Source organism: Isoptericola sp. NPDC057191 (assembly GCF_042670225.1).
In the GTDB taxonomy this organism is placed as follows: Bacteria; Actinomycetota; Actinomycetes; order Actinomycetales; family Cellulomonadaceae; genus Isoptericola.
Window position 1 is genome coordinate 1 of sequence record NZ_JBHUWC010000001.1, and the last position, 111,754, is coordinate 111,754.

The 111,754-nt window shown below is 72.0% G+C and carries 105 protein-coding genes and 1 pseudogene (1 of these 106 cut by a window edge); 59 read left to right on the forward strand and 47 right to left on the reverse strand.

Features of this window, described 5'->3' with window-relative positions; translation table 11 throughout:
• A partial coding sequence (locus ACFT55_RS00005) for a helix-turn-helix transcriptional regulator (protein ID WP_380240139.1) occupies positions 1–937 on the reverse strand: 937 nt, incomplete at its 3' end.
• A gap of 32 nt (positions 938–969) precedes the next feature.
• Between ACFT55_RS00005 and ACFT55_RS00010 the strand changes: the two genes are divergently transcribed.
• Both ACFT55_RS00010 and ACFT55_RS00015 read left to right on the forward strand, forming a co-directional pair.
• Complete coding sequence (locus tag ACFT55_RS00010) at positions 970–1,452, forward strand: VOC family protein (RefSeq protein WP_380240141.1); 483 nt, start codon at positions 970–972, stop codon at positions 1,450–1,452.
• A gap of 81 nt (positions 1,453–1,533) precedes the next feature.
• Positions 1,534–2,016, forward strand: a complete 483-nt coding sequence (locus ACFT55_RS00015) for a pyridoxamine 5'-phosphate oxidase family protein (protein WP_380240143.1) — start codon at positions 1,534–1,536, stop codon at positions 2,014–2,016.
• A gap of 4 nt (positions 2,017–2,020) precedes the next feature.
• Here ACFT55_RS00015 and ACFT55_RS00020 read toward each other — a convergent pair whose 3' ends face one another.
• A complete protein-coding gene (locus tag ACFT55_RS00020) occupies positions 2,021–2,614 on the reverse strand; it encodes a hypothetical protein (protein WP_380240145.1) in 594 nt (197 codons plus the stop codon).
• Between the two features lie 198 nt (positions 2,615–2,812).
• Here ACFT55_RS00020 and ACFT55_RS00025 point away from each other — a divergent pair, with 198 nt between their 5' ends.
• From ACFT55_RS00025 to ACFT55_RS00045, 5 genes are all read left to right on the forward strand, one after another.
• Positions 2,813–3,409 (forward strand): TetR/AcrR family transcriptional regulator, encoded by a 597-nt coding sequence (locus ACFT55_RS00025; protein ID WP_380240147.1) that lies wholly within the window; start codon positions 2,813–2,815, stop codon positions 3,407–3,409.
• Between the two features lie 111 nt (positions 3,410–3,520).
• The gene (locus tag ACFT55_RS00030; RefSeq protein WP_380240149.1) at positions 3,521–4,900 is read left to right on the forward strand and encodes an MFS transporter; all 1,380 of its coding nucleotides are present in this window, start codon (positions 3,521–3,523) and stop codon (positions 4,898–4,900) included.
• 206 nt (positions 4,901–5,106) lie between these two features.
• Positions 5,107–6,093, forward strand: a complete 987-nt coding sequence (locus ACFT55_RS00035; RefSeq protein ID WP_380240151.1) for an epimerase — start codon at positions 5,107–5,109, stop codon at positions 6,091–6,093.
• Between the two features lie 51 nt (positions 6,094–6,144).
• The gene (locus ACFT55_RS00040; RefSeq protein WP_380240153.1) at positions 6,145–6,588 is read left to right on the forward strand and encodes a MarR family winged helix-turn-helix transcriptional regulator; all 444 of its coding nucleotides are present in this window, start codon (positions 6,145–6,147) and stop codon (positions 6,586–6,588) included.
• 129 nt (positions 6,589–6,717) lie between these two features.
• Entirely contained in the window at positions 6,718–8,193 is a 1,476-nt protein-coding gene (locus ACFT55_RS00045) for an MATE family efflux transporter (protein WP_380240155.1), read from the forward strand.
• Between the two features lie 79 nt (positions 8,194–8,272).
• Here the strand turns inward: ACFT55_RS00045 and ACFT55_RS00050 are convergent, their stop codons facing one another.
• A complete protein-coding gene (locus tag ACFT55_RS00050; protein ID WP_380240157.1) occupies positions 8,273–8,692 on the reverse strand; it encodes a MerR family transcriptional regulator in 420 nt (139 codons plus the stop codon).
• Between the two features lie 122 nt (positions 8,693–8,814).
• On the opposite strand from ACFT55_RS00050, the gene ACFT55_RS00055 reads away from it, so the two are divergent.
• The 4 genes from ACFT55_RS00055 to ACFT55_RS00070 all read left to right on the forward strand — a co-directional run bounded on the left by ACFT55_RS00055 (position 8,815) and on the right by ACFT55_RS00070 (position 13,656).
• Complete coding sequence (locus ACFT55_RS00055) at positions 8,815–10,386, forward strand: SulP family inorganic anion transporter (protein WP_380240159.1); 1,572 nt, start codon at positions 8,815–8,817, stop codon at positions 10,384–10,386.
• 132 nt (positions 10,387–10,518) lie between these two features.
• Positions 10,519–11,853, forward strand: a complete 1,335-nt coding sequence (locus ACFT55_RS00060) for a hypothetical protein (RefSeq protein ID WP_380240161.1) — start codon at positions 10,519–10,521, stop codon at positions 11,851–11,853.
• Positions 11,854–11,926: 73 nt separating this feature from the next.
• The gene (locus tag ACFT55_RS00065; RefSeq protein ID WP_380240163.1) at positions 11,927–13,174 is read left to right on the forward strand and encodes a molybdopterin-dependent oxidoreductase; all 1,248 of its coding nucleotides are present in this window, start codon (positions 11,927–11,929) and stop codon (positions 13,172–13,174) included.
• On the forward strand, positions 13,171–13,656 hold the full coding sequence (locus tag ACFT55_RS00070; protein WP_380240165.1) for a hypothetical protein: 486 nt from the start codon (positions 13,171–13,173) through the stop codon (positions 13,654–13,656). Before ACFT55_RS00065 ends, ACFT55_RS00070 begins: the two co-directional genes overlap by 4 nt.
• Here ACFT55_RS00070 and ACFT55_RS00075 read toward each other — a convergent pair.
• The 3 genes from ACFT55_RS00075 to ACFT55_RS00085 are packed head-to-tail and all read right to left on the reverse strand — an operon-like array spanning position 13,571 to position 15,590.
• Positions 13,571–14,242, reverse strand: coding sequence for a class I SAM-dependent methyltransferase (locus tag ACFT55_RS00075; protein ID WP_380240167.1), 672 nt, complete (start codon positions 14,240–14,242; stop codon positions 13,571–13,573). The genes ACFT55_RS00070 and ACFT55_RS00075 overlap by 86 nt on opposite strands.
• Positions 14,239–14,961, reverse strand: coding sequence for a DUF2064 domain-containing protein (locus tag ACFT55_RS00080; RefSeq protein ID WP_380240169.1), 723 nt, complete (start codon positions 14,959–14,961; stop codon positions 14,239–14,241). Before ACFT55_RS00080 ends, ACFT55_RS00075 begins: the two co-directional genes overlap by 4 nt.
• Positions 14,958–15,590, reverse strand: coding sequence for a glycosyltransferase family 2 protein (locus ACFT55_RS00085; RefSeq protein WP_380240365.1), 633 nt, complete (start codon positions 15,588–15,590; stop codon positions 14,958–14,960). Before ACFT55_RS00085 ends, ACFT55_RS00080 begins: the two co-directional genes overlap by 4 nt.
• Positions 15,591–15,809: 219 nt before the next feature.
• On the opposite strand from ACFT55_RS00085, the gene ACFT55_RS00090 reads away from it, so the two are divergent.
• On the forward strand, positions 15,810–16,586 hold the full coding sequence (locus ACFT55_RS00090) for a response regulator transcription factor (protein WP_380240171.1): 777 nt from the start codon (positions 15,810–15,812) through the stop codon (positions 16,584–16,586).
• Positions 16,583–17,773, forward strand: a complete 1,191-nt coding sequence (locus ACFT55_RS00095) for an ATP-binding protein (protein WP_380240173.1) — start codon at positions 16,583–16,585, stop codon at positions 17,771–17,773. Before ACFT55_RS00090 ends, ACFT55_RS00095 begins: the two co-directional genes overlap by 4 nt.
• Before the next feature lie 7 nt (positions 17,774–17,780).
• Here the strand turns inward: ACFT55_RS00095 and ACFT55_RS00100 are convergent, their stop codons facing one another.
• Positions 17,781–18,839 (reverse strand): NAD-dependent epimerase/dehydratase family protein, encoded by a 1,059-nt coding sequence (locus tag ACFT55_RS00100; protein ID WP_380240175.1) that lies wholly within the window; start codon positions 18,837–18,839, stop codon positions 17,781–17,783.
• Between the two features lie 124 nt (positions 18,840–18,963).
• Here ACFT55_RS00100 and ACFT55_RS00105 point away from each other — a divergent pair, with 124 nt between their 5' ends.
• On the forward strand, positions 18,964–19,776 hold the full coding sequence (locus ACFT55_RS00105) for an S-methyl-5'-thioadenosine phosphorylase (RefSeq protein ID WP_380240177.1): 813 nt from the start codon (positions 18,964–18,966) through the stop codon (positions 19,774–19,776).
• A 22-nt stretch (positions 19,777–19,798) separates the two neighbouring features.
• Here the strand turns inward: ACFT55_RS00105 and ACFT55_RS00110 are convergent, their stop codons facing one another.
• Positions 19,799–20,449 carry a MerR family transcriptional regulator gene (locus ACFT55_RS00110; RefSeq protein ID WP_380240179.1) on the reverse strand — a complete coding sequence of 217 codons (651 nt, stop codon included), beginning with the start codon at positions 20,447–20,449 and terminating at the stop codon, positions 19,799–19,801.
• A gap of 85 nt (positions 20,450–20,534) precedes the next feature.
• Between ACFT55_RS00110 and ACFT55_RS00115 the strand changes: the two genes are divergently transcribed.
• The gene (locus ACFT55_RS00115) at positions 20,535–21,023 is read left to right on the forward strand and encodes a DUF4188 domain-containing protein (RefSeq protein ID WP_380240181.1); all 489 of its coding nucleotides are present in this window, start codon (positions 20,535–20,537) and stop codon (positions 21,021–21,023) included.
• Positions 21,024–21,057: 34 nt separating this feature from the next.
• Here ACFT55_RS00115 and ACFT55_RS00120 read toward each other — a convergent pair whose 3' ends face one another.
• On the reverse strand, positions 21,058–21,327 hold the full coding sequence (locus ACFT55_RS00120; RefSeq protein WP_380240183.1) for a hypothetical protein: 270 nt from the start codon (positions 21,325–21,327) through the stop codon (positions 21,058–21,060).
• A 400-nt stretch (positions 21,328–21,727) separates the two neighbouring features.
• Between ACFT55_RS00120 and ACFT55_RS00125 the strand changes: the two genes are divergently transcribed.
• Positions 21,728–22,450 carry a SprT-like domain-containing protein gene (locus ACFT55_RS00125; protein ID WP_380240185.1) on the forward strand — a complete coding sequence of 241 codons (723 nt, stop codon included), beginning with the start codon at positions 21,728–21,730 and terminating at the stop codon, positions 22,448–22,450.
• Positions 22,451–22,496: 46 nt separating this feature from the next.
• Here ACFT55_RS00125 and ACFT55_RS00130 read toward each other — a convergent pair whose 3' ends face one another.
• Positions 22,497–22,688: a hypothetical protein gene (locus ACFT55_RS00130; protein WP_380240188.1), complete on the reverse strand. Its 192-nt coding sequence runs from the start codon at positions 22,686–22,688 to the stop codon at positions 22,497–22,499.
• A 163-nt stretch (positions 22,689–22,851) separates the two neighbouring features.
• Here ACFT55_RS00130 and ACFT55_RS00135 point away from each other — a divergent pair, with 163 nt between their 5' ends.
• Positions 22,852–25,386: a polysaccharide lyase family 8 super-sandwich domain-containing protein gene (locus tag ACFT55_RS00135; protein ID WP_380240190.1), complete on the forward strand. Its 2,535-nt coding sequence runs from the start codon at positions 22,852–22,854 to the stop codon at positions 25,384–25,386.
• A 37-nt stretch (positions 25,387–25,423) separates the two neighbouring features.
• Here the strand turns inward: ACFT55_RS00135 and ACFT55_RS00140 are convergent, their stop codons facing one another.
• The 7 genes from ACFT55_RS00140 to ACFT55_RS00170 form a co-directional block, all read right to left on the reverse strand.
• Positions 25,424–25,630, reverse strand: coding sequence for a hypothetical protein (locus ACFT55_RS00140; protein ID WP_380240192.1), 207 nt, complete (start codon positions 25,628–25,630; stop codon positions 25,424–25,426).
• A 109-nt stretch (positions 25,631–25,739) separates the two neighbouring features.
• A complete protein-coding gene (locus tag ACFT55_RS00145; RefSeq protein WP_380240194.1) occupies positions 25,740–26,195 on the reverse strand; it encodes a hypothetical protein in 456 nt (151 codons plus the stop codon).
• Between the two features lie 229 nt (positions 26,196–26,424).
• On the reverse strand, positions 26,425–27,396 hold the full coding sequence (locus ACFT55_RS00150) for a Gfo/Idh/MocA family protein (protein ID WP_380240196.1): 972 nt from the start codon (positions 27,394–27,396) through the stop codon (positions 26,425–26,427).
• The gene (locus tag ACFT55_RS00155; RefSeq protein WP_380240199.1) at positions 27,393–28,541 is read right to left on the reverse strand and encodes an ROK family protein; all 1,149 of its coding nucleotides are present in this window, start codon (positions 28,539–28,541) and stop codon (positions 27,393–27,395) included. The genes ACFT55_RS00150 and ACFT55_RS00155 overlap by 4 nt, the downstream gene beginning before the upstream one ends.
• A gap of 28 nt (positions 28,542–28,569) precedes the next feature.
• On the reverse strand, positions 28,570–29,436 hold the full coding sequence (locus ACFT55_RS00160) for a carbohydrate ABC transporter permease (RefSeq protein WP_380240201.1): 867 nt from the start codon (positions 29,434–29,436) through the stop codon (positions 28,570–28,572).
• A complete protein-coding gene (locus ACFT55_RS00165) occupies positions 29,433–30,380 on the reverse strand; it encodes a carbohydrate ABC transporter permease (RefSeq protein ID WP_380240203.1) in 948 nt (315 codons plus the stop codon). Before ACFT55_RS00165 ends, ACFT55_RS00160 begins: the two co-directional genes overlap by 4 nt.
• Positions 30,377–31,783: an ABC transporter substrate-binding protein gene (locus tag ACFT55_RS00170; protein WP_380240206.1), complete on the reverse strand. Its 1,407-nt coding sequence runs from the start codon at positions 31,781–31,783 to the stop codon at positions 30,377–30,379. The genes ACFT55_RS00165 and ACFT55_RS00170 overlap by 4 nt, the downstream gene beginning before the upstream one ends.
• A 135-nt stretch (positions 31,784–31,918) precedes the next feature.
• Here ACFT55_RS00170 and ACFT55_RS00175 point away from each other — a divergent pair, with 135 nt between their 5' ends.
• Genes ACFT55_RS00175 through ACFT55_RS00190 form a run of 4 tightly spaced genes read left to right on the forward strand, consistent with a single transcriptional unit; the run spans position 31,919 to position 37,051 of the window.
• Positions 31,919–32,974, forward strand: coding sequence for a zinc-binding alcohol dehydrogenase (locus ACFT55_RS00175; RefSeq protein WP_380240208.1), 1,056 nt, complete (start codon positions 31,919–31,921; stop codon positions 32,972–32,974).
• 29 nt (positions 32,975–33,003) lie between these two features.
• Positions 33,004–33,807, forward strand: coding sequence for a sugar phosphate isomerase/epimerase family protein (locus ACFT55_RS00180; protein WP_380240210.1), 804 nt, complete (start codon positions 33,004–33,006; stop codon positions 33,805–33,807).
• Positions 33,808–33,827: 20 nt separating this feature from the next.
• Positions 33,828–35,177, forward strand: coding sequence for a hypothetical protein (locus ACFT55_RS00185; RefSeq protein WP_380240213.1), 1,350 nt, complete (start codon positions 33,828–33,830; stop codon positions 35,175–35,177).
• Entirely contained in the window at positions 35,174–37,051 is a 1,878-nt protein-coding gene (locus tag ACFT55_RS00190; RefSeq protein WP_380240215.1) for a glycogen debranching N-terminal domain-containing protein, read from the forward strand. Before ACFT55_RS00185 ends, ACFT55_RS00190 begins: the two co-directional genes overlap by 4 nt.
• 40 nt (positions 37,052–37,091) lie before the next feature.
• Here the strand turns inward: ACFT55_RS00190 and ACFT55_RS00195 are convergent, their stop codons facing one another.
• The 3 genes from ACFT55_RS00195 to ACFT55_RS00205 form a co-directional block, all read right to left on the reverse strand.
• Complete coding sequence (locus ACFT55_RS00195) at positions 37,092–37,844, reverse strand: carbohydrate ABC transporter permease (protein ID WP_380240367.1); 753 nt, start codon at positions 37,842–37,844, stop codon at positions 37,092–37,094.
• A gap of 74 nt (positions 37,845–37,918) precedes the next feature.
• On the reverse strand, positions 37,919–38,881 hold the full coding sequence (locus ACFT55_RS00200) for a carbohydrate ABC transporter permease (protein WP_380240217.1): 963 nt from the start codon (positions 38,879–38,881) through the stop codon (positions 37,919–37,921).
• A gap of 46 nt (positions 38,882–38,927) precedes the next feature.
• Positions 38,928–40,133 (reverse strand): extracellular solute-binding protein, encoded by a 1,206-nt coding sequence (locus tag ACFT55_RS00205; protein ID WP_380240219.1) that lies wholly within the window; start codon positions 40,131–40,133, stop codon positions 38,928–38,930.
• 158 nt (positions 40,134–40,291) lie between these two features.
• Here ACFT55_RS00205 and ACFT55_RS00210 point away from each other — a divergent pair, with 158 nt between their 5' ends.
• The 4 genes from ACFT55_RS00210 to ACFT55_RS00225 are packed head-to-tail and all read left to right on the forward strand — an operon-like array spanning position 40,292 to position 45,136.
• The gene (locus tag ACFT55_RS00210; RefSeq protein ID WP_380240369.1) at positions 40,292–41,296 is read left to right on the forward strand and encodes a LacI family DNA-binding transcriptional regulator; all 1,005 of its coding nucleotides are present in this window, start codon (positions 40,292–40,294) and stop codon (positions 41,294–41,296) included.
• A 48-nt stretch (positions 41,297–41,344) separates the two neighbouring features.
• A complete protein-coding gene (gene yicI / locus ACFT55_RS00215) occupies positions 41,345–43,660 on the forward strand; it encodes an alpha-xylosidase (protein ID WP_380240222.1) in 2,316 nt (771 codons plus the stop codon).
• Complete coding sequence (locus tag ACFT55_RS00220; RefSeq protein WP_380240225.1) at positions 43,657–44,574, forward strand: D-isomer specific 2-hydroxyacid dehydrogenase family protein; 918 nt, start codon at positions 43,657–43,659, stop codon at positions 44,572–44,574. The genes yicI and ACFT55_RS00220 overlap by 4 nt, the downstream gene beginning before the upstream one ends.
• A 1-nt stretch (position 44,575) precedes the next feature.
• Entirely contained in the window at positions 44,576–45,136 is a 561-nt protein-coding gene (locus tag ACFT55_RS00225; protein ID WP_380240227.1) for a gluconokinase, read from the forward strand.
• Here the strand turns inward: ACFT55_RS00225 and ACFT55_RS00230 are convergent.
• A complete protein-coding gene (locus ACFT55_RS00230; RefSeq protein ID WP_380240229.1) occupies positions 45,114–45,731 on the reverse strand; it encodes a LysE family translocator in 618 nt (205 codons plus the stop codon). The two genes, ACFT55_RS00225 and ACFT55_RS00230, sit on opposite strands and share 23 nt — an antisense overlap.
• A gap of 100 nt (positions 45,732–45,831) precedes the next feature.
• Between ACFT55_RS00230 and ACFT55_RS00235 the strand changes: the two genes are divergently transcribed.
• Positions 45,832–46,287, forward strand: coding sequence for an Lrp/AsnC family transcriptional regulator (locus tag ACFT55_RS00235; protein ID WP_380240231.1), 456 nt, complete (start codon positions 45,832–45,834; stop codon positions 46,285–46,287).
• Here the strand turns inward: ACFT55_RS00235 and ACFT55_RS00240 are convergent.
• Positions 46,244–46,675, reverse strand: a complete 432-nt coding sequence (locus ACFT55_RS00240; protein ID WP_380240233.1) for a hypothetical protein — start codon at positions 46,673–46,675, stop codon at positions 46,244–46,246. The two genes, ACFT55_RS00235 and ACFT55_RS00240, sit on opposite strands and share 44 nt — an antisense overlap.
• A 185-nt stretch (positions 46,676–46,860) precedes the next feature.
• Between ACFT55_RS00240 and ACFT55_RS00245 the strand changes: the two genes are divergently transcribed.
• The gene (locus ACFT55_RS00245; protein ID WP_380240235.1) at positions 46,861–48,255 is read left to right on the forward strand and encodes a hypothetical protein; all 1,395 of its coding nucleotides are present in this window, start codon (positions 46,861–46,863) and stop codon (positions 48,253–48,255) included.
• Between the two features lie 40 nt (positions 48,256–48,295).
• On the opposite strand, the gene ACFT55_RS00250 is transcribed toward ACFT55_RS00245, so the two are convergent.
• From ACFT55_RS00250 to ACFT55_RS00290, 9 genes are all read right to left on the reverse strand, one after another.
• A complete protein-coding gene (locus ACFT55_RS00250) occupies positions 48,296–49,759 on the reverse strand; it encodes a hypothetical protein (RefSeq protein WP_380240237.1) in 1,464 nt (487 codons plus the stop codon).
• Between the two features lie 137 nt (positions 49,760–49,896).
• Complete coding sequence (locus ACFT55_RS00255; RefSeq protein ID WP_380240239.1) at positions 49,897–51,300, reverse strand: hypothetical protein; 1,404 nt, start codon at positions 51,298–51,300, stop codon at positions 49,897–49,899.
• A gap of 91 nt (positions 51,301–51,391) precedes the next feature.
• A complete protein-coding gene (locus ACFT55_RS00260; protein ID WP_380240241.1) occupies positions 51,392–52,471 on the reverse strand; it encodes an ABC transporter ATP-binding protein in 1,080 nt (359 codons plus the stop codon).
• Complete coding sequence (locus ACFT55_RS00265) at positions 52,452–53,543, reverse strand: ABC transporter ATP-binding protein (protein ID WP_380240243.1); 1,092 nt, start codon at positions 53,541–53,543, stop codon at positions 52,452–52,454. Before ACFT55_RS00265 ends, ACFT55_RS00260 begins: the two co-directional genes overlap by 20 nt.
• Positions 53,518–54,762 (reverse strand): ABC transporter permease, encoded by a 1,245-nt coding sequence (locus ACFT55_RS00270; protein WP_380240245.1) that lies wholly within the window; start codon positions 54,760–54,762, stop codon positions 53,518–53,520. Before ACFT55_RS00270 ends, ACFT55_RS00265 begins: the two co-directional genes overlap by 26 nt.
• Complete coding sequence (locus tag ACFT55_RS00275; protein WP_380240247.1) at positions 54,759–55,760, reverse strand: ABC transporter permease; 1,002 nt, start codon at positions 55,758–55,760, stop codon at positions 54,759–54,761. Before ACFT55_RS00275 ends, ACFT55_RS00270 begins: the two co-directional genes overlap by 4 nt.
• A 64-nt stretch (positions 55,761–55,824) precedes the next feature.
• Positions 55,825–57,798 carry an ABC transporter substrate-binding protein gene (locus ACFT55_RS00280; RefSeq protein WP_380240249.1) on the reverse strand — a complete coding sequence of 658 codons (1,974 nt, stop codon included), beginning with the start codon at positions 57,796–57,798 and terminating at the stop codon, positions 55,825–55,827.
• Positions 57,799–57,876: 78 nt separating this feature from the next.
• Positions 57,877–59,658: a GH32 C-terminal domain-containing protein gene (locus ACFT55_RS00285; protein WP_380240251.1), complete on the reverse strand. Its 1,782-nt coding sequence runs from the start codon at positions 59,656–59,658 to the stop codon at positions 57,877–57,879.
• A gap of 43 nt (positions 59,659–59,701) precedes the next feature.
• A complete protein-coding gene (locus ACFT55_RS00290; protein WP_380240253.1) occupies positions 59,702–60,376 on the reverse strand; it encodes a nucleoside/nucleotide kinase family protein in 675 nt (224 codons plus the stop codon).
• 131 nt (positions 60,377–60,507) lie between these two features.
• Here ACFT55_RS00290 and ACFT55_RS00295 point away from each other — a divergent pair, with 131 nt between their 5' ends.
• Positions 60,508–61,575: a LacI family DNA-binding transcriptional regulator gene (locus ACFT55_RS00295; protein ID WP_380240255.1), complete on the forward strand. Its 1,068-nt coding sequence runs from the start codon at positions 60,508–60,510 to the stop codon at positions 61,573–61,575.
• Positions 61,576–61,599: 24 nt separating this feature from the next.
• Here the strand turns inward: ACFT55_RS00295 and ACFT55_RS00300 are convergent, their stop codons facing one another.
• From ACFT55_RS00300 to ACFT55_RS00310, 3 genes are all read right to left on the reverse strand, one after another.
• Positions 61,600–62,085: a pyridoxamine 5'-phosphate oxidase family protein gene (locus tag ACFT55_RS00300; protein WP_380240257.1), complete on the reverse strand. Its 486-nt coding sequence runs from the start codon at positions 62,083–62,085 to the stop codon at positions 61,600–61,602.
• 93 nt (positions 62,086–62,178) lie between these two features.
• On the reverse strand, positions 62,179–63,060 hold the full coding sequence (locus ACFT55_RS00305) for a PhzF family phenazine biosynthesis protein (protein ID WP_380240259.1): 882 nt from the start codon (positions 63,058–63,060) through the stop codon (positions 62,179–62,181).
• Positions 63,061–63,117: 57 nt separating this feature from the next.
• A complete protein-coding gene (locus tag ACFT55_RS00310; RefSeq protein WP_380240261.1) occupies positions 63,118–63,870 on the reverse strand; it encodes a DeoR/GlpR family DNA-binding transcription regulator in 753 nt (250 codons plus the stop codon).
• Positions 63,871–63,921: 51 nt separating this feature from the next.
• Between ACFT55_RS00310 and ACFT55_RS00315 the strand changes: the two genes are divergently transcribed.
• From ACFT55_RS00315 to ACFT55_RS00330, 4 genes are all read left to right on the forward strand, one after another.
• Positions 63,922–64,299, forward strand: a complete 378-nt coding sequence (locus ACFT55_RS00315; protein WP_380240263.1) for a DUF4406 domain-containing protein — start codon at positions 63,922–63,924, stop codon at positions 64,297–64,299.
• Positions 64,296–64,991 carry an NUDIX domain-containing protein gene (locus tag ACFT55_RS00320; protein WP_380240265.1) on the forward strand — a complete coding sequence of 232 codons (696 nt, stop codon included), beginning with the start codon at positions 64,296–64,298 and terminating at the stop codon, positions 64,989–64,991. The genes ACFT55_RS00315 and ACFT55_RS00320 overlap by 4 nt, the downstream gene beginning before the upstream one ends.
• 129 nt (positions 64,992–65,120) lie before the next feature.
• Positions 65,121–65,984, forward strand: a complete 864-nt coding sequence (locus ACFT55_RS00325) for a CPBP family intramembrane glutamic endopeptidase (protein WP_380240267.1) — start codon at positions 65,121–65,123, stop codon at positions 65,982–65,984.
• Positions 65,985–66,051: 67 nt separating this feature from the next.
• A complete protein-coding gene (locus ACFT55_RS00330) occupies positions 66,052–67,092 on the forward strand; it encodes an NAD(P)-dependent alcohol dehydrogenase (RefSeq protein WP_380240269.1) in 1,041 nt (346 codons plus the stop codon).
• A 96-nt stretch (positions 67,093–67,188) separates the two neighbouring features.
• Here the strand turns inward: ACFT55_RS00330 and ACFT55_RS00335 are convergent, their stop codons facing one another.
• From ACFT55_RS00335 to ACFT55_RS00350, 4 genes are all read right to left on the reverse strand, one after another.
• Positions 67,189–67,518: a hypothetical protein gene (locus ACFT55_RS00335; protein ID WP_380240271.1), complete on the reverse strand. Its 330-nt coding sequence runs from the start codon at positions 67,516–67,518 to the stop codon at positions 67,189–67,191.
• A gap of 168 nt (positions 67,519–67,686) precedes the next feature.
• Positions 67,687–68,472 carry an SCO1664 family protein gene (locus tag ACFT55_RS00340; protein ID WP_380240273.1) on the reverse strand — a complete coding sequence of 262 codons (786 nt, stop codon included), beginning with the start codon at positions 68,470–68,472 and terminating at the stop codon, positions 67,687–67,689.
• A gap of 31 nt (positions 68,473–68,503) precedes the next feature.
• On the reverse strand, positions 68,504–69,067 hold the full coding sequence (locus ACFT55_RS00345) for a DUF3090 domain-containing protein (protein ID WP_380240275.1): 564 nt from the start codon (positions 69,065–69,067) through the stop codon (positions 68,504–68,506).
• A gap of 9 nt (positions 69,068–69,076) precedes the next feature.
• Positions 69,077–69,781, reverse strand: a complete 705-nt coding sequence (locus ACFT55_RS00350) for an MSMEG_4193 family putative phosphomutase (RefSeq protein ID WP_380240277.1) — start codon at positions 69,779–69,781, stop codon at positions 69,077–69,079.
• Between the two features lie 390 nt (positions 69,782–70,171).
• Between ACFT55_RS00350 and ACFT55_RS00355 the strand changes: the two genes are divergently transcribed.
• The 4 genes and pseudogenes from ACFT55_RS00355 to ACFT55_RS00370 all read left to right on the forward strand — a co-directional run.
• Positions 70,172–71,488, forward strand: coding sequence for an ISL3 family transposase (locus tag ACFT55_RS00355; RefSeq protein WP_380240279.1), 1,317 nt, complete (start codon positions 70,172–70,174; stop codon positions 71,486–71,488).
• Positions 71,485–71,736, forward strand: coding sequence for a hypothetical protein (locus ACFT55_RS00360; protein ID WP_380240281.1), 252 nt, complete (start codon positions 71,485–71,487; stop codon positions 71,734–71,736). The genes ACFT55_RS00355 and ACFT55_RS00360 overlap by 4 nt, the downstream gene beginning before the upstream one ends.
• A gap of 28 nt (positions 71,737–71,764) precedes the next feature.
• Positions 71,765–71,962, forward strand: a complete 198-nt coding sequence (locus tag ACFT55_RS00365) for a hypothetical protein (RefSeq protein WP_380240283.1) — start codon at positions 71,765–71,767, stop codon at positions 71,960–71,962.
• 45 nt (positions 71,963–72,007) lie between these two features.
• A pseudogene (locus tag ACFT55_RS00370) lies at positions 72,008–72,412 on the forward strand (ATP-binding cassette domain-containing protein); the annotation flags it as partial.
• Between the two features lie 293 nt (positions 72,413–72,705).
• On the opposite strand, the gene ACFT55_RS00375 reads toward ACFT55_RS00370, so the two are convergent.
• The 5 genes from ACFT55_RS00375 to ACFT55_RS00395 form a co-directional block, all read right to left on the reverse strand.
• On the reverse strand, positions 72,706–72,927 hold the full coding sequence (locus ACFT55_RS00375; RefSeq protein WP_380240371.1) for a helix-turn-helix domain-containing protein: 222 nt from the start codon (positions 72,925–72,927) through the stop codon (positions 72,706–72,708).
• Positions 72,924–76,937, reverse strand: coding sequence for an Eco57I restriction-modification methylase domain-containing protein (locus tag ACFT55_RS00380; RefSeq protein WP_380240285.1), 4,014 nt, complete (start codon positions 76,935–76,937; stop codon positions 72,924–72,926). The genes ACFT55_RS00375 and ACFT55_RS00380 overlap by 4 nt, the downstream gene beginning before the upstream one ends.
• A complete protein-coding gene (locus tag ACFT55_RS00385; protein ID WP_380240287.1) occupies positions 76,934–77,956 on the reverse strand; it encodes a hypothetical protein in 1,023 nt (340 codons plus the stop codon). Before ACFT55_RS00385 ends, ACFT55_RS00380 begins: the two co-directional genes overlap by 4 nt.
• A 77-nt stretch (positions 77,957–78,033) precedes the next feature.
• On the reverse strand, positions 78,034–78,792 hold the full coding sequence (locus ACFT55_RS00390) for a toll/interleukin-1 receptor domain-containing protein (protein WP_380240289.1): 759 nt from the start codon (positions 78,790–78,792) through the stop codon (positions 78,034–78,036).
• A gap of 177 nt (positions 78,793–78,969) precedes the next feature.
• Entirely contained in the window at positions 78,970–79,470 is a 501-nt protein-coding gene (locus ACFT55_RS00395; protein WP_380240292.1) for a hypothetical protein, read from the reverse strand.
• Positions 79,471–79,944: 474 nt separating this feature from the next.
• Here ACFT55_RS00395 and ACFT55_RS00400 point away from each other — a divergent pair, with 474 nt between their 5' ends.
• Together ACFT55_RS00400 and ACFT55_RS00405 are read left to right on the forward strand one after the other, a co-directional pair.
• The gene (locus ACFT55_RS00400; RefSeq protein ID WP_380240294.1) at positions 79,945–80,475 is read left to right on the forward strand and encodes a hypothetical protein; all 531 of its coding nucleotides are present in this window, start codon (positions 79,945–79,947) and stop codon (positions 80,473–80,475) included.
• Between the two features lie 700 nt (positions 80,476–81,175).
• Positions 81,176–81,910: a DUF4143 domain-containing protein gene (locus ACFT55_RS00405; RefSeq protein WP_380240296.1), complete on the forward strand. Its 735-nt coding sequence runs from the start codon at positions 81,176–81,178 to the stop codon at positions 81,908–81,910.
• A 24-nt stretch (positions 81,911–81,934) separates the two neighbouring features.
• Here ACFT55_RS00405 and ACFT55_RS00410 read toward each other — a convergent pair whose 3' ends face one another.
• Positions 81,935–85,297: a UvrD-helicase domain-containing protein gene (locus ACFT55_RS00410; RefSeq protein WP_380240298.1), complete on the reverse strand. Its 3,363-nt coding sequence runs from the start codon at positions 85,295–85,297 to the stop codon at positions 81,935–81,937.
• Complete coding sequence (locus ACFT55_RS00415; protein WP_380240300.1) at positions 85,294–88,398, reverse strand: PD-(D/E)XK nuclease family protein; 3,105 nt, start codon at positions 88,396–88,398, stop codon at positions 85,294–85,296. The genes ACFT55_RS00410 and ACFT55_RS00415 overlap by 4 nt, the downstream gene beginning before the upstream one ends.
• A gap of 407 nt (positions 88,399–88,805) precedes the next feature.
• On the opposite strand from ACFT55_RS00415, the gene ACFT55_RS00420 reads away from it, so the two are divergent.
• Genes ACFT55_RS00420 through ACFT55_RS00430 form a run of 3 tightly spaced genes read left to right on the forward strand, consistent with a single transcriptional unit; the run spans position 88,806 to position 90,106 of the window.
• The gene (locus ACFT55_RS00420) at positions 88,806–89,312 is read left to right on the forward strand and encodes a hypothetical protein (RefSeq protein ID WP_380240302.1); all 507 of its coding nucleotides are present in this window, start codon (positions 88,806–88,808) and stop codon (positions 89,310–89,312) included.
• Positions 89,313–89,333: 21 nt separating this feature from the next.
• Complete coding sequence (locus ACFT55_RS00425; RefSeq protein ID WP_380240304.1) at positions 89,334–89,567, forward strand: hypothetical protein; 234 nt, start codon at positions 89,334–89,336, stop codon at positions 89,565–89,567.
• On the forward strand, positions 89,564–90,106 hold the full coding sequence (locus ACFT55_RS00430; protein ID WP_380240306.1) for a hypothetical protein: 543 nt from the start codon (positions 89,564–89,566) through the stop codon (positions 90,104–90,106). Before ACFT55_RS00425 ends, ACFT55_RS00430 begins: the two co-directional genes overlap by 4 nt.
• 153 nt (positions 90,107–90,259) lie before the next feature.
• Here ACFT55_RS00430 and ACFT55_RS00435 read toward each other — a convergent pair whose 3' ends face one another.
• Entirely contained in the window at positions 90,260–91,084 is an 825-nt protein-coding gene (locus ACFT55_RS00435; RefSeq protein WP_380240308.1) for a GIY-YIG nuclease family protein, read from the reverse strand.
• Between the two features lie 92 nt (positions 91,085–91,176).
• Between ACFT55_RS00435 and ACFT55_RS00440 the strand changes: the two genes are divergently transcribed.
• From ACFT55_RS00440 to ACFT55_RS00460, 5 genes are all read left to right on the forward strand, one after another.
• Positions 91,177–92,409 carry a DUF6361 family protein gene (locus ACFT55_RS00440; protein WP_380240310.1) on the forward strand — a complete coding sequence of 411 codons (1,233 nt, stop codon included), beginning with the start codon at positions 91,177–91,179 and terminating at the stop codon, positions 92,407–92,409.
• Positions 92,402–94,258 (forward strand): hypothetical protein, encoded by a 1,857-nt coding sequence (locus ACFT55_RS00445; protein WP_380240312.1) that lies wholly within the window; start codon positions 92,402–92,404, stop codon positions 94,256–94,258. The genes ACFT55_RS00440 and ACFT55_RS00445 overlap by 8 nt, the downstream gene beginning before the upstream one ends.
• Positions 94,255–97,482, forward strand: coding sequence for a DEAD/DEAH box helicase (locus ACFT55_RS00450; RefSeq protein ID WP_380240314.1), 3,228 nt, complete (start codon positions 94,255–94,257; stop codon positions 97,480–97,482). Before ACFT55_RS00445 ends, ACFT55_RS00450 begins: the two co-directional genes overlap by 4 nt.
• 673 nt (positions 97,483–98,155) lie before the next feature.
• A complete protein-coding gene (locus tag ACFT55_RS00455; protein WP_380240316.1) occupies positions 98,156–99,388 on the forward strand; it encodes a hypothetical protein in 1,233 nt (410 codons plus the stop codon).
• Positions 99,385–100,530 carry a hypothetical protein gene (locus ACFT55_RS00460; RefSeq protein ID WP_380240318.1) on the forward strand — a complete coding sequence of 382 codons (1,146 nt, stop codon included), beginning with the start codon at positions 99,385–99,387 and terminating at the stop codon, positions 100,528–100,530. Before ACFT55_RS00455 ends, ACFT55_RS00460 begins: the two co-directional genes overlap by 4 nt.
• A 27-nt stretch (positions 100,531–100,557) precedes the next feature.
• On the opposite strand, the gene ACFT55_RS00465 is transcribed toward ACFT55_RS00460, so the two are convergent.
• Entirely contained in the window at positions 100,558–101,220 is a 663-nt protein-coding gene (locus ACFT55_RS00465) for a DUF6308 family protein (protein ID WP_380240320.1), read from the reverse strand.
• Between the two features lie 358 nt (positions 101,221–101,578).
• Between ACFT55_RS00465 and ACFT55_RS00470 the strand changes: the two genes are divergently transcribed.
• The 13 genes from ACFT55_RS00470 to ACFT55_RS00530 form a co-directional block, all read left to right on the forward strand.
• Complete coding sequence (locus tag ACFT55_RS00470; RefSeq protein ID WP_380240323.1) at positions 101,579–102,757, forward strand: toxic anion resistance protein; 1,179 nt, start codon at positions 101,579–101,581, stop codon at positions 102,755–102,757.
• On the forward strand, positions 102,754–103,299 hold the full coding sequence (locus tag ACFT55_RS00475) for a hypothetical protein (RefSeq protein ID WP_380240325.1): 546 nt from the start codon (positions 102,754–102,756) through the stop codon (positions 103,297–103,299). Before ACFT55_RS00470 ends, ACFT55_RS00475 begins: the two co-directional genes overlap by 4 nt.
• Positions 103,299–103,862, forward strand: coding sequence for a TerD family protein (locus ACFT55_RS00480; protein ID WP_380240327.1), 564 nt, complete (start codon positions 103,299–103,301; stop codon positions 103,860–103,862). Before ACFT55_RS00475 ends, ACFT55_RS00480 begins: the two co-directional genes overlap by 1 nt.
• Before the next feature lie 233 nt (positions 103,863–104,095).
• Positions 104,096–104,587 (forward strand): hypothetical protein, encoded by a 492-nt coding sequence (locus ACFT55_RS00485; protein ID WP_380240329.1) that lies wholly within the window; start codon positions 104,096–104,098, stop codon positions 104,585–104,587.
• Entirely contained in the window at positions 104,584–105,171 is a 588-nt protein-coding gene (locus ACFT55_RS00490) for a TerD family protein (protein ID WP_380240331.1), read from the forward strand. Before ACFT55_RS00485 ends, ACFT55_RS00490 begins: the two co-directional genes overlap by 4 nt.
• Positions 105,172–105,190: 19 nt before the next feature.
• Positions 105,191–105,778, forward strand: a complete 588-nt coding sequence (locus tag ACFT55_RS00495; protein ID WP_380240333.1) for a TerD family protein — start codon at positions 105,191–105,193, stop codon at positions 105,776–105,778.
• Between the two features lie 24 nt (positions 105,779–105,802).
• A complete protein-coding gene (locus ACFT55_RS00500) occupies positions 105,803–106,957 on the forward strand; it encodes a DUF475 domain-containing protein (protein WP_380240335.1) in 1,155 nt (384 codons plus the stop codon).
• 7 nt (positions 106,958–106,964) lie between these two features.
• Positions 106,965–107,612 carry a hypothetical protein gene (locus tag ACFT55_RS00505; protein ID WP_380240337.1) on the forward strand — a complete coding sequence of 216 codons (648 nt, stop codon included), beginning with the start codon at positions 106,965–106,967 and terminating at the stop codon, positions 107,610–107,612.
• Between the two features lie 22 nt (positions 107,613–107,634).
• On the forward strand, positions 107,635–108,225 hold the full coding sequence (locus ACFT55_RS00510; RefSeq protein WP_380240339.1) for a TerD family protein: 591 nt from the start codon (positions 107,635–107,637) through the stop codon (positions 108,223–108,225).
• A 20-nt stretch (positions 108,226–108,245) separates the two neighbouring features.
• Positions 108,246–109,016 carry an HAD family hydrolase gene (locus ACFT55_RS00515; protein ID WP_380240341.1) on the forward strand — a complete coding sequence of 257 codons (771 nt, stop codon included), beginning with the start codon at positions 108,246–108,248 and terminating at the stop codon, positions 109,014–109,016.
• Between the two features lie 8 nt (positions 109,017–109,024).
• Entirely contained in the window at positions 109,025–109,885 is an 861-nt protein-coding gene (locus ACFT55_RS00520) for a phosphoribosyltransferase family protein (protein ID WP_380240343.1), read from the forward strand.
• Positions 109,882–110,715, forward strand: coding sequence for a phosphoribosyltransferase family protein (locus tag ACFT55_RS00525; RefSeq protein ID WP_380240346.1), 834 nt, complete (start codon positions 109,882–109,884; stop codon positions 110,713–110,715). The genes ACFT55_RS00520 and ACFT55_RS00525 overlap by 4 nt, the downstream gene beginning before the upstream one ends.
• Positions 110,716–111,061: 346 nt before the next feature.
• A protein-coding gene (locus ACFT55_RS00530) for a SpoIVB peptidase S55 domain-containing protein (RefSeq protein WP_380240349.1) crosses the window boundary here: on the forward strand, positions 111,062–111,754 show its 5' end (the start). 915 nt of this gene lie beyond the right edge of the window; only the first 693 of its 1,608 coding nucleotides appear in the window; its start codon is at positions 111,062–111,064; the stop codon falls past the right edge of the window.

The window sequence follows — 111,754 nt, forward strand, 5'->3', positions numbered from 1 at the left end:
CCCGCACCAGCTCTCGTCCCAGGCGAGCGAGCTCGGCGCGCACCTCGGGCGGGCTCACGACGCGTGCCTGCGCGCCCCAGCCGGCCAGATGCCGTGCGACGTCCAGGGGCGTGGGCGCGGCGACCCGCGCCCGGACCCGGCCGTCGTGCGGGTCGCCGCCCTCGTCCTCCTCGACGTGCCGCCCGAACTGGGCGCGCAGCACGTCGACGTGCTCGGGGGCGACGAGCACGGTCGCCCATGTCGCGGAGCGCCGTTCCTCGACCTCGTGCACGACGCGCCGCCACTCGGCCTGCAGGTCGAGGCCCTCGGGCACCGATGCCGGGTCGCCCGTGACCTCGACCGCGCGGACGCGGTCGACCCGGTACGTGAGCGGCCCGCGCTCCGTGCCCGCGACGAGGTACCAGGTCCCGTCCTTGTCGACGAGCCCCCAGGGGTCGACGACACGCCGGGAGGACCGGCCGGTCGCGCCCGTGTAGTCGAGCCGCACCTGCCGCCGCTCGACGACGGCGCGCTGCAGGTCGTCCACCTCGGGCGGCCGGGTCTGGCCGGCCGCGCTCCACCGTTCGGGGTCGACGACGACGGCCGCGGCGGCCGCCTCCGCCTCGGCACGGAAGGTGGCGGGCAGCGCGCGGACCAGCTTGCGCAGGGCGGCTCGTGCGTCGCCGGAGGACCTGGCACCCGGTCCGGCGAGCAGGAACAGGGCGCGGGCCTCGGGGGCAGTGAGACCGCTGAGGTCGGTGCGCGCGCCGCCGAGCAGCGACCATCCGCCGCCGCGCCCCGGCTGCGGGTAGACCGGCACCTCCGCGGCAGACAGGGCCTCCAGGTCCCGGCGTGCGGTCGCGACCGAGACCTCGAGGGCCTCGGCGAGCTCGGCCGCCGTCACGCGGGGGCGCGACTGCAGGTGGAGCAGGACCTGGATGAGCCGGTCGGCGCGCATCGTCCGAGACTGCCACGAAAAGTGGTCAGAGGATGAGCACTTTGACGACCAGAGTGGTGCTCATCGGGTCGACCGGCCTGATGAGCACCGACCGAGGAGCCGACATGCTGCGCGGACTGACGACCATCACCTACCTCGCCGACGACGTCGCGGCGGCTCGCGACTGGTACGCCGAGGTGCTCGGCACCGAGGCCTACTTCGCCCGGGACGCCGGGGGAACGCTCGCCTACGCCGAGTTCCGCCTCGGCGACTACCAGCACGAGCTCGGCCTCATGGACCGGCGCTTCGCTCCCCCGCAGCCGGACCACGCCGGGGGTGCGGTCGCCTACTGGGCGGTCGACGACGCGCGCGCCGCCCACGCACGGCTGCTGGAGCTCGGCGCCGCCCCCTACGAGGAGCCGGTCGAGCGCGGGCCGGGCTTCGTCACCGCGGCCGTCGTCGACCCGTTCGGCAACGTGCTCGGTGTCATGGAGAACGCGCACTACGACGACGTCCTCTCCGCCTTGCGGCGCTGACGGGGCGGACGCGTGCCAGCATGGGCGATGACGCCCAGAGACGCCCAGAGACGCTCAGGGACGGACGGCAAGGAGGCCGTGATGGCGCGCACCGACGATGCCGGACCGCAGGACGACGCCGCGCTGGCGCGCCGCGTCCTCGACGACGGCCGCTACCTGGTCCTGGCGTCCGCGGATGTCGACGGGCGCCCGTGGCCCACGCCGGTCTGGTACGCCCGGGAGGGGCGGGAGCTGGTCTGGGTCTCCCGGGCGACGACCCGGCACTCGGCCAACCTCGGGTCGCGTCCGACGGTGGGGCTGGTGGTCTTCGAGACCCCCGTGCCCGTCGACGGGCGCACGCGCGCGGTGTACGCGGAGGCCACGGCAGGCGAGGTGCCGGCGGCCGAGCGGGCGCGATGCCTCGCCGTCTTCGACCGCCGGTCCCGCGCCGAGGGTCTGGGCTCCTGGCCGGTGGAGCGCGTCGTCGCGCCCTCCGAGATGCGCCTCTACCGCGCCGTCGTGTCGCGGCTCTTCGTGCTCGAACCCGAGCGCGACGTCCGCCGCGAGGTCGAGGTCGAGCTGTAGCCCCTCACGTACCCCCTCGCGCCGTCACCACGAGGACGACGAGCGTCACCGCCAGGAGCACGTCGAGCACGCCGCAGAACTCCGCCATCGTGTTCCCGACCACGCGCCCGGTGCGGTGGTGGTAGGCGTCCCAGGCCGCGTGCGCGAGCAGGCCCGCCGCCACGAGCAAGCCGCCACCCAGGGCGTCCGCGCGGACGGCGAGCAGAGCGACGGCGGCGAGCACCACCATCGCCGTGGACTGCAGCGGCAGCGACCATGGCGGCCGGACCCGGCCGCGCGCGAGCCCGATGACCGCCAGCACCACGGCGAGGGCGATCATCCACACCGTCGGGTCCAGGTCGGTGACCTTCGCGACGCCGATCAGCACGAAGGACACCCCGAACGCCACCCAGGCCGCACCGGGGCGCGCGAGCGCCGCCGCCGCGACGTAGACGAGGCCGGATGCCGCGAGCACGGGGACCGCGTCGCGCGCGTCAGCGAGCCCTACCGTCGTGCCGGCGGCGACCAGGACGCCGAGCGCCGCGGGCCACAGCCTGGCGAAGAGCGAGCGGCGGGCACCCTCGGTGCTCGACGACCCGTGCACCTGGTCCTGGGTCATGGTCTTCCCGCTCCCGCTCGCCGACGTGGCGGCCGCCGCCCGGCGCCGCGGACGACGGCGTCCTGGACCTCGCGATCCCTGATCGCTAAACCGTACACACGAGTTCGAGTTAAGGACAAGGGCCCGGTCGATGCGACGACCCCCGGACGAGCGTCGCGGCGCTAACCTGGACGCCTCCGTCCAGCTTGGAGGTACCCGGTGGCCACGACGCCGACGACGCCCACCCCCGCTCCGGACCGCACCCGGCGGGCCGACGCCGTCCGCAACATCGAGGCGATCGTCGCGGCGGCCACACGGCTGCTGGCGACCGACCCGGAGGCGAGCGTCAACGAGATCGCCCGGGCCGCCGGTGTCGGTCGCGTCACCCTGTACGGCCACTTCGACTCCCGGGCGACGCTCGTGCGGGAGGTCGCGGACCGCGCCATCGCCCGGACCGACGAGGAGCTCGCGCGGGTGGACCTCGACGGCGACCCGCGGGAGGCGCTCGGCCGCCTGCTGGAGGTGACCTGGCACCTGACCCACCGGTACGGCGCGCTCGTGGTCGCCGCGACGCAGGCACTGCCGCCCGAGGGGATGCACCGTGCCCACGAGGAGCCCGCCGCACGGGTGCGCCGCGTGCTCGAGCGCGGCCGCGCCGCCGGGGCACTGCGCGACGACATGCCGGTCGACTGGCAGCTCAGCGTGATCCAGGCGATCCTCCATGGCGCCTCCGCCGCGGTGCACCGCGGCGAGATCACCGCCGACCAGGCCCCGGCGCTCGTCCGCGACACGACCCTGGCCGCCCTCGCCGCCTGACCTCACCGCGCCGTTCGCCCCGCGCGACACGTGCGCACCTCTTGTCGAACAGGCATGTTCGAGTTAACTTACTTGAACACCCGTGTTCGAGTTAGCGAGAGGGTCGACGCCATGACCGCTCCGGAGACCACCACCCCAGGCCCGTCCGCCGCGCCCGATCCCCGGCGCTGGCACATCCTCGGCCTGCTGGGCGTCGCCCAGCTCATGCTCATCGTCGACGTCACGGTCGTCGCCATCGCCCTGCCCGACATGGGCGCCGACCTCGGCCTCGACCGCGCCGGCCTGACCTGGGTGGCGAGCGTGTACGCGCTGGTCTTCGGCGGCCTCATGCTGCTCGGCGGCAAGACGGCCGACGTCGTCGGCCCGCGTCGCGTGGTGCTCGCCGGGCTGGCGCTGTTCACCGCCGCCTCCCTGCTCGCCGGGCTCGCCGGCACGGCGGAGACCCTGCTGCTCGCCCGCGCGCTCCAGGGCGTCGGCGCGGCGGCGATGTCGCCCGCGGCGCTGTCGGTCATCGTGCGCACCTTCAGCGGGGCCGAGCTCTCCCGCGCGCTCGGTGTCTGGTCCGCCCTCGGCGGCGCCGGGGCCGCGGTCGGCGTCCTCGTGGGCGGCCTGCTCACGTCGGGCCCGGGGTGGCCCTGGGTCTTCTACGTCAACGTCCCCGTCGGGGCCGCCCTGCTCCTCGCCCTGCACCGCACGGTGCGCCCGTGGCCCGGCTCGGGCGGCCGTCTCGACGTGCCGGCCGCCGCCCTCGCCACGCTCGCGACCGCGTCCGTCGTCTACGGCCTCGTCGCGGCCGGAGACCACGGCTGGCTCAGCGGCCCCACCCTGGGCGCGCTCGCCGGTGGGGCCGTCGGCTACACGCTGCTCGTGCTGCGCCTGCGCACCGCCGCCGCACCGCTCCTGGACCCGGCCCTGCCCACCCGACGACCCGTGGCGCGAGGCCTCGGCCTGATCTTCGTCGCGACCGCGCTGATGATCTCGGTGTTCTTCCTCGGCTCCTTCGCCCTGCAGCAGCTGCACGGGTTCAGCCCGCTCGAGACGGGGCTGTCGTTCCTGCCCGTCGCGCTCGGCACGATCCTGGGGTCCCAGCTGGCCGGCCGGGTGCTGCCGCGGCACGGCGTGCGCACGGTCTCGGTCGCCGGGCTCCTCGTCGCCGCGACCGGGTTGGCCGCCGCCGCCGGGATCTTCTCGATGACGGTCCTGGTCGTGGGGACGAGCGTCGCCGGGCTCGGTGTCGGAGCCGTGTTCGTCGCGGCGGCCGGGAGCCTCTTCTCCGCCGTACAGCCGCAGGAGGCCGGCGTGGGCTCCGGCCTGCTGAGCACCTTCCACGAGTTCGGTGCGGCGACCGGCGTCTCCGCTGTCTCGAGCATCGCCGCCGCCGCTCTCGTGACCCCCGGCTTCGACACGTTCTCCGCCGGTTACTGGTTCGCCGCCGCAGTGGCGCTCGTGGCCGGTCTCGTCTCGCTGGCTCCCCCGCGGCCGGCCGCCTGACCCGGAGGCCCGACGCCGACCTGGCCCGGCCCGGCCCGGGTCCCCCTCCGCGTCCCTGGTGCCTTGGGCGCCGGCTTCTGCTTGGATCGACGACCAGCACGTGACCCACGCGCAGGCCGAGTCGAGCTCGGTCGCCGGGCGAGGGTCGACGACGAACCCGCCCGACGAACTCGCCCGACTGACTCGCCCGACAGGGAGCTCCCTCCATGACGCCCTCCTCCCCCTCCCCCGAGCGCCGGCGCGCCGTCATCACCGGGGCGAGCGGCTTCCTCGGCACCGCGCTCGCGGGCGACCTCGTCCAGCAGGGGTACGACGTCCTGCGCGTGGGGCGGGACGGGCCGGACGCGCGGTGGGACGATGACGACGCCCTGGCGCGCGTCGTCGACGGGGCAGACCTGCTGGTGAACCTGGCCGGCAAGAGCGTCGGGTGCCGCTACACCGACGCGAACCGGGACGAGATCCTGCGCTCGCGGGTGGCGACCACCCGAGCGCTCCACGACGCCGTCACCCGCGCGGCCCGTCCTCCGCGGCTCTGGCTCAACGCCAGCACGGCGACCATCTACCGCTACGCCCTCGACCGCCCGCAGACCGAGGACGACGGCGAGCTCGGCACAGGGTTCTCCGTCGACGTCGCGCGCAGCTGGGAGGACGCCTTCTTCGACGGCGACCTGCCCGCCACCCGGCGCGTGGCCCTGCGCATGGCGATCGTGCTGGGCGGACCGGCGTCCGACCTGCTCGCGCGCGTCGCCCGGCTCGGTGCCGGGGGGCCGCAGATCGACGGGCGCTGGTTCGGGCACCGTCGCTACCGCGGCATCGGTGACCACCCCACCGGCGGGCCGGCGCCTACCCACCACAGCCACGGCCGGCAGATGTTCTCGTGGGTGCACGTCGACGACGTGCTCCGCGCGGTCCGGTTCATCGACGAGAGCGGCCTGTCCGGCCCGGTCAACGTCGCGGCGCCGCACCCCGTGGACAACCGCACCTTCATGGCCCAGCTGCGCCGGACCGTCCGCATGCCGGTCGGGATCCCCGCGCCGCGCTGGCTGCTGGAGCCCGCGATGTGGGTGCTGCGCAACGAGTCCGAGCTGGTGCTCAAGAGCCGGTGGGTGCTGCCCGCACGGCTCCAGGAGTCCGGCTTCGAGTTCCGCTGGCCCGAGCTCGCTCCGGCCCTCGACGACGCGGTGCGGCACTGACGGCCGTCGGCGTCGTTGACACTTAGATTTCTAACGGTTAGAGTTCTCATCATGACCGAGCAGCCCGTGCCCACCTCCAGCCTCGAGCTCGTCCGCTGGATCGGCTGGGCGCAGCGCAAGGCCGCCGAGGAATGGATCCGTGAGCGCGGGCTCAGCCACGAGCAGTCGTTCGTGCTCGGCTACCTGGTCCAGAACCCCGGCGCGATCCAGCGCGACGTCGCCGAGGTCAGCCGCACGAGCGCCGCGAGCGTCACGAGCCTCCTGCAGGGTCTCGAGCGCCGCGGCCTCGTCGAACGCCGGCCCGAGCCCGGCAACGCGCGCGTCAAGCGCGTCCACACCACCGCCGAGGGTGCCGCGCTCATCGCGGGCTTCACCGACGCGATCGCCGCCGTGGACGAGACGATCCTCGCCCCCCTGGACACCACCGAGCGCGACACCCTGCGATCCCTCCTGACCAAGGTCGTCGCGGAGCTGCCTCCGCCCACCCGGGACTGACCCGCCGGCGCTCCGGCGCGTCCGGGACGCACGCCCCACCCCACGTCTTCGGACGTCGCCCTACTTTCCCCTGCCTCCGCGCCGACGTGTCGTCGGCGTGCGCTCGAGCCTGCCCGGAAAGGAGCAGCCATGAGCACCACCGACCTCCCGAACCCCACCCCCGCCACCGGTCCCGACCAGAAGGACGCGGCCGCCGACAGCGTCGGCACCGACCGCTGGTACCTCGCCTCGGCCCCCATCGTCCGCGCCCTGGTGCACCTGTGCGTGCCGATGGCCGCAGCGATGATCGTCGGAGCCGTCTACAACGTCATCAACGCCGGCTTCATCGGCTCGCTCCACGACAACGCCCTGCTCGCGGCGGTCACGCTCGGCACACCGATCCTCGGTCTCGTCATGGCCGTCGGTGGGGTGTTCGGCGTCGGCGGCGGTGCGCTCGTCTCGCGGCTGCTGGGCGCGGCCGAGCAGGACCCCGCCCAGGCGCGGCAGATCCGGCACGTCTCGTCGTTCGCCCTCTGGGGCGCGGTCGCCGCCGGCGCGCTGCTCGGCGCCGCCGGGCTCATCTTCCTCCAGCCTCTCGTCACGCTCCTCGGCGCGGACGCGGCCACGGCGGCGGCGACCACCACGTACGTCGCCGTCATGCTGGCCTTCGTGCCCGTCCTCACGGCCGCGTTCTGCCTCGAGCAGCTCGTCCGCGCGGAAGGCGCCGCACGCCAGGTGATGATCGGGCTCGTCGCGTCCACGGTCGCGAACCTGCTGCTCGACGTCGTGCTCGTCCTCGTCCTGCACCGGGGCGTGGCGGGCGTCGCGCTGGCCACCGGACTGTCGAACCTCGCCGTCGTCGCCTACTTCGCCCTGTGGCTCACGCGGCGCAGCGAGCACATGAGCCTCGCGCCCCGCTGGTTCACCCTCTCCCCCGCCGTGCTCAAGCCCGTCTTCGGCGTCGGGGTCGGCGAGCTGCTGCAGGCGTCGTTCCTCATCGTCACCGCGCTGGTGCTCGACAACCTCGCCGCGGCGTACGGGGACGGCCCGCTCGCCGCGATGGGGGTCGCCGTCCGCATCGCGCAGGTGCCCGAGTTCCTGCTGATGGGCGTGACCCTCGGCGTGCTGCCGCTCCTCGCCTACTCGTACGGCAAGGGCGACCGCGGCCGTCTCGCCGCGGCACTTCGCGTGTCCACGCTCACCGTGGGCGGCGTCGGGCTGCTGTTCGCCGTCACGGTGTTCCTGCTGCGCGACCAGGTCTTCTCGGTGTTCGTCGCCGACCCCGCCGTCCTGACGATCGGCGCCACCATCCTCACCGCGCAGCTCGTGGCCATGATCGCCAACGCCTTCGCCGGCCTGGTCACGTCGCTCTTCCAGGCGACCGGGCGCGCGGTGCCCGCCATCGTCATGTCCGTGTCCCAGGGGGTGCTGTTCATCCCCGTCGTCATCCTCGGCAACCTCTGGTTCGGGCTGCCCGGCATCATCTGGGCGCTCACCGTGACCGAGGTGGTCGTGTGCCTCGTCGGCCTCGTGCTGCTCGCCGCGACCCGCGGCGCCATCGAGCGCGGGCTCGCCCAGGGCAGCCCGGAACGGGCCGCGGCGACCCTCGAGCAGGCCGCTGCCTGAACCTGACCTCACCCGGTGGGCGAGTCCCGGGCGGGTGCGAGGCACGATCGTCCTCGCCGCGGGCTGGACAACCGCGGGGTCAGCGCCGGCGGGACCGCAGGAGGCCGATGAACTCGTCAGCCATGTCGAGCTTGCGCGCGAGGTCGGCGCGCCGCTCCTCCGCCCGGGCGACGTAGTCCGCGAGCCGGGTGCGCGTCTCGTCGAGGTCGTCGACGTCCGACCCGTCCGCGGCGTCGAGACGGTCGACGAGGTCGAGCAGGTCGCTCATCTCCTCGAGGGTGAACCCGAGCGGCTTCATCCGCCGGACGACGAGGAGCCGCTCGACGTCACGCTCGGTGTAGAGCCGGAACCCGCCGTCCGTGCGCCCGGACGGGCGCAGGAGGCCGACGTCGTCATAGTGCCGGAGGGTCCGCAGGGACAGGCCCGTCCGCTCGGCGACGGCACCGATGTGCATCGTGCCCGCCGTCGTCCCGGTGGTGTCGTCGCTTCGCCCGTCCATGGGTCCCGATTGTCCCCGATGCGGGCAGGTGAACTCTACCCTCACGTCAGGTTAGAGTTGCTGTCGCGTCCGAGCCTTCCGCCGACGCCCTCCCCCACCTCGCAGTCCCGAAGGAATCCCGCGTGCCCGACGCTCCCCGCACCCCCGTGCCCCCGCCCGCCCCGCGACCGGCCCCCGCCGCCGGAGCGCCCGAGGCGACGGCGTCCGGGTCGTTCCGGGCCGCGTTCAGCTCCGCCCGGACGCTGCGCACGGAGGTCCTGGCGGGACTCGTCGTCGCCCTCGCGCTGATCCCCGAGGCGATCGCCTTCTCGATCATCGCGGGCGTCGACCCGCGCATCGGCCTTTTCGCGGCCTTCACGATGGCGGTCACCATCTCGTTCGTCGGCGGCCGGCCCGCCATGATCTCCGCCGCCACCGGCGCGGTCGCGCTCGTCGTCGCCCCCGTGGTGCGCGAGCACGGCACGGACTACCTCGTCGCGACGGTGATCCTCGCCGGGGTGTTCCAGATCGTCCTCGGCCTGGTCGGGGTCGCCAGGCTCATGCGCTTCATCCCGCGCTCCGTCATGGTCGGCTTCGTCAACGCGCTCGCGATCCTCATCTTCACCGCGCAGCTGCCGCACCTGTTCGGCGACAAGGTCTCCGCCGACAACCGCTGGCTCATCTACGGCCTCGTGGTCGTCGGCCTGATCGTCATGGTGCTGCTGCCGCGCTGGACCACGATCATCCCGGCACCCCTCGTCGCGATCGTGCTCCTGACGGCCGCCACCGTGCTCGCGGCGATCAACGTCCCGACCGTCGGGGACGAGGGCCAGCTGCCCGAGTCGCTGCCCTCGCTGCTCCTGCCCGACGTGCCCCTCAACCTCGAGACCCTGCGGATCATCGCGCCGTTCGCCCTCGCGATGGCCCTCGTCGGGATCATCGAGTCGCTCCTGACCGCCAAGCTGGTCGACGACATCACCGACACCCACTCCGACAAGACCCGCGAGACGTGGGGCCAGGGCGTGGCCAACCTCGTCACCGGCTTCTTCGGCGGCATGGGCGGCTGCGCCATGATCGGCCAGACCATGATCAACGTGAAGGCCTCGGGCGCCCGGACCCGCCTGTCGACCTTCCTCGCCGGCGCCTTCCTGCTCGCCCTCGTCGTCGGGCTCGGCGACGTCGTCGCGATCATCCCGATGGCCGCCCTGGTCGCCGTGATGATCATGGTGTCCGTCGGCACCTTCGACTGGCACTCCATCAAGCCGTCCACCCTGCGGCGGATGCCCAAGTCCGAGACGGCGGTCATGCTCGCCACCGTCGTCGTCACCGTCCTCACCCACAACCTCGCCTACGGCGTCCTCGTCGGTGTGATCGTCGCCGCGGTCCTGTTCCTCCAGCGGGTCTCCCACCTGACCACCGTTCGCCGCCTCGACGCCGAGGACGCCGACGACGAACGCGTCTACGCCGTCGACGGCGAGCTCTTCTTCGCCTCCTCGAACGACCTGGTCTACCAGTTCGACTACACCGCCGACCCCCACCGCGTCGTGATCGACATGACGAACGCGCACGTGTGGGACGCCTCGACCGTCGCCGCCCTCGACGCCGTGCAGCACAAGTACGCCGCGCACGGGAAGGTCGTCGAGTTCCGCGGGCTGAACGCCGACAGCACCGAACGGCTCGACCGCCTGGCCGGCAGGCTCGGCGCCGGCCACTGACGACGCCGACCTCGGGACCCGTCCCGGAGGGCGCTCTCCGTCAGCACACCGTCAGGTGCCGGTGACCCGCCGCACCCGGTCCCCGCAGACCAGCGCCGGTAGCGTCGGAGCAGCCGTCCCGAGGAGGTCCGCGTGCCGCACGCGCCCGACCGCCCGCGCGCCGCGTGGGTGCTGCCCGCCCTGACCGTGGCCGGGCTCGCCGCCGCGGTGGGCGCGCTCGCGGCATGGGCGCACGCGCTGCGCGGCCAGGACGGCGTCGTGCTGCTCACGGGCGCCGAACCGTTCGTCGGACACTGGGACGTTCGTGCCGGGGTCGGCACGGCCGTCGCCGTGGCGGTCGCCGGGGCCGTCGTGGCGTTCGGCCCGCGCCTCGCGACGATCCTGCGCTGGCCCGCCCTGCTGGCCGCCGCCGGTGGTGGCGCCTTGGCCTTCGCCCTCGCGCTCGGCGCCCTGGTGTCGTGGGACGACCTCGCCGCGCCCCTCGCGGGCCCGCACGAGTACCTGCCCGCCGTCCCGGCGGCCGCCGCGGACCCGGCAGCCTTCGTCCGTACCTTCACCGCGCGACTGCCCGACCAGCCCATCCACGTGCGCGGGCACCCGCCCGGCTTCGTGCTCCTGCTCGCCGGGCTGGACCGGCTCGGGCTCGCCGGCGCGGGCTGGGCCACCGCCGTCGTCGTCACCGCCGGTGCCGGCGCGGTGGTCGCGGTCGCGATCACGCTCCGCCGGCTGGGTGGCGCCCCCGGCGAGGGCACCGCCCGCCGCGCCCTTCCGGCGGTCGTGCTCGCGCCCGCCGCGCTGTGGGTCGCCACCAGCGCGGACGCGCTCTTCGCCGCCGTCCTCGCCTGGGGTGTCGCGGCGCTCGCCGTGGCGTCGACGACGGCACGTCCCGGCGCCCGGTGGACGGCGGCAGTCGGCGCGGGGGCGCTCCTGGGGGCGTGCCCGTTCCTCTCCTACGGCCTGCTCCACATGGGCGTCGTCGCGCTCGTCGTCCCGTTCGTCACCCGGCGGTGGGCGCCGACGGTCGTCGCGGGCGCCGTCGTCCTCGCCACCGTCCTCGCCTGGGGTGCCGCCGGGCTGTGGCTGTGGGACGGGCTGGCGGCCACGCACGAGCAGTGGGGGGCAGGCTCGGGCACGGGCCGCCCGTACCTCTACTTCCTCCTGGCGGACGTCGTGCTGCTGGCGGTCCTCGTCGGTCCCGCCGGGACCGCCGGCCTCGTGGGGGCACGCCGGCTGGACCCCGCGACGCGCGCGCTGGTCCTGGTGGCCGTCGCCTCCGCCCTGCTCGGCGCGGTCCTGGGGTTCGAGCGCGGCGAGGTGGAGCGGATCTGGCTGCCGCTCGCGTGCTGGGTGGCTCCCGCCGCAGCCACGCTCGTCGACCCGGCCCGGCTCGCGTCGTGGCGGTGGTGGTGCGGCGCACAAGGGCTCGCCGCGATCGCGCTGGCGACCGTGCTGCGGTCGCCGTGGTGACCGTCGGCGGCTGACGAAAGGGCGTCAGACAGCCGTCAGGTCCCGGCCGGAGAACCGCTCCTAGGCTCGGGACATGCCCTTCCCCGAGGTCCGCCCGACGCCTCCCGGCGAGCCGGCGCGCCGCCTCGTGCCGCCCCGTTCCGACGACTTCCGCTCGCCGGTGCACGACCCGCGGGTCGTGGCGCGGGTCGGCGTCCTGCTGGGGTCGGCCGTCGTCGTCCTGTTCCTCACCGGGCTGGTGTCGCACCTGTCCCAGCACCCCGTGGCGTGGCTGCCGCTGCCGTGGGGTCCGACGCCGTCCTGGGGGTACCGGCTCACGCAGGGCACGCACGTCGCCGTCGGGTTCGCGTGCGTGCCGCTGCTGCTCGCCAAGCTGTACGCGGCGTACCCGCGGCTGTTCGAGCGGCCCCCGGTGCGCGGGCCCCTGCACGCGGTCGAGCGCGCGTCCGTCGCGGTGCTCGTCGCGGCGACCACCTTCCAGATCGTCACCGGCGTGCTCAACGTGTTCCAGGTGTACCCGTGGCGGTTCAGCTTCGTCGCGGTGCACTACGCGGCGTCCTGGGTGGTCGTGGGCTCGGTGGTCGTGCACGTCGGCGTCAAGCTGCCCGTGATCGTCGCCGCCTTGCGCCGGCCGGTCGGCGAGGACGCCCCACAGCCGGACGCGCCGGAGGTGCAGGAGGGACAGGACGAGGACGGCGCGACCACGCGTCGCGGGTTCCTCGCCGCCGTGGCCGTGACGACCCTGGGCGTCGTCGCGCTCACCGTCGGCCAGACCGTCCGCCCGCTCGCGCCGGTCGCGCTCCTCGCGCCACGCGACCCGCGGGTCGGGCCGCAGGGACTGCCGGTGAACAAGACGGCGCGGTCCGCCGGGGTGGAGACCGCGGCGGCCGACCCGGCCTGGCGGCTCCGGCTCGACGGGCCGGGCGGCGCGCGCGAGCTGGCGCGCGCCGACCTCCTCGCGCTCGCGCAGGCCACCGCCGTCGTGCCGATCGCGTGCGTGGAGGGGTGGAGCGCCACCGCGACGTGGAGCGGGGTGCGCGTGCGCGACCTCGTGCAGCTCGTCGGCGGCACGGACCGTGACGACGTGCGGGTCGAGAGCCTGCAGGAGGGCGGGTCGTACCGCGAGTCGGTGCTGCCCGCGGCCTGGATCGCGTCGGACGACACCCTCCTCGCGCTGCGCCTGGGCGGCGAGGACCTGGACCTCGACCACGGCTTCCCCGCGCGGGTGGTCGCGCCGAACCGGCCCGGGGTGCTGCAGACCAAGTGGGTCGGGCGGATCACGGTGCTCTCCGCCGCCGGTGCTGCGGGAGGTGCGGCGTGAGCGCGGACCGGGCGGTGCGCACCTGGCGCCGGGTGCTGGTCGCGGCCGGCGCGGCGCTGCTCGGCTTCGGCCTGTGGACGGCGTGGTCCACCGTCCCGCAGGGCCAGTGGCTGTCCGCCCTCACCTGGCTCGCCGGCGGGGTGGTGGTGCACGACGCCGTCCTCGCCCCCATGGCCGTCGCGGTCGGCGCGCTGGTGCTCCCCCGCGTCCCCGCGGTGTGGCGCGGCCCGCTGCGCGGCGGGCTGCTCGCGGCGGGCGCCCTCGCGGTCCTGTCGGTCGCCCTGCTCGCCGGGGCGGCCGACCGCCGGAACTGGTCGGTGGTGCCGCACGAGCCGTGGCCCGCCGTCGCGACCGTGGTGCTCGTCGTGGGCGCCGGGGTCGTGGCCGGCGCGTTCCTCAGCGCAGGTCGGGACCCGGGGGCGCGGACTTCCGGAGGACGACGGCGGTCCGGCCGGCGGCCGTCCACTCCTCGGCCACGCTGAGGCCGACGCCGGCGGCCACGTCCCGCAGCGCGTCGGCGCCCAGCCGGGCCCACGGCATCGCGTGGCTGTGCCGCCCGTCGGCGGCCCGCAGGACGACGGGCGACAGGTCGCACGCCTCCCGGTCGGGGTCGGTCTCGACGAGGACGCCGCCCGCCGGGCGCACGAGCTCGGCACACCGCCGCAGCAGCGCGGACGGGTCGCCGCCGATGCCGATGTTCCCGTCCGCCAGCAGCACGGTCCCCCAGCGTCCCTCCCCCGGCAGCGCCGCCTCGACCGCGCGCCGCAGCGCGACGGCGCCGCGGTCCCGAGCCTGGCGCACGGCCGCCCGCGAGACGTCGATCCCGAGGCACGGCACCCCGCGGCGGCCGAGCTCGGCGGCCAGCCGGCCGGGGCCGCAGCCGACGTCCAGCACGGGACCCACGCAGCGTGCGAGCAGCACGTCGTCCGACGCCGTCGCGGGCGCTGCCCACGTGCCGACGTCGAGCGGGCGGGCCCCGTCCTCCTGCTCCACCATCACGGGGACGCCGCCGAGGGCGGCCTCGTAGAGCACGACGGGGTGGTGCCGCCGTGCGGCGGACACCGTCATGAGGCGATCCGCCGCGTACCGTCCTGCACGGCGCCGGCCTGCACCGCGCCGGCCCGCACCGCGGCGTGCCACCGGCGCGCGAACCGCGTGCCGGGCGCCGCACGCGCCACGGCCTCGGCGTCGTCGGGCTCGTCGACGTCCCGCAGCTGCGGCAGCAGGCCCACGCTCAGGCCGTGGGAGCGCAGCCGCGCGAGCTGCGCGGCACCCGTGGTCGGCACCGACATCGGCACGTCGAGGAAGAGGGCCGGGTCGGGGGCACGCAGACCGATGGCCCAGTAGCCGCCGTCGGGCGCGAGCCCGAGCACGGCGTCGTGCCCCGCGAGGTCGACCCGCGGCAGCAGCGGTCCGAGCTGCGGCGTGTCCATCCCCACGAGGAGCGCCGGGCCGGGGTGGCTCGCGAGCACGTCGCCGAACGCCCCGGCCAGGCGGCGGTCGAGGCCGCCGGGCCGCTGCGGGAGCACGGTGAAGCCGGGCGGCACCCACGGACCGGGCACGCCGTCGAGCACCAGCACGTGCTCCCCCGGCAGCGCCGCGACCGCCTCGCACGTGTCCGCGAGCGCCGCGGCGGCGACGTCGGCCGCCTGCTCGGGGGTGAGCCGGCTCGTGAGGCGTGTCTTCACGCGGCCGGGCACGGGGGCCTTGGCCAGCACGACGATCGTGCGGGGCGGGTCGACGGGCAGGTCGACGGGCAGCTCGACGGGCAGGTCGCGGCCCGTCACGACGCGAGCACCCGCGACATGTCGCGCACGGCACGCCACGCGCCGAGCGGGGTGCCCGTCACCTTCGAGCGTCCGACGCGCGGCCGGTACGGCACGCCGACCTCGTGGACGCGCCATCCGGCGTCGGCGGCGGCGACGAGCATCTCGAGGGGGTACCCGGAGCGGCGGTCCGCGAGGTCGAGCCGGAGGAGAGCCTCGCGGCGTGCGGCGCGCATCGGGCCGAGGTCGTGCACGTCGGCGCCGGTGCGCCGGCGGGCGCGCCGCGCGACCTCCCGGTTGGCGAGGCGCAGGTGCCAGGGCCACGCGCCGGGCTCGGGCAGGCGGCGCCCGAGGACGAGGTCGGCGTCGCCGCGGGCGACGGGGTCGACGACGCGGGGCAGGTCGGCGGGATCGAGGCTCGCGTCGGCGTCGCAGAACGCGACGACGTCGGCCGTGGCGGCGCGCAGCCCGGCGTCGCACGCCGCCCCGAAGCCACGCACGGGCGCGGGCACGACGAGCGCCCCGTGCGCCCGCGCGACGTCCGCGGACCCGTCGGTCGACCCGTTGTCGACGACGACGGCGCGCATCCCGGCGGGCAGCCGCGGCAGCAGCCAGGCGAGGCCCTGCGCCTCGTCGAGGCACGGCAGCACGACGTCGACGCCGGGCGGGGCGGTCCCCGCGAGGTCGACGGCACGCTCGGGTGCGGGCGGCCCGGGCGGTCGGAGGTTGGTCACCCCCCGACCGTACGAGCGGCGGGCCGCACCGGCGCCGTGGACGGACCTGACGATCGGCTGACGGTCGCTCGCCGGGGTGCCCACCGGGCCTGTGCTCGCGACCGGCGCGCACGGTCGCCGGGCTACTGTGCTGGCATGAGCACAGCGGCGGGAGACGACCGCGCGGAGACCTCGCGCGGCACGGTGTCGCGCGTCCTCGTCGTGGACGACGACCCCCTCACCGCGGCGAGCGTCGCCGCGCACGTGACGGCGTCCGGGCACGCGGCGCGCACGGCGACCGACGCGGTCGAGGGCGAGCGCACGTGGCGGACCTGGGAGCCGGACGCCGTGGTGCTCGACGTGCGCCTGCCCGGCCGCTCGGGCCTGGAGCTGCTCGCCCGGCGGCGCGAACAGGGCGACGGGACGCCGGTGCTGCTGCTGTCCGGGCTCGGCGCGGTGGACGACCGCGTCGGCGGCCTCGAGGTCGGCGCCGACGACTACGTCGTGAAGCCGTTCGACGCCCGCGAGCTCGTGCTGCGGGTCGAGGCGCTCCTGCGCCGCGGTCCCGGTCCTGTCGAGAAGGCCCCGACCCGGGTGGTCGCCGGCGACCTCGTGGTGGACGGCGCAGACCGCACCGCGACGTACCACGGGCGTGTCGTCGCGCTGACGCCGCGGGAGTTCGCCCTGCTGCACTTCCTCGCGTGCCAGCCGGGACGGCCGTTCGGCCGCGCCGAGCTGCTGCGCCGCGTGTGGGGGTGGAGCTTCGGCGACGACTCGACCGTCATGGTGCACGTGCGGCGGCTGCGGGCCAAGCTCGAGGACGACCCCGCGGAACCCACCCTCATCGTCAACCTGCGCGGTTCCGGGTACGCGCTCGCGGCACCCGCCGCGGGCGCGGACGCCGACGCCGACCACCGGGTGGTGGCCGGATGACCGACACCGGGTTCATGCTCGCGGTCACCGCGGGCTGTGCGGTCGTGGTGGGCCTCCTCGGGGCGTGGGCGGTCCGCGGAGCCCGGCGGGTGTCCCTCGTGCTCGCGCTGGTCCTCGCCGCGCTCGTGCCGTTCGCGGCCGTGGTGCTGGCCCTGTCCATCAACGTCTCCGCGATGTTCCTGTCCGAGCACGACGCGGGCGTGGTGCGGCTGGTGCTGGGCGCGTCCTCGGTGCTCGCCGCGGTCATCGCGGTCGTGCTGGGCCGCACGGTGGCCGAGGACGCGCGCCAGGTCCGGGTCCTCGCCCGACGTCTCGCGGACGAGTCCGAGGCCCGCGAGGCCGGTCGCCCTGCGGGCGCGACGGGCGGCGCTGCGGGCGTGGACCTGGGCACGGTGCCCGTCACGGTGCCCGCGACCGCCGAGCTGGCGCGCGTCGTCGCGGACCTGGAGGAGACGAGGGTGCGGCTCGACGCGGCCCGCGAGAGCGAGCGCGCCGCGCAGGCCGCCCGCCGCGAGGTGGTCGCGTTCGTCAGCCACGACCTGCGCTCGCCGCTCGCCGGGGTGCGCGCGGCGGCCGAGGGGTTGCGCGACGGCGTGTTCGCCGACCCGGCCCCCGCGCTGGACGGGATCGTCGCCGCGACCGAGCGCATGGCCCGGATGATCGACGACCTGTCGGAGCTCGCCCGCCACGACCGGCCGCGCGAGCGCCCCGAGTCGCGCGCGGTCGACATGGCGGACGTGCTCGACCGGGTCGCCGCGCACGCGCGCCCCGTGGCACGGTCCGTCGGTGTCGAGCTGCGCCTGGACGTGCGCGACGAGGTGCTCGTCCTGGGCGACCCGGACGACCTCGAGCGCGTGCTGGACAACCTGGTGACCAACGCCGTGCGTGCGAGCGGGACCGGCGCGCCGCGCCCTTCCGGTGCGGCGCGCGGCGTCGTGACGGTCGAGGCGGCGGTCGTCGACGGTGCCGCGCGTGTCGTCGTGCGCGACACCTGCGGCGGCATCCCCGCCGACGCGCTGCCGCACGTGACCCGGCCCGGCTTCCAGGCCGGCGGGGCGGCCGACGGCGCCGACGGGCTGGGGCTGGCGTTCGTGGACCAGGTCGTGGACCGGCACGGCGGCACCCTGGACGTCGCGTCCGCCGACGAGGGGTGCCGCGTCGAGGTGCGGCTGCCCGCCGCGGGCTGACGCCCCTTCAGGCGACGAGCTGGGCGAGCCCCTCGGCCAGGCTGGTGCGGGCGTGCCAGCCCAGGACCGTGCGCGCCTTGGCGCTCGACGCGGTGACGTGCCGGACGTCGCCCGCCCGCCACTCGCCGGTGACGACCGGGGCGGGGGCGTCGAGCAGCGCCGCGACCAGGCGCGCGACCTCCCCGATCGTCGTGACGGTGCCGGACCCGATGTTGAACGCCTCCACCCGCCCGGCGGCCTGCGGCTGCTCGACGGCGGCGACGACGGCGCGCGCGACGTCGTCCACGTGCACGAGGTCGCGGCGCTGCCCGCCGTCCTCGAAGACCTTCGGCGCCCGCCCGTGCTCCGCCTCGGACCGGAAGATCGACGCGACCCCGGCGTAGGGGGTGTCGCGCGGCATCCCCGGCCCGTAGACGTTGTGGAAGCGCAGCGCGGTCGCGGTGGCGCCCGTGGCCCGCGTCCACGAGGCGAGCAGCCGCTCCCCGTGCGCTTTCGTGTCGGCGTACACGTTGCGGGGGTCGGCCGGGGCGTCCTCCCCCACGAGCCCGGGACGCAGGACGCGTCCGCACGCCGCGCACCGGGGGTCGAAGACGCCCTCGGCCAGGTCCGTCTCCGAGCGCGGCGGCGGGCTCGTCGGCCCGTGCTCGTCGCACGCGTACGCCCCCTCGCCGTAGACGACCATCGAGCTCGCGTACACCACGTGCGGCGGGCGGGAGCCGGCGTCGGCGGCCGCGCGCAGCAGCACCGCCGTGCCGAGGTCGTTGGAGGACACGTAGTCGTCGATGTCGCCGATGCCCACGCCGAGCCCGACCTTCGCGGCCAGGTGCACGACGGCGTCGCACCCGGCGAGCGCCCCGCGCACGGCGTCGCCGTCCCGCACGTCCGCGTGGACGAGCGGGACGCCGTCCGGGAGGGCGGGGTGCGGAGACCCTGCGTGACGGCTTCGTGCGCCGTGCACGTCGGGCCGCAGGGAGTCGAGGACGAGGACGTCGTGCCCGGCGGCGGCCAGGGCAGCGGTGGCGGCGGAGCCGATGAAGCCGGCCCCGCCGGTGACGAGGATGCGCATCACCCCAGCATCCCGGGCAGCCCGGGCTCCCGACAGCGGCCGCGCCTGACGATCGGCTGACGAAGGCGCCGTCGTGCCTCCTCGCGCCCTCGTCCCGGCCCGGCCGCGGTCTACGGTGGCGACCGTGAGCGAACCGACCGCACCCGTGGGCATCCTGGGCGGCTCCGGCCTGTACCGGCTGCTCGACGACCCCGAGCCCGTTCCCGTGACGACGCCGTTCGGAGACCCGTCCGACCCGCCCAGCCGCGGCACGTTCGGCGGACGGCCCGTCGTGTTCCTGCCGCGGCACGGCGCGGACCACCGCATCCCGCCGCACCGCGTGAACTACCGCGCGAACCTGTGGGCGCTGCGCTCCCTGGGCGTGCGGCAGGTGGTGGCCGCGTCGGCCGTGGGCGCGCTCGTCCCGGAGCTCGGGGCGGGGACCGTCGTCGTGCCGGACCAGATCATCGACCGCACGTCGGGGCGCGAGCACACCGTCTACGGAGACGTCGGCACAGTGGTGCACGTCCCGTTCGCCGACCCCTACTGCCCCCGCGGCCGGGTCGTCGCGGTGAACGCCGCACAGGCCGGCACGCTGCCCGCCGTGGACGGCGGGACCATGGTCGTGATCCAGGGCCCGCGCTTCTCCAGCCGGGCCGAGTCCCGCCGCAACGCCGCCGACGGCGGCACCGTCGTCGGGATGACGGGGATGCCCGAGGCGGCCGTCGCGCGCGAGCTCGCCCTCTGCTACACGACCCTGGCGCTCGTCACCGACGCCGACGCCGGCGTGGACCGCGACTCGTCCGTCTCCCACGCGGCCGTGCTGGAGATGTTCGCGCGCAACGTCGGCGCGCTGACCGACGTGCTGCGCGACGTCGTCGCCGACCTGCCCGACGACGACTGCCACTGCCGGCACGTGCTCGACGGGCTGGAGCTCCCCTTCGAGCTGCCCGCGTAGAGGACGACGCGCACGGGCGTCCTCAGTCGGCCGGTGCGACGTCGGCGCTCGCCCGCTGCTGGGCCATGCGCCGGAGCGTGAGCAGCACGGGGTCCGTGAGCAGGGTGCCGACGACCACGCGCTTGACGGCCCCGGCACCGTCCTCGGGCACCGACGCGACGTCCGCGGCGGCCACCGTCTCCGCCCCCTCGGCGAGGGCGTCGAGGTAGGCGTCGGGCAGGTCGATGCCCGCGGCCTCGGCCGCCCGGAGCTGGCCGGCGAGGCGGGCGACGAGCGGGTCGTCGTCGGGACACCAGTCCCGGGTCGCGACCAGCTCGGCGGCGCGCGCCTGCCACGGATCGGGCCCGTCGGCGGGCCCGTCACCCGGCGCGGGGCGGTCCTGCTGCCGGCCCTCTTCGCGCGCGAGCATGACGCGCTGCGCCGCACCGAGCAGCTCGTGCCGGGTGGACGGCGGGTCGTCCAGGACCGCGAGGACCTCGCGCACCGCGCCGAGCGACAGGCCGGCGGAGTCGGTGAGCGCGCGGACCAGCCGCACTCGCTCGACGTGCGTCGCGTCGTACAGGGCCTGGGTCCGGGCGGTGGCCGTACCGGTGTGCAGCAGACCCTCGCGCAGGTAGTACTTCAGCGTCGCGACCGGGACCCCGGTGCGTTCCGCGAGACCTGAGATGCGCATGTTCCTCCGTCCGACCTCTTGACATTGGAGAGTAGCACTCCCCAATATTGGGGAGTCGCACTATCCGTTCTCACGGAGGTCACTCATGTCCACCCTGACGACCCACCAGCACGAGGGCAGCCTCGCCGTCTTCCTCATCGGCGCGCGGGTGGTCAAGCCCTGGCGCCCCGACGCGTGGCTGCCGGCGTTCACCGCGATGGGGCCGATGCTCGCAGAGCTGGCCCGCGACCCCGACGCCGGCCTCCTCCACGCGCGCACCGCGATCGACGCGGACCTGCGCGGAGTCACCGTCGTGCAGTACTGGCGCAGCATCGAGGACATCTACCGCTACGCCAACGCCGACGAACGGCGCCACCGCCCCGCCTGGCTCGCGTTCTACCGCCGCGCGCACCGCGTGCCGGGCGCCGTGCAGGTCTGGCACGAGTCCTACGCCATCCCGGCCGGCGGTCACGAGAGCCTCTACGCCGACGCGCCCCGGCCCTTCGGCATCGCGCGCGCCACCGGCAGCGTGCCCGTCTCGCGCCGGGGCCGCACCGCCCGCGAGCGGCTGGGCAACCCGGTCGCGCCGCAGTGAACCGAGGTCCGGCGCGGCGCCGGGGGACGTCGGGTCACGACCCGCGCGGGTCCGGCCATCCGGCGAGGTGACCGAGCCAGGCGATCGCGATCCACGGGCCGTGGAGCTCGAAGTCCCCGTCCGCCCCGGCCACGTGCGCCGTGCAGTCGTCGGCAGGACCCGTCATCTCACGGTCGGGGACGATGCCCGTCAGGCGCACAGCCGTCAGGTCGAGATCGATGCGGCGCGGCAGGCCGGGTGGGACGACCCAGGCGCGGGTGGCGGACAGGTGCAGCATCGGCCGGTCGGCGTGCTGACCGGGCATCCACGGCACGGTGCCCGTCGTGACCGCGCAGGTGAACCCAGGGATCGCCTTCGCCGGATCGCGTGGGAGGCGGCGGCGGGCGAGCGGGCGCGGCCAATCGACAGAGCCCCCGCCGGAGTCGAGAGCGACCAGGATTCCGGCCACCACGACCTCGACCAGCGCCGCGAAGGCTCCCTGTGCCACCCGTCCGGCCCGGGTCTGCGGACCTGGCGACCGCCAGCCGATCAGGTCGCGGACTCGCGGCTGCCGGCTCACGGCTGCGCACCGTTTCGGGTCATGACGAACAGTGTGAGGCAGCTCCTCCCCTGCCGAGCTCTGGGGCACCTGCCGCTCGGCGGTCGGTCCGTTACCGTGGTCGCCGGTCCGGCGAACTCCGCCGGAGGCTGAACGGACGGGGCGGATGGCTCGAGCGCACCAGGGACCCGCGGGTCAGGACGGGGACGACCTGCTCGACCTGCTCGACACCCTCGACATCGACGACGGCACGCCGGACGGCAGCGCCCCGATGCCGCTGGACGAGCTGGCCGTGCTCGCCCGGTCGCTGATGGACCAGCACGGCCTGCACGACTGGGCGTTCGCGTGGGACCGCGCGGTGCGCCGGGCCGGGGCGACGCGGTGGAAGTCACGCACCATCTCCCTGTCGAAGCCGCTGATGCTCCGGTTCCCCCGCGAGGACGCGCGCGACACGGTCCTGCACGAGGTGGCGCATGCCCTCGTCGGGCACCGCCACGGGCACGACGCCACCTGGAAGGCCAAGGCCGCCGAGATCGGCGCCCGACCCCAGCGCTGCTTCGACGCGTCCATCGCCCAGGTCGACGGCGACTGGACCGGCACCTGCCCGCGGGGGCACACCCACAGCCGGCACCGCGCGCCGAAGCACGCCGTCGTCTCGTGCGGCCTGTGCGCCCCGAAGAAGTTCGACCGCCGCTACCGGCTCACGTGGACGTGGAGGGGCGTCGCCGTCCTGACGCCCGGGAGCCGCGTGGAGCTCGTCGGCGACGACGCCTGGCGCGGCAGCCGCGGACGCGTCACCAAGCTGCTGGACACCCGCTACGCCGTCACCCTCGACTCCGGACGGCGGCTCCACGTGCCCTTCGACCTGGCCGCGAGCGCGCGGCGCTGACGGCGTCGCACGTCGCAGGTCCGGCTCCGTGCCGCACGCGGGGTCGTCACCAGTCGACGATGCTCGACACCGCTCGCCCGACTCCTCGGACGAGCCACACGAGGCCGCGCCCGACGTTGACGACCAGGCTCAGGAGCTCGAGCCCTTCCCAGACGTAGCGGATGCCTCGACCTGTCGCGCGGAACGGACGCCCCACCCGGTGCCAGAATCCTTGCCGCGTGACCCCCGCCGTCGTCATGGCGAGAGGGTGGCACGGCGAGCGGTCACCGTCCATCCCCGCCGGGCTCCGTCGTCGTCACGACCACCGTCCGGCGGACCGCGGAAACCATTGCCACGGGCGCAGTCCTCTTGGTTGGATGTTGCCCACGCCGCGCGTCACCGTTCGAACAAGGGAGTTCGTCATGCCGCAGCTGTCCCGCCGTCAGGTCCTCGCGATGGTCCCGGCCGGGGCGTTCGTCGCGATCGCGGCCCCGCTGCGCGCCCGCGCCGACGCACCCACCGACCACGCACGCCTGCTGACGAACGCGCGAGCGATCTTCGCCGGCACGGCCGCGTCGAACGCGCGTCCCGAAGCGGCGGCGAAGCTCAGGGCGATCCACTCGACGGCCCGCTCCCACCTCGCCGCCCTGGACACCGCCGGCGCGGGTGAGCTGCTCGCCGGCGTCCCGCTGGGCACCAGCGACCCGAACCTCAGCACGTCGTTCCTCCGGCTGTACGAGATCGCCCTGGCGACGTGCACCACCGGCTACGCGTCCGACCTGGTGGGGAACGTCGTCGTCCAGCGGCGCGTGCTCGACGGGCTCGCCTGGCTGCACGACCGCTACTACGGCGACCAGGCCGCCGGCTACTACGGCAACTGGTACACCTGGGAGATCGGCATCCCCGCCAGCGTCAGCAAGACGTTCGCGCTCCTGATCGACCTGGCCGCCGCGGAACGCCCCGGCCTGCTGCCGGCCTACATCGCGTCGATGGACGCGTACCTGCGGAACGGCAAGGACGGCGACGTCGACCTCGACTCCCGCTTCCACACCGGCGCCAACCTCGCCGACATCACGACCAACCGCGTGCTGCAGGGCGCCCTCACCGGCGACGACGCGCGGGTGTCGAAGGCGGTCGCCGACCAGTCGACGGTGTTCGCGACGATCGACCCGTACGACATCCAGCACGGCAACACCGACGGGTACTACGCCGACGGCTCGTTCATCCAGCACGACTCCGTCGCGTACACGGGCTCGTACGGGCGCACGCTCCTGACCCGCGTCGTGCAGACCATCAAGCTGCTCGACGGCACCTCCGCGGCGCCCGGGACCGAGCTGGCCGACGTCGTCCACGGCTGGGTGCGCGACGGGTTCGCGCCCGTCATCGTCGACGGCTGGATGATGGAGATCGTCAAGGGCCGCGCCGTCTCGCGGACCGCGAGCGGGTACACCGACGTCGCGACCGTGCTGGAAGCCGCGGTGGACCTCACCGACTACACGAGCAGCGCCAACGCCACCGCCCTCGGCGCGTACGTCCGCCACCTGGCGACCGCCTCGCCGACGCCGCCCGACCCGGCCAGGTTCGTCTCGCCGGTGAGCGTCGTGCGCTACGCCGACCTCCTCGCGGCCCCCGGCGCGCCGGTCGCGGACCTCAACCCGCCCGAGCGGTCGGTCGCCCTCAACGCCATGGACCGCACCGTGCACCGCCGCCCCGGGTACACGTTCGCGCTGGCGCGCAGCTCGGACCGGATCAGCAAGTACGAGTACATGAGCGGCGAGAACCTCCGCCCCTGGTTCCAGGGCGACGGCGCGTTCTACCTCTACCTCGCCGGCCAGGACCACACGCAGGCCTTCGGCGTCGACTTCTACACGACCGTCTCCCCGTACCGCCTGCCGGGCACCACGGTGCCCGTCGAGGAACGGCAGACGGTGCCCGAGCTGTACGGGCAGCCCTGGTACGAGAACCCCGGCCACCCGCTCGGCTTCACGTCGTCGTCGGAGTCGCAGAACACCTACGTCTACTTCCCGCGCGCCACGAACTCCTTCTCCGGCGGCGCGACGCTCGGGGCGTACGGCGCCGCAGGCATGGTCCTGTCCGACGACGTCCCCTACGTCGACGCCCAGGCCGGCGTCCTCCCCGCGGACTTCGTCGTCTACGCGAACGCCCGCGCGGTGAAGTCGTGGTTCCTGCTCGACGACGAGGTCGTGGTGCTGGCGGCAGGGATCCACGACGAGCACGGCCGCGACGTCGTCACGACGCTCGACTCCCGCATCGCCGCGCCCGGCGACGGCGTGGCTGTGACGGGCGCCCGCAGTGACGGGAGCGCATGGTCGCCGCAGGACGGCGAGGCGTCGCTCGCGTGGCTGCGGTGGGACAACCCGGGTCAGGGCGTGGCCGTCGGGTACGCCCTGCTCGACGCCGAGCCCGTGCACGTGACGCTCGAGGACGTGACGCGCAGCCGCCGCGTGGTCCGGACCTCGAACCCCGACACCGCGGTGACGAAGCGGGTGTTCACGGCCGCCGTCGAGCACGGCCACCACCGCGCGGAGCTCGCCTACGCCATCGTTCCCGGCGCGAGCGAGCAGCAGCTCGCGGCCTACGGCGGTGGCCCGGTCGCCGTGCTCGCCAACGACGAGCACGTGCAGGCCGTCCGGCACGCAGGCCTCGGCCTCGTGGCCGCGAACGTGTTCGACGGTCGCGCGCACGTCCGCAACCTGACGATCGACGGCCCGGCGTCCCTTCTCGTGCGCGAGGACGACGGCACTACCTCCGTCGCGCTGTCCGACCCGACGATGCGGCGCGACACCGTCACCGTCACCCTCCGCGGTCGCCACCTCGACGTCGAGGCCGCGGACGACGGCGTGGAGGTGCGGCGTGTGCCGGGCGGCACCGAGGTGCGTGCCCGCACGCGGCACGCCTACGGCGCGAGCCGCACCGCCGTGCTGCGACGACGCTGAGGGCCGGTCCACCGCTGACACGCACCGGCCGTCCGCGTCACGCCCGCTCTCGGACGACGCGCGCCAGGCCGACGTCCATCGACTCACCGACCGCCATACGGTCCAGGCACCACCGCAGGTGCCAGTGCGGCTCTCGTGCGGCGTTGGCGAAACCGGAGTCGAGGAGGAAGTCCGCTGCCGATCCGGCGTGCGCGAACTCCTCCTCTCCGTCCGGGGTCTCGACGACGAACTCGGGGATGTCCACCGTGCGATCTTCCCGCAGCTCGCCCGACCACGGCCTGGCTACCAGCGGACTGGTGGGTGGCCCGCATCCCTTGACCTGATGGACAGCCCGCCCCGAGGGCCTCGGTTGCTCAGCCTGGCTGAGCCTGTTGCGACTCACCAGGCGCGGGGGTCGGCTCCTCGGGGAAGGTTCCCCACGCCACGGCATAGCACTCCGGAGAGGTCGATTCTTCGTAGACGTCGAACGTCCCGATCAGACCCTGCTCAGGACCGACGACACGCACGGAGTGCACCGCGCCCATCTGGTCGTCACTGAGGAGCAGGTCCTGCACGGAAGTCCCGTCGAGCTCCTCGCCCAGGAGCGTGAAGGCCCCCGGATCGACGTCGTTGCCCTCGATCAGGAACCTCTCCGCGGCGTCCGTGTCGCCTCCTGCGACAGCGCCGAGGAATCCGGTCACCGCCCCCTCGACGCTCGGCGCCCCGCGATCACAGGATTCTCCCGCGGCGGGGGAACACCCCGCGACGGCGTATCCGGCGACGAAGACCAGCGATAGGGCACCGCCGGCCCGCGTGATCCTTGACGTCATGTCAGCCTCTCCGAGACGTTCTCAGCGTGTCCATCGTCTGCTCCCCCCGCGCTTGAGGGGAGCATCGCGGGGATGACCTCACTCCACACCGGAACGGCGCGTCGTGCAGCGCTCTTGCAGGATTCGCACGGACCTGGCCCGGGGCTCGGGGCACGACCTAGGATCCGCCGCGCACCTGTCCTCGGATGGGTTTCAACACCGCCACGCAGACGCGGAGGTTCCAGGCCTGCTAGACCGGCGGACGGGGGCCCGCCTCGCACTGGTCCTGGTCGCCGTCGACGCGCACCGGAGCATCCGCCCGCAGCGACTGCTCGACCGCGTCGACCAGCACGGCGACGCGCACGGCCCGGTCGACGTCGACGGTGACCGGGCTGCCGTGGCGTACGGCGGCGGCCAGCTCGCGGCGGGCGGTGACCCAGCACTCGTCGTGATCCATGCCGCTGGTGGTGTAGCGCGCGACGCCGGCCGACGAGTACACGTCGACGTCGGTGAGCACGCCTTCCGCGGCCACGGCGCCGGACAGCACCACCTGGGCGACCGCGCCGTCGGCGTGCCAGGTGGTGACGGCGGTGAGCTGGTCACGCGCCTGCTCGGCACGGACGGCGACGACCGGCCCGACGGCGAGATCGACGAGGTCCAGCAGGTGCGGACCGAGGTCGCGGAGCGCACCCAGCGGCCCGGACCTCCAGGTGCCGTCGGCCTGCGCGAACGAACCCTGCAGGAAGCCCCCGTGCAGGTAGCGGGCGGAGGCCCCGAGGGCGGGGCCCTCGGCCCGCAGGGCCGCGGCCTGCGCGAGGAAGTGACGGGTCCGGGAGTGATAGCGCTTGGTCAGCACGACGAGGTGCGGCACGCCCGCGGTGCGCACGGCGTCGGCGACCTCCCGGGACTGCTCGAGGGTGACGCCGAGCGGCTTCTCCAGCATGAGCGCGCGGCCGCGCGCCGCGGCGCGGACCGCGAGCTCAGCCTGGACGTGCGGCGCGACGGCGAAGTCGACCGCCTCGCACTCGTCGACGAGCTCGTCGAAGCTGCGGAACGCCCGGACCCCGTGCTCGGCGGCGAGTGCCGCCGTCCGCTCGGGGTCACGACCCCAGACGCCGGCGAGCCGCGTCGGCCCGGCGGCCGAGTGCAGCGGGGCGTGCATGGTGCGCGCCCACCCACCGGTCCCGACCAGCCCGACGGCGACGGGCGCGTCGGCGGTCATGCGAGCCTCGCGTTCACGGCGTCGGCGGACAGCTCCTGCTGCACGACCTGCCCGGCCATGCCGACCAGGCTGGCGTCGTCGCCCAGCCGGGCCAGCCGGATCTCCAGGTTCCGGGTCGCGCGCGGGAGCACTGCCGGGTAGAGCGACTCGCGGACCCCGCTGAGGAGCGAGGCGGAGGCGAGGTCGCCGCCGAACACCAGGACGCCCGGGTTGACGAGCGTCACCGCAGTGGCCAGCACCCGCCCGATCGCCTGCCCCGCCTGCCGTGTGAGCTGGAGCGTGTCGGGGTCGCCCTCCGCCAGGAGGGCCTTCACGTCCCGTCCCGAGCGCGCGTCGCGGCCAAGCGCGCGCAGCTGGCCCGCCACGGCCCGCCCCGAGGCGATCGCCGCCAGGCACCCGGTCGCGCCGCACTGGCACCGGACGCCCTCGGCCTCGGGCACGCGGACGTGCCCGATGTCGCCGGCCGCGCCGTCGTTGCCCTGGTAGATGTGGCCGTCGATCACGATGCCCGAGCCGATGCCGGTCGACGCCTTCAGCAGGAACAACGACCGCGGGCGGTCCGGGACCTGGAGGTACTCGCCGTACCCCATGGCATCGGCGTCGTTGCGCACGACGACAGGCACGTCGATCCCGAACGGCTTCGCCACGTGCTCCCGGACGCCGAACCCGTCCCACCCGGGAAGGATCGGCGGCTCGGACGGCCTGCCCGTCGCGGGGTCGACCGGACCGGTGAGGCTCACGCCGACCCCGAGCAGCGGCCGGCTCGGGTCGGTGTCGACGAGGTCCGCCAGTGCGGCACCGACGAGGTCCAGCGTCGGGACGGGGCCGGCCGCCACGTCCACCTCGACGACCGCACGCCGACGGACGGCCCCGTCGAGGTCGGTCACGGCGATCTCGGCGTGCGAGGTCTCGATCGCGGCCACGGCGACCTGGGCCGCGTCGGCGTTGAACGCCAGCCGGGTGGCACGGCGCCCACCTGTCGCGTCCCCCGAGCCGGCACCCTCGACCAGGCCCGCGGCGAGCAACGCGTCGACGCGGTGGGCGACGGTGACGCGCGAGAGGCCGGTCGTCTCGGCGATCTCACCGCGCGTGCTCGCGCGGCCCTGCCGCACCAGGTCGAGGATGTCCCCGGGTCCGATACTCATGCTCTGTCCGATCCCCCGAACCCGACTCTCAGCCCTTGTCCGCGCCGGCCGTGAGCCCTTCGGTCAGGGCTCGTTCGGCGACACCATAGAGCAGCACCACCGGGATGGTGAGCAGCACCGACCCCGCCATGAGGACGGTCTTGGACACCTCGATGCCGTTGGAGAGCTGCGAGAGGCCGAGCGACACCGTCCACTTGTCCCGGTCGGTCACGAGGAACAGGAGCGCGAACAGGAGCTCGTTCCAGGCGATCATGAAGATGTAGAGCGCGGTCGACATGATCGTCGGCATGGACAGGGGCACGGTGATCCGGCGCAGGATCGTCCAGCGGCTCGCCCCGTCGAGCGTCGCGGCCTCGTCGATCGAGCCGGGGATGGTCTCGAAGTTGGACCGCAGCATGTGGATCGACGTCGGCACCGTGAGCGCGATGTACACGAGGACCAGGCCGACCAGCGACGTACCCAGCCCGGCGCGGGAGAAGCCCACGAACAGCGGGATCGCGATGACGATCGCCGGGAACAGGTACACGGCCAGGAACAGCGCCCCCATGCCGTCGCGGCCCTTGAACGTCAGTCGCGAGACGGCGTACGCGCCGGGGATGACGGCCAGCAGGGTCAGCAGGGTGCACGACAGCGACACGATCGCCGAGTTGCGCATGAAGAGCGCGAACCCCTGGCCGCCCTCGGCCTCGCTGCGCAGCACCTCGGTGTACGTGGCGGTGGTGAGGTTCTCGAGCGGCACCCACAGCCGTTCGGGTTGCTGCAGCAGCTGCTCGATCGGCACGAAGCTGAGCAGCACCATGTAGTAGAAGGGGAAGACCGTCGCGACCACGAGGGCGACGATGAGGACCCAGCGCAGGATGGGCCACAGCTTGAGCTCGAAGGCGAGCCGGTTCATGCGTCCTGCTCCTTCCGGCCGAAGAACCGCATGTAGACGGTGAGGAAGAGGGCCAGCACGACGGCGAGGACCAGGGCGTTCGCCGCGGCGCCGCCGATGTCGAGGTTGCCGGTGAGCTGGTTGTAGACGCGCACGGGTGCGATCTCGGTCCCGGCGGTGCCGCCGGTCAGCAGGTACACGTCGTCGAACTTGTTGAACGTCATGATGAGCCGCAGCAGGCACAGCAGGGCGATCGTCGGCACCAGCTGCGGGAAGATCACGTGCCGGAAGGTCTGGGACGGCGTCGCGCCGTCCACGCGGGCAGCCTCCTCGATCTCCGCCGGCAGGGCGACCAGCCGTGCGGTGAGGAACATGAACGCGAACGGGAAGTACCGCCAGACCTCGAACAGGATGACCGTGATCAGCGCGAAGGGCTTCTGCCCGAGGAAGTCGATCGGCTCGTCCCAGCCGAGCAGCGACGTGCCCCAGGTGTTGATCAGCCCGTACTGCGGGTTGAGCAGGATCTCCCACACGAACGCGACGGCGACGACGGGCGCGACGTAGGGCAGCAGCATGAACGCCCGCAGCACGCCGCGGGAGCGGAAGGGGCGCCGGAACGCGAGCGCTGCCGCGAGCCCCACGGCCACCGAGCCGGCGGTGGCCGCCACCGAGTAGACGATCGTGGTCCACAGCGACGACCAGAAGCCGGGTGCGGTGAGCACCCCGACGACGTTGTCGAACGTGAACGAGCCGGTGATGCCCCGTTCGGCGATCGTCGCGAGCGACGTGTCCTGGAACGCCAGGACGACGTTCCAGACGATCGGCACCACGATCACGACCAGGATGATCAGCGCGGTCGGCGCGATCATCGTCAGGCCGTCGCGGTTCTCCACCCGCGCGGCCAAGGACGTCCGTCGTCGTGCCGTGGGTGCCGGCGCGGGCCGGGTCACGGTCGTTGCGGTCACTGGTCGACCTCCTCGTTGATGGCCTCGACGTCACGCTGCGCCTGGGCGGCGGCGTCCTCGGGCGAGAGCCCGCCCGCGAGCTCGCTGACCGTCTTCGACAGCGGGAGCTGCGTGCTGACCGGGCCGAGGAGGCCGCCCTGGCCCTCGGAGATGCCCCACCGGTCGATGTTCTTCGCCACCGAGCGCAACGCGTCCATGGTCTGCGCGTCGTACACGTCGGCGAGCGGCTTCTTGGTGTCCACCCCGGCCTCGAGGCCCTCCCACGCGTCGGTGAACCGTCGCGGGTCCTGGGCGTCGCCGGTGCGCACGGGGAACTTGCCCTCCGGCGCCATCCCCAACCAGTCGGTGTACCCGTCGGACATCATGTACTCGACGAGCTGCGAGGCCTTCTTCTGGGGTGCGCCGTTCAGGACCGTCCACGAGGTGATCTCGCCGTAGGTCGACCCCTGCGGGTTGTCGGGTCCGGAGATCGACGTGACGACGCCGCTGTTGCGGGCCAGCCACTCCGGGTCGTCCGCGCACTGGTCGCACACGGGCTTCGCGTCGTTCCGCAGGCCGGCGAGCTCGTCGAGGATGAAGGTGGACCACACCGTCATGGCCGCGGACCCGTTGAAGTACGTCGCACGGGTCGAGTCGACGGACTGCGTGCCGCGGGGAGAGTCCTCGGTCGCGAGCCGGCTGTAGAGGTCCCAGGTCTTCTGGCAGGCCGGCGACTCCAGGGTGACGTCGCCCGCGCCGTCCACGAGCTGGCAGTCGTTGCTGAGCGCCAGCGACTCGAAGGACTGCGTGGTGAACACGTCCGAGGGATCGGTGGCCAGCGTGATGCCGAACCGCCCGTCACCGGTCAGCGTGTCGGCGGCCTTGCGGATCGCGTCGTACGACGTCGGAGGCGCCAGGCCGGCCTGCTTGAACAGGTCCTTGCGGTACACGAGCACCTGGCTCCACGCGTCCGACGGGACCGACAGGTGGTCGTCGCCGTCGCTGGTGAGCTGGAGCGCGGAGTCCTCGAACGTGTCGGGGCCGAGGTCCGCCACGACCTGGTTCGTCGTGGCGGTGTCGACGAGGCCCAGGTCGGCGATCTGGCGGACGTAGGACAGCGACAGCGCCCCGATGACGTCCGGCATGTCCCCCGACAGCACCGCCGACTGGATGAGCTGCGGCACCTGCGCCTCGTCCACGGCGACGAGCTGCACGTCGACCCCGGTCTCCTCCGTGAAGCGGTCCATGATCGCGCGGGTCGCGGCGACCCGCTCCGGGAGGTTCTCCAGGGACCAGACCACGAGCGTGTCGTCGTCCGCACCGGACGACGACGGCGCGCACGCCGCCGTCCCGGCGACGACGGCCGTCACCACGGCTGCGCAGCCGACTCGCTTCCACTGCCGCGATCGCCACCGTGCGGTCATGTGGCACCTCCTCGTAGGGCTTCGGGCTCATCCGTGAGCACGAGTCCGTACGCTAGCACTTCTGTCAACACGGTATGCTGAAGTAGCAAGGATGCTTTCGAGATGTGGCCCACGGGCCAGGAACGGGACCGATTCGTGACACACGTCGTGCGATTCGCGGCACCTCGCCGCGTCGAGGTGATCGAGACCAGCCCGCAGCCGCTCTCCCCGGGGCAGGTGCGAGTCCGCACCATCGCCACGGGGATCTCGGCCGGTACCGAGCTGACCGCCTACCGGGGGACGAACCCGTACCTCACGTCCACGTGGGACCCCGGCTCCAAGGTCTTCCGTGACGCCGACCAGGTCGCCCCGCCCGGGTACCCGCTCGACGGCTGGGGCTACTCCGAGGTCGGCGAGGTCGTCGAGATCGCTCCCGACGCCGGCCGCCCGGCCGCCGACGACGACGTCGCCGTCGGTGACGTCGTCTGGGGCATCTGGGGACACCGCTCGGAGGGCGTCCTCACGCAGGACGCCCTGCGCGGCCACCAGCTCCCCGCCGGGCTCGACCCGGTCGCCGGCTGCTTCGTGCGCGTCGGCGCCATCGCCCTGAACGCCGTCCTGGCGGCCGACCTCAACCCCGGCAGCACCGTCGTCATCCTGGGCCAGGGCGTCATCGGCCTGCTCGCCACGCGGTTCGCCACCCTCGCCGGCGCCCGCGTGATCGCCGTCGACGGCATCGAGCCGCGGCGCGCGGTCGCGACGCGGCTCGGCGCGCACGACGTCCTGACCCCCGGCCCCGACCTGCCGTACCAGGTGCGCGAGCTCACCGGCAGCACGGGCGTCGACGTCGCCATCGAGCTGTCGGGCAACTACCACGCCCTGCAGTCCGCGACCCGCGTCGTCGGGCCCGACGGCACCGTCGTCGCCTCCGGCTTCTACCAGGGCGAGGCGCAGCCCCTGCGCCTGGGCGACGAGTTCCACCACAACCGCGTCCAGATCGTCGCCTCGCAGATCGGTGGCGTGCCGCAGCGACTCCGCGCCCGCTGGGACGTGCCGCGCCTGCAGCGCACCGTCGTCGACCTGCTCGCGCAGGGCACCCCCGACGTCCGCGAGCTCGTCACCCACCGCTACCCGATCGCCGACGCGGCTGCCGCGTACGAGCTGCTCGACACCGACGGCGCCGCCGCCCTCCAGGTGGTGCTGGACGCATGACCGCCGCTGCACAGACCCAGGAGCACTCCGTGACCCACCCCATCCTCGTCCAGGAGCAGCACGTCCCGGGGCGCGACGTCGAGGAGAAGTTCGAGGTCGCCCGCGCGTGGGGCTTCGACGGCCTCGAGCTGCGCGGGCAGGGCGACTACGCCCTGGAGGCGCGCCTGCCCGAGCTGCGTCGTGCCCACGCCAACGGCGTGGTCATGCCCACCGTGTGCGTGGAGATGTCGCACTTCGTGGGCGCGTTCGACAAGGACCTCGCCGAGGACGCCGTCCGCCAGATGACGTCCCAGCTGACCGTGATGGCCGAGATCGGCGGCGTCGGCGCGATGACGCCCGCCTCGTACGGGATGTTCTCCCGCCGGCTCCCCCCGTTCGAGCCGCCCCGCTCCCCCGAGGACGACCAGGCGCAGCTCGTGGACGCGTTCGGCCGCCTCGCCGAGCACGCCGCGACGGTGGGCACGCACATCCTCCTGGAGCCGCTGAACCGGTACGAGGACCACATGGTCAACTCGATCGCGCAGGGCGTCGCGCTGTGCCGGGAGGTGGACGACCCGGCGTTCCGCCTGGCCCCGGACACGTACCACATGAACATCGAGGAGGCGGACCCGGCCCGGTCGCTCGCCGACGCGATCGAGTTCATCGTGCACGTGCAGGCCTCCGACTCCAACCGGCTCGAGCCGGGCGCCGGGCACGTCGACTGGGCCCTGGAGATGTCGACGCTGCGCGCCGCCGGGTACGTCGGACCGGTCGCCGTCGAATCGCGCCTGTCCGGGCCTGCCGACGTCGTCCTGCCCACCGTCCCGCCGCTGCTGCGCCGGCACCTGGCATGACGTCGGGCATGACGACCGGCATGACGACGACCCTCCCCGACGCACCCGGCGCCACGACGGCGCTCGCCGCGGCGAGCGCCGTCCTGCGCCGCAACTGGGGTGGCGCGTACACGGTGCCCGCCACCGGGCTGTACCCGCACCAGTGGAGCTGGGACTCGGCGTTCATCGCGATCGGGCTGCGGCACCTGTCCGCGCGTCGCGCACAGGTCGAGCTCGACAGCCTGCTGTCCAGCCAGTGGGCCGACGGCCGGCTGCCGCAGATCGTGTACGACACCCGCCGCGACGACGACTACGCGCCCAGCGCGGCCTTCTGGGGCTCCGCCGACCTCCCGGGCAGCCCTGCTGTGCCCACGACAGGCCTCGTGCAGCCGCCCGTGCACGCGTGGGCGGTCTGGCTCGTGCACGTCCAGGACCTGCGCGAGTCCGGGCGGCGACGGTTCCTCGAGCGCGCCTACCCCCGGCTGCTCGCGTGGCACCGGTACCTGCGCGACCGTCGTGCCGCGGCCGACGGGCTCGCCGCCGTCGTGCACCCGTGGGAGTCGGGCACGGACAACTCGCCCCTGTGGGACGACGCTCTCGCCCGTGTGCCCGGCGTGCCCCGGGCCGCCATCGAGCGCCCCGACCTCAAGCACGCGTCCGCGGGCGAGCGGCCGAGCGGCAAGGAGTACGGCAAGTACTTCTGGCTGGCCGAGCGGTACCGCGACCACGGCTGCGCCGACGTCGACCCGGAGCACCCGTTCCTCCTCGACGACCCGACGACGAACGCCCTGTGGGCGCGCTCCGAGCTCGCGATGGCCGACATCGCCGAGGCGCTCGGCCAGGACGGTGCGCCCCACCGCGCCGAGGCCGCGCGCATCGTCGCGGCCATGGAGATGCTGTGGGACGACGGTCTCGGGACCTACGTCGCCCGCGACCGCGCCACGGGCGCTCTGGTCCGCAAGGCCACGGTGGGCGGCCTGCTCGCCCTCCTGCTGCCTGACGACGTGCTGCCCGCCGGCCGCGGGGACGCCCTCGTGCGCACGGTGCTGGGGCGCCGGTTCCTCGACGTCGACGGCGCGACGCCGCCGATCATGGCGCCCAGCTACGACGCGTGCGCGCCGGACCTCGACCCGGCCCTCTACTGGCGCGGGCCCGCCTGGTTCAACATGATGTGGCTGCTGCTCGAAGGGCTGCGCGCCCACGGCCGGACCGACGTCGCGGACCGATACGTCGGGCCCATGACGGACGCCGCGGTGCGCGAGGACTTCCCCGAGTACGTCAACCCGTGGACGGGTGCCGGGCACGGCACCCGCAGCTTCAGCTGGACGGCGGCCCTCGCCGTCGACCTGCTGTCCCGCCACACCCACCCCGAGGGAGCCGACACGCCATGAGCGCCGACACCACTCTCGTCCGGGCCGGCACGATGCTGCTCGCCGACGAGGCCGGCGACGTCCTCGCCGCCACCGGCTCCGCGCAGGGCCTCTACCTGGACGACGTGCGGCACCTGAGCACCTGGCGCGTCGAGCTGAGCACGCCCGACGGGCCGGTGCCGTTCCGCGTCGCCGGCACGGACGTCGGCGCCTCCCGGCGCGGGACCGCGCTGGTGCCGCCCACCGCCCGGAACGAGCCGACCGGCCTCCTGCTCGCCCGCGAGCAGGAGGTGCGGCGCGACGGCCTGCGCGAGCGGTGGCGGGTCACGCGGACCGCTCCGGGCGCGAGCACCCTCCGGCTGCGGCTCACGGCCGGCGCCGACTTCGCGGACCAGTTCGCCGTGCGCTCGGACGGGCGGACGTTCCCCGTCAGGAGCACGTCCTCGGTCCGTCGTCGGCCCGACGGCGCCGACCTGGACGGGACCGCGACCGCCGGCGACACCACGCTCACCCACACGACCCGCATCACGGCGGCCCCCGCCCCGGACCAGGTGCGGGCCGGTGACCATGTGACCCTCGAGTGGGACCTGCGGCTCGCCGCCGGTGACACCGCCACCGTCGAGATCCTGGCGTCGTCGGCAGCGCGTGCGGCCGAGGCACTTGCCGTGGGGAGCATGACGACGGACCCGGTGCCGGCCGCGCGGCGCGGCCAGGACGCGGCGGCCCGCGCGCTCGACGACCTCGACGCGCTCGTCATGCCCTGCCCGGGCGCGGCAGACCTCGCGATCCCCGCGGCCGGCGCGCCCTGGTTCCTCACGCTGTTCGGCCGCGACTCCGTCCTCTCCTCGCTGCTGGCGCGCGAGGAACGCCCCGGGCTGCTGCCCGACGTCGCGCACGCCCTCGCCCGCACGCAGGCGACGACGGACGACCCCGTGCGTCTCGCCCAGCCCGGCAAGATCGTCCACGAGATCCGCGTGGGCGACCTGGCACGGCTCGACCTGGTGCCGTACTCGCGGTACTACGGGACGGTCGACGCCACCGCGCTGTTCCTCGTCGCGCTCGGCGCCCTCGACCCCGAGGACGCGCGCGCCGACGAGCTGCAGGTCGCGGCGCGCGCCGCGGTCGGCTGGCTCCGGGGCCCCGGCGGGCTCGACGCGGGCGGGTTCGTCACCTACGTACCCGACCCGAAGGGCCTGATCAACCAGGGGTGGAAGGACTCGCACGACGCCGTGGCCTTCCGCGACGGGACGCTCGCCACGGGGCCGATCGCCCTGTGCGAGGTCCAGGGGTACGCCTGGCGAGGCCTGGTGGACACCGCCCGCCTCGCCCGCACCGTCTGGCACGACGACCGGTGGGCGGACGAGCTCGACGACCTGGCCGCCGCGCTCCGCTCGCGGTTTCTCCAACACTTCTGGATGGACGCCGACGCGTTCCCCGCGCTGGCGCTCGACGGCGAAGGCCGACAGGTGGACGCGCTCGCCTCCAACGCCGGGCACCTGCTGTGGTGCGGCATCCTCGACGCCGACCACGCCGCGACCGTGGCGGACCGGCTGCTCTCCCCGGAGTTCTTCACCGGGTTCGGCATCCGCACCCTCGCCGCCGGGCAGGCGCTGTACGCGCCCACCTCGTACCACAACGGGTCCGTCTGGCCCCACGACACCGCCCTCGCGGCCGTCGGGATGGACCGCTGCGGCCTCACCGAGCACGCACGCACCGTGGCGGCCGGTGTCCTCGACGCCGCCGCCGCGTTCGACGGGCGGCTGCCGGAGCTGTTCGGCGGGTTCTCCACCGGCGAGTTCCCCGCGCCCGTGCGGTACGCGCACGCCGGCGTGCCGCAGGCATGGGCCGCCGCGGCGACGGTCGCCGCGGCCCGGCTGGCGGGTGGCCCGCGCTAGACCCGGACCGCCGCGGTCTCGCGCTGCAGGCGGGGCGTTGCTACTTCACCGCCCCGCCGAGCGCACCGGCGGCGATGTACCGCTGCGCCAGCACGAGGAGCACGACCGCCGGCACGGACGAGATCACGGCGCTCGCCATCACCGGGCTCCAGCTCTGCACGTTGCCCTGCAGATAGTCGTAGATGCCGAGCGTGATCGGCTTGATGTCGGCGCCCGTGGTGAGCGTGAGCCCGAACATGAAGTCACTCCACGCGAACAGGAAGCTGAACAGGCCCGCCGTGATGAGCGAATTGCGGCTCACCGGCACGATGATCGACCAGAACGCCCGGAAGTGCCCCGCGCCGTCCACCCGTGCGGCCTCGGTGAGCGCCGGCGGGATCGACCGCATGAACGCGCTCATGATGAGGATGGCGAACGGGATGCCGTGCGTGGCGTTCGCGAGAATCAGCCCGCCGTAGGTGTTGAGCAGCCCGAGGTCGTTGAACAGCGTGTACAGCGAGTTCGCGATGACGATGCCCGGGATCATCTGCGCCAGGAGCAGCACGAACAGGAAGACGCCCATCCCCCGCAGCCGGAACCGGGACAGCGCGTACGCGGCGGGCGTGGCGATCACCAACGACACCGCGACGGCACCCAGGGCGACGATCATGCTGGTGACGAGGTTGCCGGTCTGGTCCTCCCACGCCCGCTGGTAGCCCTCGAACGTGATGTCCGTCGGGAAGAACGAGCTGTTCGCGGCGGTGCCGCCGCCCTGGAGGGACACGTTCACCATCCAGTAGACGGGGAACAGCATGAGCGCGAGGAGCACGATCCCGAGGATCGTGGACCGCAGCTGTCGCGACGTGGTCGTCTGCTTCACGATGAACCTCACTCATCCACGGCGCGCCGGTTGGCGCGCAGGTACACGACGGCGAACAGCAGCGACACCACGATGAGGATGTTGCTGACGGCAGCCCCGGTGCCGAAGGAGAACTCCTGGAACGAGCGCCGGTAGGAGTCGGTGGCCAGCGTCTCGGTGGCGCCGGCAGGTCCCCCGCCGGTCAGGCCCAGGATGATGTCGAGCACCTTGAGCGTGTAGATCACGCCGAGCACGAGGACCACGCTGACGACGGGGCGCAGGTTGGGCCAGGTGATGTGCCAGAACGCCTTGACGCCGGTGGCGCCGTCGAGCGCGCCGGCCTCGTAGAGCTCCTCGGGGATGTTCTGCAGCCCCGAGTACAGCAGCGTCATGTTGAACGGGATGCCCACCCAGACGTTCACGATGACGACGGCGACGAGCGCGACGTCCGGGCTGGTGAGCCAGTGCACGGGAGCGTCGACCAGGCCGACGGCGCGCAGGGCCTCGTTGAGGACGCCGCCGTCCTGGTCGAGGATCCACTTCCACACCGCGGTGCCCGCGATCATCGGCAGCAGCCAGGGCAGCAGGAGCAGGGAGCGCAGCACGTTGCCGAGCGGGAACCGGCGCTTGAAGAACAGGGCGAACAGCAGGCCGATGACGAACTGGCCGACGATGGAGCCCACGGTGAACAGCGCCGTGTTGACCACGGAGGTCCGGAAGATGCTGCTCGTGACGACCTCGACGTAGTTGTCGAGCCCGACCCACGGCGCCTCCCCCGAGACGAAGGTGCGGACCGTGTAGTCCTGCGACCCCATGACGAAGTTCTTCACGATCGGGTACCCGAAGAACACGAGCACGTAGGCGATCGCCGGGACCAGGAACAGCCACTGGGCGGTCCGCTCCCGCGTCCGGGCCCGGCGGCGCCGGGACGCGATGTCGGGTCCGGGCCGCGCCACGACGGGCGCCGGACCGGCGGCGAGGGTGGTGGTCATCGTCCGTCCTTCCTCGGTGACGACGTGCGCGACGTCGGTGTGCGCATCAGTTCTCCGCCGCCCGCTCGAGGGCAGCCGCGGGAGACTCGCTGCCCGTGAGCGCGAGCTGCTGAGCGGTGTAGATCTGGGTGGCGGCGTGCGGCCAGTCCGGTCCGAGCAGGGCGGTCCGCGACCGTGCGGTGCGCACGGTGTCGACGAACGTGGCGATCACCGGGTTGTCGGCGGCCGCCTTCGCGGCGACCTGGGGGTCGGACGGCACGGCGCCGCGGCCGGTGGCCATCGTGAGCTGGTGCTCGCCGCGGGTCACGCACGCCACGAACTTCCCGGCCTTCGCCATCTTCGCCGTGTTGCCCGTGCGTGGGACGGTGAACGCCTCGCCGCCGAGCGGCGCCTGCAGGGTGTCCCCGGCGTGCGGCACGGGAAGCGGGACGGCCGCGTAGTGCAGCCCCGACGCGGCCTCGAGCGCTGGCTGGTTCCACGGCCCGTTGATCATCATCGCGGCCTTGCCCGCGATGAACTGGTCGTTGACGTCGTTCTGCGACCAGTTGACGACGCTGGAGGACGCGGAGCCGTCCTGCACGAGACCGTCGACGAACGAGAGCGCCCCGACGGCCTCGGGCGAGGTGAGGTCGTCCTCGTCCGCCCCGTTGCTCCACAGGTAGGGCAGGAACTGCCACGTGCCCTCGAACGTGTTCGCGGCGCTGAACGCCAGGCCGTAACGGTCGTCGGTGGTGAGCTTCTGCGCGGCGGCCCGCAGATCGTCCCACGTGGTGGGCGGCTCGATCCCGGCGTCGGCGAGGGCGTCGACGTCGTAGAAGAGGCCGATCGTGTTGACCACGGGAGCGATGCCGTACAGGTCGCCGTCGTAGGTCCCGGCGTCGACGACGCCCTGCGGGTACCCCTTGCCGGTGATGCCGTAGTCGGTGAGCGGGCTCAGCGCCCCGGAGGACGCGATCTGCTGGACGTCGGGGTTGTCGAGCATGAGCACGTCGGGCAGCGTGTCCGACGACGCCTGCTGCAGGACCGTCGCGATGAGGCCGGAGCCCGCCACGTGGTTCGCCTGCACCCGCACGCCCACCTCGGCGGCGCAGGCGTCGTAGACCTCCTGGTAGACGGGCGCGCTGGTGTCCGACAACGTGTCGGTCACGACCAGCGTGCCCTCGTCCGCACGGGCCCCGCCGCTGCAGGCGGACAGGCCCAGGACGACGGCGGCGGCCGACGCCGCACCGATGACGGCGGGGGTTCGTCGCACAGTCTTAGCTCCTTCGCTCGGTTCACGTGACGGCGAGGTTAGGCACCCCCGGCGAAGGTTGTCAAAGCGCTTTACCGCAGCCGCGGGAGTGTGTGATCATCGATCCGCAGCACCGTTCCCGACGTTCCCGACCGCCCGAGGAGAGCCTCTTGGTGACCATGCAGGACGTGGCCGACCGCGCCGGCGTCTCCCTGACGACCGTGTCGTTCGTGGTCAACGGGACCAAGCGCGTGGCGCCGGCCACCCGCACCCGCGTCGAGGAGGCGATGGCCGACCTCGGCTACCGCCGGAACGTGCTCGCCCGGGCGCTCGCCAGCCGGCGCAGCCAGATCGTCGCCCTCGTCTTCCCAGCCCTGCGCCACCGTCTGGGCAGCACGGCGCTGAGCATCGTGACCGCCGCCGCGAGCGCCGCCACCGAGCGCGGGTTCAACGTCGTGCTGTGGCCGGTCGACGACGTCGCCCAGCTCGACGACTACCTCTCCGGGGGCCTCGTGGACGGCGTCCTGCTCATGGAGGTCACCGCCGAGGACCCGCGCGTCGCGCTGCTCACCGCACGCGACGTGCCGTTCGGGCTCGTGGGACGCACCGAGGACACGACGGGGCTCTCGTTCGTCGACATGGACTTCGCCGACATGGTCGGCACAGGGCTGGACCACCTCACCGGTCTCGGGCACCGGCACGTCGCCCTCTTCCTGGGACAGCCGTCGGGCGACCCGGCCGCGTCGGGCTACGGCCCTGTCGTCCGCACCGAGCAGGCCTACCTCGCGCAGGCGGCGCGGCGCGGCCTCGACCCGCTCGTCGTGCGCGGCGGGCAGGACCCGCGGGCCGGGCGCGAGGCGGCGACGGCGCTGGCCGCCGACCACCCGGAGGTCACGGCCGTCCTCGTCCTCAACGAGGGCGCGCTGTCCGGGTTCGTCAACGGGCTCGTCGCTGCGGGGCGCGCCGTCCCCGACGCCGTCTCGGTCCTCGCGCTCGCGACGTCCGCGGCCGACGTCGCCACGGCGGACCCGCCGGTCAGCGCCGTGGTCGCGCCGGGCACCGAGCTCGGTGCACGCAGCGTGCAGGGGCTCCTGGACCGGCTCGCCGACCCTGCCGCGCCGCCCTCGCACGACCTCCTGCCCGGCACCCTCGAGCTCGTCGGCTCGACCGCCGCCGCTCGCTGACGCAGCACCGCACCACCCGCAGCACGACCACCGGAAGGCTCCTCCCCCATGAAGTTCACCGACGGTTTCTGGCACGCCCGCCCGGGCGTCGCGATCCACTACGCCCGCGAGGTGGACCGTGTCACCACGGACGGCACGAGCCTGCGCTCGGTGGCGCCGACGAAGGTGGTGCGGCACCGCGGCGACACCCTCAACAACCCCGTGATCACCACGACGGTGTCGTCACCCGCGGACAACGTGGTGCGGGTGCAGCACGTGCATCACCGGGGCCGCCCGGAGCCGCGCCGCTTCGAGCTGGAGCTGGCCGACGGGACCGGCGAGGCGAAGGTGGTCGACGGCGAGGGCACCCTCACGACCGGCGACCTGTCGGTCCGGCTGTCGGTGGGCGCGTCCTGGGAGCTGTCGTTCCACGCCGGGGGCCGCCGCCTCACGGGGTCGAGCGGCAAGTCGGCCGCGTGGGCCGACGTGGCCCCCGACGCGGCCGTCGACCACGGCCCGATCGAGCTGCGGCGCGAGGGGCGCACCAGCTACGTGTTCGACCAGCTCGACCTCGGCGTGGGCGAGCTGGTCTACGGCCTGGGCGAGCGCTTCGGCCCCGTGGTCAAGAACGGCCAGACCGTCGACATCTGGAACTACGACGGCGGCACGTCCAGCGAGCAGGCCTACAAGAACGTGCCGTTCTACCTGACGAACGGCGGCTACGGCGTGTTCGTCAACGACCCCGGCCACGTCTCGTTCGAGGTGGGCTCCGAGGCCGTGGAGCGGGTGCAGTTCTCCGTGCCGGGCGAGGCGCTGGACTACTTCGTCGTGTACGGGCCCGATCCCAAGACGATCCTGGAGCGGTACACGGCGCTGACCGGCCGGCCGGCCGAGGTCCCGGCCTGGACGTACGGCCTGTGGCTGTCGACGAGCTTCACGACGGACTACGACGAGGCCACGGTGACCTCGTTCATCGACGGCATGGCGGAGCGCGACATCCCGCTGAGCCTGTTCCACTTCGACTGCTTCTGGATGCGCGAGTTCAACTGGTGCGACTTCGAGTGGGACGCGCGCACCTTCCCCGACCCGGAGGGCATGCTCGCGCGCCTGCACGACCGCGACCTGCGGGTGTGCGTGTGGATCAACCCGTACATCGCCCAGCAGTCGCCGCTCTTCGACGAGGGCATGGCCGCCGGCTACCTGGTGAAGCGCCGGGACGGGTCGGTCTGGCAGTGGGACCGCTGGCAGGGCGGGATGGCCCTGGTGGACTTCACCAACCCGGCCGCGACCGCCTGGTACAAGGACAAGCTGCGCGTGCTGGTGCGCCAGGGCGTGGACGCGTTCAAGACGGACTTCGGCGAGCGCATCCCTGTCGACGTCGCGTACTTCGACGGCTCCGACCCGGAGCGGATGCACAACTACTACACGCACCTGTACAACGAGGCCGTGCACGAGGTGCTGGCCGAGGAGCGTGGGGTGGGCGAGGCCGTCCTGTTCGCACGGTCCGCGACCGCCGGCGGCCAGCAGTTCCCCGTCCACTGGGGCGGCGACTCGACGGCGTCCTACGTGTCGATGGCCGAGTCCCTGCGCGGCGGCCTGTCGCTCGCCTACAGCGGCTTCGGCTACTGGAGCCACGACATCGGCGGCTTCGAGATGACGCCCGACGCCGGGGTGTTCAAGCGCTGGACGGCCTTCGGCCTGTTCTCCAGCCACAGCCGCATGCACGGCAGCGGGTCGTACCGGGTGCCGTGGATGTTCGGCGAGGACGAGTCGGACCCGACCAGCGCCGTGGCCGTGACCCGCACGTTCGCCCGGTTCAAGAACCGGCTCGCGCCGTACCTGGTGACGACCGGGCACGAGGCGCACCGGTCGGGGACGCCGATGATGCGGCCGATGCTGCTGGAGTTCCCCCACGACCCGGCCGTGCCGTACCTGGACCGTCAGTACATGCTCGGTCCCGACCTGCTCGTGGCACCCGTGTTCAACGCGGAGGGCGACGTCGACCTGTACCTGCCCGAGGGCGAGTGGGCCGGTCTGCTCACCGGCACCCGCGTGACCGGGGGGCGCTGGCTGCGAGAGAACCACGACTTCGACTCCCTGCCCGTGTACGTGCGCCCCGGGGGCGTCATCCCGCTCAGCGCGCACGAGGAGCGCCCCGACGCCGACCACCTGGACGGCCTCACGCTCCTGGTGAACCCCGCGGGCGGGGGCTGGACGCGGACCGTCGAGGTGGAAGGCGTCGACGGCGCACCGGTGACGTTCGCGCTCCGGCGCGACGGCGGCGACGTCGTCGTCACCTCGCGGCTCGACGAGGGCTGGTCGGTGCAGGTCCTGGGCGGCGCCCACGTCGCGGCCGCCGGTGGCACCGCACGGGTGACGGCATGAGCGCCGCAGTCAGCGTCGCGCGGCCGGGCCCTGCGTGGCTGCCGGAGGTCGCGGAGGCGGCCGGCGCGCGCCTCGTGCCGGTCGGCGCCGAGACCGACGCGCTCCTGTGGTTCGGCGGCGACCTGGGCGAGCTGCGCACGGCGCTCGCCGCCGCGCCCGGCACGCGCTGGGTGCAGCTCCCCTCGGCCGGCGTCGACTCGTACGCCGACGCCGGCCTGCTCGCCTCCCCCGGCATCACCTGGACGTCCGCGAAGGGCGCGTTCGCGCGTCCCGTCGCCGAGCACGCGCTCGCCCTGACCCTGGCGACGCTGCGCCGCCTGCCGCAGCGCGCCCGGGCGCGGTCGTGGGGCAGCCAGGCGGGGACGTCCCTGTTCGGCGCGGACGTGCTCGTCCTCGGCGCCGGGGGCATCGCCCGCACGTACCTCGACCTGCTCGTCCCGTTCGGCACCCGCAACGTCGTGGTCCGGCGCCGGGCCGAGCCCGTCCCCCGGGCGGAGCGGACGGTCACCGCGGACCACCTGCACGCCGAGCTCGCCCGGGCCGACGTCGTCGTGGTCGCCGCCGCGCTGACCACGCAGACCCGCGCCCTGATCGGTGCGGCCGAGCTGGCCGCCATGAAGCCGGGAGCGGTGCTCGTCAACATCGCCCGCGGCGGGCTCGTCGACACCGGCGCGCTGGTCGCGGCGCTCGCGTCGGGCCGCCTGAGCGGCGCAGGCCTCGACGTCACCGACCCCGAGCCGCTCCCCGACGGGCACCCCCTGTGGGACCTCCCGACGGCGCTGGTGACCCCGCACACCGCGGACACGCAGGAGATGGTCGAGCCGCTGCTGCGTGCCCGCGTCGAGGAGAACCTCCGCCGCTTCGTCGCGGGCGACGACCTGGACGGCGTCGTCGACCCGGTCGCCGGGTACTGACGTGCCAGGCGGGAGCGGCGCGGTCACGCGGGGCGTGGTCGTCATGGGCGTCGCGGGGTGCGGCAAGTCCACCGTCGGGACCCTGCTCGCCGCCCGCCTGGGCGGCACGTTCGTGGACGCGGACGACCTCCACCCGCCGGCGAACGTCGCGAAGATGACGGCGGGGACGCCCCTGACGGACGACGACCGCGCCCCCTGGCTCGCCCGCGTCGCGGACGTCCTGCGCGCGGGCGCCGACGCGGGCACGCGCACGGTGGTCGCGTGCTCGGCCCTGCGGCGCCCGTACCGGGACGCGCTGCGGCACGAGGCGGGCGGGGACCTCGCGTTCGTCCACCTGCACGGCGACCGCGACCTGCTCGCGGCGCGGATCGCCGCGCGCGCCGACCACTTCATGCCGCCGGAGCTGCTCGACTCCCAGCTCGCCACGCTCGAGCCGCTGGGGGCGGACGAGACCGGTCTCGTGCTCGACGTCGCCCGGCGCCCCGCCCACCTCGTCGGCGTCGTCGCGGACTGGATGAGTGCGGAGGGACCGCGGAAGCTCAGGCCCACACCTTCTCGATGAGGAGGGCGAGGCCCAGGACGACCATCACCACCCCCGCGACCTTGGTGACGACAGCGCCCGCGCGCGGGCGTGCGCTCAGCACGCGGCGCGCCAGCACGGCGACGACGGAGTAGACGACGGCGACGTCCAGCACGTGCAGCCCGCCCAGCACGAGCAGCTGCACCGACGAGGGCCAACCGGTGGCCGAGGTGAACTGCGGCAGCAGCGCGAGCAGCAGCAGCAGGCCCTTCGGGTTGATGGCGCTCACGCCGGCCCCGCGCAGGAACTGTGCCAGCGGGCGGTCGCCGAGGGGACGCTCGCTCACCCCCACCCGCCCCACGGTGCTGCGCAGCGTGCGCGCGCCGAGGTAGACCAGGTAGGCCGCGCCCGTGACGGTGAGCACGGTCAGCACCGCGGGGTACCGCGTCACCACCGTCCCGACGCCGAGGGCGACGACGCCGACGACCAGGACGTAGCCGCACACCATCCCCAGCACGGACGGCACCACCGACCGCGCGCGCAGCCCCGCCGCGATCGCGTACGCCCAGTCCGCTCCCGGGGTGAGCGCGAGCAGCGCCGCCACCACCCAGAACTGCAGCACCGCCGACAGGTCCATCAGCCACCCCCTTCGTCTGTCGGAGAGGCTAGGCAGCGCGGCGCGAAATGTGCTTCGAACTTTCGCCGCAATCGCGGGCCGCCGTGGAAGACTTTCCGGCATGGACCAGATCGACCGGGAGATCCTTTCACTGCTGCAGGACGACGGACGCATGAGCACCACCGACCTCGCCGCCCGGGTCGGGCTGAGCCTGTCGACGTGCCACCGCCGCTTGCGAGCCCTGGAGAGCTCCGGGGCGATCGCGCACTACCGCGCCGTGGTCGCGCCGGACGCCGTCGGGCTCACGTTCGAGGCGCTGGTGTTCGTCACCATGCGACGCACCGACGTCGAGGCTGTCGCCGGGTTCGAGGCGGCCGTCGCCGCCGTGCCGAACATCGTCGACGCGCAGCGCCTGTTCGGCGAGCCCGACTACCTGCTGCGCGTGCTCACCCGCGACCTCGCGGCCTACCAGGAGCTCTTCGACACCGCGCTCGGGTCGCTGCCCGGCGTACAGCGCCTGACGTCGACCCTGGTCATGAAGCGCCTGGGCCCGGACCGGGCCGTGCCCATCCCCTGACGGCCCCGGTCAGCACCACCGACGCCGTCGGCCGCGTGCCGACCGTCGCGAGCTGGACGAGCCAGGCCACCCCCAGCAGGATCAGGGCGGACTCGACTCCTGACCGGCCGACGCCGGACCCGAGGCCGATCGCCACGACCAGCACGGACGCCCACACGATCACGGTGGCGTAGGCGAACGGGCGCGGCATCGCGCGCTCCCCCCGGCGGAGCGCCAGCAGCTCGCGCAGCAGCAGCGGGACGGCGAGCACGGCCGTGAGCGGGAGCGCGAGCACGAAGATGCCGGTGACCAGCCACGGGCTCTCGCCGATGCCCAGCACGATCGCGACCGGCGTGGCGGCCAGCGCCCACCACTGCCCTTCCTGGGCGATCTTCTCGATCCGCATCACGGCTCGCTCCTTTGCGACGGCGCTGTGACCTGGCGCTCACGATAGCGGCCGTCCACCCCGACGGGCAGGTGCGAACGACGCGACACGCGGGCTCCGGGGGGCGACGCGACGGCACCCCGGTCGTGTTCGGCGCGCGCGTGGCGAGGAGTGTCGACGTCGACTGACAGCGGTGCCAGGATCGCCCGATGACCACCACCGTCGGTGCCTCGTCCATGCCCTGGTTGTCCGAGCTCTACGCGCTCGCGCAGGACACGCTCGCCCGCAACGTCGTCCACGACGACGCCGGCCCGTTCATCCGTGCGGGGGGCGGCTACCCCGAGCCGTGGACCCGCGACGCCGCACTCAACTGCTGGGGCGCGGCGAGCCTGCTGCGCCCGCAGGACGCGCGCGCCACCCTGCTGCGGGTGTGCGAGCGGACCGCGGACGGACGCCTGGTGATCGCGCAGGACGACCAGTGGTGGGACCAGGTCGTCTGGGTGCTCGCCGCCGCCGACCACGCGTGGGCCGCGGACGACCCGGAGTTCCTCGAGGTCGTCTGGGAGGTCGGCTCGGCGTCGCTCGACATCCTGCACCGCGAGCGGTTCCGTCCCCGCTGGGGGCTGTACGCAGGGCCAGGCCTCATGCAGGACGGGATCTCCGGCCTGCCCGTAGGGCCCGCCACGGCGGACGAGCCCAGCTCCTTCGTGCTCGACTACCCGGACGCGCACGAGATCATGACGCTCTCGACCAACGTCGTGTACGTGCTGGCCCTGCGCCGCCTCGTCGCGGTCGCCGGCCGGCTCGGCCACGACGGGTCGGGGCTCGACGCTCGCGCCGACGCCCTGGCAGCCGCGATCGAGGAGCACCTACGCGACGGGGACACCTACGGCTACTTCCTGCACGGCTCCGGTCCGCGGGCGGGCACGCTCGACCACCACCGCGAGGCCGCGGGCCTCGCGCTCGTCGTCGTCGGCGGTCTGGTACCCCCGGAGCGTGTCCCGGCGGTGCTCGCGTCCGTCGGTCGTGGGCCCGCGGGCGTGGTCAACGTCGCCGGCCACTTCGAGCGGTACGACGACGCGCGCCCCGGCCGCCACAACGCGATGTGCTGGCCGATGGTCATGGGCCTGGCGGGCCTGGCGTCGGCGACGGCGGGTGACCGCGCGGGCGTCGTGCAATGCCTCGAGGACTTCCGCGCGGCGGTGCGGGCGAGCGGTGGGCGCTTCGACGAGCTGTACGACCCGTCGACCGGCGCCCCGCACGGCGGCTGGCAGTGCGGCCGCGTCTGGCCGAGCGAGCCCGACCAGACCTGGTCCGCGACGTCGCTGCTGCGCCTCGTGCACCAGGGCGTGGTCGGGCTGGAGCCGTCCGCGGAGGGGCTGCGCCTCGCTCCGCTCCCCCTCACGGCGGGCGAGACCGTCGAGCTGCGGGGGCTGCCGTACGGGGCGGCCACCCTCGACATCACGCTGCGCGGAGGCGAGCCGGGCGACGGGCACCCCGTGGTGCTCGTCGACGGGACCGACGTCTCCGGGCACGGCGTGCACGTCCCGGCCGGCGCCGTGGGCACGCACCGCGTCGACGTGCTCGTGGGCGAGCGCCGATGACGTCCGCGAGCGGGGGGACCACGGCGAGACTCTGAACTGCTCAGACGTCCTCGAGCCGGACGTCCGCGCCCCACGGCTGCTCCCACCGGTAGGTCCGCTGCTCCGTACCGACGCGCCAGCGGCGCGGGGTCGGGGTGCTCTGCCAGTCGAGCGGCTCGACGCCCTGGTCCACGCCGCCGTCGGCGACGAGCGCCGCCGCCCTGGCGAGGTCGGCCGCGACCTGGGTGTCCAGGGTCGTCGGGTCGACCGACACGAACGTCGCCGTCCCGGCCGCCGCGACAAGCTCGAGGAACTGCCGGTTCTGCGTCCACGGGGTCTGCGGTGTCGACGGGACGCAGTCGGCGTCGACGGCGAAGAACCGGCCGTGCTGAGCGAGGCGGAAGGCGAGCGAGTTCACCCCCATGCGGCGGGTGCGCTCCCACTGACGACCTGACGTGTCGTCGCCCACCCGGTGGACGTGCTCGAGCCCGGCTGCCAGGTGGCCGACCGTGTTGCACCCGATGACGGTCGCTCCGCCCGCGGCGTCGCGGACGGTCCTGTAGAGGTCGACGAGGATCTCGGCAGTCGTCCGGCTCGTGTCGGCGAACCGCCATCGGGTCGCGCCGACCTCGACGTCGGAGCGCGCGTGGAACCGCCCGAACACATCGAAGGTGGAGAAGTCGTGCTTGACGAGCTCGTACCCCCACTCGCCGAACCGCCGGACGCTCTGCGCCACGAGGGCCAGCGTCTCGGGCCGGCTCGGGTCGAGGGGCCATTCGTCTCCGAGCCGCTCGGTGCGGCTGCCCGCCACCGGCTCGCGCGAAAGCAGGGGGCGGAACCAGAGGCCAGGGCGGCAGCCTGCGTCTCGGATGGAGTCGGCCACGGACGCCATATCGGAGAAGGTGCGCCAGCCGTGGTCCCAAGGGCCCCCGGGAGCGGTGCCGCCCTCGCTCCACCCGGCGTCGATCACGCAGAACGGTGACCCGTCGGGGGCGGCCATCGCGCTGCGGACGACGTCGGCGTCCCGGAGGATCGCGGACGCGTCGAACCCGACGCCGTAGGCGTAGTACCAGTTGTTGCTGCCGAAGACGGGAACGGACGGCAGGAGCGGGTCGGAGCAGAGCGCCGCGCACAGCCCCTGCAGCGCGACGAACGGCGAGCCGTCCGCCCCGTCCTGCCCCGCATCCTCACTTTCCACCGCGACAACGGTCGCCAGGTCCAGCCGACGGCCGGCGAGCCGCACCGGCTCGCTGCCCGATCGGACGTCGAGCCACAGGGTCGTCCCTGTCAGGTCGACGGTCCAGCTGCAGAACGCGGCAGGCCGGACCCGGACACCGGCACCGCGCACGCCGCCGTCCGGCGTGGTGGCGAGCCAGTACCACGGGAGCACGCGCTCGGGCCGCGGCGGCTCCCACCGAAGGTCACCGTAGGCTCGCTCCCAGGCGTCGCCGAGCACGAGCGAGCCCTCCGGCAGCGGCCGGTCCCAGCGCAGCGCGACACGACTCAGGGCAGCCGCCCCTTCCACGCTGACGTCGAGACCGGCTGGCCCATGGACCGCGCGCACCAGCGCACCACCGCACTCCCAACCGTCGCCGCTGGGGAGTCCACGGCGCGGATCCGGCTCGTCCCCGGGCCATGCGAAGACCGCGTCCGGCGGAGGTGTCAGCTCCACGACGCACCAAGGCGTCGCACGGTCAGGGTCGACAGCACGGCGTCTCCCCCGTCGGCGCGCAGCCGCAGCTCGGCGGTCCGCTCCGGGTCCTCCAGCGCCCTGTTCACGGCGAGGTAGTGCCGTCCACCAGCCGCGAAGACGGCGACCTGGTCTCGGTCGACGAGGACGCGCACGACCGCGGCGTCCGCAGCCTGCCCTGCGGCGGGGAGCGAGTGCCCGTCGAGGGCGTGCTCCTCCAGGTCGTAGGCCGTGATCGTCTCGGCGCACCCGCCCGGGACGACGGCCTCCAGGATCAGCCGGCGTGCGCTCGAGCGCGCGCGGTCGACCGCGACCTCGACGTCCAGCCCGTCGGTGTCGCGCGCGGACGGGTCCGCGCCGATGCGCAGCCCGGCCGCCGTCACGGCGACGTCCTGCTCGGTCCGCACCTCGCGGTGCAGGAGGGCGATCTCGGCGACCGGTTCGCTGTGCACGTGCACACCGTCGGCGGAGCTGAGCAGGCGTTGCTCGACGGGGAAGGACAGGTTCCCCGTCCAGGTCGGTCCACGGTTGCGACCCTGCCAGGCCACTGAGACGACACGCCCGTCCGGAACGTTCGAGAAGGTCTGGGCAGCGTAGTAGTCGGAGCCTGCACCGCCGGGGTGGCGTGTGACGTGCTGCGGCCGGTCCCCCGCGGGGACGAACTCCAGGCCGTCGAAGTCGCCGACGAGGTAACCACCGCTCGCGGAGACCAGCACGTGGCGCAGCTCGCCGGGATCGCCGTCCAGCGCCATGACGGAGACGTCGGGGCACTCGAACATCCAGTCGGCGGCGAACCGGCTCAGGAACGTCCACTCCCGCAGGTCGGGCGAGCCGAAGAAGTTCACGCCGTTGCCGTCGTCGTCGGACCAGACGACCATGACCCACCTCCCGGAAGGTTCGTGCCGGAACACCTTGGGGTCGCGGCTCTCACGCCCGGGCGGTGTGGCGAGCACCCTCCCGTCGTCGAGCGGCTCGAACGTGTCACCGCCGTCCAGGCTGACCATGGCACGCACGCCCTGCGTGCCGGTGAAGACGACGATCGGGTCGTGCTGCGCCGTCGCGAGGCCGGAGGTGTTCGTCACGTCGACGACGCCGCCGCCCGAGAACAACGCCCCCGGGTGCACGTCCGGGTGCAGCGCGATCGGCCGCTGCGTCCAGTGCACGAGGTCGGGGCTGGTGGCATGTCCCCAGTGCATCGTGTCCCACTCCAGAGAGCGCGGGTTGTGCTGGAAGTACAGGTGGTACGTGCCCCGGTAGTACACCAGGCCGTTGGGATCGTTCATCCAGCCCGCCTGGGGGCTGAAGTGGAAGCGGCCGCGGCGCGGCTCACGGTGGTCCGTCGCCGGGTAGGGAAACAGCTCCGTCGTGGCGGTCATCGGGGTGGGCGGTCCTCTCGGGAAGGCAGTGCGGGCGAGGTGTTGCGGGCACCGGGCGACCGGTTCCACACGGTCACGGTGGAGAGGGCCGTCACACGGCCCCCGTCCCTTGCAGCGCCAGCTCGTCCGCGCGGTGGCACGCCACCGCGTGCCCCGACGCGAGCACGCGCAGCTCAGGCACCTGCACGGCGCAGTCCGGCACGGCATAGCGGCACCGCGGATGGAAGACGCACCCGCTCGGCAGGGCCGCCGCGTTCGCGGGCTCGCCCGACAGCACGATCCGCTCTCGCGACTGGCGCGGCTCGGGCACGGGCATCGCCGACAGCAGCGCCTCGGTGTACGGGTGCGCGGGGCGGCCGAAGAGCGCATCGGTGTCCGCGAGCTCGACGATCCGCCCGGCGTACATCACGGCCACGCGGTGCGCCAGGAACTGGACGACAGCGAGGTCGTGCGCGATGAACAGGTACGACAGTCCGAGATCACCCTGCAGGTCCTTGAGCAGGTTGAGGATCTGCGCCTGCACGGAGACGTCGAGGGCGGACACCGCCTCGTCCGCGACGACGAAACGCGGGTCGCAGACCAGCGAGCGCGCGATGCCGATGCGCTGGCGCTGTCCGCCGCTGAACGCGTGCGGGTAGCGGTGGAGATGGCGTGCCGACAGGCCCACCCGCTCCAGGACGTCCACCACGCGGTCCCGACGTTCGTCGGGTGCCCCGACCCTGTTCTGCACCAGAGGCTCGCGAACCGCCCCGAGCACAGTCATCCGGGGGTCGAGGGACGAGTACGGGTCCTGGAAGATCATGTGGAAGTCCCGACGTCGCTCCCGCAGCGCCCGGCCCCTCATGCGGGCGAGGTCCACGTCGCCGTCGTCGGTGCGCAGCAGGATCTCCCCCGACGACGGGTCGATCGCCCGGACGACGGCGCGGCCCAGCGTCGTCTTGCCGGAGCCCGACTCCCCCACCAGGGCGAGCGTCTCGCCCCGGCCGAGGTCGAAGCTCACGTCGTCGACGGCGCGCAGGCTGCCTCGCGTGCGGCGCAGCAGGCCGGACGTGACGGGGAACTCCTTGCGGAGCGACCGGACGGCCAGGACCCGGTCGTCGGGCGTGGCGGCTGGCGCCGTGACCGGGGCTGCGAACGGGGCTGTCGTCGGCTCAGACATCGGACCAGGCATGATCGGGCTCCTCCGCGTCGCTGACCTGGAAACACCTCACGTGATGACCCGGCTCGACCTCGTCCAGGCCGGGGACGACCGTGTCGCAGCGGCCCTCGATGGCGACCGCGCACCGGGACGCGAACCCACAGCGACGACCGAGGCCGACGGGAGTGGGCACCGAGCCCTCGATCGTCTCGAGCCGCTCGACCCGTCGGTCGGTGCGCGGCACCGCGGCGAGCAGCTTGCGCGTGTACGGGTGCCGCGGGTCGTCGAACACCTGCTCGGTCGTGCCGCTCTCGACCACCCGGCCGAGGTACATGACGTAGAGCCGGTCCGCGTGCTCCGCGATGACCCCCATGTTGTGGGAGATGAGGATCATCGCGGTGCCCCGCTCGTCCTGCAGCGAGTCGAGCAGCTCGAGGATCTGCGCCTGGATCGTGACGTCCAGCGCCGTGGTGGGCTCGTCCGCGACGATGAGGGACGGCGAGCATGCGAGCGCCATGGCGATCATGGCGCGCTGGCGCATCCCGCCCGACATCTGGTGCGGGTACTCCCCGAACCGCTGGCGCGGGTTGGAGATGCCGACCCGGGTCAGGAGGTCGACGACCCGTTCCTTCGCCTCGGCCTTCGACACGTCCTCGTGCACGCGGATCGCCTCGACGATCTGGCGGCCGATGGTGTGCACGGGCGAGAAGCTCGTCATCGGCTCCTGGAACACCATGGACACCTCGGCGCCGCGGGTGCGGCGCAGCACCGGAGAGTCCGGCTCGACGGCGAGGAGGTCGACGGTCTCGCCGTCCGGGGGGCTCAGCAGCACGCGCCCGCCCACGATCTCGCCCGGCGACCGGACGAGCCGCATCAGCGACTGCGCCATGATGCTCTTGCCGCACCCGGACTCGCCGATGACGCCGATCGTCTCGCCGGCGTGCACCTCGAGGGAGACGCCGTCGACGGCCTTGACGACGCCCTCCTCGGTGAAGAAGTACGTCCGCAGGTCGTCCACCCGCATCCGCGGGTCGTCCGGCCGTTCGGTGGTGGTGGTCCCGGCCGCACCGGGACGCGGGTCAGTTCTGGTAGGGGTCAGCCGCATCTCTCAGCCCGTCTCCGACGAAGTTGAACAGGATCACCGCGATCACGAGCACGACCGCCGGTGCGAGGAGCCACGGGTAGTTCGACACGACCGTGACGTCCTGGGCCCCTTGCAGCAGGGACCCCCAGGACACGTCCGGTGCCGAGATCCCGAGGCCGAGGAAGCTGAGCGTGGTCTCGCCGAGGATCATCCCGGGGATCGCGATGGTGATGTGCACGATGAGGTAGCTGGTGAGTGCCGGCAGCATGTGCCGGCCGATGATGCCGGGGGTCCGCATCGCCGACACCCGCGCCGCGGTGACGTAGTCCTCCTCGCGGAGCGCGATGATCCGCCCCCGCACGACCCGCGCGAGCCCGGTCCAGCCGACCAGGGACAGGATGAGCGTGATCGCGAGGTAGGTCTGGACGCCGGACCAGGTCTGCGGCACCGCCGCCGACAGCGCCATCCACAGCGGGATGAGGGGGATGCTGATGATCAGGTCGATGAAACGTTGAGCCACCGCGTCGACGCGACCACCGAGGTAGCCGGACAGCCCACCGATGAGCAGGCCCAGCACGAAGCTCACGATCACGCCGCCGAAGCCGACGAGCAGGGAGATCCGTGAGCCCACCATGATCCGGGAGAACGAGTCGCGGCCGAGGTGGTCCGCCCCGGTGAGGAACACCGGCTGGTCGTCGGTGGTGCCGAACAGGTGGATGTCCGTGGAGATCAGGCCGAGCACCTCGTACTCGTCGCCGCGCACGAACAGACCGAGCGGGTGGCGCTCGGACGTGTCGACGACAGTCCGGTAGGTGAACGTGTCCTGGTCGATCTCCGTGCTCGACGAGTACACGAACGGCAGGTGCCAGCCGCCGTCCTCGTCGACGACATGGATCTGGCTGGGCGCCGCGTACTTCTGGTCCTCGAAGCCGTGGAGCTTGTCGTAGGGCGCGACGAACTCCGCGAAGATCGCGCAGAGGTACATCGCGACAAGCAGGTAGAGGCTGAGGTGCGCGAGCCGGTGGTGACGGAATCGGCGCAGGACCAGGGTCCGCTGCGACGCCTCGTAGAGGTCCGCTCGCGCGTCGGCGCGGGCGCTGCGGGCGGTGCGGTGCCGCCGCAGGAGGGCCGCGCCGCGCCGTGCGGTGTACCCGTCGCCCCCGTCGGGCGGCGCGGACGCCGCCCGACGGCGTCCATCTGCCCGGACGTCGTCGTCGCGGGCGGTCTCGAGGTCAGTCATGCGGCCTGGCTCCTCTCGTATCGGATGCGTGGGTCGGCGACGGCCAGCGCCACGTCGGAGATGACCGTGCCGATGATCGTGAGCGCACTCAGGAGCAGCACGATCGCTCCGGTGAGGTACATGTCCTGCGACTGGATGGACTCGAGCAGGACCGGGCCGGTGGTCGGCAGGTTGAGCACCTTCGAGACCACGATCTCGCCGCCGACGGTGGCGGGAAGCATCCAGCCGATGGTGCTGAGCAGCGGGTTCATCGCGAGCCGCAGCGGATAGCGGCGCAGCACCTGTCCTTCGGTGAGGCCCTTGGCCCGGGCGGTGGAGACGTACTGCTTGCCGAGCTCGTCGAGCAGCGATGCGCGCAGCACGCGGACGATGCCGCCGATTCCCGCGATGGTGAGCACCAGGAGCGGCAGCCAGACGTTGCGCAGCAGGTCCAGCAGCCTGTCGACCGACCAGGGTGCCTCGCGGTACGCCGGTGAGAACAGTCCTGTGATGAGGAACCCGGTCTGGTCGTAGACCAGCAGCATCAGCACCAGCGCGATGAGGAAGCCCGGCACGGCGAGCCCGACGAAGCTCAGGAACGTCACGACATAGTCGCCCACCGAGTACTTGCGCACGGCCGAGTAGATGCCGACGGGGACGGCGATCGCCCAGGTCAGCGCAATGGACACCAGCGAGATGAGCATCGTCCGCGGCACCCGCTCGGCGAGGATCTCCGAGACCGGCTGGTTGTAGGCGAAGGACATCCCGAAGTCCCAGTGGAACAGGATGTTCTTCATCCACACGAGGTACTGGACGAGCATCGGCTGGTCGAGGCCGTACTGGGCGCGCAGCGCGGCGAGCTGGTCGGCGTTGACGGAGCCACCCTCGCTCGCGAGGTTGCGCGCGTACGTGTCGACGTAGTCACCAGGCGGGAGCTGGATGATCACGAACGACAGGAACGAGATCAGCACCAGCATCGGGAGCATGAGCAGCAGGCGCCGCCCGACGTACCTCAGCACGGGACGCACCTCCTGGCGGGTGCCGGGGCGGCCGTCGGCCGGAGCGGCGGGGAGACGGTGGACGTCATCGTTCGAACCAGATCCCTTCCAGGTTGAGGATGGTGTCGAGCTCGAAGGGGGCACCGGCGGCGGGCAGGTTGACGATCCCGTTCTTCGCCACGTTCGGCTTGACCCGCCGCCCTGTCGTCGGGATGAAGGCGTAGTGACCGGTGAGCCACCCCATGAGGCGCTCGTAGGCTTCCTTGCCCTCGGGGGACGCCGGCGGGTGCTCGGTGCGCCGGCTCGCGATGTCGTAGAACTCCTGGATGTACGGCGGCGGCTTGCGGCCCTGGTCCCCCTTCGACTGCACGTACGCCCAGGTCTCGGGCGACCAGGCGCCCTTCTCGTTGGGCATGTAGTCGTTGGAGATTCCCGTGGACCACCCAGCGCCGTCGTTCCAGTGGATGGAGGCCATCACCGCGTTGTCCGACACGAGCTGGCCGAAGAGGCCGTCGTCGACCCCCTTGATGGTGACGCGCAGGCCCACGTCCTCGAGCTGGGAGCGCACCAGCTCCGCGACGGGCGCGAAGTCCAGTGCGATGGTGGGGAACGTGATCGCGAAGGTGAACGACGAGCCGTCAGGCCCGAGACGGAACCCCTTGCGGTCCAGCTTGTCCATGCCGAGCTGATCGAGGATCTCCCGCGCCTTGTCGGGGTCGTGCTCGGCGCTGTTGAGCATAGGCTCTCCGTGCAGGCCGAAGTACACGGACTCGTTGATCGCGGCCGGGTCGATCGCGAGCGACAGCGCCCGCCCGAACCGCGCCCTCGGGTCGGCCACGAGCTGCTGCCACGGGTCGTCGGGCGTGTCGTGGCGGAAGTCGTGGTTCAGGAAGAGCAGGGGCGGGAAGTTGAACGAGTGCGTGAGGAACACGCGGGTGTCGGCATGCTCGCTGCTCTGCGTGTACACGGCCATGTTGTTGAGGGTCACGTTGTCCCCCGCGGCGACGGTCACCTGCCCGTCCATGACGGCCCGCAGCAGGGCGTCGTCGTCGACCACGATGTAGTTGACGACCGAGTCCGCATAGGGAAGCTGCTGGCCGCTCGAGTCGACGTGCCAGAAGTACGGGTTGCGCTCGAAGACGCGACTCGTCTCCTTGACCTCGGTGAGCACCCACGCGTTGAGGACCGGCAGGCCGAGCGCGTCGGCCTCGCCGGCGGACCACGACGGCAGGTTCTTCATCGTCATGAGCTCCCCCCACGACGACGCGCCCGCGGCGTCGAGCTCCTCCTGGAGCTCTTCGGGATCCGCGTAGTCACCGTGGAAACGCTTGAGGTGGTGCGACGCGACGAAGAGCATGCTCACCGTCGGGATCCAGCTGTGCAGGGCGGCGACGAACTGGCCGTAGGGCGCCTCGAACGCGAGCTCGAACCGCAGGTCGTCGAGAACGCGCAGCTCGGCGGGAGCCAGCCGCGTGTCCCGCTGGGTGTACAGGTCGGTCGGGAACGGGGTGTTCGAGTCCGGGTGACGGTAGAGGTCCTCGAACAGGAACCGCACGTCCTCGGTCGTGACCGGAGTGCCGTCCGACCAGCGCAGGCCCTTGCGGAGCGTGAAGGCGAACGTCCGCATGTCGTCGGAGACGTCGAACCGGCTCACCACGTTGGGCATCGCCTGGTCGGTCGTCTGGCTCGGCGAGCGCAGGATCGTGCTGCCCGTGGCGAGGTTGAGGTTGCCGGTCGGGGACGTCGGGGTGTTGCGGATCGTGCCGCCGTAGCGGCCGTCGCGCCACTCCCCGTACCGGGGCTGCAGCAGGGTGCCGCTGCCGACGACGAAGCACTCCTCGGGGAGCCGTTCGTCGATCGGCGGCAGCTCGCCCGCCTCGACCCGGGCCCGCAGGAAGGGCGGCTCGACGAACCCTCGGGGCGTCTTGTCGTCGGGATCGTACGTCGGGAGGTCCTGAGGGATCTCCGACGAGAGGCTGCAGCCCGCGAGCGGCAGCATGATCGCGGCGAGCGAGCCGAGGGTGAACTGCCGCCTGGTGATCTGCGGCGTGCGATGCATGTCCTTCCCACCTCCATCGGTGCGAACGAGTGGTTCCGGGGCGGCGGCAGTGCCGCACCGGTCATGCGGGTGGTGCGGTCAGGGCCAGATCGGGTCGAGCTCGGCGACCTGGGCGGACGCGACGACGACGGCCGCGTCCCTGGCGGTGGCGCGCAGCGTCGGCTGCCCGGCGAACCCGTAAACGGTCAGCGACGCCTCGCCGTCGTTCGCGAACACCTCGACGGACGCGACGTCCAGGAGCACGTCGAGCCGGCGCAGCGGCGTGAGCGTGGGCTGCTCGGCGCCGTCGACGACGATGCGGTCGCGCTCCACGACGAGCCGCCGTCCGGCCAGGTCGAGGTCGAGCCGGCCGCCGGCCGGCACGTCGACGTCGGCCCGCAGGCGCAGCGCGCCCGTGCCGAACGACGCCGACCAGGTCTCCCCCGGCGCCAACGTGCGCGGCCCGCCGTCGAGCCCGTGCTCGTGGTGCCGGCGCCCGTGGTGGCGGCGTTCGAGGGCGGCGAGCTCCGGCACGGGCGTGCGGTGCAGGCGCAGGCCGTGGTCTGTGCGGCGCAGGGTGAGGTCGCAGGGCACGCTCACCTGCTGGTTGAACGGCATGCGCGGGAACACGCTGCCGCGCATCCACGCGGCCTGGACCCTGCGCGGGACGCCGTCGCTCGTGGCGTCCCAGCTCTGCGTCGCGTAGAAGCTGGGGCTGCCGTCGACGACGAGCTCGTCGGTCTCGGGCGCGAAGGACGTCCCGTCGAACGACCCGACCGAGTAGTGGCCGTCGCCGCGGACGAGCACCCACCGGGTCTCGTCGGTGCCCTCGACGGGGAGCTCGAAGAAGTCCGGGCACTCGAAGCCCTCGCCCAGGTCCCCCACGGGCTCCCACCGCAGCAGGTCGTGGGAGACGAGCAGCTCGTAGCGCTGCTCGGCGTACAGGACCATGCACCATCGGTCGCGACGGCTGTCCCGGAACACCATGGGGTCGCGCTCGCCGCGCAGCATGATCGGGTTGCCGGCCCACGCCGTCCAGGTGCGCCCGCGGTCGAGGCTGTACGAGACGCCCTGGGTGAGGTTGTCGGCCCCGGACCAGAAGGCGACCATCGGCGCCGGGCTGTCGGGGGTCCCGAGCCCGGAGGTGTTGTCGACGTCGACCACGCACGTGCCGGACTGCACTCCCGCGCCGAGGTCCTCCTCGAAGAACGCCGGGGGCAGCTCCGTCCAGTGCACGAGGTCCGGGCTCACGGCGTGGATCCAGCACTTGTTCCAGCGCTGCGCGAACAGGTGGTACTCGCCGTCCATGACGACGAGGCCGTTGAGGTCGTTGAGCCAGCCCTCCTGGCGCTCGACCGGGTCCGGGCGGTCCATCGTCCACTGCCGGGCCGTGAAGTGGTACGCGGGGCGCAGGGCCTCGCGGTAGAGCTGGGCCGGAGCCGCGCCCGCGGGGCGGTCGGTGAGCTCCACGTCGCCGACGGCGACCCACCCCTGCGCGCCCGACTCGTCGCGCAGCACGAGCCGCACCTCGCGGCCGAGCCACGGCCCGAGGTCGAACGTCGCCCGCCGCGGGTGGTGCGTGCCGCGCCCGGTGTCGGAGCGCACGACCTCGTCGCCGACGACGACGTCGAGGCAGGTGTGCCGCTCGAAGTCGGTGCCGGCGATCGAGTAGGCGAGGTAGCGCCGCGACACCAGCAGCGGACGCGACCGCACGACACCGCGGCTCCCGGCGTCCTTGCGGGCGCTGGTGACGGTGCTCCCGTCGAGCTCGAACGGGCTGTCGAGCGGGCCCCAGACGACGGCGCCCGGGGTCGCGTCGGTCTGGGTGCCGGCCGGGCTCGGGGCGGCCTGCGCGGGCGGGCGCGGGGCGGTGGTGGTCATGCGGTGCCTTCCGTGGAGGGTCTCGGGTGGCCGGCGGGCCGGGTCAGGCCTGCGCGCCGGCACGGTCGGTGGTGAGGACGTACGTCGCGCGGGCGACGCCGGGGCCGACGAGCCGGGCGTTGGCCTCGTCGCTCTCGGTGACGAACGTGGCCGCGTCCTTCGGGCTGCGCCCCAGGCCCTGGTGCCGGTCGACCAGGCGGCGTCGTCGCTCGGCGTCGTCGCAGCCGACCCACCACACCGCGTCCAGCTCGGACGCGATGTCCTGCCAGCCGCCGTCGTCGTGCAGCAGGTAGTTCCCCTCGGTGATCACGAGGTCGACGTCCGGCGCCACCGGGACCGCGCCGGCCAGGCCGGCGTCGAGCTCGCGGGCGAACGACGGCGCGTAGACGACGGGGCGGCCCGGGGTCCGCAGCCGGCGCAGCAGCGCCACGTACCCGGCGACGTCGAACGTGTCCGGCGCGCCCTTGCGGCCGCGACGGCCGAGGGCGTCGAGCACCGGGTTCGCCAGGTGGAAGCCGTCCATGGGCACGACGACGGCGCGCAGCCCGTCGTCGGCGGCCCGGCGCGCCAGGGCGTCGGCGACGGTGCTCTTGCCCGCTCCGGGCGGGCCGGCGAGGCCGAGGACCGGCGTGCGGTCGGCCCGGCGCAGGGCGCGCAGCCGCGCTCCCACGTCGTCCGGCAGGGCGACGGTCGTCCCGTCCAGCACCCTCGAGGTCATCACTCCGGCCACTCCTTCGTGTTCCTGGTCAATACGTTTTGACCAGCGCCGCGGACGAGTGAAGCACAGCCCTCTCCCGAGGGTCAATACGTATAGCGCAATTCGTATTGACCGGCCCGTACACTGCTCGCATGCGAGATCAGGCGGTAGATCGGGACAGCGGCGCGACGGCACGCACCGGACGGCCCCGCATGGTCGACGTCGCCCGCCTCGCGGGGGTCTCCCAGGCCACCGTCTCGTTCGTCCTCAACGACCGGGCGGACATCCCCGTCGCCGCGGCCACGCGGCAGCGCATCCTGGACGCCGCCGAGCAGCTCGGCTACCGCCTCAACCGTGCGGCGCAGGAGCTCAAGCTCGCCCGGTCCACCACGGTCGGCGTCGTCTCCTACGGCATCGCCTCGCACCCGTTCGCCGGGCGCACCCTCCTCGGGATCCAGAACGCGGCCCGCGCGCGGGGGTACGTCTGCATGGTCGTCGACGTCGGCGACGAGCCCGACCACGGTGCCGACGCCGACGCCGTCGCGAGCCTCCTCGACCGCGTCGTCGCAGGTCTCATCTTCGCGTCGCCCGGAACTCTCGCGGTGCAGACACCGACCCTCGACCCGGGGGTTCGCACCGCCTTCTCGAGCTGCTGGCCCGTCGACCCCGCGGGCGCGGGTGACGTGCGCGCCGTCATCCTCCCCGACGAACGTCAGGGCGGGAATGCCGCCGCCGCCGCGGTCTTTGACGCCGGCCATCGCGACGTGCTGTTCCTCGGCGGCACACCGCGCGAATGGGCGACTGTCGAGCGGGAGCGTGGACTCGACGACGCCGCCCGCGCAGCCGGGATCGATCCTGCGTCCATCCCCCGCGTCTACGGCGACTACTCCGCACGAAGCGGCTATCGCCTGGCAGCGGAAGCCTTCGACCGCCGCAGATACACCGCCGTGGTGTGCGGCAACGACCTGATGGCGCTCGGCGCGCTGCTCCTGCTGCACGAGCGCGGCCTCCGCATCCCGGACGACGTGAGCCTGGTCGGCTACGACGACCAGGAGGCCCTCGCCGCGGAGCTCCACCCGCCGCTCACGACCGTCGCGCTGCCGCACTACGAGATGGGCGCGCTCGCACTCGACGCCCTCCTCGACGACGAGCCCCTCGGTCGCCTCGCCGTGACCTGCCCGCCCGTCGAGCGCGCGTCCGTCGCGACACCTCGGGCGTGAGGTCCGGCGAGTGCCAGCGCCCTATCAGGCGGTGCGCTCGGCGAGCTCCTGCAGGAACTTCGGGACCCGGCCGGCGCCGAAGTCGTAGTACCGGGCCCAGCGTGGCCGGATGGCGATGCGCGCCATCTGGTCGTAGAGCTCGCGGCAGCTGCGTTCGAACTGCGCGTACTCCTCGCCGGACATGCCCTTGCGAGCCGCCGCCAGGTACTCCTCGACCACGCCGTCGACGATGCGGACGTCCACCTGCCCGCGCACGGACAGCGACCGCGCACCGGTCGCCCCGTCGCTGGCGTCGAGGGTGAGGGCAACGTCCGGCCGGGCGGTCAGCGCGGCGACCTTGGGGGCGGTCGCCGCCGTCGAGACGACGAGCTCCTCGCCGGTCCAGAAGAAGCCGACCGGGACCACGCGCGGCGTGCCGTCCTGTGCCACGTATGCGAGATGGGCGGCGGACGACGCGGTGAGCAGCTCCCCCGCCGCTGCGAGCTCGGCGTCGATCTCGTGCTGATCCATCGGGCGATCCTCCCATCGGGCCGCGCCGTCCGCCGCCCTCCGGTCCGGGGACGGATCCGCGCGCGCGATCTCGACATCGTCCGACATGGCTCCTCAGGCCGGCGCCGCGTCGAGCGACCCGCGGGCCACCATGCTGACGGCGCCGCCCACGCGGACGTTGTGCAGCGCGTCCGCGCGCCCCTGCGGCAGGACGGTGAGGCTGCTCGGACGGCCGGCGAAACGGCCCTGCCGCAGGAGGAACTCCGTATCGGTGGGCACGACGCCGTGCCGGGCCAGGTAGGCGCCGACGCAGCCGGCCGCGCTGCCGGTCGCGACGTCCTCCAGGACGCCGTCGTTGTTCCAGCGCCTGCCCTCGACCGCCTCGACGTCGAGCACGTACGCGAACTGCGCGCCGTACCGGCCGACCACCTCCGCGAAGTCGTCGCGGACGATGCGCGCCTCGGCCAGGCCGGCGACCACCGGCACGACCAGGTAGCGCAGCCCGGTCGAGACCACCTGCATCGGCAGGTCGGCGAGCGCCGCGACGGGCAGGTTCAGCGCGGCCGCGACCTCGGGCCTGTCGTCGTCCGGCACGGTCCCGAGGAGCTCCGGCAGGCCCTGGTCCAGCTCGGCGTGGTACCCCGTGGCGGTGGGCCGGGTGGTGACCTCGACGGTCCGCCGGGGCAGCCGGATCGTCCAGCGCCGAGGGCCGGTGGCGCCGGTCCGCTCGTGGAGCACGCAGGCGGCGCCGAGGACCGGGTGCCCGGCGAAGTCGAGCTCCTCGGCCAGGTCGAACACCCGGGCCCGGACCTCCGTGCTGCCGTCTTCGCGAGCCTCGCCGTCGGTCACGAAGATCGTCTCGAAGTGGCGCAGCTCCTGAGTGATCGTGAGCATCTGCGCGGCGGTGAGGTCGGGTGCGTCCACGAAGACGGCGAGGCTGTTGCCGGTGTAGGCGCGCTCGGCGAACACGTCGACGTGGCGGTAGTGCAGGGCCATGGGGCTCCTCCGGGACGAGGCGGACGGGTCGGGGGTCGGGTCAGACGTCGAGCCGGGTCAGGCCGGGACGATGCGGACCCGCTCGGCGAGGCGGCGCATGACGTCGGCACCGGGGTCGGCGTCGGTGACGACGCCGGCGACGTCGTCGAGCTCGACCACGCGGTAGGGCGACGCGGCGCCGACCTTCTCGGACGAGCCCAGCACGTAGGTCTCGGCGGCGCGGCCGGCGAGGACGCGCTTCATGGCCGCCTCGTCGCCGTCGCCCGTGGTCAGCCCGGCGTCGGGGTGGATGCCGGTGACCCCGAGGAAGAACAGGTCCGCCGCGATCTTCTGCGCGGCCTCGACCGTGGCGGCACCGCTCGCCACCGCGGAGTGCTTGAAGAGCCTGCCGCCGAGGATGAACACCTCGACGCCGGGGTGCTCGACCAGGGCGGCGGCGACGGTCGGGCTGTGCGTGACGACGGTGCACCGCAGGGTCGACGGCAGGGCGGACGCCACCGCGAGCGCCGTCGTCCCGCCGTCGAGGATGACGGTGCTGCCCGGGTCGATCAGCCGCACCGCGGCGGCGGCGACGCGCTGCTTGCCGGCCACCGCGACCTGCTGACGACCGCTGTAGTCCGCCATCGCCGGCGACACCGGGAGCGCTCCGCCGTAGACGCGCTGGCACAGCCCTTCCGCGGCGAGCTCGCGCAGGTCGCGCCGGATGCTGTCCTCGGACAGCCCGAGCTCGGCGGCGGCGGTCTTCGCCACGATCTTGCCGTCGCGGCGCAGGGTCTCCAGGAGGTGGTCGCGCCTCTCGGAAGCAAGCATGCTGATTCTCGTTTCTTCGTAGTCCTGCATGTTTGTGCCTAGTCTAGGGCCATGACTCGACCACTGCTCATCCTCATTGCCGGCCCCTACCGCTCCGGCACCGGCGGCGACCCTGCTGCGATGGAGGCCAACCTGCGACGTCTCGAAAAGGCCGCCTGGCCGATATTCGCGGCCGGGCACGTCCCCATGATCGGCGAGTGGGTGGCGCTGCCCGTCCTGCACTCGGCCGGCGCCACGATCGACGACGACCTGGCGGCCGACGTCCTCTACCCGACCGCGCAGCGGCTCCTGCAGCACTGCGACGCCGTGCTGCGCCTGCCCGGCGAGTCGACCGGAGCCGACCAGGACGTCGCGATCGCCACGAGCCGCGGCCTGCCGGTGTACGACGACGTCGCCGACGTGCCGCGGCTGGCGGAGCTCGGACGATGAGGGGGCGGCACGGGGTCGGGCAGCATGGGGTCGAGCAGTCCGGGGTCGCGCGGCCCGGCATCGACGTCCCCGACCACCGGGGCCGCACGGGCCTCGACCAGGCGGGCCGGGACCTGCGGCGCAACCCCGACGTCGTCGTGCGCGACGTCGAGCTCACCTCCCGCGGGTGGCACGTGCTGCGCCGCACGACGCTCGACTACCGCCGGCGCGACGGACGCTGGGACACGCTGGAGCGCGAGACCTACGACCGCGGCGACGGGGCCACCATCCTGCTGCACGACGACGCGCGGTCCACCGTGCTGCTCACGCGCCAGTTCCGCTACCCCGCCTACGTCAACGACCACCCGGACGGGATGCTCCTGGAGACGGCGGCGGGTCTTCTGGACGGCGACGACCCGGAGACCGCGATCCGGCGGGAGGTCGCCGAGGAGCTGGGCGTCACGGTCGGGCCCGTCACGCACGTCTTCACCGCTTACATGAGCCCCGGGTCCGTGACCGAGAAGGTGCACTTCTACGCGGCGTCGTACAGCCAGCGCGACCGCACCGGGCCGGGTGGGGGCGTCGCGGCCGAGGGCGAGGACATCGAGGTCGTCGAGCTCACCCTCGACGAGGCGATGGCGATGGTCGGCGACGGGCGCATCGTCGACGGCAAGACCATCATGCTGCTCCAGTGGTGGGCGCTGCGGCGCTGACGTCCCCCCTGCCGTCCACGTCCCCCGCGCGCGCCGCACCGGGCGCTCGTACGCTCGCCCCGTCGGCGACGAACGCGCGTCCGACCGGTCGACGACGTCGGCCGCGCGACGCGACGAGGAGTGGTGACCGTGGCCGACCACGCGGGCTCGATCGAGCGGACGACGACGCCGTCCGCCTGGCAGCGGTTCTGGGACCGCGGGGGCTGGTGGCGCGCGCTCGGCTTCGCCGTCCTGTACCTCGCCGTGTACCTGGGGGTGGGCTGGCTCGTCGGCCGGCTCGGACAGGGCCCGGCCGACGACGACGACCTCCTGTCCTCGCCCGGGACCGTGTTCTTCGGCCTGGCCCTGCCCATCCTCGTCATGGGGCTGCTGCTGGTCGCGTTCGTCGCGTCCACGGGGTGGCGGCGCGAGGTGTTCGGTCGTCAGCCCGTCCCGGGGCGCCGGTGGATGTGGCTCGCCGTCGTGCTCGTGCTCGTGCCGGTGGTGCTGCACGTCGCGGCCACGGACTGGGCGTCCTACGACGTCACGGTCGTGCTGACCGTGCTGTTCCTCGGGCTGTGCGTCGGGTTCGCCGAGGAGGTGCTGACCCGAGGCGTCGCCGTCGTCATGCTGCGGCGCGCGGGCTACGGGGAGCGGGCCGTGATGGTGCTGTCCTCGGTGCTGTTCGCCCTCCTGCACGCGAGCAACCTCGCCTCCGGGCAGAGCCTGGCCACCGTCGGCGTCACGGTCGTCTACACGTTCGGCTTCGGCACGATGATGTACCTGTCGATGCGTGTGACCGGCAGCATCGTGCCCGCGATCCTCCTACACGCCGCGACCGATCCGACGACGATCCTCGCGACTGGCGGGGTGGACACGCCAGGCGCGACCGCGGGCGCCGACTCGCTCAACGCGCTGGCCGGCTCCTTCAACATCGTGTTCGTCGTCGTCGCCGTCGTGGCGATCTTCCTCGTCTCCGGCCGGGCACGGGACCGCTCCCCCGAGGTGTCCTGACAGAACCTCCGTGTGCAGGGCGGACACGACGTACGGTGGACGCCGCACCACCGACGAAGGAGAACACTTGCGCACCGTCAACGCCTACGCCGCCCCGTCCGCGACCGACCCGCTCGTCCCCACGACCATCGAGCGTCGCGACGTCGGGCCGAAGGACGTCCTGATCGCCATCCGCTACGCGGGGATCTGCCACTCCGACATCCACACCGTGCGCGGCGACTGGGGGCCGATCACCTACCCCCAGGTGGTGGGGCACGAGATCGTCGGCGAGGTCGTCGAGGTCGGCCCCGCCGTCACCAAGCACGTCGTCGGCGACCGGGTCGGCGTCGGCTGCATGGTCAACTCCTGCCGCGAGTGCGAGAACTGCCGTGCCGGCATGGAGAACTACTGCCTCCAGGGCAACACCGGCACGTATGCCAGCACCGACCGGGACGGCACCATCACCCAGGGCGGCTACTCCACGCACGTCGTCGTCGACGAGGACTTCGTGCTCCGCGTCCCCGAAGCGCTCGACTACGCCGCGGCCGCGCCGCTGCTGTGCGCCGGCATCACCACCTACTCCCCCCTCGCGCACTGGAACGCCGGCCCCGGCAAGCGCGTCGCCGTCGTCGGCATGGGCGGCCTGGGCCACATGGCCGTGAAGATCGCCGCCGCGATGGGCGCCGAAGTCACCGTGCTCTCCCGCACGCTCGCGAAGAAGGACGACGGCCTCGCCTTCGGCGCCACCGACTACTACGCGACCGACGACGACGCCACGTTCGAGACCCTCGCCAACCGGTTCGACCTCATCGTCAACACCGTCAGCGCCCCGCTCGACCTCAACCTCTACCTGCGGCTGCTGCGCCTCGACGGCACCATGGTCAACGTCGGCGCCCCGCCGGAGCCCCTGCCGATCCAGGTGTTCTCGCTGTTCAACAACCGCCGGTCGTTCGCCGGCTCCAGCATCGGCTCCATCGCCGAGACGCAGGAGATGCTCGACTTCTGCGCCGAGCACGGCATCGCGCCCGAGACCGAGCTCATCAGCGCCGAACAGATCAACGACGCCTACGAGCGCGTCCTGTCCAGCGACGTGCGCTACCGGTTCGTCATCGACACCGCGACGCTGTAACGGCTGAGCTGGCCCCCGGGCAACCAGCAGCGACGACCCCGTCCCGTCTCTTCTGACGGGGCGGGGTCGTCGTTCGTCCAAGCCGCACCGTGCGGTCTAGCGGCGTCTCGCGAACCACCCTCGCCGCGCCCGGCGCTCCCCTCCGAGGTCCGGCAGCAGCTGCTCGCTCTGAGGGTCGTAGCAGACCAGGTCGTGCTGCTGGGCGAGGTTCGCGGCGAACTCGGCCGCCTCCTCGCAGCGGCTCCACACCACGGAGAAGTAGATCGCGTCACCCCAGGCGTTGCCGAGGAGCGGCCCGTCGGCCCAGGGCGAGTCGTTCTCCTCGCCCTCCGTGATGTCCGGCCAGCGGGCAAGGAGGTCGTCGACGTACGCCCTGATCCGCGGCGACGGCTCCCGCTCGCCGTCCTCCGCTTCCATCTGGTCCACGAGCTTCTCGTAGGTCCTGGACGCGGCCTTCGCCGATGCCGGCCGCGGACCTACCCACACTGCGAGGTCATATGACATGTCGCGGAGGGTATCTGCGAGCGGTGACAACGGCTTGAGCGGAGGCGGCGAACGGGAACCACTTGTCGTGAGCCGTCCCCGTTCCCTGTCTCAGAAGAGCGGCCAGGGCACGGCTGGCATGTCGCCCTCGGGCGCCGGGAAGGCGGCGGTGCGCAGCAGCCGGTCGCACCGCTCAGCCAGGGCGGCGACCTCGGCGGCGTCGAGGAGCGCAGCGAGGCGGCCACCGAGGCTGTTGTCGTCGTGCTCGTCGAGGCTCGCGCGGACCCGTCGGACGCCGTCGAGCTCGTCGGCCTGGAGCCGCTGGCCGACCCAGCCCCACAGCACGGTGCGGAGCTTCGGCTCGACGTGGAACGTGACGCCGTGGTCGACCCCGAGGCGTCGGCCGTCGCTCAGGGGCAGCACGTGGCCGCCCTTGCGGTCGGCGTTGTTCACCAGCGCGTCGAACACCGCCATGCGGCGCAGCGACGGCGAGTCCTCGTGCACGAGGCAGACCGGTTCGTCGTCGGCGCCGCTGCCCTCCAGAACCACGCGCCAGCCGTCGCGCCGTGCGGCATGGGACGGGACGACGTCGACGGGGTCCTGGTCGGGGTCCTGGTCCTGCCAGAGCTGGACCATGCCCGGGCCGAGCGGCCCGTCGCGCAGCCAGGTCCGGGGCACGACACCCCAGCCGAGGGCCTCGGAGACGAGGTAGGCCGCGACCTCGCGACCCGCCAGCGTCTCGTCCGGGAAGTCCCACAGCGGTTTCTCGCCGGCCACGGGCTTGTAGACGACGGTGGTGGTGCCGATCCGGCCGACGTACGTCGCGTTCGACGCCGTCTGGATGCGGCCCACGACCTCGAGATCGGCTGATTCGAGGTCGACCTGCTGGTCGGTCACGGCGCGACCGTCGGGCTGCTGCGCCGTGCTGTCACGCGTCGGCTTCCGGGGCGCACTCGTGGCCCTCGTCCATCGGCATGCCGCAGTCCGAGCAGGTCGGGCGGCCCGACGCGACGACGCGGCGGGCGCGTTCGGCGAACGCCCGGGCCGTGCCGACGGGGATTCGCACCACCAGCATCTCGCTGGGCTCGGACTCGGTCTCGGCGGCGACGTCGAGCGCCTCGTCGTCGCTGCCAGGAATCTCCTCCTCGACGGGGAAGGCCTCGATCACCATCTGCGCGGTCCGAGGGTCCCAGCCCAGGCGCATCGACCCGGTCCGGAACTCTTCCTCGACGGGCTGGTCCAGCGGCGCGTCGTCGAGGAGCTCGGCGGGGGCCTCGGCGGGGATGGAGAGCTTGTCGTCCGCCGTCACCAGCTCGTCGAGCATCCGGTCGATCATCTCCGCGAGCACCGCCGACTGCTCCTTCTCCATGGCGATGCTCGCGGTCCGCTTGCCCGCGCGGGCCTGGAGGTAGAACGTGCGCTCACCTGGACGGCCGACCGTCCCGATCACGACCCGGTCGGGCCAGTCGAACTCGTGCACCACAGTGGTCATGCCACCACTCTAGGAGGCGCCCGCGCCGGCCCCGCCGCCGACGGGCGCGTCACCCGCAGGTGCGGCGCCGCGCAGCCAGGACAGGTCGCCGGCGTCGGTGTTGACGGCCACGACCTCGGGCCGGTGCGGCCCGTACCGCACGATCGACACGGACCCCGGGCCCACCGCGATCCGCTGGAACAGGTCGAGGTGCATGCCCAGCGCGTCCGCGAGCACGGACTTGATGATGTCGCCGTGCGCGACCGCCGCCCATACCGCGCCCTCGCCGTGCTGCTCGCCGATGATGGCGTCGTGGCGGCGGACCGCCGCCACCGACCGCGACTGCATCGCCGCGAGCGACTCCCCGCCCGGGAACGTCACCGCCGACGGCTGCGACTGGACCAGCGACCACAACGGCTCCTTCGCCAGGTCGCTCAGCGCCCGGCCCTGCCACTGCCCGTAGTCGCACTCGTTGATGCCGCGCTCGACGAGCGTGGGCGGTGCTGTGCCTTCTGTCCGCTGCTGGTGCTCGACGACGGCACGGGCCGTCTGCCGGCACCGCTCCAGCGGGCTCGTCACCACCGCGGCGAGAGGAACCTCCGCCAACCGCGCTGCGGTGCGCGCCGCCTGCTCGCGGCCCGCGGCGTCGAGCCGCACTCCTGCTGTGCGACCTGCGAGTACACCCTGTGCGTTCGCAGTCGTGCGGCCATGGCGGACGAGCAGGACCGTAGGCATGCTCCGGAGCCTAGACCGCGCTGCATGGGCTGCCCGTTCGCGTGCCCGTCCCCGGGGTCGGTCAGACGGTCGAGGCTGCTCCGGAACAACCCGTCGGACAGAAGTTGATCGTGTAGTCCGAGGTCCCAGGATCGTTGAAATTCCGCGGTTTCTGAACGTGTCCCGAACGGCCGTGCAACCCGCGCGCCACTCAATATCGGGTTCGGCCACGTTCATGACATGTGTCCCGTCAAGCGTACCGATCGACGATCCGATGACCGAGCTTCAAGGCTCATCGCAGATGAGGGTGTAGCAGCGGTTGCGGGGCCGGTCGGCGCGTCGGTGTCCGGGTAGGGGCCGAGGCCTTCCGACGATGAAGGTTCCTACACGCCTCATCTGGAAGACCTCGACGTGTCTGACGCTACCTTCGCTTGTCCTGACCTGACCACGTTCACGCGCCTGGACGAGCTCGGCCTCGTGGTGGTGGGCCAGCGCGTGACCTCCCGATGCGCGCTGCTGGAGTGCCGTGTCGCGGCCCGCGCGGATGACGTGTACTGCCGCCGGTGCGGTGCCGAGGGGATCGCACGGGGCTCGGTGGTGCGCCGCCTTGCGCACGAGCCGTTCGGCTGGCGACCCACGACGCTGCTGGTCCGGGTGCGCCGCTACCGCTGCTCGGGCTGCTCGCATGTGTGGCGTCAGGACACCAGTGCGGCGGCCGCCCCGCGGGCGAAGCCGTCTCGGGCGGCAGTGCACTGGGCTCTGGTCGGGCTGGTCGTCGGGCACCTGACGGTCGCCCGGATCGCCGAAGCTCTCGCGGTGTCGTGGCACACCGCGAACGACGCCGTCCTGGCCGAAGGTCGGAGAGTCCTGATCGATGACCCGACCCGGTTCGACGGCGTCACTGTCGTCGGCGTCGACGAGCACGTCTGGCGTCACACCCGGCGCGGGGACAAGTACGTCACCGTGATCATCGACCTCACCCCGATCCGGGACGGCACCGGGCCCGCGGGGCTGCTCGACGTGGTCGAGGGGCGCTCTAAGCAGGCATTCAAGCAGTGGCTGGCCGCCCGCCCGAAGTCCTGGCGTGACGGTGTCGAGGTTGTCGCGATGGACGGGTTCACCGGCTTCAAGACCGCCGCGGCCGAGGAACTGCCTGACGCCGTCGCGGTGATGGACCCGTTCCACGTCGTGCGTCTGGCGGGCGACGCCCTGGACCGCTGCCGCCGCCGGGTCCAACAGGACCTGCACGGCCACCGTGGACGCGCCAAGGATCCGCTCTACCGCGCCCGACGCACCCTGCACACGGGCGCCGACCTCATGACGAACAAGCAGCAAGCCAGGATCGAGGCGCTGTTCGCGACCGACGAGCACGTCGAGGTCGAGGCGACCTGGGGCATCTACCAGAGCGTGATCACCGCCTACCGCCACCCCGACCGAGCACAGGGGCACGCGCTGATGAGCGCCGCCATCGACGCCCTGAGCCGCGGCGTTCCGGCCGCGCTCACCGAGTTGGTCACCCTCGGGCGGACGCTGAAGAAGCGCACCGCGGACGTGCTGGCGTTCTTCGACCTGCCCGGCTCGAGCAACGGTCCGACAGAAGCGATCAACGGCCGCCTCGAACACCTCCGCGGCTCGGCCCTCGGCGTCCGCAACCTCACCCACTACATCGCCCGATCGCTCCTGGAAGCCGCCGGCTTCAGACCACTGCTACGTCCTCGTCTGCGATGAGCCGCTTTGCCGCGGCCCTCCCGGAGGCGGACAACGCCCTCGGCACTACGACGGTGACGACGTCGGACGCTCGCTCGGCGGCGGCATCGTTCGCTGAGGAGACCACGTCGCTGACGACGACGCAGGCGTTCCTGCTGGTGATCTCGGCGCTGGTGGTGGGCGCGTTCTTCACCGTGCGGACCATCTGTCGCACCGGCGACATCGCGGTGCTCAAGCCCTCGGCGCCTCCACCGGTACCTGCTGCGTAACGCGCTCGGGCAGGCCGCCGAGTTGCTGATGGGTGGCGTCACCGTCGGCGCCGGGCTGTCCGCGGCGGCAGCGGCCCTGCTGTCCCACGCCGTCCCCGTCGTCGTCACCGTCGCGACAACGCTGCTGCCCGCCGCGGGTCTGGTGCTGCTCGGCCTGGTGGGCGCCGGCGTCTCCGTCACCCGCATCACCCGCATCGACCCGCACGCGGCGCTGGCTGCCCGCTGAACCGTGCTCGCTGAAACTGACCGCTGACCTCGGAAGGAACTGCTCGTGGACCTGCACCTGGAGCACATCACCCTCGTCTACCCCGACGGCGACGGCACCCTCACCGCCGCCGACGACGTCGACCTCGCCGTCCCCGCCGGGACGACCACCGCCCTGCTGGGCCCGTCCGGGGCCGACAAGTCCAGCCTCCTGGCTGTGGCCGCCGGGCTGACACGGCCAACGCGTGGCACCATCCGCATCGGCGGCGACGCCGTCTTCACCCCCGACACCTCCGTGGCACGGGCCACCCGCGTGCGGCTCGAACGCATCGGCATGGTGTTCCAGTCGTCGCAGCTGCTCGGATCACTGACGGCGCTGGAGCAGCTGGAGCTGCGCGCCCACCTGCGTGGACGCCGGCCGTCCAGCGTACGCGGGCGGGCCATGGAACCGCTCGACGCCGTCGGCGTGGCCGACCACGCGCACAAGCGCCCCGCGCAGCAGTCCCCAGCGCGAACACGGGTCAGTGGTGGTGGGAGCTCCGGCGCACCCCGTAGCGTTGGACAACGTCGAGGTCTTCGAGATCGATCAGGTTGCTTGGTCGCCCCTGATCATCGGGGACCTCGCCCCCTACACCCAGCCCGCCGTCACCCGGCGCGCGTCACTCCCCACCAGATCGGCGAAGAGCCCGTCAACGGCCTCAAACAGCTCACCAATGGTCATACCAACATTGTCAGTCTTGTTCGGGGCGACTGGCTCGTTGTTCGTCATGACGACGTCCCCTCCGGCTTCGTCTCGAACACGAGGTCAAGCGCCGCGGCAATCGGAATCAACTTCGCCGTATTCACATCACCACCGGCTTCGACCCGAGCGACGGTGGGACGCGAGACGCCGGCTCGTTCGGCGAGTTCGATCTGGGACCACCCGCAGGCCGTGCGCGCGGCACGGATCCTGCGGGCGATCTCAGCCATCTGTGCGGAATCGCTCATGCCATGGGCTTGATCGAGGAGCGGATGTGCTCGCGTTCTTCAGCAGTCAGGTGGTACAGGTCGAACAGCTGATCGTCAACAGCTTCAGTTGATCCCGCCCAGTCGATGCTCGACGTCGGCGTCAGGTCGACCTGCGGGACGAAGCGATAGGTGCCTTTCGTCCCGTGCTGGCTCACCTTCGCCTTGCTGTGGAGGAAGCGCGCAAACCGAGACTTCAGGTAGGTGACGAGATTCCGGGCAGACGTTTCATCAAGGTCCAGCCCGACCCCCATGACGATGAAGGTCTCAGAGCACACGGATCCGGGCGCAACGACGAACGCGTTCTGGTTGTCATCGTTGAGTTCCGTACCGATGTTGTTCGCATACGGCGTCAGAACCTTCCACCGGTCGATCCAGTCTGGCTTCAGCCGGATACTGCCCCGCTCCATGAACCCGATGGACTTGCTCTTGCCGTAGCAGACCACGGGGTCCGTGAGGCCATCAGCCTTCTGGTGGAAGTCCACTGACCGCACGATGTTTCCTTCGAGCCCGAACGGTTTACGTGCAGAAACCTGGTTCTCGAAAGATACAAATCCGTCCGTCGCGATGACGCGCTGCACGATCTCAATGCCTTTCGAATCCCGCAGGAACGCACCCATGCCGAAGGTATCGAGCGGGCGGACGACGTCGAACTCGACGTCTTGCGCGTCGCGGGTAAGGATCCGGGTGCCGCCCGCTTCGATTGCGTCGTAGTTTGTGTCGCGCAGGAAGTAACAGACGCCACCGCGGTTGTTCGTTTCCGGGAACACCTCCTCGGGCCGCGGGAAGTCGTGAAGCTCGCTCATGTGGGGGTCGGCGAGCATCCCGGCCCGGAAGTCTCCGAGCGACTTGCCGCCGGCATACCACCGGCTCGGGATGACGAAGCTCATGAATTCGGGGTCGAGGGACTCGGCCGCCGCGATGAACTGCGGGTAGATCGAGCGAGCGCTCTGCTGTGCGCCGCCGTCGCTCTCCTGGTAGGGCGGGTTACCTACCACTGCACCGAATTTCACGGTGGCACCTCCTTCTTCGAAGACGTCTTCGAAATCGATCGTTTCGCCTGCTTCCTGGGCGGACAGAAGGTCGTATGACGTGAACTGTGTGGCGATGTGCGCGACGTTGAGACCGAGCACCTCATAGAACCGACGGGTGAACTCGTAGGCGATCGTCGATGTCGGAATCGAGTAGATCGATTCCCTCGCAACTGCCGGGTCGACGCCGAGTTCCCCCACGAGGCGCTCGTAGAGCGCAAGCGCGAACTCGCCGGACTTGCTAGCGACGTCGAGGAATCTCTCGCCGCGCTCGATGACCGCACGAAGCCTCTGTGTGGGGATCCGCACCACCATTTCGCGGCAGAGCCACAGCGGTGTGCGGACCTCCGAATCGGAGATGCGCGTGAACTTCTCGAGCGCCCGGCTTGCCCGGTCAGGGGCCGGCAGCGACTCATCGCGCGCGAGTCGCGAGATGTTGAGGATCTTGTAGTCGAGCGCGTTGAGCTTGTAGGGGTCAAAGGCCTTGAAGAGAGCCCCGAGCACGTCGGGTTCCAGACCGAGGTTCTGCGCGATTCGTTCGTTCTGCGGATCTCGGATCACGCTGACGACGTCCTTGAGCGAGGACATGGGATTCGGCGTCAGCATCGCGAAGAAAAGGATCCGCTGGTAGTACGTCTGGAGCTTAGCGGCCAGAGACTGCAGATCCACGGCGTCGTCCGCGCCGCCGTCGGGAGGCGTGGGCTTCCCTCCGGTGTCGTCAGTGTCGGCCCCCTCGTCGTCATCGGCCTCGTCGTCGACGTCGAGGTCGGTCTCGTCGCCCTCGACCGCGGGGATGCTGAGGCCGGCACGGGAGCCGATCTCAGCTTGCATCTCGATGACAGCGCGGATCGCGTCGATGTCGAGCACGCCGAGATCGATCGGTACGTCACGGGCCTCGTCGGCGATGCTACGGCTGAGGTTGTACGCGCTGACGGCTTCCAAGATGCTGGCCGCCTCGACCTCGGACAGCCGGTTGCTGTTCATCGTGATGACGGGCGAGATGCGCAGATCCTCGCGAAGACGACCGGTCAGATCGCCGTTTCCTTCATGCTCGCTGCTTGCCAGGTTGGACATGAGTGAGCGCTGCTCTTGCATCTGGAACAGACGCAACGGGTCGAAATCGACGAGGAGGGTCTGGGGCTTGAGGTTCTCCTTGATCGACGCACCATTCGCCTCGCTGCGGAGCGTCCGGGTGTGCTGACTCTGGAGCCGGAACGTCGCCTGGTCGTATTCCTGCGGCGATGCCGTGTCCTTGAGGTAGAGCATCGTATCCCACTGCTCCACCGTGCTTCCCGTGAGCATCCGGTTGACCGTGAGCGTCAGCGTCTTGCGACCTTCGGCGTCCGCCTTCGCGATCGCAGCCTTGACGCGCTCCGGCGTCGCGAAGCGTTTCGTGTCGTCGACCCCTGAGATGTTGATGATCTCGTAGTCGCCGAGGTTCTTGAACGAGGCTGCGTTCGTCTCGATGAGCGCCTGCATCGCGTCGCACGAAGCCCGGTACGGTAGCACCATCACGAGGTGCCGGCACATCTGCCCCTGCTTGATGCGGTCATAGTCGAGGAAACCCAGCAGATTCTGGTCGTGCTGAGAGCCGTCGATGACGCGGAGCAGATCGAGGAGCTCCGCCTCGTTCTTGAACTGCTTATGCAGACCATCGCCGGCATCGCGCGTGATCGACCGCGGCTCGAGGAGCGCGGCAAGCGCGTATGACACGCCACGATCCTTGAGGGCAGCCAGCTTCGCCTGCGCTGACTCGTTCGGGTTGAAGGCGAAACGGACCATCTGTGGGAAGCCGAAGTACGGGTTGTCCCACTCGTTCTCGTCGGGGTTCTCGCGATCCCACGCCTCCTGCGCACGGATGATGTCAGCGAACTGGACAAAAGAGACGATGTCCTCACGTGTGAACTCGCTACCCATGAGGATTCGGTATGGGGATCCGGACAGATGCAGCGTGGTTTTCGCGTGAAGAACCTTGAGCTGCGCGTCGGCATCAGCGACTGTGACCTCGTCGGCCTCGGTCGCCAAGGACCGCACGGTCTCGACCGGCTGCTTCGCCGTACGGAGCACCTGGCCGTAGCTTTCGGCACGTGCACCAAAGTGGGTCTCGTCGACGATGAGCACGTCGATGTCGGTACCGAAGACCTCCGCGTGCTTCTCCTTGAGCTGCTTACCCTGAAGGTCCTGGAGCGTGAGGAACACGACGACGCTTTCGCCGGCCGACGTCGACTGCGTGATCGCGTCAGGTTCGAGCAGAAGAGCGTCGGCGTCAAGGAAACGGAAGCCGTGGAAGTTGCCCGCCGACTCGACCGTCTGCTTCCACTCGCCCTTGACGTCGGCCTTCGCTGAGACGACGAGGATGGCTTTGGCTCCGACACGTTTGGCGCACATGAGCGACGTGAACGTCTTGCCGAATCGCATCACGGCATACATGAGGAGATTCGTGCGACCTGCCTCGACGGCGGTGGCAAATGCGTCCACCGCGGCCATCTGGTTGGGTCGCAGGCTCCACTCTGGGCCCCGCTGGTAGTGGTGCGTAGTCGGGAGGTGGGCCGCGGCGTCGTAGAACACATATCGGCCGAGGTCCTCGGCAAGGTCCTGCTGAATGTTCTCGATCGCAGCCTCGAGGTCAGCGACCTCAGCACAGCCGAAGAACTCGCGGCTGTAGTACTCGGCCTCCGGTACGTCAGTGCGCTCGAGCCGGGGGCGACCGCGGTCCTCGAGGAGGAACGTGTGCACAGCATGATCGCGAAAGTAGATGTCGTCGGACACGGACGCTGAGCCCTGGAATTGCTGCTCGAGGTCAGGGTAGTGAGCGCGCCACTCCTTCAGCCGCTGGCTGACGGGGCGGTACGTGTCGCCGACCTTCAGGTAGTTGGGCACTGTGTTCGTACTGAAGGCATAGATGTGCGGTCGCACTCGACCGACGATCAGGCCTTCGATAAGGTCCAGATTTTCGATCACGACGCCGCATCGCTCTCGTTCGTCAGCTGCGCGTAGGTCTGCGTGCGCTTGGCGCGCCAGTCGCGGATCAGGCAGGAACGAACCACGTGTGCGTCTTGTTCGCCGAACAGGTCCAGCTGATTCTCGTCAGCCAGGTTTGCCTGCAGCGGAGGCCGTCCGGTCAGCAGATCCATCTGCCAAATGTTCCACGAGATCACCGTGGCGATGCCGCGCAGCTCGGCCGCTGAAGGGGCGCTGCCGAGCGCAGCACGCGCGAAATCCTCATATGTGGCGAGGACGTTCTCGCGGGCGAGCAGGAGGCTGTCGCCCTGGTACTCGAATCCGTAGACGCTCTCAACAGCTCGTCGTGCCCACGCGCGCCACTCGTCGTCGCTGCGGGTGTTCTCCGTGACTACGCGGAGCTTGCGGTCGAGCAGGCCGATCCTGCGGTCGAGGCTGATCCGTGCACCCGTCGCGGCATCGTAACGACTGACGAGGTACGGTCCTTCTCCGCACGCCGCTTCGAGTCGACGCTCGTCAACGTACTTCTGCCAGGTGCGCCGGCCGCGGGCCTCGAAGCCGATCGGCTCAGCACGATGAATCCACGACCGTCCGACGACGGTGTTGAAGACGTCAGCGCGACCGAACCATGCTTCGTCGACCCGGTTGTTCTGCTCATTGCACAGCCACGACGGCGTGAAGACCTCAGCGCGCCCTTTGGTGCGGTCCCACTGCTGGGCCTTGGACTTCTCGACGCGAGGCTGGATGAGGAGATGGTGCTCTCCGGTGACCGATTCGATGGTGATCTCGCGGTTGGGCGCGTACTCCTCGCCGAGGTGTTCGTAATGGTCCGTCGCCCAGATGATGTTTCCACCGGTCGAGCGGTCGAGCAGAAGGTCCGACAGAAGACCGGTCGCACGCGCAGCAAGTGCCTCCTCGTTGACGTCGATGTCATGGATAGCCGCGCGCGCGTCATCGAGCGCGGCAAGCGGAAGTACGCTCGCCTCGAGGCCATGCCCCTCAGCGGTCAGTGTTGTCATGAATGCTCATCATCCCCGTAGTCAGCGAATCCTGGCCTGTATCAGATACTTTACATTTATGCGAGTTGGGTCGGCGCTCAGCTGGATGAGTCCGATGGGAGCGGCATCACCGCACCCGCGATCTTCCCGGCGATCACGGCCACCGAGTCGCGAGCAGTCTCGAAGCCGGCGAGGTCGGGCAAGAAGCCGCTGTACTCGGCGACGTCGGAGAATGTCACGCCGTTCAGCACCGGGATCAGCGTGCTCTTGCCGAGGAGGACCCCGAGCTCGCGCTCGGTCCAGAATCGGCCGGTCAGGTAGGCAGGTGTGAGCAGTACGACGCCGGAGCGCGCCTTGCGCAGCCCCTTGTCCATCTGCAGTGCTTGGCTCTGGCCTGGGATGATCGCGACCTCGTCGAACCAGACCCGCACACCGAGCTTCTCGAGTTCGTCCTTCAGTTCCGTTGCGACCACGGATCCGTCGATGCGGGCGTAGCTCAGGAAGACGTCCCACTCGCGGTCGTCGTGACCGACCAGGCCATGCTGGACGCGCTCCGTCAGCGCCTGCTCTGCCGGCGTGTAGACGACGCGGGTCGTCCGGCTGGCGGAGCGTAGCTGCCGGTTGATCTCGTTCACGGCTCGGTCGGCCTGCACGGCGACCTGCTGGTTGCGCGCGTTGGTCTGTCGGATCTGCTGATTGACGCGGGCGTTGTGCTGGTTGACTCGGTTCACCTCACGGTTGTACTCCTCGACTCGACGCTTGTTCTCACGGTTGACGCGATCGACCTCGCGCTGGAGCTTCTGCGCCGCCGCTCTCATCTTCGCCTGCGCCTGTGCCGCGCTGATGTTTCTCGCCATGCCTCTGTCCTCTCGTGTGGCTTGTCGAGAACACTAGGAGGGACCACTGACATCTTTGGATCGGAGGTTCTCGCGCGCAGTTGCTGCCAACTTCGATGAGACACAGCGCTCATCGCATCTGACGCCATGATCACCGGATCACCCGGCTCGATCCGGTGTCAAGCACTTGAGACACTGTCAGGTCTCATGGAAGGGACAGATCTCATCACCATCCGGGGTCCGGCCAGTCAGAGTGTTCCCGCGGACGATGTTCGCGTCGATGAGGAACTTGGCGGCCTTGGTGAGGTCGGTGCCGTCGTCGCACGCGATGCCGTGGGAGGTGTGGAACGCGAGAAGGACGTCGAGCATCGCCGCCCTTGCGTCAGCGCGGTTGTCTTCAAGCAGCTCGATCGCGTAGATCGAGGCGAGAGCGAACAACGACTCGTCGCCCCAACGCTCCTGGGGGAAGTGCTGCTCGATCTCGTTGAACTTGCACTGCAGGATCGCGACAAGGAAGTTGCCGTCGCCGGCTGCGGGCTCAAGGACCGTCCTGTCGACGAACCCGGGGCGTTCTTCAAGGTCCCCGCGCACGAGGTCGAGCATCTGGTCGACCATGCGGCGCGGGGTGAACACCTCACCATGAGCCTTGACACGAAGACGGGACCTCACCAGTAACTCCTCGGCGATCGTCTGCGTCACTTAAGTCTCCTGTAGTCCCCTCGGGGGCCCTCCCCACCCAGGCGTCCGTCAGGCTACAGCGGTCGGCCTATGCGACGGACCGGTGGCGCACCACTACCGATTTGGCCTGCGCGTCGCAGCATAGGCGGCCCCAGCGACATCGCGACACGGGTCGTCAACGTCGCCCGCTGCCCCCTCGCGTCCAGCCCCTGTCGGTGGCGGTGCGACGCTTCAATGCTGCGGCACGAAGGAGTCTCAGGGCGGTGACGCGCAGGGTCTCACCCGGTGAGGAGGTCCCTCGTGTGCAGCACAACCTGCAGGACGGCCACCCGGTCCCGTTGCCGATGCGAGTGCAACCAGGCGAACCGCCAGACCGGCCGGCTCGTGCCCCTGATCGACGGGTGCCGACGCCTCGGCCCCGAGCTCCCGACTCGCCGCACCCGCGGCGCATCGAGCACCCGCGGACGAATCACTCCTTCACACACGTGGTCGGACGTGCGCCTGATCGGCCTCGACCTCGACGACCTCGAGACATGGCTCGACGACCACCCCTCCCGTCGTGCGCAGGTCACCGCGATCATCGACGCCGCTCTCGCGGCCGAACCGCACGGCGGTGCATCCGGCGACGGGGACGAGCACCTGGTCTGCACGCTCCTCGTCGGCGTGGTCATCGCGCTGGAGCAGATCGAGGAGCTACGCGACCGGATCGTCGACGACCTCGCAGCTGCGCTGACCACCAAGGCGCTCTCCGTCGTCCGTTCGTGCGGCCGGCTGGCGGATCCGCTCGACGCCGCGGCCGAACGTGCCCTCGCGGCCGCGACCCGGCACGTCGTGGGCCTCGCCGTCAGCGCGGTGTGGCAAGGCGCACTCGCCGTGGATCCCGCGGCACTCCAGAACCTGCGGATCGCCACGATCCTCACGTGCCCGGACGTCGACGCCCATCCAGAGGTACGCGATCACTGCGTCGCGAAGCTCGCCGTGGCCGTGCTCGACGGCGGCGCCCCCGCGTCGCCGGTGGGCACGTGATGTCAGGAGGCGCCAGCCCGACGCGCCGACGTCACCGTCTCGCCGGAGATTGCGCAACGTCACGCTTTCCGTGACGACCGTCAAGACGGAGCGAGACCGATCCTGGCACCGGCGAGCCGTCGAGGCCGAGTCCAACTTGTCCAGCAGTCGACTAGCAAATGGTCCGTTGGTCGATTAGCGCGATGAGCGCCTATCGACGTCGTCTCCTGGACGACGTGCTCGACGAGGTCCAACCACTCTGCGCGTCGTCTCGATCCACGGCCCGAAGAGCGTGGGCAAGACCGCCACGGCCCTGCAGCGGGCGCCGAGCGTCGTGGACCTCGACCTTCCGCGGCAACGCGAGCTCGTCGATGCCGACCCGTCGCACATCGTCGACCTCCCGGGCCGGTCCTCGTCGACGAGTGGCGACGCCTCCCTCAGGTGTGGGACTACGTCGCCGGGCCGTGGACGCCGGCTCACCCCGCGGCCACTTCATCATTGCGGGCAGTTCCGCGCCACGCGGCGCCGTCATGCACTCGCGCGCCGGACGGATCGTCCCGCTGCGAATGCGCCCGCTCAGCCTCGCCGAGCGGGAGATCGATACACCCACCGTGGGTCCTGCGTGGCGAGCCCGAGATCCAGGGCCGCACCTCCGCCAGGCTGCCCGACTACATCGAGGAGCTCACCGCATCCGGATTCCCTGGGATCCGCGACTCCCGGCATGCGTTCGGGGAATGGAGCTCGACGCCCATCTGGAGAACCTCGTCCAGCGCGAGTTCCCGGAGCAGGGCTACCCGGTCCGCAAACCCGAGACCCTCCGCGCCCGGTTGCGCGCCTACGCCGCGGCGACGTCGTCGACCACCACCTACACGAAGATTCTCGACGCCGCGACGCCCTCCGACTCGAACAAACCCGCCAAGGAGACGGCGATCTCCTACCGCGACGCCCTCTCGTTGCTGTACTGCTCGACACCCTCCCCGCGTGGATCCCGAGCCGGAACCGCCTCGACCGCCTCACACAGGGGCCGAAACACCAGCTCGCCGAACCCGATCTCGCCGCCCGACTCCTCGACCTCGATACCGCCGCGCTCCTTCGGGCCGACCAGGGCACCCTCCAACTCGTGGAGGGCACGATCCTCGGCGCGCTCTTCGAGCACCTGGTCACCCTCAGCCTGCAGACGTACGCCGAGCTTGCGGAGGCGAAGGTCTTCCATCTGCGCACGAAGAACGGACAGCATGAGGTCGACGCGATCGTTCAACGGCGCGACGGCAAGGTGCTGGCGATCGAGGTCAAGCTCTCCGATCGAGCCGAGGACGCCGATGTCAAGCACCTGCGTTGGCTCGCCGACAGCATCGGTGACGACCTCGTCGACGCCGCGGTGATCACCACCGGCGAGCATGCTTACCGACGACGCGACGGGATCGCGGTCGTACCGGCGGCGCTCCTCGGACCCTGAGAAGTGAGCATTCGGGAACTCGTTTCACCGTGCGGGCACCGGGGGCACGCTCACCGGCACCGCCCGCTGTGGGTGCAGGAAGAGCAGTTCAGCACTCACGTCGGCACCGGTCGCGTCGCCCAGGCACCGCGCGTACACGCGCAGCTGCGGGCCGTAGTACTCCAGCCGGCTGGGGTAGGCCCCCGGCGGCACGGCGTCAGTCTTGTAGTCCACGACGACCAGTGACCCGTCGTCGTCGCGGAAGATGAGGTCTACATATCCCTCCAGCACGGTGCCGTCGTCGTCGACGGTCCCGACGTACGTCTCCCGCCAGTGCTCACGCACCGCTGCCCGTTGCACGAGGTCGCTGGCCAGCGCGGACCGCACCAGTCCGGTGACCAGCTCCTCGGTACCGACGATCCCCTCGGCGACGGCCTGCGCCGCCACGGCCCCGTCGAGACCGTCGCCGGTCGCGAGGTCAACCGCCTGCAGGACGCCGTGCACGGCCCGGCCGATGGCGGAGCCGTAGCGGCCCTTGGACCACGGCGGCAGCTCGAGGTCGCGGGCACCCTTGGCCTGGCCCTCGGTGACGTCGTCAGGCTCGGCCAGCACCACTGCCGGCTCGGTGCCCTCCAGCCCGGACGCGCTGATCGCGGCGTCGCGCTCGCTGCTCGTGCGCGCGGCGGTGACGCCCGCCAGCCACTCGTCGTACGGCGGCAGCGGCGCGACGTCGCCGTCCCCCGAGGCCCCCACAGCACGGGACACAGCATCAGACGAGGCCGCGAACCTCTCCTCCCCCAGGCTTCCGGCACCGCCGTCGTCGGCGAGCAGCCGCGCCGCCGACTGGGTCTTCCCATCGTCGCGGTGCAGCGACACCACCAGGTGGTCGCGCGCCCGGGTCGCCGCGACGTATAGCAGCCGCCGCTTCTCCAAGTCGTCCATCTGCTCGTCCACGGGCTGCGCCAGGGCGAAGTCGTCCGTCTCGACGCCCGCGCGCAGCCGCACGGAGTAGCCGCCCTCGGGCGGCCACAGCAACTTGAGACCGCTTCGCCGACCCCCGCGCGACGTCAGCCCCGACAGCACAACGAACGGGAACTCCAGCCCCTTCGCGGCATGCACGGTCATGACCCGGACGGCCTCGACGTCGGTCTCCGGCAGCACGGACTCGGCCACCCGGCCGGTCTCCGTGCCCTGGTGCGCCGCCCACGTGAGGTACGCGCGCAGCCCGCCGTGCGACACCTCGCCCCACGCCCGCGCCTGGTCGACGACGAACCGCAGCCGCCGCCACACGTCCCGCGACCGCGCGTCGGGCGCCGCGACCTCCAGCATCCGCCGCTCTTCGACGATCCGGCCCAGCAGCTCGGACGGCGTCGCCCACCGCGAGTCGAAGTACAGCTCGCGCAGCCATGCGAGCGCCGCCGCGACAGGCCCGTCCGCGACACCGGGCGCCGGCGTCCCCTCGAGCGTCGAGAACACGCTGAACCGGCCACCGGCGTGCTTCCAGCGCCACAGGTCGTCGTCGCCGCACCCGAACAGCGGCGAGCGCAGCGCCGTCACCAGCGACAACTCGTCGCTCGTGTCCGCGACGGCGCGGGCGCAGGCGAGCAGGTCGCGCACCTCGGCGGCCTCGTAAACCAGCGAGCTCGCTTCCGCCCGGTACGGCACACCCGCACGGCGCAGCCCCTCCTCGAGCTGCGGCAGCGACGTCCGCGCCGGCACCAAGATGGCGACGTCCTGCGGTCGCAACGGCCGCCACCCGTCACCGCCCGCCGCCGACCGGTCCTGCACTAGCCACCCCTCGGCCAGCGCGCGTGCGACGACGCCCGCCACATCGTCGGCCTCGCGCTCGCGCAGCACCGTGGCGGTCGGCTTGTCGTCATGCTCGTCCGTCCCCAGGACGACGACGCCGGGCGCCCCCGGCTGCGACAGGCCTGGTTGCGACGGGCTCGAGCGCCGGAAGTGGGCCAATGGCTCGTACTCCGGCTGCCGCTCGCGCTCGGCGACGATGACCCGCCCGAACACCGCGTTGACCCAGTCGAGCACCCGCGGCACGGTGCGGAAGTTCGTGGTGAGGCTGACCCGCTCCCCCAGCGTCTGCTGCGCCGCGAGGTAGGTGGCGACGTTCGCGCGCCGGAACCGGTAGATGGACTGCTTCGCGTCCCCGACGACGAACAGCCGGCCCGCCGGCACGTCGATGGCCTGCCAGCACTCGGCCGTCGCGCCCGCCCCGCCGGCGATGCGCGTGGCCAGCTCGATCTGGATGGGGTCGGTGTCTTGGTACTCGTCCAGCAGCAGGTGCGTGTACGTGTCGTGCAGCGCCGCGCGCACCTCCGGGTCGCGGCGCAGCAGCCGACGCGCGAGCACCAGCAGATCGTGGAACTCCAGCCGTCCCTCGCGGCGGCGCCCCTCGGCGGCGTCGAGCACCGCCCGCGCCGTCCAGCGGGTCAGCAACCGCAGCGCCCGGTCGACGACGCGCTTGACCTCCGCGCCGGCGGCTTCCGCGACGTCCTTGCCGCCGTCGCGCACCTCCTGGACGGGGATCGTCCAGCTCCCTTTCCGCCCGCTGCGGCCGTACTTCACGTCGCCCATCCGCTGGAGCGCGGCGAGGCGTCCGCCGTCGTCCACCGCGAGATCGAGCGCGCCGAGCGCTCCCTCTAGCTCGGCCAGCTTCGGAAGCATGGTGTCCTCGGGCTCCGTGCAGTGCGCCCGCAGCGCGAGCACCTCTCGCGCCCGTCTCGCGATGTCGTCCACGACCGGCCGGACGACGGGCTCGGCCTCACCGACGAGCACGCGTTCCTCGATGAGGTCCCAGTCGGACCCGAGCGCCTTCGCCAGCGCCCGCACATCCTTGAGCTGCACCCCGCCCGCGAGCGCCAGGAGCAACGCCGGAGCGATCTCGTCATCGTCGAGCAGCGCGACTCGCAGCGCCGACCACTGCTCCTCGAACGCGATCGATGACCCGACCTCGTCCATCCCCTCCAGCAGCGGCGGCAGCCCGGCCGCGACGGCGTGCTCGGTGAGGATCCGCTGCGCGAACGAGTGCAGCGTGCCGATGGCGGCGCCGTCCAGGTCGTCCAGCGCCTCGTCGGCGCGACGGCGCAGCTCGGCGACCCCGACGGCGGCCCAGCCGCGCAGCTCGCCGTCAGGGTCGTCCGCGTGCCGCCGCGCGTCCTCGAACGCCCCGCGCAGCCGGTCGCGCAGCTCGGCGCCCGCCTTCTCCGTGAACGTGACGGCAGCGACGCAGCGGAGGCGGACGCCGTCGCGCAGCACGAGGCTGCGGACGCGCTGCACGAGCGCCGTCGTCTTGCCGGAACCTGCGCCGGCGTTGACGAACAGCGTGCGGTCGGTGGCGTCGGCGATGAGGTCGCGGGCGTCCTGGTCGACGACGGCGGTAGGCACGGTGGTCATGCGTCGCCCCCGTCGGTGGTGGCGGCGTCGGGCTCGATGAGCCGCAGCAGCTCCGCCAGCGCGGGCGCCGAGCGCTTGGCCTCCCAACGGCCTCGGGCCTCGCCGTGGCCGATGCCGTCCGGGTTGCAGTAGTGGCAGGAGACGAACGCGTAGTCGGGCGCCTCGGGCGGACGTAGCGGGAACAGGCCCGCGGCGATGGAACGCCCGAGCACACCGAGCGTGTGGGCGTACCGGGCCTCGAGCTCGGGCGTGAGCTGCACCTCGACGCGCCCCGGGTCCTTGCGCACGAACCAGTACGACGCCTCGACGGCCGCCGTCCCGCCGCCGAACACGTCCCGCGCCGCCTTCCCGTACACGGGCAGCTGCAGCTTGGTGCCAGCCACCAGCTCGTCGCCCTTCTCGATCTCCGCGAAGCCCCGCCGCGACCCGGTCTTGATGTCCGTGACGTAGACGATCCCGCCCGCGCCCACGTCCACCTTGTCCGCGCTGCCGCGCAGCCGGACGCGGCCGCCGGACGCGCCGTCCGGCCCGGGCACCGCGACCTCCACGGCGGGCGCCGAGCCGTCGCCGTCGAACCCGAACCGCAGCTCGCTGGCCACCGGGCGGGCGCCGAGATCGGCGCGCCACGCGTCGTCGGCGTCGAGGAGCGCGAGGACGTCGGCCTCGATGCGGGCGCGCTCGCCCTCCCACAGGCGAGGGTGGCCGGTGAGTCCGCGCCCCTCGACCTCGTCGCACAGGTCGCGCGTGATCTCGACGACACGACGGCGAGCGGACTCCGGCCACGGCTGCCCCGGCCCGCGCGCCTCGTCGCGGGCGAGCAGCTCGGAGACGAGGAGGTCGTGGACGCCGTGGATGATGTTGCCGACGTCGAGCGCTCGGACGGTGACGATCTCCTCGGGCTGCTCCACCGGGCGGACCCCGAGGAGCCGCGAGACGAAGAACGCGTGCGGGCACACCGCGTAGCCCTCGAGCATGGTCGGCGAGACGACATCGTCCCCGGACCCGTAGTCCGGCAGGCCCTCGACGCCGGTGAGGTCGCCGTCGAACCGGCTGAGCTCGGGCGAGCGTCGCGCCGCCAGGAGGGTGCGCGCAGCCGCGGCCACGGCGTCGTCGAGGTCCCCGACCAGCGCCGCCCGGACGCGCCACTCGCCCCCGGTGGCGAGGCGCTGCGTGCGACGCAGCTCGCCGGCGAACGACGGGGCCGTCGCCATCGCGTCGCCGTAGTCGGCGTCCTCCCAGCCGGTCGCGGCCAGCGTCGGGTCGGACGCGAGCTCGCGCAGCGACGGCAGGAGCCAGCGGCTGGGCAGCCGCTGGCTGGACGAGCGCAGGTCGCCGCGCGGGAACGACGCGACGGCGTCGGGCGCGGCCGCGAACGCGGCCAGCAGGTGACGGAACTGCGCGTTGCGACGGTCGCGCGGGGAACGCAACGGCGCGACGGCGGTACGCACCGCCTCGGGGAGCAGGGCGTCGGTGCGCGGGCGGCCCGGATACAGGTCCTCGCTGAGCCCGACCACGACAGCGAGGTCCAGGTCCAGCCCGACGGCGGACGACAGCGGCGCCACGAGCACGCCGTCGCCCGCCTTGCCGACGCGCGGGCGCGCGTTCTCGAGCTCGGAGCGCAGGACGTCGGCGAGCGCCTCGAGGGAGGCCGCGGCTCCGACGTCGTCGAGGACGGCGAGGCCACGCAGCGCGGTAGTGACGACGGCGCCGGCGTGCTGCTCCTCGGGCGGGAGCTTCTGGAGCTCCTCGCCCTCGCCGATCAGGGCGGTGACCAGGTCGAGCGCCCACACGGAGAGCTCCCGCCAGGCGGTGAGGGCCGCGGCGCGTGCCAGCTCGTCGCGCAGGCGCGTGGTGAAGGCGAGCAGCTCGGCGCCCGTCTCGGCGCGACGGCGAGCGGCGCGGATCGCCCAGGGACGCTCGTCGTCCTCGTCCGCCCCCGCGGCGCGCTCCGCGCTCGCGACGAAGTCCGCGAGCCGTCCACCCCAGTCCGGTCCGCCGACGATCCCCGCCTCCCGGGAGAGCCGCTCCCACCGCGAGACGGGGATCCGCGAGCCGGCAAAGTCACGCACGGGAGCACCGGCGAGGGCGCGGAAGAGGTCCGCGCGCGGCAAATCCGTCGGGCCGAGCGCCAGGAGCTCGAGCACGGTGCGCGCCAGCGCTCGCTCGACGACGGGGCGGGAGCCGGGGCCATTGACCCGGATGCCCGCCTCGGCCAGGTGCTCGTGCAGCAGGCGCGCGTACGGGTCGCGGGCCGTGTACAGCACGGCGATGCGGTCGGCCCGGGTGTGCTCCAGCGCCGCGACGACCTCCCGCACCGCGCCGCGCACCTCGTCGTCGGAGTCCGACGCGTTGGCGGCGCGGGTCGCCGTGAGGATCGGTGGTGCAGTGCCCACTTCCGGTGCCAGCCCGCCGAGGTGCGCATCGCCCCGCTCCGTGCCGGTGACGCCGGCGATGACGACGACGTCGGTGGCACCCGAGAGTGCGTCGACGAAGCGCCGCTCCGGCAGCGTGAGGTCCTGCGGCAGGTACAGGACGACGGGGTCGGTGACCGTGTGGGCGCGCTCGGTCGCGGCGTCGAGGAGGTCGCGGGTGTCGTACCAGCCGGGGGCGAGCGTGGCCGCGACGACTTGGTAGAGCCGGACGAGGTCGCGCGTGGTGGCCGGCCCTGTGGCGGCGATCGTGTCCAGGTCGGAAGGGTCGACGTCGCGCAGCTCGCGATGAGCGGCGGACAACGCGTCCACCGTCGCGCTGTGGTCGGCGACCTCCTCGAACAGTCCGGGGTCACGAGCGAGCGCCGCGCGCCATGCGGCCGCGACGACGGGACCCGTCGCCGGGCGCCTCGGTGCCAGCGACGGAGCGGCGATCCGCTCCGCCAACCGCGTGAGCGTGGTGATCTCCAGGCCGGCGATGCCGGGACCGGTACCGCCGGGCCGGTCGATGCCGTGGCGGGCGAGATGACGGCGAGCGACCGTGCCCGCCAGGTGCGTCGGCGCCACCACCACGACCTGCGTCATCGGGTCGTCCTGCTTGAGCTCCGAGACTACCGACCGCAGGCAGTCCAGGGCCGGCGCACCGTACGGGGTGGCGACTGGGCGAAGCACGCGACCTCCTGGGCGTGGACTCCGTGCCATGCAAGCACGGGCAGCAGAGCACCGCTCGGGATCTCTGGCTCAGGGCGGGCTACCACGCCACGCGGACCATCAGCCGTAAGGTCACGCGTATACCATGGCAATTTGACAGATTCGTCACTTGTTGATATAGTGATTCCCAGTTGCCACCAGTGGTACCCGATTGACGACTCCCGGAATTTACCCCGGTAAAGCCGACCTGGGCCAGATCAATCGGCCAGACCTCGAAGCGCCTCGCATACGCCGCTCCTGCAGATTCGCCCCGCATCCCCTCAGGGATGCGGGGCGAACTGCGTTGGCAGAGCAAGCAAGCTTTGATTGCAAAGCCTTCACCATGACACGCCCATATCTACCTGTGGTCCGACCACAAAGGAGTACCCATGACCACCCGACGGAAGCACCGAAAGAACGACCGCATCACCGCCCTGGCCCGCGGGAGGGTGCTGCATCTCGTCGACGTCGAAAACGTTTGCGGTACGGGCGTGCTGACCACCGAGCTGGTGTGGGACGCCCGCGCTCGGCTCCATGCGAGCCAGTCCGCCTCGAACGCCCACCACTGGGTCCTGGGCGCGAGTAGCTCGTCGAACGCGGCCGCCCTGGCCGGCTGGGGCAACGCTCGCTGCGTCCTCCAACACGGCACGGACGGGGCCGACAGGGCTTTGATCGCCGTGCTCGACGAGCAGACGATCACCCGCTACGGGTCCGTCGTCGTCTACTCCGGCGACGGGATCTTCGCCGAACCCCTTGCCCGCCTTGCCGTGCAAGGCATCGACACCACCGTCGTTGCCCGCCCCGAGCAGCTCGCCGCCCGTCTCCGTCTCGCCGCGCACCGTGTCGTCCTGCTGCCGCCGCTCGTCGCGCCGTCGGCTCCCTACCTCGCCGCCTGAACTCAGAAGAAGGACACCACCATGAGCACCCCGAACGTCCCTTGCGCCCACGTCTTCACCACGGCGCGACACATCCCCATAGGCCGTCGAAAGAACGGGGCAGTGCACGTCGACGTCATCGACTGCGCCGACTGCGACGCGAAGGTCATCCTGCGCGTCTACGACGATCCGCGTGACGATCCGTTCAGCCGTCGCCCGATGACCTGGGGAGAGAACTACCGCGCCACCGGCACCGGCGACGGGGAGCAGAAGTGAACACCACCGCCACGCTCACGACGCCCAGGGGAATCGGGCGCCGATACCGTCAGGATCCGCCGAGCTACTACGACGGGCTGCGGATGCTCGGCATTCGCGACGTGAGCATCATGGACTGGATCCAGCAGATGCTGTCCGACCCTGAGCGGTTCGCCTGGACCGACGATATCGAGAGCCCTCTGACTCGCCTGGGCTGGCGACCGACGGATTACTGGGAGTTCCTGGACCGCTGGGAGCCGGCCGAGCGCTACTGGATCCCGCGGTCCGGGGCCTACCTCGCCTTCGGGTACTACGACGAGGCAGGCCTCGACAACGGGCGCACCTGGACCAACGCTGTCCCCGGTTGGCGGATCAGCGCCAAGGTGACGAGGACGCGTTTCGTGGTCAAGGGCATCGTCGACTCGTACGACGGCGAGCGGATTGAGGAGATCGGGTCGCTACCTCTGCCGTGTTGTGCGCGAACGACGATCCGGCGACGCGTCTGCCAGGGCTGCTTCCTGGAACTCCCCCTGAGCGGCCGCTGCGCCGACTGCGCCTGAGGAGCGATCGCCCCGCGACGCTCAGAAGCCGCGCTAGTTCCCCGGCGGAACCCGTCCCTGCTCCCAGGTCCTCCGACGAGATCGAGTCGGAGTTGATGGCCATGACGACCTGCCGGTCCGATGCAGTCCTGAGGTTCATGCGGCGCCTCGTTGCTATTCGGCATAGACCGTGCGGAGGTCCAACGCGGTGGCGATGGCGTCGAGGAAGGCGCGGTTCGTCAGGAACCACTCCTTGCCGACCTCGTTGCGGACGCGGCGGACGGACTCCTCACGTCGCGGGTTGCGGTGGCCCGCGGTGCTGAGCAGACGGTGAAAGTCGCGCTCGGTCTTGTCGAGATCGCGAGCGCCCGCCTCGTAGACGCGGACTGTGATCAGTGGTTCCGGGATGTGCGCTCGTGCGCCGCGGCGGTGATCCTCGATCCGGCGAGCCACGTCCTCGGCCTTGCCGACCTTGATCAGCGTGTTGTCGCCGTCCGGGTCGAGCGGGCTCTCGAGGTACCACCCGTACGAGAAGGCGTAGATGCCGGCGAGCCCGTGCAGCCCGCTGATCTGGTCTTGCTCGAAGCGTTCCGCTTCGAGCTCGGCCCTCGCTTCCTGCTCGGGGTCGACCTCCTCGCGAGCGGCCAGCACTCGCGCCTGGTTCGTCTTGAGGAGGTCGAACGCTTCGGCCGACAGAGTGCTGCGACCGCGCTTGACGAGGCCATTGAGCGCCGAGCCGGTCGCCTTCAACACGGTCGGGCTGGTGGGAACCACACCGTCGAGGGCCGCGTTCGCATGGGCCTGGTAGTGGTAGACGAACCCGGGTGTGTCGACGTTGAGCCGGTCGGCAATCTCCCTCGCGCTCAGTCCCTCGCCCGTCAGGGTGAAGACGTCGCCGATGCGCCCCTCCTGAGCGGCGATGAACTCGGCGAGCTCTTCACGCGGTGCGGAGATGCGGGCAAGCTCCGCGTCCAGGCCGGTGCCGTCGATGTCCGTCATGGTTCTCCGCTCGGGTGCTGGTCGGGGGGCGTGCCGAGGGGCATGTCTCCTCTGCCGATGCCACGATGGTGCCGCAAGCAATCGGAGGCCGCATGGCATCGACAGTGGCGTGGCTGGACACGTCGGAGGATGAGCAGCGTCGCATCCGCGAGGTGATCCAGCTGTTCTCGCAGCAGGAGAGCCGGGACGAGCTGGGGATCGGACAGATCCGGGACGCGCTGAGCGACCTGCTGTTCCCTGGCACGTCGGTGCTGCAGACGCGCGCGAGGTACTTCCTCATCGTGCCGTGGTCGTTCCAGCACGCCGCGACCACGGGCTCTCGGCGCGACATCGCGAGGCGGGCTCGCGACACGGAGCGGCGGCTCGTCGGGGTGCTGGTCCAGGGGAACGACGACGGCGTGATCGGGCGGCGCGCGGGCGCCGCGGTCAAGAACCTGCCGTCCACCCTCTTCTGGTCCGGGCTGCAGACGTTCGGGATCCTCACCCACCGCGTCACCCCGGACCAGCTGACCGGCACCCTGCTCGGTATCAGCGAGAGCGACGCCGCGGACGAACTCGTCGCCCGTCAGGTCGGCGAATGGCATCCGACCATCCCTCCCCCGCCGCTGGGGTTTCCGAAGACGCTCGACGGCGGGCTGAACCTCACGAAGGACGAGGCACGGTGGCTGCGCGAACGGATCGTGGAGTCCGCGCGGGGCACGCTGCTGGAGCACCTCGTCCAGGCGGACTCGCCGCCCGACCGATCCCGGGCCCCCTGGCAGGACAGGGTCGCACTCTCGGCGCCGCCGGCGGCGCGGGAGGTCCTCAACCTGGCCCACGGGTTCTCGCTGATGATGAACGGAGCCGCGCTCCTGTACAACCTGCTCGTCGCCGAGAGGTACGTCGCTTCCGGGTACACGCGGGTCGAGGACCCGGTCGCAGCCTTCCACCAGCAGTACGCCGACTGGCTCGACGACGTCCACGCGCACCGCGACCTGCTCGACGACTGGGACGCTTCGGCGTTCGGGGCCCTCGTGGAGGGCGCGACGGGCCGGGTTCCCGTCCGGGCCCGGGAGTTCGTCGTCGCCTGGACCACCGCCGTGCACAACTCCGCCGTCGACGACGCCGCGCTCAACCCGGCACATCCGCTGAGGGGGCTCGTGGCGCAGCGGGAGCGGACCACCAAGCGCGGCCAGTCCCGCCTGACGAACGACAAGATGCTCGGCGCCTGGAACGGCGCGTCGGGCACCGGGCCGCTGACGTTCCGGTGGTCGCAGGTGCGGGGCATCATCACCGACATCCACGAGGGTCTCGCGCGGGACGAAGAGGCGGTGGCCCGTGCTTGAGCCCGACAACCGGGTCGTGCTGCTCGACCAGCTCCGGCCACCGCCCGGCTACCGACTGCACACGGCCGTGGCGACGACGTTCACACTCGACATGACGACGGCGCTCGTCCCGCCCTTGGCGTTCGCCTCGTTCGAGGTCCGCGGGACGTCCGACCCTGTCGCGACCCTCGAGGCAGTGCGGTCCTGCACCGACCGAGTCGACATCTTCTGCCAGGCCGGGCAGCTAGCGGTGCCGGCGCAGCACTCCGACCTCATGGCCTACCTCGAGCCGATGGTCCATCCGGTCAAGCGCCCGCGCCCTGGCCGCCTCTTCCACCCCAAGGTCTGGTTCCTGCACTACGTCGCCGACGGCCAGGAAGACCGCTTCCGGCTCCTGTGCTCCACCCGGAACCTCACCGACGCGACCACCTGGGACGCCGTCGTCACCCTCGACGGGCGGCGCGGGAAGGCGAACCCGGCCAACCGCCCCCTCGCTGCGTTCCTGCGGCACCTTCCTTCCCTCGCGGTCCGCGATCTCGATCCCGTCCGCTCCGCACGCATCGAGGCGCTCGCCGTGGCAGCGGGGCGTGTGGAGTGGGAGCTGCCCGACGGCGCAGAAGACTTCGTCCTGCACGCCTTCGGGGTCCCCCGGGTGCGGGCCACGCCCGACTTCAGCGGGTACCGGCACCTGGTGGTCTCCCCGTTCTGCAACGAGTCCGGCCTCGCGCACCTGACCGGCACGAGCGGAGAGGTCACCGTCGTCTCCAGACCGGAGGCCCTGGACCGTCTCGACCCGACCTCGCTGCAGAAGGCGAGGGCCTACGTCCTCGACCCGCTGGCGGCGCTCGGCACACCGGAACCGGACGACGGTGGCGAGGCCGCGAGCGCCACCGCGCCGTCGGGCCCCGAGGTGGAGACGCTGGTGGGGCTGCACGCCAAGATCACGGTGGTCGAGCGGGCGTGGAAGGCGCACGTCTTCGTCGGGTCGCCGAACGCGACGTCGGCGGCATATGGCGGGAACGTCGAGTTCGCGGTGGAGCTGGTCGGCAAGCCGACGCGGCTGGGGGTCGGCACCTTCCTCGGCCCGGACGCGCCGTTCGCGGCTCTCCTCCAGGAGTATCCAGGAGCGGGAGGCGAACCTCCCGACGCGGAGGAGGAGTTGCTGCGGGCGCTCCGCAACGAGCTCCGCGCCCTCGCCGAGATCCCGCTGACCCTCACGGTCGTGCCGGCCGGCGAGCAGGACAGCGAGCGGGGCCACGACCTTCGCCTGGAGAGCACCTCGCCGCTTCGCATCCGGCCCGCCTACTCGATCCGGGCGGAACTGCTGACTCGGCCGGGGCACGCCGTGGCGCTGCCGCCGGCGTCACGGGTGGACGCCGTGTTCTCCCCCGTGCCCTTGGCGGACGTCACCCCGTTCGTCGCGCTGTTCGTCCGGGACGAGGAGCATTCGACGGCGGCCCAGCCGGTCGAGGCGTCCACAGTGGCGCACGCGGCGCTGGTCGGCGACCCGCCGTCGCGGCTGGACGAGGTGCTCGCGCGCCAGGTGAACACGCCGGAGAAGTTTCTCCGGTTCCTCGCCCTGCTGCTCAAGGTCGGGGAGGGGTCTCCGCTCGTCGCGGCGCTGGGCGCCGACTCCGGCGGAGCTTGGGGCGCAGATTCCGGTCGTGGCGCGGGCACCTTCGAGATCGTCGCGAACGCGCTGGCTACTGACCCGGACGCGCTACGGGACTTCGACCGGCTGGTCGAGCGGTTGGAGAGCACGGAGGCGGGACGCCGGGTGTTGCCCGAAGGCTTCGACTCCCTGTGGCTTCCGGTGCGGGGCGCGCTCGCCGCGCTCGCGGAGCGACACGGCACCGAGGAGCTCTCATGACTGCCACCGAGCCGTTCGACGCGCAAGCGGTGCTCGCCGGCCTCACCCCGTTCCAGCGCAACACGGTCGACCACATCATGGACCGCTTCTACGGCACGCGGGACACGAACCGGTTCCTCGTTGCCGACGAGACCGGCCTCGGGAAGACGATCGTGGCGCGCGGCGTCATCGCGCGGGCCATCGAGGAGCTCGAGAAGGACGACTCGGTCGACCGCATCGACGTCGTGTACGTCTGCTCCAACAGCGACCTCGCGCACCAGAACCTCGGCAAGCTGAATGTCACGGGCGACACCCATCACTCATTTGCCAGCAGGCTGACACTGCTGGCGAAGCACTCGCGGCACCTGCGGCCCGCCGAGGCGCGCGGCCTGTCCAAGCCCGTCAACCTCGTGTCGTTCACCCCGGGGACGTCGTTCGAGCGCGGGTGGCGGTCCGGCAAGGCCGAGGAGCGGGCCATGCTCTACCTGCTGCTCGAGGACGAGCTCAGGCTCCGCGGCCGGTCGACCCGGGCGCGGCGCGCCCTGCGCATCCTGCAGGGCAGCGTCGGGACTCCCGAGCGCTTCAAGAACCACTACGTCGAAGGGCTGCGAGCCGAGCTCGGTGACGACGTCGACGAGACGGTCCGGACCGCGTTCCTGCGCGCGCTGCGACAGCAGGACGCCGACGGCGGGTCACTCGCGGCCCGCTTCGAGGCTCTCCTCGACCTCCCCGCGCGAGAGGTGCCGTGGGACCGGGTGTGGGGCCTCGTCGGCGAGATGCGCGCGACCCTGGCCCGCGAGAGTGTGCAGCTGCTCGAGCCCGACCTTGTCATCCTTGACGAGTTCCAGAGGTTCCGGCAGCTCCTCGACCCCGGGTCCGAGGCCGGCGAGCTGGCACACCACCTGTTCGACCACGGCAGCGGAGCCGACGGGTCCGGCCGGCCCATCGCCAAGACGCTGCTCCTCTCGGCGACGCCCTACAAGCCGTTCACGTACGCGGAGGAGGGCGAGGACCATCACAGGGACTTCATGGACGTCGTGCGCTGGCTGTCACGCTGGGGCTCCGACGGGCCGGCGGAGCGGATCGACGCCGGGCTCGCCCGCTACCGCGAGTCGGTGGTCGCCGGGGTCCCGGTCGGGGAACTGACGGCGAGGCTCCGCGCCGACCTCCTGCAGGTCATGACCCGGACCGAGCGGCCACGGGTGCTTGTCGAGTCGATGGCTGGCGAAGCCACCAAGCGCATCGAGGGCGTCGGCACGGAGGCCCTGCTCGGGTTCGTCGCGCTCAAGGACCTCGCGCGTGCGGTGGACGCCCCGATGAGCGTCGAGTATTGGAAGTCGTCGCCCTACTTCGCCAACTTCATGGACGGGTACAAGGTCGCAGACAAGGTCCGCGAGGCACTCGCCGACCCGGAGCGCAGCGCGAGGACCCGGACCCTTCTGTCCAGGACCCGGCACCTCGACCTCGAGCGACTGCGCGACCTGCGGCCCATGGACCCGGACATGGGGAACGCCCGCCTGCGCTGGCTCAAGGAACAGACGCTCGACGAGGGCTGGTGGCGGCTGCTGTGGCTCCCGCCGACGCTGCCTTACCTCGAGCCCGGCGGCCCGTATCGGGAGCACGCGCCAGGGTCGGTCACCAAGCGGCTCGTGTTCTCGTCCTGGACGGCGACGCCGACCGCGATCGCGGCGCTGCTCAGCTACGAGGCGGAGCGCCTCGCCGCGGGCGACGCCTGGGCCGCGCGGACACGGGAGGAGCGGGAGACCGACCGCAAGAGCCGCCGCAGCCGGCTCGCGTACCGCGTCGACCGTGCCGCGGACGACCGGCCGACCGCCATGGCACACCTCGCGCTGTTCTGGCCGATGCCGGGACTCGCCGCCCTCGCCGACCCTCTAGCCGAGCGGCGCGGCCGCGGGGGCGTCGTCGGGCAGGAGGAGATGGCCGACGCCGTGCGGCGCCGGCTCGGCCAGGGCCGGAGCGGCTCTGAGGCGACGCAGGACGCCTCCCACTGGTTCGAGGCGTTCGCCCGCAACGACTCGCTCCCGGAGGCGATAGCCGCGGCGAGAGACGCATTGCGCCTCGTCGTCTCGGCACTCGCTGGGCACGAGGAGACGCAGGAGCCGGACGACGAGGCCGAGGGTCCGGCCGACGTCCTGCTCTCGCGCCACGTCGAGCTCGCGCTCGCGTGCCGGACGATGCCGCAGGACCGGAACGTCTCCGACGACACCTTGGCCGCGCTCGCCGACGTGGCCGCGCACTCGCCGGCGAACATCGCCTACCGCGCGCTGTGCCGGATCAGCCACGGCTCTGACGACGTCACGCCCGAAGGGCTCTGGACCGCCGCCGCCCAGCTCGCGTCGTCCCTACGCACCCTCTTCGCCCGCCCGGAGACGACGCTCCTCCTCGACCAGGTGACCCCCGACGACGTGTACTGGCGCTCGGTGCTCCGGTACTGCGCGTGGGGGAACCTGCAGGCCGTGCTCGACGAGTACCTCCACCACCTGGTCGTGGCCCAGGGGACGCCGTCGCTGGATGACGCCGGGCTGCTCGACGTCGCGCGCAGCGCCGGAGAGGCGATCGCGCTGCGTCCCGCACGCCTGGAGATCTTCGACCCCGATAACCCCGACACGCGCCCGCCGCTGATGTCGCATTTCGCGCTCAGATACGGCGGACGCCGCCAGGAGCAGGAGAGCGCCCGACTCCCCCAGGTGCGGCAGGCGTTCAACAGCCCGTTCCGGCCCTTCGTCCTCGCGAGCACGAGCGTCGGGCAGGAGGGCATCGACTTCCATTGGTGGTGCCACGCCATCGTGCACTGGAACACCCCGGCCAGCCCGATCGACTTCGAGCAGCGCGAGGGGCGCATCGACCGGTACGACGGGCACGCCGTCCGCCTCAACATCGCGCAACACCACACCGAGGAGATCTTTGCGGCCGACGACCCCGACCCCTGGGGCGCGGCCTACCGGATCGCCGCGGATGCCGCGAGCGACCGGCTGGGCGCCTTCGCGCCCCACTGGGTCTACGTGGGCGACGCGAAGATCCGAAGGCACCTCGCACCGTTCGCGCTCAGCAACGACGAGGCCCGGCTGGCACGCATGAAGAAGGACGTCGCGCTCTACCGGCTCACCTTCGGCCAGCCTCGGCAGGAGGACATGCTCGAGCTGCTCAAGCAGCAATACGCCGAGCTCGGCGCCGAGGATCTGAAGGGAATGCGGCTCGACCTCAGTGCGCCCGACTTGACGTAGCTTCCGCGCCACGGCGCGGATCGCCGGCGAACGTCCCTACAGGTCGAACGTCGCGACGACGGGCCGGTGGTCGCTGCGCTCCGGCCAGGCGGGGTCCGGATCCGCCCAGCACCGGACCAGCCGGTCCCGCAGTGCCGGCGTTGCGTGCAGGTAGTCGAGCTGGCGCGGCCGGTTCTTCCGGTCGGAGCGGTACAGGTACGTGTTGACGTGCCGGCAGTCGGTATCCGGGCACGGGCAGCGACGGAGCCGCGGTTCGCCGTCCGGGCGGAACGGCCCACGACCTCGAGCCCGTACGCGGCGAGCCGGCTGAAGACGGTCGCCGACACCGCCACCAGGACGTGGTCGTTGCCGCGCTCCTGGAACACCGTCGTCAGGTCGGAGATCGCCCGGTGCAGCGTGGCCTCGGCGTACATGTCACGGCTGTCGAGCATGCGATCCCAGATGCCGTAGAGACTCACCACGGTGACGCGTCGCCCATCGTCGAGCCGACGCCACGCCGCCTCGCGCTGATTCATGGTCACGACATCACCGTGAGCACCACCGATGGCGCCTCACCACGGTGCGAGGTGACCCGACAGGCAGTGACATGAACGGTCTGGCCATCCAACTCTCGCCGACGAAATCACCCGCCCCACCTGGCTGCGGCAGGGGATGTCCGGGCTACTTTCTTGCGGTGACCACCGACGAATCGACCACGGTCCACGAGGACATGCACCTGGCTCCGCCGACGGATGGGCCCATGCCTGTCGACACCACACAGTTGACCAGCGAACTGCCCGATGACGAGCAAGCGGAGGAGTCCGTCGAACGTCAGCGGGACGAACTGCGAGAGTTCGTCTCCGGTCTCAGCGGAGACGACATCAAGTCGGGCAGCTGGTTCACCAAGCTCCTCGCCCACGCCCTGCATACCTACACCGTCAAGGTCGACTGGCAGTACTTCCAGGACAAGTACCAGGGTGTTCCGCCAGATGCCATCGTGGACCAGCGCATCAAGATGGCCACCAGGTACGCAGCCATCGAGGGTGGACTGTCCGCCAGCGCCTACACGGCCGCGATCGTTGCGACCCTCGGCTCACTAGGAGGCGCGTCACCTGCGACCGTCCCGGCCGCCGTCGCGACCATGATGGTCGACGTCGCCTTCATGACCAATTTGCAGATCCGCCTCGCTTATGACATCGCCGTCCTCTACCAGGTCCCCTTGAACTTGGACGACCCCGACGACCTGTGGAAGTTGATCCGCGTTGCCTTCACGATCAGGGGCGGCGAGGTGGTGCGCGAAAGCGCCATCAAGGCCGTGCCGGCGTTCGTTCGACCACTGCTCAAGCGCTTCTACTCCGGCCCAGTGCTCGCCGCGGCAAAGGGACTACCGGTCGTCGGGAAGTACCTGCTGCAACGCAACGTCATCAAAATCGGAATTCCTCTGGTGGGGATACCCATCGCGGTCGTGCTGAATCGCTACACCACCAAGATCACCGGACGGCACGCAAGGTCGGTCTTCCGAAACGATGCCCGGGTGATCGAGCTCGCGCGATCCATCAGCGGAGCAACACGCCATCCTCGGCTCGTGCTCTGGGTGAGCTGGCTCGTCGTCATGGCCGACGACAAGGTCTCCGACGACGAGGCGTTGTTGCTGCGCCACCTAGTCACCTTCGTTCGAGACGAGCACCAGGTCGTCGACGACAGGCTCGCCAAGATCATCGACCTCGACATGGAAGAGGTATGGCGGCGCATCGACACCGAGACCGGGGACCTGACCGACATCGTCGACGCGGCCCACCACGTGGCTGCGGTCGACGGAGACATCAACGACGCTGAGCGCGAAGTGCTGCGCGCACTGCAGGACAGGTGCGCGGACACCGGAGTCCCGGCCCTGGGCGACACGACCACTCCGGGGAGCAGTTCGTGACGCACCGCGACGACGTCTCCACAGAGATGATGCGCACCCTCGACCGCGACTTCCGCGCCGCGTCAGGACTGAGTGAGCGCCGCTTCTACAAGATCTTCTACTCCCACATCCACGCATTCCCGCTACTCGTCCTCGGGTTGAATCCAGGCGGCACGACCGACGGCACCGACCTGAACGCCTCGAGCTCGTTCTACGAGCACGGCGAACACGACTACGTCGACTTTCGTCACCATGGCAGCGCATACTCTTTGGCCGGACCGATGTACGACCTGCTGTCCGCCACATTGTCCACGACCGCCGATGACGACCTGCGTCAGGTGCCGGCCACCAATGTCATCTTTCGTCGCTCCCAGTCCGCCGATCACCTGGAGATGAAACTCCGGACCGCTGCACACGAGAGCGCCCCCGTGTTGTGCCGAATCCTTCAAGCCGTTGATCCCCGCGCGATCTTGTTGCTCGGAAGTAGCGCGCTCGAGCAGTTCTCCGCCGTGCACTGCGCCCCTGGCTCACTGATCGACCATACCGAGGTACCGAAGATTCTCACGCCAAACGGGAAATCGTTCGCGCGCCTTCTCCGGGTGGTTCAGGCACACGTCACCGCACTCGACCGAACCGTGCCTCTGGTGACGGTCGGCCACCCGTCCCGGTACTCGATCCGGTCCGAATGGCCTTCAGTCGTCGACGCAGTCCGCGCCGAGTTCCAGCGCTTAGGCATCGACCCTTTCCATGCACGACGCTGCCAAGGCGTGATGTCCCCTGCTCCAGCGGGGACCGAACCCGAGTCACCCACCCCATGCCTCGAAGCCCCTACGGCCGCTCCGGACACATCTCGCCGGCAGCTCCCGACGCCCCGGCGTCGGTCGACTGGCGCATACGCACCCGGAACCCGCGTCGACGAGGTCGCACCTCTCATCGCGGTGTGCGCAGCACTGGGACTCGAGCTCGAGGACCCGGGGGCACCTTGGCGTGGCTACGGCAAGGTAGTGCGCCTGAAGAACGACCGCAGCATCTATCTCAACCCGACCAACGCCGACGTTCGCGCCCCCGCTCACGACGTCGCCACCTGGCACTCCGCCGGCCTGGGCACCATGCGTCCCGACAACGAGCGCTATCTTCGCGTCTTCCTCGACACGCTCGCGTAGACCCCGCATCGTCCGTCGAACTCGCGCTTACGCCGCCGAGACAGCCATCGCGTGCATCCAGAGCGCTGCATCGAGGAGACGTAAGGGCTCCGCGTCGAACACGCACGTGCGTCCCTCGGCGACCCCTCGGGCCTCCGCTGCCTGGGTCGCCTGGGCGAGTGCGGCGGTAACGTCCGGGTCGGAGACCAGGTGACGCAGCGTCTGCAGTTCGAGTCGGCCGTCGCGTGCTGAGTCCAGACCCAGCACGGCGCGTACTTTGGCGTCCCGCACCGGCATCAGGTGCGGCCGCTTGCGGGCCGTGAGCTTGGCTGCGGTCACCCAGGGATCGGACCGCCGTTTCGTGGTCGGGTCCGCCAGCACACTCTTCGCCGCCGCATAGAAGTTCCAGGCCGACTCGAGATCCTCCGCGCTCGCGTTGCCGAGCGGGATCTCGGGGTCAACCTCCCCGAGGGCGTCAAGCAGACGCGCACGTGCGGGGCCATCGTCCAACACCCGCCGCGTCGCCGCCGGGCCGACCGTCACGGACAACATCGACACCGCGTGCAGATCGGCACCCGTGACGTCGTAGGCATGGTTAGGGGCGATCGTCGCAAAGGTCGCGCCCGCAAAGTTCCCTCCCACGTGGTAGTAGCGCTCCAGTGCGGCCGTGCTCACCGCCAGCAGCGTCGTCTCCTTCGCCGTCGCCAGCACGGACCGATCAACGACAGGCCAACCCGCAGGCACGTCACTCCCCATGCGACCGCACGCTAGCGCTGTTGGTCCTGTCCCCGGGCTTCACCGCGCCCGGTGACCGGGATCCCCTTACTGGCGACTCGCTCTAGCTACCGAGCGCAGCGGGCCCCGACGTCGGATCGCGACGTTGAAGGCGTAGCAGCGGGGACGTTCAACGCTCCGGACTGCAACGCCGGGCCGCCCGACCCCATCGGAGACCACGGGCAAATTTCAGCCTATGTCCGGAGCGGGTGAAAAAACCGCCATGCACTTGTTGTCCGGAGAAAGCGTTTGCTAGGTTCGCAGCCGCTTGTGAAACTTCGGTAAAGGAACGACCATGACAACACCCGCCACAGGGACCGCTCCGGCACTCGTGCTCGAGGCGCCGACGCCTCCGCCTCGTGTCACCGACGACCAGGCTGTCGCGACGGTCACGCAGAACGCGGAGGTCGTGGCCCACCAGCCGGAAGCACTCAACAAGGCTCAGGTCCTGGTCGGTGAGCTCGCCTCCCTCGACCCCCGGTCGCCGGCGTTCACCGCCAAGGTCGCGGCGATCGGCTCGCTCGGCGAGCGGGAGGTCCGCGCTTCAGCGCAGGCGTCCAACCGCATGCTGGAGCGGCCTGCCGCGCAGTCGACGCCGCAGAGCCCGCAGGGCAAGGTCGGCCAGACGCTCGTCGAGCTGCGCACCACGGTCACGGAGCTGGACCCGAACCGCGCAGACCTCACCGGGATCAAGAAGGTCCTCAAGTGGCTGCCGGGCGGCAACAAGATCGACCGGTACTTCGCCAAGTACCAGTCGGCGCAGTCCCACCTGGACGCGATCATCCGGTCCCTCTCCTCCGGGCAGGACGAGCTGCGCAAGGACAACGCGGCGATCGAGGTCGAGCGCGCCCGCATGTGGGAGACGATGAACAAGCTCGGCGAGCTGAAGATGGAGCTCGACGCGCTCGACGCCGCGGTGACCGACCGCATCGCGCAGATGGAGTACGCGGGCCAGGCCGAGGCGGCCGAGGCCCTCCGCTCGGACGTGCTGTTCGTGGTGCGGCAGCGCAACCAGGACGTCATGACGCAGACCGCGGTCTCCGTGCAGGGCTACCTCGCGATGGACCTCATCCGCAAGAACAACCTCGAGCTCATCCGCGGCGTGGACCGGGCGCAGAACACGACGATCGCCGCACTGCGGACCGCCGTGATCGTGTCCCAGGCGCTCGGCCAGCAGAAGCTGGTCCTCGACCAGGTCAACGCCCTCAACTCGACGACGAGCAGCCTCATCGAGTCCACGTCCCTGCAGCTTCGCCAGCAGGGCGCCGCGATCCAGCAGCAGGCGGCCGAGAGCACCCTCGAGGTGGAGAAGCTGCGGGCGGCGTTCGACAACGTGTTCGCCACGATGGACGCGATCGACACGTTCCGCTCGCAGGCGACGCAGTCGATGGCGACCACGATCAGCCAGCTGGAGGAGCAGGTCGCTCGCGCGAAGCCGTACGTCGAGCGTTCCCAGCGCTCGATCGACGGATGAGCGCCGCGGACACCTCTGGGGCGACGGCCGACCACGCGAGCGGCTCCGGCGTCGTCGGACGCCTCGTCTCGCGCTTCCGCTCCCGGGTCGCCGACCCCGTGGCCGAGCGAGTGAACACCGCGGTCCGCCCGGACGACGACCCCGCAGCGCTGCTCGCCCAGGTGGGCGTCGTCGAGTGCGAGATCGACCGCCTGGGCGGCGTCCTGCCCGCCGAAGGAACCGTGCTCGCCCGCCTGGTCACCGACGGCGCGCGTCAGGTCCTCCGCTCGGCGCACGAGGACCGGCTCGACATCCACGGCCGCGTCGCGCTCAACGCCCTCCTGCGCGACTACCTCCCCACCACGCTGACTCGGTACGTGAGCGCGCGCCGCGCAGGTGGGGACGCCGGCGCCGCAGCGTGGGACGCCCAGCTCGCCGATCAGCTCGAGGCCATGCGCGAGTCGGTGCAGCAGAGCCTGGCCGCCGTGCTCGACGACGACGTGCGCGGCCTGGAGGCGCAGGGCATCTTCCTGCGCACCAAGTTCGCGGGGGCCGATCTCTGATGCCCGCCCTCCAACGTGGCGCCAACGTCGCGCTGACCCGGGAGACGCCCGGCCTCGAGCAGGTCGTCGTCGGGATCGCCTGGGACACGACCACCGATCCGGCACTCGCCGACAACATCCGCCTCGCGGCGATCCTCTGCGGCCCCGGCGGGATGGCGAGGTCGGCCGACGACCTCGTCTACTTCAACCAGCTCGTGTCCTCCGACCTGGCGGTCGCCGTCGAGGAGAAGCCCACCCCCGCCGACCTGGAGCAGATCGAGGTCGACCTCCCGCTCGTCCCCGCCGACGTCGAGCGCATCGCCTTCGTGCTGCACCTCAACGAAGGCAGCCCCAAGCGCAGGACGCTCCACCAGCTGCGCTCGTGCGTCGTGCGTGTGCTGGACGGGCGCACCGGCTCCCCTCTCGTGCGCTCCGTCGACCTCACCGACGAGCTCACCACCCAGAGCGCCGTCGTCCTCGGCGAGCTCTACCGCCACCGGGAGGACTGGAAGTTCCGGGTGGTCGGGCAGGGACATGCGTCCGGGATCGTCGGGCTCGCCCGCCAGTTCGGGCTCCCGCTGTGAGCGCGACCGGCACGACGACGGCGCCACTCCCCCGCACGGACCTGGCGTTCATCCGCCGTCGTCGCTCCGGGCTGCCGGTACAGCACCCCGTCGCCCCCGTCCTCCCGCCCACGTCGATCGCTCCCCCCGCCCGATCTGTCCCGGCGCGCCGACCACTACCCCCGCAACCCGCCGGGATACCGAGGCTCGCTGCAGGAGAGCACCGTCGCCTGACGACCTCCGACCCCGTCACGATGCTCGGAAGGGCCGCGAGCGGGCTCGGCGCCCTCCAGTGCCGGGTCGTGTCGTCCGAGGCGGCACAGGTCGCCGTCGCCTACGAGGCTCGGGGCGTCCAGGGGGTCCTGGCCCCTGGCCAGACCGGGCACGGCCCCGATCCCGCCCATCCGCGCGTCTCCCGCTGGGACGACCGCATCAGCATCGACCTCGGTCACGTCGACGAGCTCACGCGGTTCGCGGTCATGGTGCGCAGCACCGGCGGCACCCTCGTCACGACGACCGCGACCGACGCTCGCATCGACGTCGAGCTCGGCGGCGAAGGCCTGGACCTCGCCCTCACCGGTCACGTCGTCCACGGCTGCCTCGTGCTGCGCGCCGAAGGCCGCACCCTGTCCGGCTCGCTCCGCGACGCCACCACCGCCTACGGCTACGACGACGTCGCCTGGGCGGCACCGGACACCCCGCTTCCCCCTCATCACACCCACCCGCACGAAGGAATCTCACGATGACCGTCAACCTCGCCAAGGGCGCCAACATCTCGCTCGAGAAGGTCGCCCCCGGAATGAGCCACGCCTGCGTCGGGCTCGGCTGGGACCCCCGCACCACCGACGGCGCCCCGTTCGACCTCGACGCCTCCGCCATCCTCCTGGACGCCGCGGGCAAGGCCGTCTCGGACCTGCACTTCGTGTTCTACGGGAACCTCAAGGACCCGAGCGGCGCCGTGCTCCACCAGGGCGACAACCTGACGGGTGTCGGCGACGGCGACGACGAGACCATCAACGTCGACCTGCTCGCGGTCGAGCCCACGGTGCAGCGGATCGTCTTCCTCGCCAGCATCCACGACGCGGCAGCGCGGCGGCAGAACTTCGGCCAGGTCTCCGACTCGTACATCCGTATCTACGACGGGGACGACGCCACCAACGACGCGAAGGTGGTCCGGTTCGACCTCGGTGAGGACGCCTCGACCGAGACCGCGCTCGTGTTCGGTGAGATGTACCGCCGCGACGGCGAGTGGAAGTTCCGCGCCGTCGGCCAGGGCTACACCACCGGGCTCGCCGGCGTCATCGCCGACTTCGGCCTCGTGGCCGCCTGAGCTCAGGGAGGAGCTGACCATGACCATCAACCTCAGCAAGGGCGGGAACATCTCGCTCGCCAAGGTCGCCCCCGGCCTCACGCACGCCGGCGTCGGGCTCGGCTGGAACCCCCGCACCACCGACGGTGCTCCGTTCGACCTCGACGCCTCCGCCGTGGTCATCGATGCCGACGGCAAGGCCCTCTCGGACGCGCACTTCGTCTTCTACAACAACCCCAAGGACCCGAGCGGCGGTGTCGCGCACCTGGGCGACAACCGCACCGGCGACGGCGACGGGGACGACGAGACGCTGACCGTCGACCTCGCGGCCCTGCCGGCCGACGCCCATCGCGTGGTCTTCCTCGCCAGCATCGACCAGGCAGACGTCCGTCGGCAGACGTTCGGCCAGGTGTCGAACGCCTACATCCGGGTCTACGACGCCGACCACCCCGCCGACACCGAGACCGCCGCACGGTTCGACCTCGGCGAGGACGCCTCGACCGAGACGGCCCTCATCTTCGGCGAGCTCTACCGCAACGGGACCGAGTGGAAGTTCCGGGCCGTCGGCCAGGGCTACACCAGCGGTCTCGCCGGAGTGCTCACCGAGTTCGGCCTCCTCGCCGGCTGACCCTTTCGATCCAGGAAGAGATCCATGGATACCCTCCGCCACTTCAAGTGGGACCTCGTGGTCCTCGTGGCCGCGCTCGCGGTCGCCTTCGTCTACCAGGGCTGGGGCGCCGTCTGGCTGGCCGCCATCCTCATCGTCGTCGAGATCGTCTTCTCGTTCGACAACGCGGCGGTGAACGCCAAGTACCTCGCTCGCATGAACCCCTTCTGGCAGCGCATGTTCCTGACGGTCGGGATCCTCGTCGCCGTCTTCGGCATGCGCCTCATCTTCCCGTTCGTCATCGTCTGCGTCACCGGGCACGTCTCGCCGGCAGAAGCCGTCCGGCTCGCCCTGGAGAAGGGCGACGCGCACGAGCCGGGAACCTACGGCTACCTGCTCGAACAGGCGCACCCGAGCATCGCGGCGTTCGGCGGCGTGTTCCTGCTGCTCCTCTTCCTGAACTTCCTCTTCGACACCGAGCGCGAGTCGACGTGGCTGTCGTGGATCGAGAAGCCGCTCCTGCGAGTCGGCAAGCTGGACCAGCTCGCGACCGTCGTCGCCGGGATCGGGCTGCTGCTCGCGGCGGAGCTCCTCGTCCCCGCCGAAGAGCAGGCGACCGTGCTCTTCGCGGGCCTGCTCGGCATCGTCGTGTACATCGCCGTGAACGGCCTCGCCGCCGTCATGGAGGACCAGGAAGCAGCGAAGGAGGAAGCGCTCGAAGCCAACGCCGGACAGGCTGGAGCCCAGGCGCTCCTCGCCGGGAAGGCCGCGTTCTCGCTCTTCCTCTTCCTCGAGGTCCTGGACGCCACGTTCTCGTTCGACGGCGTCATCGGCGCGTTCGCGATCACGCCCGACCCGATCATCATCGCCCTGGGCCTCGGCGTCGGCGCCCTGTTCGTCCGGTCGATGACCGTCTACCTGGTCCGCAAGGGAACGCTCGCCGAGTACCGCTACCTCGAGCACGGCGCCCACTGGGCGATCGGGGCGCTCGCCGTCCTCCTCGTGCTCACGCTGGCGCTCGACATCCCGGACGTGGTGATCGGCCTGGTCGGCCTCGTGTTCATCGGAGCAGCCTGGGTCTCGTCCGTCGCCGCCAACCGGAACGAGGCGTCCGCGGTCGTGGCGGACCTGTCGCAGCTCGAGACCGAGCTCGCCGAGCCCTCGCTGGCCCCCGCCGGCAGCACCGAGCTCAAGGACTGACGACGACATGGGCTTCTTCCGCGTGCTGCCGTCCGGCGACGTGAACCTGCGCGCGCCCAAACCAGCACCTCGGGGCTCCGTCATCAACCTGGCGAAGGGTCAGACGATCCGGCTCGCCAAGACGGACCTGATCACGGCCACGGTCTCGTGGCCGCCGTCGACGGACTACGACGTGTACGCGATCGTCCACTACCAGGACGGCCGGCAGGTGGTGGTCAGCACGTTCGGCACGAAGGACTCGCCTCGCAGCTTCCTGACGGCGACGCCCGACGGCGCCGTGCGTCACCTCGGCGACGTCCAGCGCGGGGGCGGCACGACGGCGACCGAGACGCTCGAGATCCGCATGTCGCCCCAGATCGCCGCGGTGGCTCCGGTCGTCTACTCGGCGCAGTCGAACGGGACGGGATCGTTCCGGCGCTATCAGGTGACCATGCGCATCGAGGGCGGCAGCCCCACGGTCGTCGTCCCGGCACCGAACGCCAGCGACGACAACCGTGTCTACACGTGCGTCCCGGGCATCATCCGCAACACCCCCGACGGGCTGCAGGTCGAGTCTCTCGAGCTGTACTCACGCCCGGACTCTGAGCACCGACCGGCCATCGACCCCCAGCTCGGGGTGGTCATGGACGCGGGTCCGGTCAACGCCTACAAGTGAGCCACGAGAGGACTGCCACGAAATGAGCATCACCCTGGCCAAGGGCCAGACCATCAACCTCGCCAAGTCGACCGGGGCGGGCCTCACCCAGGTCCGCATGGGGCTCGGCTGGGACGTGAAGGTCACCGAGAGGAAGACCCTCTTCGGCGGCACCAAGCGGGTCCAGAAGGCGATCGACCTCGACGCCTCCGCCCTGCTGATCGGGGGCGGCAAGGTCGGAGAGATCGTGTACTTCGGCCAGCTGCGTTCGAAGGACGGGTCGATCGTCCACACCGGAGACAACCTGACCGGCGCGGGCGACGGCGACGACGAGTCGATCATGGTCGACCTGACCCGCATCGCACCGTGGGTCGAGCACGTCGTGTTCACCGTGAACTCCTACAGCGGGGAGACCTTCACCGACATCGACAACGCCTCGGTGCGGGTGGTGGACAGCACCGACGGTGACCGGCAGCTCGGCAGGTTCACGCTGACCGGCTCGGGGGCGCACACGGCCCTGGTGATGGCACGCGTCTCGCGCGCCGCGTCGGGCTGGACCTTCACGGCCATCGGCCGCCCCGGGCAGGGCCGGACCGCGAACCAGCTCGGCCCGCTCGCGCTGCAGTGCCTGTGACCTCGCGAGCGCCCGCTGGCGTGGTCAGCGGGCGCTCGCCCCGCCCTGCTCGGGGCCCCGGCGGGTCCCTGCCGCGTCGGCCCAGAGCGGCCAGCTTTGACGTGTGGCTGACGCTGATCCGCAGCAACCCCCGCTTCAAGGCCGAGCGCAACTCGATGCTCCGCGCGGCGGTGGCGCCGGACGTCGCCCCCCAGGCCTTCGCTGACGCGCTGCGCGAGGCCGATGTGCGCGCCGACCGCCTCGCCGAGAGGACAGGGCGGGATCACCACCTCGACGACCGCCTCCGGCTGGCCCTCGGCCTGCTCGAACGGCCGACGGAGGTCCTCGACGACGCCTTGTCCGGCGCGCTCAGGGAGCATCAGCACGAGCTCGCCATGGAGCTCCCGCCCACCCCGCTGGACCCGTCCCTGCCCGACCTGCTCGCGGAGCTCGCCGCCGCCGTGCCCCTGGCGATCACCAGCAACACGGGGATGATCCCGGCGAGCACGATGCGTGCCCTGCTCCACGAGGTCGGGCTGCTGGAGTCGTTCGTGGTGCAGACGTTCTCCGACGAGACCGGGGCGGCCAAGCCGGACCCGGTCATCTTCGCCGCCACGATGCGCTGCCTCGGGGAGCATGCCCCGGGTGCGGCACCGGGCGACGTCGTGCACGTCGGGGACAACCCCCTCGCCGACGACGCCGGAGCGCGCGCCGCGGGCATGATGTCGATGCTCGTGGGCCCGTCGCTCGCCGTCGGACAGGCCGTGTCGGTGCTCCTGGAGCACGCGGTCGAACCTGCTGGTCTTCGGTGAGCCGACCGATGACCGTGGTCGCCGGACCGGACCGGACCGTCACGCGCGTCGCCGCCCATCGTCTGACGCACCCCGACGACGTCGTCCGGCACCGCCCGGGCGGGCTCGATCTCGACGCCTACTCGCGCATGAAGCACGGCGACCTGCGGGCCACGGGGATCCTCGCGAAGGCGCTGGCAGCGGCGCTCGTCGACCAGGTGCCGACCCTCGTCTCCGACGATGCCGTGCCGATCCTGCCCGTCGCCTACAAGGCGGTTCGACCCGCGTGCTGGTTCCTCGCGCGCGCCGTCCTCGACGATCTCGACGCGCGTCGAGCGGCTGCCGGGCTGCCGGCAGGCAGGATCGTCCGGGTCGCCAAGGACGCGGTGACGACGACCGACTACGCGACAGCGTCAGCCGCCGAACGGTCGGCGGAGCTGGGGAGGATCGGTTTTCGCCTCGACGAGGACGTCGACGGCGCCCAGCTCGTCGTCATCGACGACGTCCGTGTCACGGGCAGTGCTGAGACGTCGATCCTCGCCGCGCTCGACGCCGCTCGCCCGCAGAAGGTGGTGCTCGCGTACGTGGCGGTCGTGGAAGGCGGCCTTGCCGCCGACCCTGCCGTCGAGGCCGCTCTGAACCACCACGTGGTCCGGTCGCCCGCGGACCTTGCGGGTGCCGTCCGAAGGGGCGACTTCGTCCTCACGATCCGCTTTCTCAAGCGTCTCCTCCAGGCACCGGCCGACGAGCGCGCCGCCTTCCTGGACTCCTGCCCGCCCGCGCTCCTGCACGAGGTGCTCGACGGCGCCGCCGCGACGGGCGACGAGTTCTGCATGGCCTTCGCCGGGGCGCTCGGCGACGTCCGAGCTCGTCTGCGGGGCGTGCGATGACGCGGGTCGCCGTGTCGCGCCTGGAACGCACGGCTCTCGGTGCACTGCGGATGGTCGGCGATGCCGGCGATCTCGACCCGCACGCGTACAGCAGGTTCAAGCACGGCGACGGTGACGTGTCCCGGCAGTACGGCGCGCTGCTCGCGGAGGTCCTGGCGCCCGAGCTGGCGTGCCGTCGGCCCGAGCGTCTCGTGGTCACGTCGTCGGGGTTCGACGTCGTCCCTCCGGCCGCCCACTCGCTGGTCGCGCCGTTCACCGCCAGTCTTCGCGAACGGCTCGGGCACGCGGTCACGGTGACGGTCGCGAAGGTCCGGCGGCTCCGCCCGTCCGACGGCGACTACGCGACGATGGACACCGCGCGCCGGCGCGCGTCGATCCTCGACGCTCTCGACACGTCGTCGACCGCGGCCCAGTTCGCGGGCGCGCACGTGATCGCGCTCGACGACGTCGTGGTGACCGGCCTGCACGAAAGAGCGATGGACACGGCGCTCAAGGGGGCGGGGGCGGCCAGCGTGCAGCACGCCTACGTCGTCGACGCGTCCGCGTTCCGTGGCGAGCCCCAGGTCGAAGCACAGCTGAACCACGGGCAGATCCGTACTGTGGACGACCTCGTCGTGCTGGCAGCGAGCCCAGGCTTCGTCCCCAATGCGCGGGTGGCGCGCCTGCTGCTCGGAGCGCCGGTCGGCGATCTGCGTCCCGCCCTGGGCGCGCTGCCATCCCCCGTCGTCACCTGGCTGACCGAGGTCGCCCTCGGGGACCCCCTCGCCGCGCTCCCCCGCTTTCGTGCCGGTGCCAGCACCCTCCGGGACCTGGTGGGCCAGCCGGCCTGATCGAGCCGGCACGCGGGTCGATGCCGGTGTGCTCCGCGCTGATCAGAACCGCAGCGTGGTGGCAGAGAATTCACCCGTGTCCACCAGAACGACGTACCGCCAGGTCGTCGATGCTGAGGCCATGACGAATTCTGCCGCGCGGGACGGCCGGGCGACGTCGCCCACTCCCCCCATCGAAGGAGCCCCTGCGGCACGCGGTCGTGGACGGCTGTCAGCATCTGGAGGCCGTCGTCGTGCGGCCGGGTTGACAGCGGCTGGCACAGCCGCCGCGCTGGTGCTGACGGGCCTGACGGCGATCGGCCCGGCGGCGGCAGCTCCCACGGCCGACTGTGCGGCACCTTTCCCGGTGGCCGACCTGGTGAGCGGCGCGCCGGTCAACGGGCTGACGGTGAGCACGGGCACCACCCCGCAGGCGTTCACGGGCGAGGTGCTCGGGGTCCTGTCGGACGGCATCGCCCCCGGGCTGGACATGATCGTCGCCGAGCTCCATTCCCCCGCGATCGACGCGGCGGGCGGCATCTGGCAGGGCATGTCCGGCTCGCCCGTGTACGCGGAGGACGGGCGGCTGATCGGCGCGGTCGCGTACGGCCTCGCCTTCGGCAGCTCTCCCGTCGCCGGCATCACGCCGTACGAGGACATGCAGGGCTACCTCGGCGCCGCGACGGCGGCACCCGAGGTGGCGGTGGGCACCCGCATGGCGACGCGGATCGCGGCCGAGACGGACGTGACTCGGTCCGAGGCCTCCCAGGGGCTGCGGCAGCTGCCGATGCCGATGGGCGTCGGCGGCATCGACCTGGCCCGTGCGCGTTCGGCGGTCAAGTCCGCCGGCGGCAGCGAGCTGGTGACGGCCGACTCCTACCGCATCGGACGGTCGAGCGGTGTGGCGGCCGCCGGGATCGACACCGTCGTCGCCGGGGGCAACGTGGCGGCGGTGCTGTCGCACGGCGACATCACGTTCGCCGGCATCGGCACCGCGACGTCCGTGTGCGGCGACCGGGTGGTCGCCTTCGGGCACCCGATGTCGTTCACCGGCAAGACG

What these genes read in the sequence shown, in the direction of transcription:
- ACFT55_RS00490 (WP_380240331.1), top strand. Translation starts at nt 104,584, where the DNA reads ATGACCGTCAACCTCGCCAAGGGCGCCAACATCTCGCTCGAGAAGGTC.
- ACFT55_RS00350 (WP_380240277.1), bottom strand. Translation starts at nt 69,781, where the DNA reads ATGCCTACGGTCCTGCTCGTCCGCCATGGCCGCACGACTGCGAACGCA.
- ACFT55_RS00365 (WP_380240283.1), top strand. Translation starts at nt 71,765, where the DNA reads ATGGGTGGCGTCACCGTCGGCGCCGGGCTGTCCGCGGCGGCAGCGGCC.
- ACFT55_RS00440 (WP_380240310.1), top strand. Translation starts at nt 91,177, where the DNA reads ATGGCATCGACAGTGGCGTGGCTGGACACGTCGGAGGATGAGCAGCGT.
- ACFT55_RS00115 (WP_380240181.1), top strand. Translation starts at nt 20,535, where the DNA reads ATGTCCACCCTGACGACCCACCAGCACGAGGGCAGCCTCGCCGTCTTC.
- ACFT55_RS00505 (WP_380240337.1), top strand. Translation starts at nt 106,965, where the DNA reads ATGGGCTTCTTCCGCGTGCTGCCGTCCGGCGACGTGAACCTGCGCGCG.
- ACFT55_RS00050 (WP_380240157.1), bottom strand. Translation starts at nt 8,692, where the DNA reads ATGGACGGGCGAAGCGACGACACCACCGGGACGACGGCGGGCACGATG.
- ACFT55_RS00020 (WP_380240145.1), bottom strand. Translation starts at nt 2,614, where the DNA reads ATGACCCAGGACCAGGTGCACGGGTCGTCGAGCACCGAGGGTGCCCGC.
- ACFT55_RS00435 (WP_380240308.1), bottom strand. Translation starts at nt 91,084, where the DNA reads ATGACGGACATCGACGGCACCGGCCTGGACGCGGAGCTTGCCCGCATC.
- ACFT55_RS00120 (WP_380240183.1), bottom strand. Translation starts at nt 21,327, where the DNA reads ATGCCCGGTCAGCACGCCGACCGGCCGATGCTGCACCTGTCCGCCACC.
- ACFT55_RS00320 (WP_380240265.1), top strand. Translation starts at nt 64,296, where the DNA reads ATGAGGGGGCGGCACGGGGTCGGGCAGCATGGGGTCGAGCAGTCCGGG.
- ACFT55_RS00485 (WP_380240329.1), top strand. Translation starts at nt 104,096, where the DNA reads ATGCTCGGAAGGGCCGCGAGCGGGCTCGGCGCCCTCCAGTGCCGGGTC.
- ACFT55_RS00015 (WP_380240143.1), top strand. Translation starts at nt 1,534, where the DNA reads ATGGCGCGCACCGACGATGCCGGACCGCAGGACGACGCCGCGCTGGCG.
- ACFT55_RS00230 (WP_380240229.1), bottom strand. Translation starts at nt 45,731, where the DNA reads ATGGACCTGTCGGCGGTGCTGCAGTTCTGGGTGGTGGCGGCGCTGCTC.
- ACFT55_RS00270 (WP_380240245.1), bottom strand. Translation starts at nt 54,762, where the DNA reads ATGACTGACCTCGAGACCGCCCGCGACGACGACGTCCGGGCAGATGGA.
- ACFT55_RS00360 (WP_380240281.1), top strand. Translation starts at nt 71,485, where the DNA reads ATGAGCCGCTTTGCCGCGGCCCTCCCGGAGGCGGACAACGCCCTCGGC.
- ACFT55_RS00155 (WP_380240199.1), bottom strand. Translation starts at nt 28,541, where the DNA reads ATGAGTATCGGACCCGGGGACATCCTCGACCTGGTGCGGCAGGGCCGC.
- ACFT55_RS00410 (WP_380240298.1), bottom strand. Translation starts at nt 85,297, where the DNA reads ATGACCACCGTGCCTACCGCCGTCGTCGACCAGGACGCCCGCGACCTC.
- ACFT55_RS00425 (WP_380240304.1), top strand. Translation starts at nt 89,334, where the DNA reads ATGAGCACCCCGAACGTCCCTTGCGCCCACGTCTTCACCACGGCGCGA.
- ACFT55_RS00245 (WP_380240235.1), top strand. Translation starts at nt 46,861, where the DNA reads ATGACCACCACCGTCGGTGCCTCGTCCATGCCCTGGTTGTCCGAGCTC.
- ACFT55_RS00090 (WP_380240171.1), top strand. Translation starts at nt 15,810, where the DNA reads ATGAGCACAGCGGCGGGAGACGACCGCGCGGAGACCTCGCGCGGCACG.
- ACFT55_RS00520 (WP_380240343.1), top strand. Translation starts at nt 109,025, where the DNA reads ATGACCGTGGTCGCCGGACCGGACCGGACCGTCACGCGCGTCGCCGCC.
- ACFT55_RS00185 (WP_380240213.1), top strand. Translation starts at nt 33,828, where the DNA reads ATGACGACGACCCTCCCCGACGCACCCGGCGCCACGACGGCGCTCGCC.
- ACFT55_RS00525 (WP_380240346.1), top strand. Translation starts at nt 109,882, where the DNA reads ATGACGCGGGTCGCCGTGTCGCGCCTGGAACGCACGGCTCTCGGTGCA.
- ACFT55_RS00170 (WP_380240206.1), bottom strand. Translation starts at nt 31,783, where the DNA reads ATGACCGCACGGTGGCGATCGCGGCAGTGGAAGCGAGTCGGCTGCGCA.
- ACFT55_RS00300 (WP_380240257.1), bottom strand. Translation starts at nt 62,085, where the DNA reads ATGGATCAGCACGAGATCGACGCCGAGCTCGCAGCGGCGGGGGAGCTG.
- ACFT55_RS00130 (WP_380240188.1), bottom strand. Translation starts at nt 22,688, where the DNA reads ATGACGACGGCGGGGGTCACGCGGCAAGGATTCTGGCACCGGGTGGGG.
- ACFT55_RS00375 (WP_380240371.1), bottom strand. Translation starts at nt 72,927, where the DNA reads ATGAGCGATTCCGCACAGATGGCTGAGATCGCCCGCAGGATCCGTGCC.
- ACFT55_RS00475 (WP_380240325.1), top strand. Translation starts at nt 102,754, where the DNA reads ATGAGCGCCGCGGACACCTCTGGGGCGACGGCCGACCACGCGAGCGGC.
- ACFT55_RS00100 (WP_380240175.1), bottom strand. Translation starts at nt 18,839, where the DNA reads ATGCGCATCCTCGTCACCGGCGGGGCCGGCTTCATCGGCTCCGCCGCC.
- ACFT55_RS00315 (WP_380240263.1), top strand. Translation starts at nt 63,922, where the DNA reads ATGACTCGACCACTGCTCATCCTCATTGCCGGCCCCTACCGCTCCGGC.
- ACFT55_RS00200 (WP_380240217.1), bottom strand. Translation starts at nt 38,881, where the DNA reads ATGACCACCACCCTCGCCGCCGGTCCGGCGCCCGTCGTGGCGCGGCCC.
- ACFT55_RS00125 (WP_380240185.1), top strand. Translation starts at nt 21,728, where the DNA reads ATGGCTCGAGCGCACCAGGGACCCGCGGGTCAGGACGGGGACGACCTG.
- ACFT55_RS00095 (WP_380240173.1), top strand. Translation starts at nt 16,583, where the DNA reads ATGACCGACACCGGGTTCATGCTCGCGGTCACCGCGGGCTGTGCGGTC.
- ACFT55_RS00135 (WP_380240190.1), top strand. Translation starts at nt 22,852, where the DNA reads ATGCCGCAGCTGTCCCGCCGTCAGGTCCTCGCGATGGTCCCGGCCGGG.
- ACFT55_RS00160 (WP_380240201.1), bottom strand. Translation starts at nt 29,436, where the DNA reads ATGAACCGGCTCGCCTTCGAGCTCAAGCTGTGGCCCATCCTGCGCTGG.
- ACFT55_RS00035 (WP_380240151.1), top strand. Translation starts at nt 5,107, where the DNA reads ATGACGCCCTCCTCCCCCTCCCCCGAGCGCCGGCGCGCCGTCATCACC.
- ACFT55_RS00280 (WP_380240249.1), bottom strand. Translation starts at nt 57,798, where the DNA reads ATGCATCGCACGCCGCAGATCACCAGGCGGCAGTTCACCCTCGGCTCG.
- ACFT55_RS00495 (WP_380240333.1), top strand. Translation starts at nt 105,191, where the DNA reads ATGACCATCAACCTCAGCAAGGGCGGGAACATCTCGCTCGCCAAGGTC.
- ACFT55_RS00235 (WP_380240231.1), top strand. Translation starts at nt 45,832, where the DNA reads ATGGACCAGATCGACCGGGAGATCCTTTCACTGCTGCAGGACGACGGA.
- ACFT55_RS00065 (WP_380240163.1), top strand. Translation starts at nt 11,927, where the DNA reads ATGCCCTTCCCCGAGGTCCGCCCGACGCCTCCCGGCGAGCCGGCGCGC.
- ACFT55_RS00420 (WP_380240302.1), top strand. Translation starts at nt 88,806, where the DNA reads ATGACCACCCGACGGAAGCACCGAAAGAACGACCGCATCACCGCCCTG.
- ACFT55_RS00195 (WP_380240367.1), bottom strand. Translation starts at nt 37,844, where the DNA reads ATGCTGTTCCCCGTCTACTGGATGGTGAACGTGTCCCTCCAGGGCGGC.
- ACFT55_RS00010 (WP_380240141.1), top strand. Translation starts at nt 970, where the DNA reads ATGAGCACTTTGACGACCAGAGTGGTGCTCATCGGGTCGACCGGCCTG.
- ACFT55_RS00260 (WP_380240241.1), bottom strand. Translation starts at nt 52,471, where the DNA reads ATGCCTGGTCCGATGTCTGAGCCGACGACAGCCCCGTTCGCAGCCCCG.
- ACFT55_RS00210 (WP_380240369.1), top strand. Translation starts at nt 40,292, where the DNA reads ATGCAGGACGTGGCCGACCGCGCCGGCGTCTCCCTGACGACCGTGTCG.
- ACFT55_RS00390 (WP_380240289.1), bottom strand. Translation starts at nt 78,792, where the DNA reads ATGGCGAGAAACATCAGCGCGGCACAGGCGCAGGCGAAGATGAGAGCG.
- ACFT55_RS00290 (WP_380240253.1), bottom strand. Translation starts at nt 60,376, where the DNA reads ATGACCTCGAGGGTGCTGGACGGGACGACCGTCGCCCTGCCGGACGAC.
- ACFT55_RS00345 (WP_380240275.1), bottom strand. Translation starts at nt 69,067, where the DNA reads ATGACCACTGTGGTGCACGAGTTCGACTGGCCCGACCGGGTCGTGATC.
- ACFT55_RS00220 (WP_380240225.1), top strand. Translation starts at nt 43,657, where the DNA reads ATGAGCGCCGCAGTCAGCGTCGCGCGGCCGGGCCCTGCGTGGCTGCCG.
- ACFT55_RS00450 (WP_380240314.1), top strand. Translation starts at nt 94,255, where the DNA reads ATGACTGCCACCGAGCCGTTCGACGCGCAAGCGGTGCTCGCCGGCCTC.
- ACFT55_RS00385 (WP_380240287.1), bottom strand. Translation starts at nt 77,956, where the DNA reads ATGACAACACTGACCGCTGAGGGGCATGGCCTCGAGGCGAGCGTACTT.
- ACFT55_RS00285 (WP_380240251.1), bottom strand. Translation starts at nt 59,658, where the DNA reads ATGACCACCACCGCCCCGCGCCCGCCCGCGCAGGCCGCCCCGAGCCCG.
- ACFT55_RS00500 (WP_380240335.1), top strand. Translation starts at nt 105,803, where the DNA reads ATGGATACCCTCCGCCACTTCAAGTGGGACCTCGTGGTCCTCGTGGCC.
- ACFT55_RS00075 (WP_380240167.1), bottom strand. Translation starts at nt 14,242, where the DNA reads ATGACGGTGTCCGCCGCACGGCGGCACCACCCCGTCGTGCTCTACGAG.
- ACFT55_RS00480 (WP_380240327.1), top strand. Translation starts at nt 103,299, where the DNA reads ATGCCCGCCCTCCAACGTGGCGCCAACGTCGCGCTGACCCGGGAGACG.
- ACFT55_RS00255 (WP_380240239.1), bottom strand. Translation starts at nt 51,300, where the DNA reads ATGACCGCCACGACGGAGCTGTTTCCCTACCCGGCGACGGACCACCGT.
- ACFT55_RS00265 (WP_380240243.1), bottom strand. Translation starts at nt 53,543, where the DNA reads ATGCGGCTGACCCCTACCAGAACTGACCCGCGTCCCGGTGCGGCCGGG.
- ACFT55_RS00310 (WP_380240261.1), bottom strand. Translation starts at nt 63,870, where the DNA reads ATGCTTGCTTCCGAGAGGCGCGACCACCTCCTGGAGACCCTGCGCCGC.
- ACFT55_RS00190 (WP_380240215.1), top strand. Translation starts at nt 35,174, where the DNA reads ATGAGCGCCGACACCACTCTCGTCCGGGCCGGCACGATGCTGCTCGCC.
- ACFT55_RS00110 (WP_380240179.1), bottom strand. Translation starts at nt 20,449, where the DNA reads ATGCGCATCTCAGGTCTCGCGGAACGCACCGGGGTCCCGGTCGCGACG.
- ACFT55_RS00470 (WP_380240323.1), top strand. Translation starts at nt 101,579, where the DNA reads ATGACAACACCCGCCACAGGGACCGCTCCGGCACTCGTGCTCGAGGCG.
- ACFT55_RS00145 (WP_380240194.1), bottom strand. Translation starts at nt 26,195, where the DNA reads ATGACGTCAAGGATCACGCGGGCCGGCGGTGCCCTATCGCTGGTCTTC.
- ACFT55_RS00305 (WP_380240259.1), bottom strand. Translation starts at nt 63,060, where the DNA reads ATGGCCCTGCACTACCGCCACGTCGACGTGTTCGCCGAGCGCGCCTAC.
- ACFT55_RS00295 (WP_380240255.1), top strand. Translation starts at nt 60,508, where the DNA reads ATGCGAGATCAGGCGGTAGATCGGGACAGCGGCGCGACGGCACGCACC.
- yicI (WP_380240222.1), top strand. Translation starts at nt 41,345, where the DNA reads ATGAAGTTCACCGACGGTTTCTGGCACGCCCGCCCGGGCGTCGCGATC.
- ACFT55_RS00040 (WP_380240153.1), top strand. Translation starts at nt 6,145, where the DNA reads ATGACCGAGCAGCCCGTGCCCACCTCCAGCCTCGAGCTCGTCCGCTGG.
- ACFT55_RS00045 (WP_380240155.1), top strand. Translation starts at nt 6,718, where the DNA reads ATGAGCACCACCGACCTCCCGAACCCCACCCCCGCCACCGGTCCCGAC.
- ACFT55_RS00510 (WP_380240339.1), top strand. Translation starts at nt 107,635, where the DNA reads ATGAGCATCACCCTGGCCAAGGGCCAGACCATCAACCTCGCCAAGTCG.
- ACFT55_RS00150 (WP_380240196.1), bottom strand. Translation starts at nt 27,396, where the DNA reads ATGACCGCCGACGCGCCCGTCGCCGTCGGGCTGGTCGGGACCGGTGGG.
- ACFT55_RS00030 (WP_380240149.1), top strand. Translation starts at nt 3,521, where the DNA reads ATGACCGCTCCGGAGACCACCACCCCAGGCCCGTCCGCCGCGCCCGAT.
- ACFT55_RS00405 (WP_380240296.1), top strand. Translation starts at nt 81,176, where the DNA reads ATGCGTTCGGGGAATGGAGCTCGACGCCCATCTGGAGAACCTCGTCCA.